This is a genomic window from Saprospiraceae bacterium, from assembly GCA_026129545.1.
Lineage (GTDB): Bacteria > Bacteroidota > Bacteroidia > Chitinophagales > Saprospiraceae > M3007.
This window is the reverse complement of the sequence record JAHCHX010000002.1, coordinates 173,014-288,356: the sequence shown is the minus strand read 5'-3', so window position 1 is coordinate 288,356 and position 115,343 is coordinate 173,014. Positions and strand designations below refer to the sequence as shown.

87 protein-coding genes (2 of these 87 only partly in view) are annotated in these 115,343 nt (G+C 53.3%); 45 read left to right on the top strand and 42 right to left on the bottom strand.

The annotated features are described in order from the left end of the window. The 3 genes from KIS77_15455 to KIS77_15445 all read left to right on the top strand — a co-directional run. Positions 1–224, top strand: partial view of a PKD domain-containing protein gene (locus KIS77_15455; GenBank protein ID MCW5923741.1) — the 3' end only. The gene continues 2,851 nt to the left of window position 1, outside the view; the window shows 224 of its 3,075 coding nt (coding positions 2,852–3,075); its start codon lies beyond the left edge, outside the window; the stop codon is at positions 222–224. Between the two features lie 39 nt (positions 225–263). Continuing rightward, positions 264–722 (top strand): tyrosine-type recombinase/integrase, encoded by a 459-nt coding sequence (locus KIS77_15450; protein ID MCW5923740.1) that lies wholly within the window; start codon positions 264–266, stop codon positions 720–722. 441 nt (positions 723–1,163) lie between these two features. Further along, positions 1,164–3,455, top strand: a complete 2,292-nt coding sequence (locus KIS77_15445) for a T9SS type A sorting domain-containing protein (GenBank protein MCW5923739.1) — start codon at positions 1,164–1,166, stop codon at positions 3,453–3,455. A gap of 248 nt (positions 3,456–3,703) precedes the next feature. Here the strand turns inward: KIS77_15445 and KIS77_15440 are convergent, their stop codons facing one another. After that, positions 3,704–4,756, bottom strand: a complete 1,053-nt coding sequence (locus KIS77_15440; GenBank protein ID MCW5923738.1) for a transposase domain-containing protein — start codon at positions 4,754–4,756, stop codon at positions 3,704–3,706. A 157-nt stretch (positions 4,757–4,913) separates the two neighbouring features. Between KIS77_15440 and KIS77_15435 the strand changes: the two genes are divergently transcribed. Then, positions 4,914–5,888 (top strand): hypothetical protein, encoded by a 975-nt coding sequence (locus KIS77_15435; GenBank protein ID MCW5923737.1) that lies wholly within the window; start codon positions 4,914–4,916, stop codon positions 5,886–5,888. A gap of 191 nt (positions 5,889–6,079) precedes the next feature. Here the strand turns inward: KIS77_15435 and KIS77_15430 are convergent, their stop codons facing one another. Further along, positions 6,080–6,361 (bottom strand): hypothetical protein, encoded by a 282-nt coding sequence (locus KIS77_15430; protein ID MCW5923736.1) that lies wholly within the window; start codon positions 6,359–6,361, stop codon positions 6,080–6,082. A gap of 229 nt (positions 6,362–6,590) precedes the next feature. Here KIS77_15430 and KIS77_15425 point away from each other — a divergent pair, with 229 nt between their 5' ends. The 4 genes from KIS77_15425 (at position 6,591) to hemW (ending at position 10,837) form a co-directional block, all read left to right on the top strand. Next, complete coding sequence (locus KIS77_15425) at positions 6,591–6,881, top strand: efflux RND transporter permease subunit (GenBank protein ID MCW5923735.1); 291 nt, start codon at positions 6,591–6,593, stop codon at positions 6,879–6,881. A 129-nt stretch (positions 6,882–7,010) separates the two neighbouring features. After that, positions 7,011–8,663 carry an altronate dehydratase gene (locus tag KIS77_15420; GenBank protein MCW5923734.1) on the top strand — a complete coding sequence of 551 codons (1,653 nt, stop codon included), beginning with the start codon at positions 7,011–7,013 and terminating at the stop codon, positions 8,661–8,663. 50 nt (positions 8,664–8,713) lie between these two features. Next, positions 8,714–9,682 carry an alpha/beta fold hydrolase gene (locus tag KIS77_15415; GenBank protein MCW5923733.1) on the top strand — a complete coding sequence of 323 codons (969 nt, stop codon included), beginning with the start codon at positions 8,714–8,716 and terminating at the stop codon, positions 9,680–9,682. A gap of 30 nt (positions 9,683–9,712) precedes the next feature. Beyond that, a complete protein-coding gene (hemW, locus tag KIS77_15410) occupies positions 9,713–10,837 on the top strand; it encodes a radical SAM family heme chaperone HemW (GenBank protein MCW5923732.1) in 1,125 nt (374 codons plus the stop codon). A 41-nt stretch (positions 10,838–10,878) separates the two neighbouring features. Here hemW and KIS77_15405 read toward each other — a convergent pair whose 3' ends face one another. The 5 genes from KIS77_15405 to KIS77_15385 all read right to left on the bottom strand — a co-directional run bounded on the left by KIS77_15405 (position 10,879) and on the right by KIS77_15385 (position 15,651). Next, positions 10,879–11,340: a hypothetical protein gene (locus tag KIS77_15405; GenBank protein ID MCW5923731.1), complete on the bottom strand. Its 462-nt coding sequence runs from the start codon at positions 11,338–11,340 to the stop codon at positions 10,879–10,881. Positions 11,341–11,371: 31 nt separating this feature from the next. After that, positions 11,372–11,902, bottom strand: a complete 531-nt coding sequence (locus tag KIS77_15400; protein MCW5923730.1) for a hypothetical protein — start codon at positions 11,900–11,902, stop codon at positions 11,372–11,374. Between the two features lie 36 nt (positions 11,903–11,938). Beyond that, positions 11,939–12,418 carry an RNA polymerase sigma factor gene (locus KIS77_15395; GenBank protein ID MCW5923729.1) on the bottom strand — a complete coding sequence of 160 codons (480 nt, stop codon included), beginning with the start codon at positions 12,416–12,418 and terminating at the stop codon, positions 11,939–11,941. Positions 12,419–12,760: 342 nt separating this feature from the next. Beyond that, entirely contained in the window at positions 12,761–14,932 is a 2,172-nt protein-coding gene (gene metG / locus KIS77_15390; protein ID MCW5923728.1) for a methionine--tRNA ligase, read from the bottom strand. Between the two features lie 119 nt (positions 14,933–15,051). Beyond that, positions 15,052–15,651, bottom strand: a complete 600-nt coding sequence (locus KIS77_15385) for a hypothetical protein (GenBank protein ID MCW5923727.1) — start codon at positions 15,649–15,651, stop codon at positions 15,052–15,054. A 246-nt stretch (positions 15,652–15,897) separates the two neighbouring features. On the opposite strand from KIS77_15385, the gene KIS77_15380 reads away from it, so the two are divergent. Together KIS77_15380 and KIS77_15375 are read left to right on the top strand one after the other, a co-directional pair. Next, positions 15,898–17,040 (top strand): trypsin-like peptidase domain-containing protein, encoded by a 1,143-nt coding sequence (locus KIS77_15380; GenBank protein MCW5923726.1) that lies wholly within the window; start codon positions 15,898–15,900, stop codon positions 17,038–17,040. Between the two features lie 311 nt (positions 17,041–17,351). Continuing rightward, positions 17,352–18,365: a DUF4340 domain-containing protein gene (locus tag KIS77_15375; protein ID MCW5923725.1), complete on the top strand. Its 1,014-nt coding sequence runs from the start codon at positions 17,352–17,354 to the stop codon at positions 18,363–18,365. Between the two features lie 232 nt (positions 18,366–18,597). Here KIS77_15375 and KIS77_15370 read toward each other — a convergent pair whose 3' ends face one another. Both KIS77_15370 and KIS77_15365 read right to left on the bottom strand, forming a co-directional pair. Continuing rightward, positions 18,598–19,818 (bottom strand): ABC transporter permease, encoded by a 1,221-nt coding sequence (locus tag KIS77_15370; GenBank protein MCW5923724.1) that lies wholly within the window; start codon positions 19,816–19,818, stop codon positions 18,598–18,600. Between the two features lie 25 nt (positions 19,819–19,843). After that, positions 19,844–21,244: a phosphoglucomutase/phosphomannomutase family protein gene (locus KIS77_15365; protein MCW5923723.1), complete on the bottom strand. Its 1,401-nt coding sequence runs from the start codon at positions 21,242–21,244 to the stop codon at positions 19,844–19,846. A 396-nt stretch (positions 21,245–21,640) separates the two neighbouring features. Between KIS77_15365 and KIS77_15360 the strand changes: the two genes are divergently transcribed. After that, the gene (locus KIS77_15360) at positions 21,641–22,252 is read left to right on the top strand and encodes a protein-L-isoaspartate(D-aspartate) O-methyltransferase (protein MCW5923722.1); all 612 of its coding nucleotides are present in this window, start codon (positions 21,641–21,643) and stop codon (positions 22,250–22,252) included. Positions 22,253–22,393: 141 nt separating this feature from the next. Here the strand turns inward: KIS77_15360 and KIS77_15355 are convergent, their stop codons facing one another. Next, positions 22,394–23,338, bottom strand: coding sequence for a LysR family transcriptional regulator (locus KIS77_15355; GenBank protein MCW5923721.1), 945 nt, complete (start codon positions 23,336–23,338; stop codon positions 22,394–22,396). Positions 23,339–23,499: 161 nt separating this feature from the next. Between KIS77_15355 and katG the strand changes: the two genes are divergently transcribed. Next, complete coding sequence (gene katG / locus KIS77_15350) at positions 23,500–25,707, top strand: catalase/peroxidase HPI (GenBank protein ID MCW5923720.1); 2,208 nt, start codon at positions 23,500–23,502, stop codon at positions 25,705–25,707. A 448-nt stretch (positions 25,708–26,155) separates the two neighbouring features. Here katG and KIS77_15345 read toward each other — a convergent pair whose 3' ends face one another. Together KIS77_15345 and serS are read right to left on the bottom strand one after the other, a co-directional pair. Continuing rightward, complete coding sequence (locus KIS77_15345) at positions 26,156–26,836, bottom strand: zinc metallopeptidase (GenBank protein ID MCW5923719.1); 681 nt, start codon at positions 26,834–26,836, stop codon at positions 26,156–26,158. A 387-nt stretch (positions 26,837–27,223) separates the two neighbouring features. Beyond that, positions 27,224–28,504, bottom strand: coding sequence for a serine--tRNA ligase (gene serS / locus KIS77_15340; GenBank protein ID MCW5923718.1), 1,281 nt, complete (start codon positions 28,502–28,504; stop codon positions 27,224–27,226). A gap of 549 nt (positions 28,505–29,053) precedes the next feature. Between serS and rho the strand changes: the two genes are divergently transcribed. Beyond that, on the top strand, positions 29,054–30,991 hold the full coding sequence (rho, locus tag KIS77_15335; GenBank protein ID MCW5923717.1) for a transcription termination factor Rho: 1,938 nt from the start codon (positions 29,054–29,056) through the stop codon (positions 30,989–30,991). Positions 30,992–31,225: 234 nt separating this feature from the next. Here rho and KIS77_15330 read toward each other — a convergent pair whose 3' ends face one another. The 4 genes from KIS77_15330 to KIS77_15315 all read right to left on the bottom strand — a co-directional run bounded on the left by KIS77_15330 (position 31,226) and on the right by KIS77_15315 (position 34,289). Beyond that, positions 31,226–32,059, bottom strand: coding sequence for a TonB family protein (locus KIS77_15330; protein MCW5923716.1), 834 nt, complete (start codon positions 32,057–32,059; stop codon positions 31,226–31,228). Between the two features lie 72 nt (positions 32,060–32,131). After that, positions 32,132–32,755, bottom strand: coding sequence for a biopolymer transporter ExbD (locus KIS77_15325; protein ID MCW5923715.1), 624 nt, complete (start codon positions 32,753–32,755; stop codon positions 32,132–32,134). Positions 32,756–32,796: 41 nt separating this feature from the next. Continuing rightward, positions 32,797–33,450 carry a biopolymer transporter ExbD gene (locus tag KIS77_15320; protein ID MCW5923714.1) on the bottom strand — a complete coding sequence of 218 codons (654 nt, stop codon included), beginning with the start codon at positions 33,448–33,450 and terminating at the stop codon, positions 32,797–32,799. A gap of 11 nt (positions 33,451–33,461) precedes the next feature. Beyond that, positions 33,462–34,289 (bottom strand): MotA/TolQ/ExbB proton channel family protein, encoded by an 828-nt coding sequence (locus KIS77_15315; protein MCW5923713.1) that lies wholly within the window; start codon positions 34,287–34,289, stop codon positions 33,462–33,464. Positions 34,290–34,849: 560 nt separating this feature from the next. On the opposite strand from KIS77_15315, the gene KIS77_15310 reads away from it, so the two are divergent. The 3 genes from KIS77_15310 to KIS77_15300 all read left to right on the top strand — a co-directional run bounded on the left by KIS77_15310 (position 34,850) and on the right by KIS77_15300 (position 38,238). Further along, positions 34,850–35,323 (top strand): hypothetical protein, encoded by a 474-nt coding sequence (locus KIS77_15310; GenBank protein ID MCW5923712.1) that lies wholly within the window; start codon positions 34,850–34,852, stop codon positions 35,321–35,323. A 126-nt stretch (positions 35,324–35,449) separates the two neighbouring features. Further along, on the top strand, positions 35,450–37,711 hold the full coding sequence (locus KIS77_15305; protein ID MCW5923711.1) for a TonB-dependent receptor: 2,262 nt from the start codon (positions 35,450–35,452) through the stop codon (positions 37,709–37,711). 161 nt (positions 37,712–37,872) lie between these two features. Next, positions 37,873–38,238, top strand: coding sequence for a heavy-metal-associated domain-containing protein (locus KIS77_15300; GenBank protein MCW5923710.1), 366 nt, complete (start codon positions 37,873–37,875; stop codon positions 38,236–38,238). A gap of 54 nt (positions 38,239–38,292) precedes the next feature. On the opposite strand, the gene KIS77_15295 is transcribed toward KIS77_15300, so the two are convergent. From KIS77_15295 to KIS77_15240, 12 genes are all read right to left on the bottom strand, one after another. After that, positions 38,293–40,251, bottom strand: coding sequence for a glycosyltransferase family 39 protein (locus KIS77_15295; GenBank protein MCW5923709.1), 1,959 nt, complete (start codon positions 40,249–40,251; stop codon positions 38,293–38,295). 219 nt (positions 40,252–40,470) lie between these two features. Next, positions 40,471–46,386, bottom strand: coding sequence for a gliding motility-associated C-terminal domain-containing protein (locus KIS77_15290; GenBank protein MCW5923708.1), 5,916 nt, complete (start codon positions 46,384–46,386; stop codon positions 40,471–40,473). A 169-nt stretch (positions 46,387–46,555) separates the two neighbouring features. Further along, complete coding sequence (locus KIS77_15285) at positions 46,556–46,777, bottom strand: PspC family transcriptional regulator (protein ID MCW5923707.1); 222 nt, start codon at positions 46,775–46,777, stop codon at positions 46,556–46,558. A gap of 327 nt (positions 46,778–47,104) precedes the next feature. Next, positions 47,105–48,166, bottom strand: a complete 1,062-nt coding sequence (locus KIS77_15280) for an AhpC/TSA family protein (protein ID MCW5923706.1) — start codon at positions 48,164–48,166, stop codon at positions 47,105–47,107. Positions 48,167–48,183: 17 nt separating this feature from the next. Beyond that, entirely contained in the window at positions 48,184–48,477 is a 294-nt protein-coding gene (locus KIS77_15275) for a DUF5615 family PIN-like protein (protein MCW5923705.1), read from the bottom strand. Between the two features lie 64 nt (positions 48,478–48,541). Next, positions 48,542–48,769 carry a DUF433 domain-containing protein gene (locus KIS77_15270; GenBank protein MCW5923704.1) on the bottom strand — a complete coding sequence of 76 codons (228 nt, stop codon included), beginning with the start codon at positions 48,767–48,769 and terminating at the stop codon, positions 48,542–48,544. 58 nt (positions 48,770–48,827) lie between these two features. Beyond that, positions 48,828–51,050, bottom strand: coding sequence for a phosphoribosylformylglycinamidine synthase subunit PurL (gene purL, locus KIS77_15265; GenBank protein MCW5923703.1), 2,223 nt, complete (start codon positions 51,048–51,050; stop codon positions 48,828–48,830). Positions 51,051–51,426: 376 nt separating this feature from the next. Next, entirely contained in the window at positions 51,427–51,618 is a 192-nt protein-coding gene (locus KIS77_15260; protein ID MCW5923702.1) for a cold shock domain-containing protein, read from the bottom strand. A gap of 231 nt (positions 51,619–51,849) precedes the next feature. Further along, positions 51,850–52,671, bottom strand: a complete 822-nt coding sequence (locus KIS77_15255; protein MCW5923701.1) for a methyltransferase domain-containing protein — start codon at positions 52,669–52,671, stop codon at positions 51,850–51,852. Between the two features lie 187 nt (positions 52,672–52,858). After that, positions 52,859–54,295: a T9SS type A sorting domain-containing protein gene (locus KIS77_15250; protein ID MCW5923700.1), complete on the bottom strand. Its 1,437-nt coding sequence runs from the start codon at positions 54,293–54,295 to the stop codon at positions 52,859–52,861. 286 nt (positions 54,296–54,581) lie between these two features. Next, positions 54,582–57,254: a carboxypeptidase regulatory-like domain-containing protein gene (locus KIS77_15245; protein MCW5923699.1), complete on the bottom strand. Its 2,673-nt coding sequence runs from the start codon at positions 57,252–57,254 to the stop codon at positions 54,582–54,584. Between the two features lie 47 nt (positions 57,255–57,301). Continuing rightward, positions 57,302–58,090: a GLPGLI family protein gene (locus KIS77_15240; protein ID MCW5923698.1), complete on the bottom strand. Its 789-nt coding sequence runs from the start codon at positions 58,088–58,090 to the stop codon at positions 57,302–57,304. 622 nt (positions 58,091–58,712) lie between these two features. Here KIS77_15240 and KIS77_15235 point away from each other — a divergent pair. Together KIS77_15235 and KIS77_15230 are read left to right on the top strand one after the other, a co-directional pair. Continuing rightward, positions 58,713–59,606: a transposase gene (locus KIS77_15235; GenBank protein ID MCW5923697.1), complete on the top strand. Its 894-nt coding sequence runs from the start codon at positions 58,713–58,715 to the stop codon at positions 59,604–59,606. Between the two features lie 481 nt (positions 59,607–60,087). After that, a complete protein-coding gene (locus KIS77_15230; protein MCW5923696.1) occupies positions 60,088–60,330 on the top strand; it encodes a helix-turn-helix transcriptional regulator in 243 nt (80 codons plus the stop codon). 24 nt (positions 60,331–60,354) lie between these two features. On the opposite strand, the gene KIS77_15225 is transcribed toward KIS77_15230, so the two are convergent. Both KIS77_15225 and KIS77_15220 read right to left on the bottom strand, forming a co-directional pair. After that, positions 60,355–61,101 (bottom strand): GLPGLI family protein, encoded by a 747-nt coding sequence (locus tag KIS77_15225; GenBank protein ID MCW5923695.1) that lies wholly within the window; start codon positions 61,099–61,101, stop codon positions 60,355–60,357. Between the two features lie 65 nt (positions 61,102–61,166). Beyond that, on the bottom strand, positions 61,167–61,481 hold the full coding sequence (locus KIS77_15220; protein ID MCW5923694.1) for a hypothetical protein: 315 nt from the start codon (positions 61,479–61,481) through the stop codon (positions 61,167–61,169). Between the two features lie 187 nt (positions 61,482–61,668). On the opposite strand from KIS77_15220, the gene KIS77_15215 reads away from it, so the two are divergent. Then, a complete protein-coding gene (locus tag KIS77_15215) occupies positions 61,669–62,022 on the top strand; it encodes a helix-turn-helix transcriptional regulator (protein MCW5923693.1) in 354 nt (117 codons plus the stop codon). Between the two features lie 43 nt (positions 62,023–62,065). On the opposite strand, the gene KIS77_15210 is transcribed toward KIS77_15215, so the two are convergent. From KIS77_15210 to KIS77_15200, 3 genes are all read right to left on the bottom strand, one after another. Then, positions 62,066–62,974, bottom strand: coding sequence for a helix-turn-helix transcriptional regulator (locus KIS77_15210; GenBank protein MCW5923692.1), 909 nt, complete (start codon positions 62,972–62,974; stop codon positions 62,066–62,068). A gap of 75 nt (positions 62,975–63,049) precedes the next feature. After that, complete coding sequence (locus KIS77_15205; protein MCW5923691.1) at positions 63,050–63,961, bottom strand: dihydrodipicolinate synthase family protein; 912 nt, start codon at positions 63,959–63,961, stop codon at positions 63,050–63,052. Between the two features lie 90 nt (positions 63,962–64,051). Beyond that, on the bottom strand, positions 64,052–65,233 hold the full coding sequence (locus KIS77_15200) for an NADP-dependent malic enzyme (GenBank protein MCW5923690.1): 1,182 nt from the start codon (positions 65,231–65,233) through the stop codon (positions 64,052–64,054). Positions 65,234–65,441: 208 nt separating this feature from the next. Here KIS77_15200 and KIS77_15195 point away from each other — a divergent pair, with 208 nt between their 5' ends. The 7 genes from KIS77_15195 (at position 65,442) to nspC (ending at position 76,117) form a co-directional block, all read left to right on the top strand. Continuing rightward, complete coding sequence (locus tag KIS77_15195; protein ID MCW5923689.1) at positions 65,442–65,675, top strand: hypothetical protein; 234 nt, start codon at positions 65,442–65,444, stop codon at positions 65,673–65,675. Between the two features lie 1,118 nt (positions 65,676–66,793). Continuing rightward, positions 66,794–67,915, top strand: a complete 1,122-nt coding sequence (locus KIS77_15190; GenBank protein ID MCW5923688.1) for a DUF4856 domain-containing protein — start codon at positions 66,794–66,796, stop codon at positions 67,913–67,915. Between the two features lie 214 nt (positions 67,916–68,129). After that, positions 68,130–69,245, top strand: coding sequence for an imelysin family protein (locus tag KIS77_15185; protein MCW5923687.1), 1,116 nt, complete (start codon positions 68,130–68,132; stop codon positions 69,243–69,245). A 261-nt stretch (positions 69,246–69,506) separates the two neighbouring features. Next, positions 69,507–70,943 carry an HTTM domain-containing protein gene (locus KIS77_15180; protein MCW5923686.1) on the top strand — a complete coding sequence of 479 codons (1,437 nt, stop codon included), beginning with the start codon at positions 69,507–69,509 and terminating at the stop codon, positions 70,941–70,943. A gap of 374 nt (positions 70,944–71,317) precedes the next feature. Beyond that, entirely contained in the window at positions 71,318–73,501 is a 2,184-nt protein-coding gene (locus tag KIS77_15175; protein ID MCW5923685.1) for a TonB-dependent receptor, read from the top strand. A gap of 91 nt (positions 73,502–73,592) precedes the next feature. Beyond that, positions 73,593–74,936 (top strand): Fic family protein, encoded by a 1,344-nt coding sequence (locus tag KIS77_15170; protein MCW5923684.1) that lies wholly within the window; start codon positions 73,593–73,595, stop codon positions 74,934–74,936. 38 nt (positions 74,937–74,974) lie between these two features. Further along, the gene (gene nspC / locus KIS77_15165; GenBank protein ID MCW5923683.1) at positions 74,975–76,117 is read left to right on the top strand and encodes a carboxynorspermidine decarboxylase; all 1,143 of its coding nucleotides are present in this window, start codon (positions 74,975–74,977) and stop codon (positions 76,115–76,117) included. 481 nt (positions 76,118–76,598) lie between these two features. On the opposite strand, the gene KIS77_15160 is transcribed toward nspC, so the two are convergent. Next, positions 76,599–79,139, bottom strand: a complete 2,541-nt coding sequence (locus KIS77_15160) for a cadherin-like domain-containing protein (GenBank protein MCW5923682.1) — start codon at positions 79,137–79,139, stop codon at positions 76,599–76,601. A 170-nt stretch (positions 79,140–79,309) separates the two neighbouring features. On the opposite strand from KIS77_15160, the gene KIS77_15155 reads away from it, so the two are divergent. Both KIS77_15155 and KIS77_15150 read left to right on the top strand, forming a co-directional pair. After that, positions 79,310–80,761 (top strand): hypothetical protein, encoded by a 1,452-nt coding sequence (locus tag KIS77_15155; GenBank protein MCW5923681.1) that lies wholly within the window; start codon positions 79,310–79,312, stop codon positions 80,759–80,761. Between the two features lie 133 nt (positions 80,762–80,894). Beyond that, positions 80,895–81,839 (top strand): hypothetical protein, encoded by a 945-nt coding sequence (locus KIS77_15150; GenBank protein ID MCW5923680.1) that lies wholly within the window; start codon positions 80,895–80,897, stop codon positions 81,837–81,839. 14 nt (positions 81,840–81,853) lie between these two features. Here the strand turns inward: KIS77_15150 and fmt are convergent, their stop codons facing one another. Further along, positions 81,854–82,747, bottom strand: coding sequence for a methionyl-tRNA formyltransferase (gene fmt / locus KIS77_15145; protein ID MCW5923679.1), 894 nt, complete (start codon positions 82,745–82,747; stop codon positions 81,854–81,856). Positions 82,748–82,875: 128 nt separating this feature from the next. Here fmt and KIS77_15140 point away from each other — a divergent pair, with 128 nt between their 5' ends. The 3 genes from KIS77_15140 to KIS77_15130 all read left to right on the top strand — a co-directional run bounded on the left by KIS77_15140 (position 82,876) and on the right by KIS77_15130 (position 86,161). Continuing rightward, entirely contained in the window at positions 82,876–84,459 is a 1,584-nt protein-coding gene (locus KIS77_15140; GenBank protein ID MCW5923678.1) for an OmpA family protein, read from the top strand. A gap of 12 nt (positions 84,460–84,471) precedes the next feature. After that, the gene (locus KIS77_15135; protein MCW5923677.1) at positions 84,472–85,296 is read left to right on the top strand and encodes a lysophospholipase; all 825 of its coding nucleotides are present in this window, start codon (positions 84,472–84,474) and stop codon (positions 85,294–85,296) included. Between the two features lie 124 nt (positions 85,297–85,420). Then, positions 85,421–86,161: a DUF1080 domain-containing protein gene (locus KIS77_15130; GenBank protein MCW5923676.1), complete on the top strand. Its 741-nt coding sequence runs from the start codon at positions 85,421–85,423 to the stop codon at positions 86,159–86,161. A 101-nt stretch (positions 86,162–86,262) separates the two neighbouring features. On the opposite strand, the gene KIS77_15125 is transcribed toward KIS77_15130, so the two are convergent. Then, positions 86,263–86,721: a DUF3293 domain-containing protein gene (locus KIS77_15125; GenBank protein MCW5923675.1), complete on the bottom strand. Its 459-nt coding sequence runs from the start codon at positions 86,719–86,721 to the stop codon at positions 86,263–86,265. Positions 86,722–86,796: 75 nt separating this feature from the next. On the opposite strand from KIS77_15125, the gene yidC reads away from it, so the two are divergent. Next, positions 86,797–88,701 carry a membrane protein insertase YidC gene (gene yidC, locus KIS77_15120; GenBank protein MCW5923674.1) on the top strand — a complete coding sequence of 635 codons (1,905 nt, stop codon included), beginning with the start codon at positions 86,797–86,799 and terminating at the stop codon, positions 88,699–88,701. Positions 88,702–88,795: 94 nt separating this feature from the next. On the opposite strand, the gene KIS77_15115 is transcribed toward yidC, so the two are convergent. Genes KIS77_15115 through KIS77_15105 form a run of 3 tightly spaced genes read right to left on the bottom strand, consistent with a single transcriptional unit; the run spans position 88,796 to position 92,606 of the window. Next, positions 88,796–90,001, bottom strand: coding sequence for a hypothetical protein (locus KIS77_15115; protein ID MCW5923673.1), 1,206 nt, complete (start codon positions 89,999–90,001; stop codon positions 88,796–88,798). After that, positions 89,998–90,459 carry a hypothetical protein gene (locus KIS77_15110; GenBank protein ID MCW5923672.1) on the bottom strand — a complete coding sequence of 154 codons (462 nt, stop codon included), beginning with the start codon at positions 90,457–90,459 and terminating at the stop codon, positions 89,998–90,000. Before KIS77_15110 ends, KIS77_15115 begins: the two co-directional genes overlap by 4 nt. Continuing rightward, positions 90,456–92,606: a PAS domain-containing protein gene (locus tag KIS77_15105; GenBank protein ID MCW5923671.1), complete on the bottom strand. Its 2,151-nt coding sequence runs from the start codon at positions 92,604–92,606 to the stop codon at positions 90,456–90,458. The genes KIS77_15110 and KIS77_15105 overlap by 4 nt, the downstream gene beginning before the upstream one ends. Before the next feature lie 146 nt (positions 92,607–92,752). On the opposite strand from KIS77_15105, the gene KIS77_15100 reads away from it, so the two are divergent. Next, a complete protein-coding gene (locus tag KIS77_15100; protein ID MCW5923670.1) occupies positions 92,753–93,778 on the top strand; it encodes an aminotransferase class I/II-fold pyridoxal phosphate-dependent enzyme in 1,026 nt (341 codons plus the stop codon). Between the two features lie 78 nt (positions 93,779–93,856). On the opposite strand, the gene KIS77_15095 is transcribed toward KIS77_15100, so the two are convergent. Beyond that, the gene (locus KIS77_15095; GenBank protein MCW5923669.1) at positions 93,857–95,239 is read right to left on the bottom strand and encodes a 3'-5' exoribonuclease; all 1,383 of its coding nucleotides are present in this window, start codon (positions 95,237–95,239) and stop codon (positions 93,857–93,859) included. Positions 95,240–95,341: 102 nt separating this feature from the next. Between KIS77_15095 and KIS77_15090 the strand changes: the two genes are divergently transcribed. From KIS77_15090 to guaA, 5 genes are all read left to right on the top strand, one after another. After that, entirely contained in the window at positions 95,342–96,580 is a 1,239-nt protein-coding gene (locus KIS77_15090) for a DUF1343 domain-containing protein (protein MCW5923668.1), read from the top strand. A gap of 148 nt (positions 96,581–96,728) precedes the next feature. Then, positions 96,729–97,094 (top strand): YraN family protein, encoded by a 366-nt coding sequence (locus KIS77_15085; GenBank protein MCW5923667.1) that lies wholly within the window; start codon positions 96,729–96,731, stop codon positions 97,092–97,094. Positions 97,095–97,169: 75 nt separating this feature from the next. After that, positions 97,170–99,044 carry a choice-of-anchor B family protein gene (locus KIS77_15080; protein ID MCW5923666.1) on the top strand — a complete coding sequence of 625 codons (1,875 nt, stop codon included), beginning with the start codon at positions 97,170–97,172 and terminating at the stop codon, positions 99,042–99,044. Between the two features lie 53 nt (positions 99,045–99,097). Then, positions 99,098–99,826 (top strand): 4-hydroxy-tetrahydrodipicolinate reductase, encoded by a 729-nt coding sequence (dapB, locus tag KIS77_15075; protein MCW5923665.1) that lies wholly within the window; start codon positions 99,098–99,100, stop codon positions 99,824–99,826. A gap of 329 nt (positions 99,827–100,155) precedes the next feature. Beyond that, the gene (gene guaA / locus KIS77_15070) at positions 100,156–101,694 is read left to right on the top strand and encodes a glutamine-hydrolyzing GMP synthase (protein ID MCW5923664.1); all 1,539 of its coding nucleotides are present in this window, start codon (positions 100,156–100,158) and stop codon (positions 101,692–101,694) included. 295 nt (positions 101,695–101,989) lie between these two features. Here the strand turns inward: guaA and KIS77_15065 are convergent, their stop codons facing one another. Next, the gene (locus tag KIS77_15065) at positions 101,990–104,731 is read right to left on the bottom strand and encodes a right-handed parallel beta-helix repeat-containing protein (protein MCW5923663.1); all 2,742 of its coding nucleotides are present in this window, start codon (positions 104,729–104,731) and stop codon (positions 101,990–101,992) included. 189 nt (positions 104,732–104,920) lie between these two features. Next, positions 104,921–107,800 carry a hypothetical protein gene (locus KIS77_15060; GenBank protein ID MCW5923662.1) on the bottom strand — a complete coding sequence of 960 codons (2,880 nt, stop codon included), beginning with the start codon at positions 107,798–107,800 and terminating at the stop codon, positions 104,921–104,923. 629 nt (positions 107,801–108,429) lie between these two features. Here KIS77_15060 and KIS77_15055 point away from each other — a divergent pair. The 7 genes from KIS77_15055 to KIS77_15025 all read left to right on the top strand — a co-directional run. Beyond that, a complete protein-coding gene (locus KIS77_15055) occupies positions 108,430–108,933 on the top strand; it encodes a hypothetical protein (protein ID MCW5923661.1) in 504 nt (167 codons plus the stop codon). 45 nt (positions 108,934–108,978) lie between these two features. Beyond that, positions 108,979–109,785 carry a hypothetical protein gene (locus KIS77_15050; GenBank protein MCW5923660.1) on the top strand — a complete coding sequence of 269 codons (807 nt, stop codon included), beginning with the start codon at positions 108,979–108,981 and terminating at the stop codon, positions 109,783–109,785. Between the two features lie 6 nt (positions 109,786–109,791). Next, entirely contained in the window at positions 109,792–110,064 is a 273-nt protein-coding gene (gene secG, locus KIS77_15045; protein MCW5923659.1) for a preprotein translocase subunit SecG, read from the top strand. A 291-nt stretch (positions 110,065–110,355) separates the two neighbouring features. Then, on the top strand, positions 110,356–111,684 hold the full coding sequence (locus tag KIS77_15040; protein ID MCW5923658.1) for a sugar porter family MFS transporter: 1,329 nt from the start codon (positions 110,356–110,358) through the stop codon (positions 111,682–111,684). 241 nt (positions 111,685–111,925) lie between these two features. Then, entirely contained in the window at positions 111,926–113,533 is a 1,608-nt protein-coding gene (locus tag KIS77_15035) for a glycoside hydrolase family 32 protein (protein ID MCW5923657.1), read from the top strand. Between the two features lie 48 nt (positions 113,534–113,581). After that, positions 113,582–114,448 (top strand): LytTR family transcriptional regulator, encoded by an 867-nt coding sequence (locus tag KIS77_15030; GenBank protein ID MCW5923656.1) that lies wholly within the window; start codon positions 113,582–113,584, stop codon positions 114,446–114,448. 294 nt (positions 114,449–114,742) lie between these two features. Then, positions 114,743–115,343, top strand: the 5' portion of a protein-coding gene (locus KIS77_15025) for a DUF2306 domain-containing protein (GenBank protein ID MCW5923655.1). Its footprint extends 44 nt past the window's final position; only the first 601 of its 645 coding nucleotides appear in the window; its start codon is at positions 114,743–114,745; its stop codon lies beyond the right edge, outside the window.

The window sequence follows — 115,343 nt, the reverse complement described above, 5'->3', positions numbered from 1 at the left end:
ACCCCACGAGCGATTGGCTGACGGTTGACTGCTCAGAAGCGGCTGCGCAACCCGTTGGTATTCAGGTGTTTGATGCCAGCGGCCAATTTCTGTTGGAGCAACGTGAGCCGTTGGGATGGGTTAGCCGCTGCTCGTTTGAGCGTTTCCCGGCAGGAGTTTATCGAGTGGTGGTGTGGTTTGAATGCGGGATGCTGGCGCGGGCGGTGGTGAAAAATGGAGGATGAAAGGCCGCGGACGGCCTCAAGCACCGCTGCATATTGACCATGATTTACTCAGCCGGACTGCGCCTCGGCGAAGTCACCAAACTGAAATTGACCGACCTCCAGTTTGAGCAGCACCGCATTTTTGTACGCAACGCGAAGGGGAAAAAAGACCGCTGCACCACCCTTGCCCAAAAGGCCGAAAGCCTCCTGAAGGAGTATCTGGCGCTGTACCGCCCGGTACATTGGCTATTCGAGGGGCCAGACGGAGGCCCGTACAGCGACCGAAGCGTTCGGGCCATCTTCACAGCCGCCAAGCATCGGTCGCGCATCAACCCGCTGGCAACCACCCACACGCTGCGCCATTCCTTCGCCACGCATCTGCTGGAAAAAGGCATGGATTTGCGCAACATACAGGAGTTGCTCGGTCACGAAAGCAGCAAAACGACGGAGATATACACCCATATCACGAAAAAAAGTTGGGAAAAAATAAAAAGCCCGTTGGATGATTTGGAGATATGACCAACATGCTTATTTTTGCCCGTCAAAGGAACCTCTCATGGACAATCTGCCTCGCCCCGCCAACATTCTCAAGCGCAGCTTGCCGGCACGCATAGTCCGGCACGCTGCGTTTTTTTTGTGGCCGGGGTTGCGTGTATCCAGCCGATTCGAGTTGGATACACGCAACCCCGGCGGGCGACAAAGCGAATTTAACCGTCAATTAGGGGTGACGGGAAAGAAGAGTTAGCGGCAACGACACCGGAAGGCCTAAAAGGGAATGCCACTAACTATGCATGGCCGGACATGCCGCCGGATAAACCGCCGCCACGTCGTCCATGCCCCCGTTAGCGGCAACGACACCGGAAGGCCTAAAAGGGAATGCCACTAACTATGCATGGCCGGACATGCCGCCGGATAAACCGCCGCCACGTCGTCCATGCCCCCGATGGGTGCAATGAAAAAATGAAAAATAAATATATACACATATGGCTATCGGTTGCCTTTCTCGTCATTGAGTCCTGCCAACCATCATATTTGTTTGCCCAAACTGTTAAACTGAAATGGCTAAATTTTAGCCCTTACACAGAAGTTGGTCAAAATCCCAATCAAGGCGATTCAATATCAGATGCTCAGATTATTTGCCTTTTAGATACTCTTAAACCTTGGGTTGAAGGTATTCGTACTTTTGGAACCCAAAATGGGTTACAGAATATCCCTATCCTTGCCAAACAAAAAGGATTTAAAGTAATTGTAGGAATTTGGCTCGGCAAAGAAAATTCAGCGGCTGGAATTGCCGCAAATCAACAACAAATCGCTAACGGAATTGCGCTTGCAAATGCGGGCTATGCCGACAAATTAATTGTAGGGAGTGAAGTTCTTTTGCGAGGCGATTTGATACCATCCCAATTGATTAACTATATCAATCAAGTTCAAATAGCCTGCCCTAATATTCCAGTTTCATGTGCTGACATTTATTCCGAACTAATCTGCCATCCGGAAGTAATGAACGCTTGCGATTTCATTTTCCCTAATATTTATCCTTTTTGGGAGGGGACTTCAATTAATTGTGCAATACAAAGGTTTCATCAATGTTATCAAGACCTTTTGCCATTTGCAATTGACACCGGAAAAGAAATAATCATTTCAGAAAGCGGGTGGAAAACAGAAGGAAACCCAGTTGGTAATGCTGTACCATCTCTTGAAAATGCAATTCGGTACAATAGAGAATTGCTTAATTGGAGCACTTCTTTTAATATTGATGTAAATTTATTTTGTGCATTTGATGAGCCTTGGAAATTGCCTAATGATTATGGCTGGGGAATCTTTACTAACGACAAAACCATGAAGCAAGGAATGGATACATTGTTCAAAGTGATAACGAACATTGATAGTACATGGTTATGCAGTACCCTGAGTAACGGTTCAAATGACACTTTTATTGTTGATAACATACCCGGATATAGTAATTATTCATTGATTAAAGGGCATGTTGATAATATAAAGCCATGTGAATATAGAATCGCAACCTATATCAAAGTTGGTGGCTGGTGGACCAAGCCGACTTTTTGTAGCCCAACAGTTCCGATTTTATGTGATGGTCAATGGAGTGTAGATTATACAACGGGTGGAAATGACAATTTAGCAACTGAGATTTGTTTATTTGTTGTTCCTTTTGGTTACTTTCCCCCTTTATGTGGCAACTGTATAGACATTCCGCAAGAAGTTTATCAAAATTCAATAGATTCAATATGTGTTCATCGATATGAACTATCAAATGCTGCATTAATTGCATCTTCAGATACAATTTGCAAAGGAGAATCAATTACACTTACAGCAAGTGAAGGTAAATATTTTACTTGGGGAAAAATAACGTGGGAGGGAGTGAACTATTTAACATCTGAAGGAGATACTTCATCATCTATTGTCATTACGCCAGATAATAGCCCATACACCACATATATAGTTCAAATAAGTGACGGCATGGGAGGAGGAGTTACATTGCAAAAGACCATTGTTGTAATAGAAATTGGCTTATCTGTTCCAAGTAAAATAGTCTGCGCATATGATTCTGTCGCCACCTTGACTGCAAATACTTGGGGCCCAGCATGGTATGATTATGAATTTTATTGGAGCACAGGTGAAAGTTCTCAATCTATACAAGTTGTTCCGATTTCACCGTCTGCTTCCTATTCTGTTACGGTTTCGAGTATTGCCGGATGTACAAAAGCATACATAGGTACTGTTTATGTTGAAGAACCTCAACCAATATTAAACTATCCAAATGATACCATACAGCTTGGGCAAACAGTTGGTATGTATGTATGGGCAGTTGAAGCGATTTGGAGTACGGGAGATACAACTCACAACAAATCTTTGTATGTATCCCCAACAACTACTACTACATATACAGTAACAGTCACACTTGGCAATGGTTGTGTTTATGAATTAGAAAATACGATAGTTGTTTTACAACCTAATGCAACTATTGAAGGTATTAATATACAAAACCTTATTATTTTTCCTAATCCTGCAAATGAAACTTTTACTGTTAAATTCAATACTGACAAAGAAGAGAATATTCATGTTTCACTTGTCAATGAAATGGGAGTTGTTATAGAAATAAAAAAAGCAAGACAGGAGGCAGGAGAATTTTTATCGGAGTTCAATGCTTCACAATTGACAAAGGGATTGTATTTCATTCAATTATATGCAAATTATAAGGAAATTTCAATTGGGAAGATTGTAATTCAATAAATAGTGCACCCATCACTGCATCAACCCCATTAAGTTAAGCCTAGCCACCGCCCTATAGATCGCTTGCCCCGGCGCTGGTGGTGCGCCGCCAACACACCAAACCACAGACCATGGGGCTGTCCACGCAGGGCGGTCAATCCCCTGCCGGTCCGGGCGAAGTGCCGGAGCTGGAAAAAGCCCCAAAAAGGATTAGCCTCAGAGGGCGTGACGGTAATTGAACTCGAAATTGTGTCTTTCGCCGAGGCGCATCATTGGAGGCTTTCTGGGGCGGTAATTGATTTTGCGGGGCTCGAGTTGTTTGAGGAGGTATTTTTTGAGTCGCGCGATTTCGGCGTCGAGGTTTTCGCGCGGGCGCAGGAAAAGCCTGACGATGAAAGACTTGAAAAGCCCGACGCTGATATTGCGGTTAGCCTGGCAGGGCGTTTTTCTGCGGGCATTGATCCGGTCAATGTCATCTTGCATGCTGTGGTGGAGCGCCGACAGGAAATTGTACACGATGAGGGTGGCTCGAGGGCCTGCCCCCGCTGGAAGGGGATGCCAAGGGCGCGGAGCGTCCGTTTGGAGCGCACGTTAAGCGCTTCGCGGACAATGAGTTGTCGTTTTTTGGAAGCGACGAATTCCTCGACGACGGTCGAATGGGTGAGGGTCAGGCGGACCAAGCAATGTGAACCGAAATAAAGATGCAGCCAGGGGATGACCTGCGCCGGGAAACCCCGGTCGTAAATCATGAGCACGTCTGAGGGTACGGTATGAATATGCCATGGGGCGATGAGGGATTCGGATTCATAACGGGTGTGGAAAAAGGCGTTGACAATGATCTGGTTGAGCACGTCGAAGTGCGCCAGGACGCGGGCCGAGGCCACCGCCGAATGCTGGTTGACGTGCCAGCCGAACTCCTCGCCCAACTCATCGGTGTCAGGCAGGCGGAACCCCGACCCGTCGGTAGCCCACAAACGGAAAGAACGCCAGCGCCGCGCCTCAAAACAGTGATAAAACAACTCGGCGCTTTGCCGCAGCAAATCCCTGAAAAACGTGTGGTGGATTTTGTTGCGCGCCTGTACCAGGGCGCTTTTGGTGGGTATGTCATCCACAGCGTCGAGACGTTGGAAAAAATGGCCGAGCTCGACGCACAGGCTCTGGCGCAACAGCGATAACACCAGCCAGACCGTTCGCTCGGCTGGCAGCAGGCGACGACGACAAAAATCCCGCCCCGGACGGCGGAAGTATAGTTCCGGTGAGTTGGCTATATTTGCAACCGCGAGCCGTATGGCCCGGAAATACTTGCTGAGAGGCGACCCCATGATAGAGTGGTATTTATCACAAAGGTCGTCTCTCGCTTTATTCCAGTAGGCTTAACTTAATGGGCATGAACAATGCACTCAACGCCAACCGCCGCCAAGCCCAACCCGCAACGCCAACGCAGGGCGGCACAAGTCAACCGAAAAAAAAAATTGCAGCATGAAAAATTTAATCTTATTTTTCCTTGTCTTGGTAGTGCAATTTGGATGCGGTTTGCCATCAAACAAACTTAATCCAGAAGAACAAAGGCAACTTTTAAATGCAATTGGAAGTGGAAATACTTCAAGTGTTCAAACCTTAATTAATGAAGGTGCTAATTTAGACGGCATTAATGACACTATCCCAATTGCTGAAGCAGTACTCCAAGGTGATTTTGAAACTTTAAAAATATTACTTCAAGCAGGAGCATCACCATTTACGCCACTCAAAGAAAGCATTTATGGAGACTTCATCAATTATTATGCTCATCCCAATGGAGAAAAATATTCAGATATAGTTAGAACAAAAGACCTTATAAAGGCTGTAATTGGGATTTATAACAATTATGGTGTTACTACTTCAAGAATTAGAAAGATTGTTGGAGTTCCAAGCCTTACTATTGAAGATATTAGAGCCATGCAAGAACGATATAAAGAAAGTATTAATGTTAGAAATATCTCGGTAATAGCAAAAAAAGAAGTCCCTTGGTACGTTTTTTACAATATGCTTGCTTGCATTATTTCATACGAAAGAAGAAGCCAAGATTATAGAAAGCATAATAAAGATATGCTACAGGATGAGTTAGAAGCGGAGGTTGATTTCGATATATTTTATTCAATAAAATTTGAACCAGAACGATTAAGGATATTAAATAAAAATGGAATAAGTCTAACAAAAAATTCAACTTTGAGGAAGGATTTTAAACCTCTTGAAGTTGCTTCCCTTTATGGTGTTGTTGAATCAGTAAAGATTTTAAAGAGTTTTGGAATTAAAAGTGAAAGTGCCCCAGCATTAGCTCGAATGGGAATGTCATTTATTACAGTTGAACGTCTTAAAGACAGAGAAGCCTTTGATTACTCAGAACTACAGGAATTAGTTGACCACCCTGTTCCAATTGAAAACTATCAATCAATACTTGAAATATTGGCAAAGTAAATCATCCAACAAAGCATCAACCCCATTAAGTTAAGCCTCGCCACCGCCCTATAGATCGCTTGCCCCGGCGCTGGTGGTGCGCCGCCAACACACCAAACCACAGACCATGGGGCTGTCCACGCAGGGCGGTCAATCCTCTGCCGGTCCGGGCGAAGTGCCGGAGCTGGAAAAAGCCCCAAAAAGGATTAGCCTCAGAGGGCGTGACGGTAATTGAACTCGAAATTGTGTCTTTCGCCGATGTGCCCAGACTGGCCGCCGCTCTTTTTGGGCGGGTCTTTTGGAAGGCCCGGTTTCTTGGACAAACCATCTGACGACGGCGGCTTGTGACTGTTCTTGCTGTTCATCTTTAGGCGCGAACGCAATTCGGCATTCTCCGCCCGAAGGGCGGCGTTCTCGGATTCCAGTGCCTCCACCTTCGCAAGCAAGGCCGTGACCAAATCCTTCAATACCGATATGTCATTCGATAACTCCATCAACCGGATTTATTCGCTAAAACAATTTTGCATTGACTTGGGTTGGATGCCTAAGTTTTTACAAAAAAAATAAAAATGCAAATCGGTGCTGAAGTTGGCTTATATCTACACATTTCGTCGTTCAACTTGGTGAAGACACTAGAACGCGACAAAGACCGTCTCCTCATCTTTTTCAATTTACATCTTCACCCCGTTCTCGTTCACGGTGGTGGTCGGTCTCATCGCGCTCATGGGCATCGAGGTGAAAAACTCGATTCTGCTCGTGGATTTCACCAACCAACTCCACGCCGAAGGTCGAAGTCTAGACGACGCGATTCAGGAAGCGGGCGAGATTCGCTTCGTGCCGATTTTGCTGACTTGGCTCACGGCTATCGGCGGCCTCACGCCCATCGCCATCGAGGAGAATCCGCTCTATTCGCCATTGGCCTACGTCCTCATCGGCGGCCTCATTTTCTCGATTTTGCTCTCGCGCATCGTGACCCGGGCGCTGTACGAGTTGTTGGCGCCGAGGGTGGTGTGAGTTTCCCCGACAATATCACATCATTTACTTCCCCGTCTGTTGCATCAAAACACACTCATCATCATCTCAACCATTGTCCGTTCCCATGAATTATCTTTGAAACTGAGATTTCTGCGTTATTTGCCCTGTATGAAACAGAAGATTCTACAAATACACTCAACCGACAACGCAGTGGTGGCGTTGACCGACCTCGCTAAAGGGGAAACGGTGCATCTCAACGGCCATGCCTGGACGCTGGTCGAGGACATTCCCGCCAAGCACAAGTTTGCCGCACACGCGCTTCAAACAGGCGATGCCGTGCGGATGTACGGGGTGCTGGTGGGCAAGGCGCAAAGCCCGATAGCCGCCGGGGGGCTGCTCTCCACGGCCAATTTGCAACACGCCACAGAGGGTTTTGCGCTTCGTGCCGCCGAAAAGAGCGTGTGGCAAGCCCCAGAGGTGTCGAAATGGCGGGCTCGCTCTTTTCTCGGCTACCACCGGCCCGACGGCTCGGTCGGCACGGCGAACTATTGGTTGGTCGTCCCGATGGTTTTTTGTGAAAACCGCAACGTGGAGGTGCTGCGCGAGGCATTGGTGCATGATTTGGGCTACGGAAAGCAACACAACTACCGAACGCAAACGCGCCAACTGATGGCTTTGTATGAAACAGGGAAGAGTGTGGAGGATATTTTGGAGGCAGACTTGTTTGCGGCTCCTGCCCCGACATCGAAGCGGTTTTTCCAGAATGTGGACGGGGTGAAATTTTTGACGCACGAGGGAGGCTGTGGCGGCACTCGGCAGGATGCTCAGGCCCTTTGTGGTTTGTTGGCGGGATATATCACGCATCCCAACGTGGCGGGTGCCACCGTGTTGAGTCTTGGCTGCCAACACGCGCAGGTGTCCATGCTGATGGAGGAGGTGCGCCGCCGTGCGCCGCATTTTCAAAAACCTTTGGTGGTGTTGGAGCAGCAAAAAGTTGGCACCGAGACCGACCTTTTGGGTATTGCCCTCAAGCAGACCTTTGCGGGGCTGATGGAGGCCAACCGCCTCGAACGCCGCCCTGCACCGCTTTCAAAGCTCTGCATTGGATTGGAGTGCGGTGGTTCTGACGGTTTTTCGGGTATCTCTGCCAACCCCACATTGGGCCATTTGTCCGATATGTTGGTCGCGCTGGGTGGCTCCGTCGTGTTGTCGGAGTTTCCCGAATTGTGTGGCGTGGAGCAAGAGCTCTGCGACCGATGCGCCACCACCGCCACCGCCGAGCGTTTTTCGGAATTGATGTCTGTCTATAATCAGCGAGCCCAAGCGGTTGGCAGCGGCTTTGACATGAATCCCTCGCCGGGCAACATCCGCGACGGGTTGATTACCGATGCCATCAAATCGGCTGGCGCAGCCAAAAAAGGCGGTACCTCGCCCATCGTAGATGTGCTGGACTATCCCGAAAAAGTGGCCAAGCCCGGTCTGAGCCTGCTTTGCACGCCCGGCAATGATGTGGAAAGCACTACTGCTGAGGTGGCTGCCGGGGCGACGGTAGTGCTCTTCACCACGGGGCTTGGCACCCCGACGGGCAATCCCATAGCCCCGGTGGTGAAAGTGTCGAGCAATTCCGCGCTCGCTCGGCGTATGCCCGACATCATTGATTTCGATGCGGGAGGCATCATCAACGGCGAGCTGACCATAGAGCAAGCCGCCGAACAGTTGCTGGAATATGTGGTGAAGGTGGCCAGTGGGCAAACCCAAGTGGCTGCCGTTCGCCTCGGCCAAGATGATTTTATCCCTTGGAAGCGCGGCATTTCGCTGTGACGTTTTGTTCCATGTTCCCAATTTTGGGTTCCTTTGTGCGTTTTTTTCCCATGCCGCTAATAGAACGCTCCACTTATCCCGGCCCGCCGACTTGGCAATACAATGGCCACCTCCAAACGTTAGGCCCCGGCATCTTTCGCCGCGTGCAAGGGGTCGAGTACGAACGCGAAAGAATCGAAACTCCCGATGGGGATTTTCTCGACCTCGACTGGATTAGGCGACGCAACCGACGGCTCGTCATCCTGACACACGGGCTGGAGGGCAACTCCACCCGACAGTACATTCGCGGCACCGCCAAACTCTTTGCCCAGCATGGATGGGATGTGCTCGCGTGGAATTGCCGTTCCTGCTCCGGCGAGATGAACCGCGCTTTTCGGATGTATCACCATGGCGACACGGAAGATATTGGCACGGTGGTGCGCCATGCTTTGCAAACGAACGTGTACGAGTCCGTTGCACTCGTGGGCTACAGCATGGGAGCCAACATCACGATGAAATATCTCGGCGTGCAAGGCGAACAAGCGCCCGCTCAAATTCGCGCTGCCGCCGTCTTTTCAGCGCCTTGCGATTTGGAATCAGGCTCGAAGGCGCTCGACCGTTGGGAAAACGCCTTCTATCGCCGCCGGTTCATGCGGGCGTTGGTAAGGAAAATCAAGGAAAAGGATGCTCGGTTTCCCGGTCGGCTCGACCTGTCCAAACTTGAACAGGTGCGGCGCTGGCGCGACTTCGACGAGCACTTCAGCGCCCCCATCTGTGGCTACCGCGATGCGGCGGATTTTTATCAAAATGCCTCGGCCAAGAATTTTATCGCAGGTATCCGGGTGCCTACCTTGCTCGTGAACGCTCAAAACGACCCTATCCTGACACAGGCTTGCATGCCAACGGAGATTGCGTCCGAACACCCATATTTTTATCTTGAAATGCCCGAACACGGTGGTCACTGTGGTTTTCAAACACGCACCAACTACGAGTTTTCTTGGTCGGAACAACGGGCGCTTGCGTTCGTGGAAAGTGTTTGAGCGCAGTCCTTCCAACATCGAACTGTTTTTATGCTCGGTCTTTATCTCCACGTTCCGTTTTGCAAACAAGCGTGCCATTATTGCAACTTTCATTTTTCTACCTCTTTGCGGCACAAGGAGGCGCTCGTGGCGGCTTTGCTGAACGAATTGGAATTGCAACGCGACTTTCTGGGCGGGGCCGCTCTTTCTTCCATTTATTTGGGCGGCGGCACGCCTTCTTTGTTGGAAATTGGAGAATTGGAACAGATTTTTTCCAAAATCACGGCATTGCACCGCGTGGCACCTGACGCGGAAATCACCCTCGAGGCTAATCCTGACGATTTGACATTGGAAAAACTGAACGCCTTGCGTCAACACACGCCCGTCAATCGCCTGAGCATCGGCATCCAATCGTTCAGCGATGAGGATTTGCGCTGGATGAACCGCGCCCACACCGCCGCCCATGCCCAAGATTGTCTGCGCGATGCCTTAAGCGTTGGGTTCGATGCGCTTTCCGTTGATTTGATTTATGGCTCGCCTACGACTTCGGATGCGCAGTGGGCCGAAAATCTGCGGAGGGTGTTTGATTTTGGCATCCCGCATTTGTCTTGCTATTGCCTCACGGTGGAAGAGGGGACGGCGCTGGGTGCTTGGGTGCGCAAGGGGCAACAACTGCCTGTGGACGAAGAGAAGGCTGCTCGCCAGTTTGAATACTTGATGGAGACTGCCGCCGCGCATGGCTATGAGCATTATGAAATATCCAATTTTGCTTTGCCCGAACATTATGCCCGCCACAACAGCGGTTACTGGCGCGGAGAGCCATACCTCGGCATCGGCCCTTCGGCGCACTCGTTCGACGGGTACAGCCGCCAATGGAACGTGGCAAACAACGCGCACTATATCAAGGCTTTGGCCAACAATCAAGTGCCGTACGAGCGGGAGACACTCACGCCTGCCCAACGTTTCAACGAATATGTGATGACCTCGCTCCGCACGATGTGGGGCGCCGACATGGACGTGATTAGAGGCATGGGGGGGCGGTTTGCCGCGCATTTCGAGCAGGGGGCCAAGATGTTTTTGGAACGCGGCGTGATGGAGCGGGTAGGGGAGCATTATCGCCTCACTCGGACGGGCAAGTTCCTCGCCGACGGCATTGCCGCCGACTTTTTTTTGTGAGTGAGCCGGCGCGACAAGCCTGCTGCCATGCTGCTGGACATTTACCGGTTTTTTCCGCCCGGCGAGCGCCGCTCTTGGCGTTTTTCGCGTGCCTCCTGCAAGCGCCGAATGAGGGATTCCCTGAATTCGCGTTCGGCGCGGGGTAGTTTGGCGATTTTGCGAATCGGCAGCACTTTGCGGAGCTTTTGCACAAACTCTTTTTCCAAATCGAGTTCTTTTTGCTGAATCTCGAACCGTTTTTTCACATATTCTTCCACCTCTTGGTCGCTCATGTTGTCAATGCTGGTTTCGGGGCGGAGCTGCTTTTGCAGGGTTTCCTTGTTGTTGTTGTACTCGTAAAAAATGGGCCAGAACTTGTCTGCCTCGTCGGGGGTCAGGTTCAGTACGCGCGTGTAGATTTCACTGCGCAATGCCTTGATGCGGTCAGACATTCCGTCTTGCGCGTTCAGGGCGACAAGCGGTGTGAATATCGTTGACAAAAAAACAAAAAACAGGCGCTTCATGTGCGAGAACATTGATTGAGGGAGTGAACATTTAGGTTTTGAGTAGTTGTTCCAATTCTTCATGGCTCAGTTCCTTGAGCAGCCACTCCAACTCTTCCTTTGAAAGTTCGTCCGTCGTCAAGGGCTGTTCGGTTTTGTTGGTTTGAGCGGATTGGTCGGCGACGGTGATGGAGAAGAGTTGTTCCGCTTCAAAGTCGCCGATATTTTCCAGCAAAAAGGCCTCGATTTCTTCTTCTGTCAACTCTTGGCTGGCCCAATCGGCAGGGGTGGGCGCGACATTGGCAGAGCGGAAAAACCATACCGCGCTCACGACCAACGCAAGGGTGGCTGCTATGGCGGGCCATGCCACTTTGGGTCGTGCGAGCATGGCAAACAATCCGCCCCTGCGACTTGCAAGCACGGGTTTTCGGAGCGCGTCGGCGGCTTTGACTTGGTTGAGCACAGCTTCTTCCACTGCGTCGAAATAGCCGTCTGGCACTCGGAACCCATCGTCGCGCTGCTTCATGCCGTGCAGCCATGGCGACAGGGGTTTCAATTCGTCGTTTAATGTTTCCTTGTTCATTGTCAAGTGGTTGGTTTTGTGTGGCTCGGGTATGTTTTAGAGGTTGTCGTCTTCTTTGAACGCAGCCTCCACTTTTTTCACCGCGTGATGGAATGATGCTTTGAGCGCGCCTTCCGAGGTGTGGAGCAGCGCCGACATTTCCTCATAAGGCATTTCGTTGTAGTATCGAAGATTGAACACCAGTCGCTGTTTTTCGGGCAATCGAGCTATCGCCTGCTGCAACTTGGCTTGCACCGCGTCGCCGTCGAACCACGCATCTGCCTGCAAGCGGTGGCTAAGCAAGGTGGTCGCGTCGTCGAGTGACGAGGCCGCGTGGCGTGCTTTGCCTTGCAGGTATGTGATGGCCTCGTTGGTTGCGATGCGGTAAAGCCAAGTGTAGAGCTTGGATTTGCCCTCAAATTGCAAGATGCCTTTGTAAATCTTGATAAACGTGTTTTGCAGCACATCGTCGGCATCTTCGTGCACCAACACCAAGCGTCGGATGTGCCAGTAGAGGCGTTCCTTGTATTGCGTCATCAGCACCCGAAAACCGCGCTCGAACGTGGTGTCCGAGTGCAACAGTTCCAAAATCTGTTCGTCTGACAAAGGATTGTTCGTCGCGGCGGCTTGCAAGTTGTTCTGTTTGAGTGGCTAAGACGAGGAATAGGTGGATAGGTTTAACGCGGCTGGGTGTTTTGCGCCCCAAGGCCGCACCGCAGTTTGGACATAAAAACTACACTTTGATTCGCTAGGATTTGTCAGATGAACATGATTGCCGTCCCTGATTTTGAGCAGATTGCGCTTTTAGCCATGCCCAAAACTTGGCGGAGCGAAGTAGACTTCTGCCCAAAATCGTCTTTTGCGGGCATGGCAGAAAACTCATTTCACGCCCATCCCGTTGGGCCAACCGTCGGCTGACGGGCCGACGAAGCCCAGCTTGCCTTCCGAATCCTCGGCGAACAAAATCATGCCTTGCGACTCGGTGCCCATCATCACGCGGGGAGCGAGGTTGGCGAGCACGACGACCTGTTTGCCCACCACTTCCTCGGGCGTGAAATGCTCGGCGATGCCGGAGAGGATGGTGCGCGTCTCGAAGCCCATATCCACGCTGAGTTTGAGCAGTTTTTTGGATTTTTCCACTTTTTCGGCGGTGAGAATGGTGCCTGTGCGCAGGTCCATTTTGGCGAAATCATCGAATTGAATCGTCTCTTTCAAAGGTTCGTATTTTGATGGTGAAGGTGTGGTGTTCGGTTGTTCCTGCTTGGTGATGGTAGGGGCTGGGTCGGTGGCTGTCAATTTGTCAATTTGTTTTTGAATCACCTCGTCGGGAATGCGGCTGAAAAGATGCGCGGCCTGCCCGATGGCGTGGTTGGGCAGCACAATGGGGTTGCCTTCCACGAGTTCGTTGAGCAGGCCGAGCAAGTCGCCTTCATCTTGCAGGGGAGCTAGGTTGAGCATGTCGCGCAATTTGGCGGCTGCGAATGGCAGGAAAGGCCGAGCGGCGACGGAGAGTGCGGCGACGTGCTGGAGCGCGAGGTTCATCACCACTTTCACCATCTCCGGGTTTTCCTTCTCTGTTTTCCACGGCTCGTTGAATTGCAGGAGCGCGTTGCCTGCGCTTGATATTTCCATAAAAATTCGCAGCGCCTCGCGGAAGTCGAAGCGCTCGATTTCGGTGCCCATCGCTTCCAATTTCTGATGCAGCAGGTGCAACTCCTCGTTGTACTGTCCTGTTTTTTCCGCATCCCAGCCACTTTTGAACGACTGGTCGGGATTGACGGATGGCACCAGACCGTCGTAGTATTTGTGCATGAGCACCAACACGCGGTTCACAAAGTTGGCGAGGTTGTTCACCAGTTCGTTGTTGTTGGTCTCTTGAAAGCCCTTCCAAGTGAACTCGCTGTCGCTTTGTTCGGGCATTTTTTTAATCATGTTGTAGCGCAGCACATCTTCTTGTCCCTTGAATTCCTCGCAGTACTCGTGCACCCACACGGCCCAGTTTTTCGAGGTCGAAAGTTTGCGCCCTTCGAGGTTGAGGAATTGGTTGGCAGGCACGTTGACGGGGAGGATGAACTCGCCATGCGCTTTCAAGATGGCCGGGAAAATGAGGCAGTGAAACACGATGTTGTCTTTTCCGATGAAGTGAATCAACGCCGTGTCGTCGTTTTGCCAATAAGGTTTCCAGTCTTTGTTGTTGTCAAGCGCCCACTGTTTCGTCGCCGAAATGTAGCCGATGGGCGCGTCGAGCCACACATAAAGTTTTTTGCCTTCCGAGCCGGGTATTTCGTGCGGCACATCCACGCCCCAATCGAGGTCGCGGGTCATGGCGCGGGGCTGAAGCCCTTGTTCGAGCCAGCTGTTGCATTGGCCCAGCACATGGTTTTTCCAGTCTGCCGGGTTGTGCAATTGCTTTTCCCCTTCGGTGGTTCTGCCGGTGTTAATCCACTCGCGCAGCCATTTTTCGTGTTGGTCGAGGCGAAGATACCAATGCTTGGTGGGGCGCATGACAGGCACCGAGCCACTAAGCGTGGATTTGGGGTTGATTAAATCTGTCGGGCTGAGGGTGGAGCCGCATTTTTCGCATTGGTCGCCGTAGGCTTCAGGGTGAGCGCACACCGGACAGGTGCCGACGATGTAGCGGTCGGCAAGAAACTGCCCCGCGACCTCGTCGAAATACTGGTCGCTTTCTTTTTCCTCGAACTGGTTGTTTTTGAGGAGGGTTCTGAAAAAATCCTGCGAAGTCTCGTGGTGAAGCGGCTCGGAAGTGCGGTGATAAATGTCGAACGCGATGCCGATTTTTTCAAAGGTATCTTTAAGCACCGCGTGGTACTTGTCCACAATGGCGCGGGGTGTGGTGCCCTCCTTGCGGGCTTTCACGGTGATGGCCGCGCCGTGTTCGTCGGAGCCACACACAAACACGACATCGCGCCCCATCAATCGCAGGTAGCGCACATAAATATCGGCGGGCAAATAGGCGCCAGCCAAATGGCCGATATGCAACGGGCCATTGGCGTAAGGTAGGGCGGCGGTAACGAGGTGTCTTTTTTTCATTGTTGGGCAATATACGATTCGCGGCGGTCAAAGCGCGGGGACAAACCTATCTGCCGTCACATCGCGCGTCATTTTGGAAGGCGCAAAAGTAAGGTGGTATTGGATAGAAAATATAATGCCTACTCAGTCTGCATCACCTCGCGCAAGGCCATTACCTCGATGCCTCCCACTACCCGCTCAAACCACTTGAGGGGCGCTTGGGTCTTGTCGCCCGTTTGAGTGTCGCATTTGAAGAACAGGTAGTAGAGTTGCAGGCAGTAGTCGAGCCGGGTGAGGAGTGCGTGGAGGGTTTTCCCGGCGGGCCATTGCCCATGTTTTTCGCCCAACCAAGCGTAGTAGGCATCGTCGTGGGTCTCTATGACATCCAACACGACGCGGTCGCTCGTATGTGATTCCATGAAGCGCCGTGCCAACATGCCGTGATGTTTTTGCCAGTCGCGCGGGCGCGAGCGGTCTTCGGCGTATTTGAACGTGTCGTGGGCCAGCGTGATGAGGCGGAGTTGTTCGCGTTGGAGTGTGGAGAGGCGAGGAATCAGGTCAATGTTGTCAAACACTTCGCGCACATGGAACGCAACCTTGCCCTCTGGGTGGCCGAATCGCGGCTCCCCCCAAAGCAGGCCATGACGGAACTCCTCCGTCGCAAGCAATCGCCTTTCGAGCGGGGTCTCCGGTCGCAGTAAATCTTCAAGTGCGCCCGGGGCATCCAAAAGGCGCTTCATGGGCGGTATTGGTCGGTTAGGCATCGCTGTTGGTCGGGCAAAAACAGTTGGACTGACATATTGTCAAAAAACAGTCGTTTAGCACAGGTTTTGTTGACGAAACAACGGACGGAGAAAGGCGGCAAAGGCATGGTTAATGCAGCGTTAAAATGCCAAAAACCAGCAGCAATTCAATCGCATCTTCGTTTCAGTCTGCGTCTTGCAAACAAAGTTAGCAAAACATAAATTTTAAAATCAGCACGAGTTATGAATAAATTCTGGTCAACGCTCCTCGCAGGCGCCATAGGCGGTTTGATGACGTTTGGCGCAGCGAAGTTCTTTGAAAAACCCCAAGTAAACACCGCGCCCGCTCCTGTGGTGCGCCACATCAACTACGGCAACGTGCCTCCTTCGTTTGACTTCACGAAGGCCGCCGAAAAGTCCATGCCAACAGTGGTGCACATCAAGGCTTCCGAAAGCCAGCAGCTCGCCCGGCAGCGCCAACAAGAGCGCCGTTATTCCGACCCCTTCGAGTACTTCTTTGGCCGCAGCTTCGATTTCCAGCCGCAGCCGCGCTCGGGTACGGGTTCGGGGGTGATTTACACATCCGACGGCTACATCCTGACCAACAACCACGTCATCGCTTTCGCCGATGAATTCGACGTGACACTGCACGACGGGCGCCAGTTCAAGGCACGCCTCGTGGGCCGCGACGAAAACACGGACATGGCCGTCATCAAGATTGACGCAAAAAACTTGCCCGCCATCGAGCTCGGCAATTCTGACGACGTAAAAGTAGGCGAATGGGCGTTGGCCGTCGGCAATCCTTTCGACTTGACCTCGACGGTCACCGCAGGCATCATCAGCGCAAAAGGCCGCGACATCAACATTATCAAAGGGGGCAAGGCCATCGAGTCTTTCATTCAGACGGATGCAGCGGTCAACCCCGGCAACTCCGGCGGTGCATTGGTGGACGTGCAAGGGCGGCTCATCGGCATCAACTCTGCCATCGCCACCCCCACTGGCGTGTTCGCGGGCTACTCTTTTGCCATCCCGGTCAATCTCGTGAAACGCATCGCCGACGACCTCGTGAAATATGGCGAATATCGCCGCCCCTACCTTGGCATTGATATTGCCCCGATGGACAATCAATTGGCCAATAAACTCGGAGTGGAATACGTTCAGGGAGTGGCGGTGATAAAAGTGCACGACGACGGCTCCGCCGCACATTCGGGCCTGTTGCCAAAAGATGTCGTGACGAAAATAAATGGCAAAAACGTGACATCCACCTCAGAACTTCGGGAAATGGTGGGGCGTTTGAAATTCGGCGACACGGTCAGTCTCACAGTGGTGCGCGACGGCAAGGAAAAAGAAATACCGGTGCGTTTGAAAGCGCGTAGCGACAATTGAACCATCCCCGCTCGCAAGAATATTGTTAAAAAAAACATTTGCGGGTGCAACTTCCCCGAACATCGCACCGTCTGAAAGCATAAACCGTTTGAAAAAAAGAAAAAGTTGGTTTTTCGTTTTGTTTTGATGTGTCTGCTCCGCGCAATGCGGGGCAGACTTTTTTTTGGGGGCTTGGCAACCATTTGATTTTCAATCGGATCAAATCGGCCACACTTTTTTGTACTTTTGCCCCAACTATTTTTCCTGCCAAATCAATGCGCCTTACTGTGTGATTTTTTTTTGCGCATTGTTGATTCAAAACCACGATTTTTATGAAAAGGACTTTGCTTTTGACAGCCCTGTTTGTGCTGTTGGGCGTGGGCGCTTGGGTTGCCCTGAACAAGAAATCTCAAACAGGCAGCCGCAACGCCTGGGATATGCAGTTTGCCGTGCCTAACACAGGCGACATCCACAAAATTTTTCTGGCCGACCGCAAAGGCCGCACCGCGCTGCTCGAACGCAATGGCGACCACTGGACTTACAATGGCAAAGCCCGCGCCCGGCCTTCGGCCATCAGCACCTTGCTCGAAACCATCGCCAAGGTGAACGTGATGTATGTGCCGACCAAAGCCTCCGAAAAAACTATGGTGAAGAGCCTCGCCGGGGAGGGCATCAAAGTGGAGATTTACAACAAAGCGGGCAAGCTGCTGAAAAGCTACTATGTGGGCGGCGTGACAAGCAATGAACTCGGCACATACATGATGATGGAAGGCTCCGACCAGCCTTATGTGACGCACATCCCGTCATTTGTTGGCCAATTGCGCGTCCGCTACCTTTTGGGCGACGACGACTGGATGGACCGCACCATTTTTAGCGAAAAACCCGCCGATATTCAAGCCATTTCGGTTGAATACCCCCAACAGCGAAGCGAATCTTTTTTGTTGGAAAAAACCGACGAGGCCACCTACACCGTAAAACCTTTTTTTAGCGCAACACCCGCCAACAAAAACCCCTTGCGCAAGGGTGTGCCAGAAGCATATCTGCTGGCTTTTGAAAACAAGGGTGCCGAAGGGTATGAGACGAACAATCCCTTGCGCGATTCGGTGACGGCGCTGGTGCCGTTTGCCATTGTCACGGTGAAAAAGACCGATGGGGAGGAAAAGCAGGTCCGATTCTGGCCAGTGGAAGTGCAACAAACGCCGGAGGGGATGCCTTACGTTCACCGCTATTTCGCGGAAGTGAACCAGAACAGTTTTCTGCTGATTCAGGAAGGTGTTTTTGCCCCAGTTTTTCGGGGGTACAATTTCTTCTTCGAGGGCGGGCCGGGCGCTAGGCTGCGCAACTGAGGGTTTGGGGGTTTGAAGTAATACAGAAAAACCGAGAGACTTCAGGGGAATGTTCAGGAGACTGTTCGGGAATGTTCAGAAAAGCGTGTCAAACCTTCCTGTATGTTTTTTTACACGGCAAACGCCGCACTCAAAGGAGTGAAAACCCAAACTCTGTGCCTCCGTGTCTCTGTGTTTTCTCATTGCCGTGACACAGTTTTGCGAACACGCTCTCCAACCCTCAAACCCTCCTTCATTCTTCCCTCAAATACGCTGGCACCCGTACCGCCCGCTGCGCTGGCGGCAACGCTGCCAATAAGCCGATACTGATAACGGTCAGGATGACGGGCACAAAATCGCCCATCCGCATGGCGATGGGGTAGCTCTGCACCAAGAACCCCTGTGGGATGCCGACCAATCCCCACGTCTTCTGCGCGAAGTAGAGCGCCAGCGCCAGCATCAACCCAATGCCCATGCCCAACAAGGTAAGCAGCAGCCCTTCGAGCAAAAAAATGCGATGCACCGTGTTGTCAGTAGCCCCCATGCTTTTGAGGATGGAAATGTCTTTTTGCTTGTCGAGGACAATCATCCACAGCGCCCCGATGGTATTGAACGCCATGAGCACCAGCATCAGGCTGGTGATTGCAAAGCCCATCCATTTTTCAAGTTGCATCACTTTGAAAAATGCCTCGTTTTGTTCGTACTCATCTCGCACCGTGAAGCTGTCGCCCAACACGGCTCGAATCTGTTTTTTGACTTCCGAAACTTTCGCGCCGGGCTTGCAGCGTATTTCCAACGACGACACCGTGCCCGGCGGCACGCCAAGCAAGTCGCGCATGAATGCGATATTCGTCAACACATACTGATTGTCAAAATCTTGTTGGATGGCAAAAGTGCCCATTGGGTACACAAAGCGTGTTTTGAAAGGCTTGTCGAGCACGCCGCCCGCCTCTTCCGTCGGCATATAGACCGTCATGGCCGAGAGCACATTGTGCACGTTGACGGAGAGTTTGTTGCGCACGCCCGCTCCCATCACGACGCAGTTGCGGTCTTCGACTTGCAAAATGTAGTCGCCTTCCCGCACGGTGGAGTCAATGTTGTTCACACGGGCGAATGACTCGTCCACACCTTTCAGCACCCCAAAATCCTGCGAGCCTTCGTATTCGAAGAACGCGATTTCCTCCAGCGTCTCGCTCAGGTACATCACCCCCGGCAAATCGCGCAGCTGCGTAAGCAGCAGGCTGTCGGCCTCGAAGGTTTTGCCTTTCGCGGCGGTCACTTTTATTTGAGGGTTGAAATGACCAAACAACCCTGCCAGCAAATCCTCGAAACCATTAAAAACGGACAATACCAGCACCAGCGCCGCCGTGCCAATGGCGACACCCAGCACCGAGATGCCAGTGATGATGTTGATGGCATTCGTGCTGCGTTTGGCGAACAGATAGCGCCGTGCGATGAGGAATGGAAAGGACAAGGTTTGAAGGTTGGAGGGTTAATAATCAGAGAATCGTCTCCTTAGCGGCATCCAGCATCTTGCGCGTTTCGGCCAACGACCCTGCTTGGGCATACACCCGCAGCACCGGCTCCGTGCCGGAAGCGCGTATCATGACCCATTTTTCGTCGCCAAAATGGAATTTCCAGCCGTCCAAATCTTCCACCTGCTGGATTTTGTAGGCACCAAAAGCCGTGTAAGCGCGGCTGTTGCATGCCTTTATGACGGCCTGCTTTTGAGCTTCCGTGATGTGCAAATCATCGCGGTCGAAGGCAAAAGCACCCACTTCCTTATACACTTCCTGCACCAGCCCCTTCACCGTTTTGCCGGTTTTGGCCATGAACTCAAGCACCAGCAACCCTACCCAGATGCCGTCGCGCTCCGGGATATGGCCTTTCACCGCCAAGCCGCCCGATTCCTCGCCACCCACCAGCACGTCTTCCTGAGTCATGATTTCGGCGATGTACTTGAATCCTACCTTCGTGATTTCGTAGGGGAGGCCGAATTTTTCAGCCATTTTTTTCAATTTGTCCGTGACGGAGAAGGTAAAAACCACCTTGCCGCGCAGGTTTTTGTATTTGTAGAGATAAAGCAAAAGAATGAGCAAGAGGTGGTGGCTGTCCACGAAGTTGCCGTCCTCGTCGTACATCCCGATGCGGTCGGCATCGCCGTCGTGCGCGATGCCCGCGATGATTTTCGGGTTTTTGCGCACCAGTTCGCTCAAGCCGAGCAGGTTGCGGTGGATGGGTTCGGGTGCTTGGCCGTGCATGCCCGGGTTCTCGTCGCAGTGCAAGCATATTGCGCGAGGCAGGAGTTTGCGCATCGCCCGTTGCCCTGCGCCGTACATGGCATCGTAGGCAAGTTTGCCGGGGTTTTGTTTGATGGCTCTTAGGTCAAAATTTTTCTTGACGTGGCGGATATACATCGTTTCCAAATCGGCATCCACGAACAGTTTTTTGGCTTTCAGTTCTTCGATGGTCGGTAGTTTGTCCAAAGAACAAACGTCTGGCAGCAGCGCTTCCACGGCTGCGATGTCCGACGGGATGGAAGGCCCGCCATAAGAAGCCTTGAGTTTGTAGCCATTGTAGGTGGGCGGGTTGTGGCTTGCGGTGATGACCACCCCAATGTCGGCTTTCAACTTGACCACTCCGAAACTAATCATCGGGGTGCTGACAAATCCGGTGGCGACGTGGCACTTTATGCCGTAGGCACCCAGCACCCGCGCCGTGGTGGCGACGAAAAGCGCCCCCCCGAAACGGCAATCGTGACCGATGACGGCCTTTTTCATCTTTCGCTGTTGCATGAAACGGGCGGTGGCCTCTGCCACGCGCTTCACGTTTTCCACGGTGTATTCGTCGGCGATGATAGCACGCCAACCATCGGTGCCGAATTTGATAGAAATAGCCATTCGTTTTGTAAGTTGTGAATGAAGAGTTGTAAGTTGTGCGAGATAGTTGTAGCCCAAGTGAGCGTCCAGAGTAGGGAGGCTCGTTCTGCGGCAAATATATTTGAAATCAGAAGTAGTTTTGCCCAATTTTATACCCTGCTTCACCTGAATTTGTTCAGTGGCTATGGTTGATATCCTTGATTTTGAACAGATTGCGCTTGTCGCTATGCTGAAAATCTGGCAGCGCGAGTTGTATTTCTCATCAAAATAAACGCCCAAACACCCAAGCCCCGGCTCCTTCGCGCTACCTTTGACCCTGCCGCCCCTGTTCTGCCAAAAGGCATTATCGTTCATCATCCCAACCATTCGTTGTTACCCTTGACTGACACCTATCGCCACAAAGGATTGCGCAAGCGCATGGTGGATGCCCTGCGCCGACGCGGCATCGCCGACGAGACCGTGCTGGCTGCCATGAATGCCGTGCCGCGCCACTTTTTCTTGGATAAAGCCTTCGAGGAACACGCCTACGAGGACAAGCCTTTCCCGATTGGACAAGAGCAGACCATATCGCAGCCGTTCACCGTGGCTTACCAAACGGCTCTGCTGCTCGTGAAGCCCGGCGACCGTGTGCTCGAGATCGGCACGGGTTCGGGCTACCAAGCGGCGATTCTGGCCGCTTTGGGGGGCAAGGTCTATACCGTGGAGCGGCAAGAGGCGCTTTATTTTAGTGCCAAAAAACTGTTGGCCGACATGGGCATCCGGGCGGTGAAATGTTACTTCCGCGATGGCACGAAAGGTTTGCCGGAGTTTGCGCCCTACGACAAAATCATCGTGACGGCGGGCGCGCCGGTAGTGCCCGACGCGTTGCGGCAGCAATTGGCCATAGGCGGCATTTTGGTCATCCCGGTGGGCGAAGATGTGCAGTATATGTACCGGTTAGAGCGCATCGGGGAGTCGGAGTTCAGGGAGGAAATGCTGGATGCGTTTCGGTTCGTGCCTTTTTTGGAAGGGGTGGCGAAAAAGCAGTGAGCATGGGGGGCGCGATTGCCCGCTCGGCCAAGCGCGGCGGCGAGCGTGGTGGATGCGTGGTGTGTTTGCAATTGAGGGTGTTTGCTCCGGCGAGTTTGTTTGTCTTGTGTGCGCGCCGGCGTGCTTACTGTGCCGATTGTATCAGATGCCGTATATTTCCAGAATCTGCTTTTTTTTATGCGAGTGCATTTCTGTCGGGATGCAGCCCTGTATCTCGTCTCTGAGCGCGTTGAGCATTTTTTCTTTCACAAAATAGCGAAAGCTTATCAAGCCGATTTTTCGGGCGGGGGCTGGTTCTTTGAAAAAACGGATGTTGTTTTTCTGCGACGGCGTTAGGTCGTGCATGGCCAAATAAGGCAACACCGTGATGCCCTCGTACATATCAACCACTTTTTTCAGGGTCTCGATGCTGGCCGCCGAGAGGTCGAACTGGTGTATGCTCCGCTCGCTGAGTTTGAGGGCGCAGAGGTTGATGACCTGATTGCGCATACAATGCCCCTCGTCGAGCAGCCAAAGTCGGCTGATGTCGAGCTCGTCGGGCAGCAGGTATTTCTTTTGCAATTGGGTGTCCAGTTTTGAGCAATAAACCACAAATTCTTCCTCAAAAAGGGTTTCCTCGACCAAGTTGGGGTCGTTAAGCGGGACGGCCAAAATGCCCGCGTCCAGTTGGGTTAGTTTGATTCTTTCGACGATTTCTTTGGTGGTGAGCTCGTTGATTTGCAGTTTTACTTTTGGATATTTGCTCAAAAATTTTTGCAAAAACAAAGGAATGAGGTACGGCGCGAGGGTAGGGATGATGCCAACCCTCAAAGTGCCGCTAATGGGCAAGGTTTCGTCTTCCACAATCTCTTTGAGTTTGGCGGCCTCTCTCACGACGATTCTTGCCTGCTCGATGATTTTTTGGCCGACGGGTGTCGGCGCGACGGGGTGCCTGCTTCGGTCAAATATCTTGACACCCAACTCCTCTTCGAGTTTTTGAACCATCATGCTTAAAGAGGCTTGCGTGACGTGGCAGCTTTGGGCGGCCTTCACGAAGTGGCGGTAAGTGTCAACCGCCACGATGTAGTGCATTTGTTGCAAATTCATGTTTAACAAGGGTTGCTGTCAATCGGTCTGGCTTTGCGCTATTAAAAGTCCGAGAGCGGCAAATATAGGCAAAGGCTATGGAGGCATAAAGAATATCAGTTTTTATGCTTCGCCTCGGCCTTGTACCTTTGGGTCATAAAATAAAACTAAAGCTTTACGATATGTCGAACACCACAAACGATGCTGCAAAATGCCCTTTCACTGGCGTTTCTTCCAAAAATGGAAAGGCATCCATAGGCACACACAACCGTGATTGGTGGCCCAATCGCTTGAATCTGAACATCCTCCGGCAAAATTCATCCCTATCCGACCCAATGGACAAGGATTTCAACTACCGTGAGTCGTTCAAGTCGCTGGACTACGAAGCATTGAAAAAAGACCTGCACGCGCTCATGACTGACTCGCAGGATTGGTGGCCAGCCGATTTCGGTCACTACGGCCCCCTGTTCATCCGCATGGCTTGGCACGCTGCCGGCACCTACCGTACCGCCGACGGGCGCGGAGGCGCGGGCAAGGGACTTCAACGCTTTGCTCCGCTCAACAGCTGGCCCGACAACGCCAACCTCGACAAAGCAAGACGCCTGCTTTGGCCTATCAAACAAAAATACGGCAGCAAAATCTCTTGGGCCGACCTCATGATTCTGGCAGGCAATGTGGCCTTGGAGTCTATGGGCTTCAAAACTTTCGGCTTTTCTGGAGGCCGCGAAGACGTGTGGGAGCCTGATGAGAGCATTTACTGGGGCGCTGAAAACGAATGGTTGGGCGACAAAAATCGCTACTCTGGCGAGCGCGACCTCGAAAACCCGCTCGCAGCGGTGCAAATGGGGCTTATCTACGTCAACCCCGAAGGCCCCGGCGGCAATCCCGACCCCATCGCAGCGGCAAGGGATATCCGGGAGACTTTTGGTCGCATGGCCATGAACGACGAGGAGACGGTGGCGCTCATCGCTGGTGGCCACACCTTCGGCAAATCGCACGGCGCGGGCGACCCAAGTCTCGTCGGCCCGGAGCCAGAAGCCGCCACCATCGAAGAACAAGGATTGGGCTGGACAAGCAAATATGGCTCAGGGAAAGGTGCCGACACCATCACGGGCGGCCCTGAGGTGACATGGACGAAGACCCCGCAGCGCTGGAGCCACGACTTTTTCCGCCATCTGTTCGAGTACGAATGGGAGCTGACCAAAGGTCCCGCAGGTGCCTATCATTGGGTGGCCAAAAATGCCGATGAGGTGATTCCCGATGCGCACATCCCCTCAAAAATGCACCGGCCTACCATGCTCACCACCGACCTCTCGCTGCGCTTTGACCCTATCTATGAAAAAATTTCGAGGCGCTTTTACGAGCATCCCGACGAGTTCGCCGATGCTTTCGCAAGGGCTTGGTTCAAACTGACCCACCGCGACATGGGGCCAATCGCCCGTTACATCGGCAAAGAAGTGCCCAAAGAAAACCTGATTTGGCAAGACCCCATCCCTGCGCTTGACCACAAATTGGTGGATGCGGCGGACATTGATGCCCTCAAACAAAGGGTGTTGGCTTCGGGGCTGTCGGTCGCTGAACTGGTCTCCACCGCTTGGGCATCGGCCTCTACCTACCGCGACTCCGACAAACGGGGTGGCGCCAATGGTGCCAGAATCCGCTTGGCACCGCAACGCTACTGGGCGGTCAACAACCCAACTCAACTGTCGAAAGTACTCGACGCACTCGGAAAAATCCAGCAAGATTTCAACGCCGCACAAACAGGTGGCAAAAAGATTTCGTTGGCCGACCTCATCGTGCTCGCAGGCTGCGCCGCTATCGAAAAAGCAGCAAAAAGCGCAGGCCACGACATCAAAGTGCCCTTTGCGCCCGGGCGCATGGATGCTTCGCAGGAACAGACCGATGTGGAATCGTTCTCCGTCATGGAGCCGTATGCCGATGGTTTCCGCAACTACCTGAAAGGAAGAACGGCGGTGCCAGCTGAACATCTGCTCGTGGACAGGGCGCAACTGCTCACCCTGACGGCACCTGAAATGACGGTGCTCGTCGGCGGCCTGCGCGTGCTGAAAACAAATTACAACAACAGCGAAAACGGCGTGCTCACGCATCGCCCAGAGGCTTTGACCAACGATTTCTTTGTCAACTTGCTTGATATGGGCACGGTGTGGCAAGCCACCGATGAAGGCAAGTACCATTACGAAGGGCGCGACCGCAAAACGGGCAACACCAAGTGGAAAGCCACGCGGGTGGACCTGATTTTTGGGTCAAACTCGGAGCTGAGGGCGTTGGCCGAGGTGTACGCAAGTGCTGATGCCGGCGAAAAATTCGTCAAGGACTTCGTGGCGGCTTGGAATAAGGTGATGAACCTTGACCGCTTCGATTTGCATTGATTTTTGAAAAGGGGATGGTTTTTAATGATAGGGCGACCTGGTGACAGGTCGCCTTTTTGTTGATTTTGAGCAAACATGAGTCATCCCGAATTTTGAAAAACAGATTTTGGCTCACTATTTTGCTAAAAATCAAGTCTTCCAATTGCCCCAACGGGGCTGAATATGAAGGAGGTTTTTGCCCATATTCCGCCCCGCTGGGGCAAAAATTCGGGATGCCCCATGTTTGATTTTGAACGTCATGAAAGTTCCTCAAAAGAAGAGGGGCAACGATTGGAGTACAAAATGAAAGGCAAAACTTTCGGCGCTACCCTGCTGGATAAGTCACCTCACATGGGAAAGTCATCATGCACCGATTTCCGCCGAGTCACAGTCAGTCGCAGGCAAAAAAAAATGGCTTGCCGCTCCGTGCGGCAAGCCATTTTGGACATATTTGATAGATGGTTGTGCTTTAATCCCTGCTGCCAAACAGCATCCAGAGCAAGTAAAGCAATTGCACCAAGGCGGCCAAAGCAGCGGATACATAGGTCAAGGCGGCCCAAGTGAGCGCGTCTTTCGCGCCCGCGTACTCCTGACCGCGTGCAAAGCCGGTTTGGTCGAGCCATGTCAGTGCCCGATTGCTGGCATCGAACTCCACTGGCAAGGTGATGAGGCTAAACAGCGTCGTGATGCCGAAAGCCGCGATGGCTATCATCAGCAGGATGGGGCTGTGGAAAATGCCCAACCCCGCAAAACCGAGCAAGAAAAGGTATTGCTGCAAACTGGCGGCGATATTGACCACTGGCACCAATGAGGAGCGCATTTGAAGGAAACTGTAAGCAGTGGCGTGTTGCACCGCGTGGCCACATTCGTGCGCGGCTACGGCTGCGGCAGCCACCGAGCGACCGTGATAGACATCTTCGCTGAGGTTGACGGTCTTATTTTGAGGGTTGTAGTGGTCGGTCAACTGGCCTTCGACATGGGTGATTTTTACGTCCATGATGCCGTAATGGTTGAGCATGGCCTGCGCTACTTGAGCACCACTCATGCCGTTGGAAAGCGGCACTTGGCTGTATTTTTTGAACTTGCTTTTCAGGACACCGCTAATGATGAAGCCGATGACCATGAAAACGATGCTTATGAGAATCAACATAACTGAGAGGTTTTGTGTGAACGATTTTGGTTTTAAACGTTTTGAACGCCCAAAAATAACGATTGTTCGACGAACGAGCAATCATTTGCGGCAAGTTTCATCAAAACCGATTTGGAGGGAAAAAGTTTGAGGGTTTGAAGGTTTGGGGGGGGCTGGTTTGAGGGTTTGAGAGCGTGTTCGCAAAACTGTGTCACGGCAACGAGAAAACACAGAGACACGGAGGCACAGCGTTTTGGTCTTCAATAACTTGCGCTCCTTTGAGTGCAGTGTTTGCCGTGTAAAAAAACATACAGGAAGGTTTGACATGATTTTCTGAAGATTTCCTGATTTTCCGAAATTCCCCTGAAATCTCTCGGTTTTTCTGTATTACCTCAAACCCTCAAATCTTCAAACAATCATCTTAACCCCCGTGTACTTCCAAAGCACTTTTGGGATGCGGATGCCTTCCGGTGTTTGATTGTTTTCCAGAATGGCCGCCACGATGCGTGCCAGAGCCAATGCCGAGCCGTTGAGGGTGTGCGCCAGCTCGATTTTGCCGTTTTCGTCGCGGAAGCGGAGTTTCATGCGATTGCTCTGGAAGGTCTCGAAGCAGGAGACAGAGCTGACCTCAAGCCAGCGTTGCTGGGCTGCCGACCACACCTCAAAGTCGTAAGTTTTGGCCGAGGCAAAGCCCATGTCGCCGCCACAGAGGAGCAGGATGCGGTATGGTAGTTCGAGTTTGTTCATCAATTTCTCGACGTGGCGCACCATGCCTTGCAGGGTCTTGTAAGAACGGTCGGGATGCTCTATTTGCACGATTTCCACTTTGTCAAATTGATGCACGCGGTTCAGCCCGCGCACATGGGCACCATAAGACCCGGCCTCCCGACGGAAGCAAGGGGTATAGGCGCACATTTTTAGCGGCAAGTCTTTCACCGCGACGATTTCATCGCGGAGGATGTTCGTCACAGGCACTTCAGCCGTGGGGATGAGGTAGAGGTTGTCAAGGTCGCATTTATACATTTGGGCCTCTTTGTCGGGCAATTGGCCAGTGCCGCGCGCGGTGTCTTCATTGACCAGATGGGGCGGCAGAATCTCCTCGTAGCCAGCTTTGGTCGCTTCATCGAGAAAAAATTGAATCAGCGCCCTTTGCAATTTGGCTCCCTTACCGCGATAGACAGGGAAGCCTGCCCCTGTGAGTTTCACACCCAGCTCAAGGTCGAACAAGTTGTATTTTTTTGCTAAATCCCAGTGCGGTAGCGCCTCTGGGGAGAGGGTGGGGAAGGGCTTGCCCCAATCTTTGGCCACCTTGTTGTCGTCAGGGGTTTTGCCTTTTGGCACACTTTTGTGTGGACAGTTGGGCACGGAGTAAAGCATGTCATCTAGTTGGTTTTTGAGGTTGTCCATGCGTTCTTCGAGTTCTTTGCTGCGGGTTTTGAGTGTGGCCACTTGTGCTTTCATGGTTTCGGCCTCGTCTTTTTTGCCTTGTCCCATAAGCGCGCCGATTTGTTTGGCCAAGCGATTGCTTTCGGCCAAGGTGTCGTCAAGTTCTTTTTGGGTGGCGCGGCGCTCGTCGTCGGTTTGGAGAATGTGGTCAATGACTTTGAGTTGTTTTGCCGACCAGTTGCGTTTGCGTAGGCCATTGACGATGCGTTGTTTTTCTTCGCGGATGACTTTTACTTGAAGCATTTTTTGTCGGAATGGGTTGTAGTGGTGACAGGTTGGGTTTTTGCAACAAATTTCCCCTTCCCTCGTTTACTGGTTGTTTTTTGCCGGAAAGGTTTGTGCGAGTGAGCGATAAGCACAGCTATTTTTTGTAAAAAATCGCGCCAAAAGCGCAAAAAAGCGGCGCAAGATAGTTTGAATTTCAAAACAGGCTTATCTTTGCCGCGTACTGTTCCGTTTTGGTGCTCGCCGCTGTCTGAATCATCCGACCATCTTCGCTATTGTTTCCCTTACAGTTCCGAAAGTTTGAAGTCGTCCGATTGGAGGCATTTTTGGAGATAGTGAGCGAATCGTGAGCCGACACTCAAATAACCACGCTGGTCACAAACTGACTTTCCGAAAATCAAGTCTTGCATAGTGAGCCGTCCCTCCGGTCGGTGCCTTTTCAGATTGTTTTACTCATTCAAATTTTTCATTCACGCACAATTTCCCACCCCGGCGCGTATTCGCCGAACGCCCTCTGTTGCGTTGTGCCGCGTCGTTTTTTAAAAAACATTTTCACCCACACCTGCCATGTACGACATTTTGCAGCTGACAGACAAGCTGGTACCCGAACTCAAAGAAATCGCTCAGCAACTGAGCATCAAGGGGTACAACAAACTAACCAAACAGGAACTCATTTACAAAATCCTCGACGAACAGGCGCTCGCTGAAAAAAACAATCAGGCAAAGGAAGTGCCCGTCGTGGACGAGCCAAACCCGCAGACAGGTCGCCGGGCACGCAAAGTCGTGAAAGCGCCAACGCCCGAAACTGCGAAACCGAAAGCCGAAACCCCAACCCCCGAAACAGCCAAGCCCGACAGCCGTATCGAGAGGCCGGAGCAGCCCAAGCCGGACGAGCGCCAACAACAGCGCAGCTCCGACCGCCGCGACCGCGATTTCCGTCGCGACCAGCCCAGTCGGAACACTCAACAGCAAGACCCGCGCCGCGATATGCGTCGTGATTGGGACGACCGCCGCTCTGACAGATTCCGCGACCGCGACGACCGTGACCGTGCGAGCCGGCAAGACCGCCTTCCAGAACGCTCCGAACGCCGCTCCGACCCGCGCCGGGATTGGGACGACCGCCGCAATCGTGACAACCGCGGCCGCGAACAACGCCCCGGCAACCCCAATCTGTATGACCCCGATGCCGCTCGCCTCAACAACATGGAGGAAGAAGAATTCGTGACACAAGTGGGGGAAGACGAGGAGGATGAAATGGTGATAGCTCGCAAAACAACGCCTCCCGGTGAGATGAACGAGGCACGCACCATTCAGCAGCGCCCCGAACCAGAACCCGCCGAGGTGATGCCGCCAGTGGTACATCGCGAAAAGTTCGATGTGGAGTTGGATGGCATCATAGAGGGGTTAGGCACCTTGGAGATGATGCCCGATGGATATGGTTTCTTGCGTTCACCCGATTACAATTACCAAACCAGCCCTGACGACATCTATGTGTCCCCTTCCCAAATCAAGTTGTTTGGTTTGCGCACGGGCGACACGGTACGGGGAGCCATCCGCCCGCCGAAAGAGGGCGAAAAGTATTTTGCCTTGCTACGAGTGAGCAAAATCAATGGCCTCGACCCCAAAGACGTGCGCGACCGCGTTCCGTTCGACTACCTCACGCCTTTGTTTCCCACGGCCAAATTCAACTTGCTTACCAGCACCACCGGGCGCGATTTCGGCAACCGCATCATTGACCTCTTCACACCTATTGGAAAGGGGCAGCGGGGCCTCATAGTGGCACAGCCCAAAACGGGTAAGACTTTTCTTCTGAAAGACATCGCCAACGCTATCACGAGGAATCACCCTGAGTGTTACGTCATCGTCTTGCTGATTGACGAGCGCCCCGAAGAGGTGACGGATATGCGTCGCAGCGTGAAAGCTGAAGTGGTGGCCTCCACCTTCGACGAGTTGGCCGAAAACCACGTCCGCCTCGCCAACATTGTGCTGGAAAAATCAAAGCGCATGGTGGAATGTGGGCACCATGTGGTCATACTGCTCGACTCCATCACCCGCATGGCTCGTGCTTACAACACCGTTGCCCCGGCATCGGGCAAGGTGCTTTCAGGTGGCGTGGAGGCGACTGCCTTGCAAAAACCCAAGAAGTTTTTTGGCGCCGCACGGGCTATTGAGAATGGTGGCTCGCTCACCATTTTGGCGACGGCCTTGATTGACACGGGCTCCAAAATGGACCAAGTTATCTTTGAAGAGTTCAAGGGTACGGGCAACATGGAACTGCAACTCGACCGCAACTTGGCCAATCGTCGCCTCTATCCGAGCATTGACCTTACCAAGTCCAGCACGCGCCGCGAAGAATTGCTGCTTGACAAGGATACGTTGCAACGGATGTTCATCCTTCGCAATCACCTTGCGGACATGAAACCAGAAGAGGCTATGGAGTTTATGAAGAAACAGATGATGCACTCAAGCAGCAACGAGGAGTTTTTGGAATCAATGAACCGTTGAGTTGAGGTTGATATACCTTGATTCGCTAGGATTTGTCAGATGAACATGATTGATGCCCCTGATTTTGAGCAGATTGCGATTGCATCTATGCCCAAAACTTGGCGGCGCGAGGTATACAAACAAAAGAAAGCGGCATCGCTCTGACTGAGGCGATGCCGCTTTTCATTTTTGTCGGAACATAAATCGCTGGCCGACCTTGGCACGCGACCCATGTTTGCTTGTTGGCACTTTTGACTACTCCAATCGGAAGCGCACTGGCAAGGTGAAACGCACTTTTACTGGGTTGCCATTCGCTTCGCCGGGAATCCATTTAGGCATGGACTCTACGACGCGCACAGCTTCCTTGCCGCATCCACCGCCGATGTCTTTGACGATTTGGACATCGCTGACTTGGCCGTTTCTGCCGACCACGAAAGTGAGTGCCACCGTGCCTTGAATGTTGTTTTCGCGGGCTAGCGGCGGGTACTTGATGTTTTCGCTCAAGTATTTGAGCAGTTCCTTTTCGCCGCCGGGGAAGCTTGGCGGCTTTTGGATGTCGAACATCTCATAAGTTTTGTCCTCCACCTTTTTAGGCTCTTCTACCACCTTGAGTTCCGACGGATTGGTCTCGATGGAAGGAGGTGCGTCGTCCGTGCCTTTTTTGGTCTCGGTACCGATGTCCTCTTTTTTCTCGAGGAGTTCCTCGACTGCCGGCGGTTTTTCATCCTGTACCTCTTCGTCTTTTTTGATGACGGGTGGCACGAACTTCACCGTCGAGCGAGTGGGCGGCGGCGGTGTGGGCGGCGGCGGCGGCGGCGGCGGCGGCGGATTGTTTGGGTCAATATCCGGCGGCGGGCCAAGTTCTGCTATGACATCTATGGGTTTTTCCGCTGGGGCGAGATTTCGCACGGCGCTCAAAATGGCCGGTAAGGCGAAAGCAAACCCGAGCAGGAGCAAACCTGCGACAAGCGCGCGCCCCAAGTATTTGGGGTAAGCGCGTCGGAGCTGATAAGCCCCGTAAGCCTTGTTGCGGTCGGCGAAGAGGATGTCCAGCACGTCCTGATATACTGCGCCTTTTTCTTCTGCCATTGTTCTTGAATTTTAAGTTGTTAAAATTGTTTGACGTTGCAAACGGTTGGATTCGGTGGACGGTGGGTGCGCTTATTTGCCACCCGTGGCGGCTTGTATTTGCTCTTCCACGTCGAACTTGAGGCCTGCTGCGGGGTTCTTGATAAAGTCCTTTTCGAGGTCGGAGACATCAAGAATCACATAGTATCTTACTTTGCAGATGGCCATTTCGTCGAGCGCGTCCACCAGATTTTTGTAGCGGGCTTCCTCGGTTGGTTTGATGATGACGTTCAGGAAAGAGCCTTTGCGAGGCTCTTTCGTTTTGAAATCTTCGTAATCTTCCATCCCGAATTGTTGCCTCACTTTTTCCATTTTATCCAAAATGACTTTGCGCAAACCCTCGGCACCGTAGCCGGTAGAATCAAGTTTTGCGTCGGTAATGCCTTCGTACCAATATACCTTGTCATTGGCGCCCAATAGGAGCGTGAGCACTTTCGACTCTTTCACTGGCTCGACATCTTCCTTTTTGACATCCTTCTCGGGCATCACCAAAGCCATTATTTGCGGTTTGGCCAACGTGGTGGTCAGCATGAAAAAGGTGATAAGCAAAAAGGCCAAGTCCACCATGGGGGTCAGGTCAACACGGGTTGACATCTTCTTGGCGCGTTTTTTCCCACCTTTCTTGCCGCCTTTGTCGGCAACTTGCATTTCAGCCATAGTGCTGTTGCTTTTTTAGTGATGAAATAAATGATATCACCTTACTTTTTGGCTTCCATCTTGTTTGGGTCAGCCTCCATGTTGGTGATAAGATTGAATTTGTTGACGTTGATGTCAACGAGGGTGTTGATGACTTTCTGCACGGCCGGGTAGGGCGTTTCTTTGTCCGCTTTCAGCACCATGACGTACTCGTCTTTCACCTTGCCTTCTTGCTTCATCTGAAACTGAGCAAGGCGGGCATTGTGAATCCATTCGGCCAGCTCGCTTTTGTTGACATCCAGCGTATCAATGGGAATGCCCGTCGAGATTTTATCGCGCGAGGCGTTGTCCAAATTTATCCACTGTTTGAGCCGATTGAAGGGCACGCCAAAGCTGCCAGAGATGGAGAACTTGAGTTTCTCTTCTTCCGTCAGTCCCATTCTGTGCCGCTCGTTCAGGTTGTCAATCAAGAGCTTGCGTGTATGCTGACCAGCCATGTCAACGAAAGTTCTGCCGTCGGGTGCAACCATAATGGTGAAAGTACCAACGTCGGGCAGCTTCGTCTCCGAAATGGAGGAGGGCGTGTCAATGACGACTGTTTCTGCGGGCTTCATCTTCGCGGTGAGCATGAAGAATGTGAGCAGGAGAAACGACACGTCGCACATGGCGGTCATGTCAATGGTCGGATTGCCGCGTTTAGGCTTATGTTTTGGCATATCTCAATGAATTAGTGATTTTTGGCAGCAAAGGTTTGGGCAAGGCTGAATCCTGCTTCGTCAATGCTGTAAGTCATGTTGTCAATGCGGCCAGTGAAATAGTTGTAAAAAATGATGGCCAATGCGGAAGTACCGATACCCAATGCTGTGTTGATAAGGGCTTCGGAGATACCTACTGCGAGGGCTGATGCGTCGGGCGCGCCTGCGGTGGCAAGGGCGGCGAACGCGCGAATCATACCAAGCACTGTTCCGAACAGACCGATAAGGGTGGCGACCGATGCCAGCGTGGCCAAGATGTTGAGGTTTTTCTCCAACATCGGCAACTCCAGCGAAGTGGCTTCTTCCACCTCTTTTTGAATAGCCAATACTTTTTGGTCTTTTTCCATGCCGGTCACTTTTTCCATTTCAGCATATTTCGTCAGACCTGCACGCACTACGTTGGCCACAGAACCCTGCTGTTTGTCGCAAGCGGCGATAGCGCCACTGATGTCGCCCCTGTCGAGGAAGCCTTTGATGCTGCGCACAAACACATCTGCTTTGCCTTTGCCGGATGCCGAGCCAAGCGAGATGAATCGCTCAATCACGAACACGACGACGACAAAAAATTGACCTAACAGGATGGGCACTACCCAACCGCCTTTGTAAATCGTGCCGAAGTAGTCGCCCGGTAGCGGGTCGTTGGCTGGGTCATTGTCAACGAAGTGGTGCGGCGCGCCGAATACATACTTGTACACCAATACGGAGGCCACAAAACAAAGGGGAATAGCAATCAAAGGGAAAATCGCGTTGATACCGCCTTTTTGCTGTTGTTTCGCTTGAGTGGTTTTTGCTGCTGTCATGCTGCGTTTAAATTTAAGTTGATGAATGATTTTGTTTGACTGAATCTCCACCACACAGAGACAACAAATTTTTCCACTCACCGCCACACACTTCTTCTTTGCTTCGGCCACTCTGCTTGACTTAGATGCAGGTGCCGGAAAAATTGGTGTGTGGCCAACAAAAAAATGTCAGAGATGGAAAATTTGTTCTTCCGCCGAATGGAGGTTTTTCGTGGCGGTAAAAGTAGTGTAGGGTTTACAATTTCCAACAAAGGCTTTTAGAAATTCATTTTGATTTGACCGTTTTTTGGCAATTTTTGCTTCAAAAACGTCAGGGTTGAGCAAATCTTGAAATAAAATTAAAGTCAAACAACACACTAACACCCTCCAAGCAGGCTTTCAAGAAGATTCTCAACCCTCCCCAAAACTCCCGTCCGTGCCTGTTTTCTTCCCAGTTCGGCATTTCTTTTTTGCAAACACTTGCCAAACCTCGACACTCGTTTTGCCGTTTCAAAAATTGAAAATTATTTTTGCAGCACGTTTTTGGCAAAGCGCTCATCTAAGATGCGCCATTGGGTATAATGTCTCTTCGCACAAAAAAATCGTTCGCTTGGCTTTGGATGGCCGCACTGCTCACCGCTACGATGGGGGTGAGCGTGCAGCAGATTTATTGCTACTGCATGGGTGTCACGACGGTTTCTCTTTTTGTGGCTGAAGATGCTTGCGTCGCTAAAGAACGGGCACAAGTGCCCGATTGCTGCCCCAAGCCCACATCTCGGCCAGCCACCTCTTGCTGCAAGGAAAACGATGGTTGCTCAGCGGAACATGACGGTTGCATGGAGAAATCCACCAAGGTTTTTCAGATGAAAACCGAATTTTTGGTGGACAAGCCTTTCGACAAATCCTTTGATTGCCCCTTGTGGATGGAGCAGATGCCGCTTTTCAAGCGATTCTTCCGTCCTGTTGTTTGCGAGGCGGTGCATATCAACAAGTCTCCTCCTCCCTCTCCCTCTGGGCGCGAGATATGCGTGCGCCATCAAACTTTTCGCTGTTAGTCAGTGTGTCGTAGCGCGGCGATTCCTTGTCCTGCGCCAACTTCTTTTTGTGATGAGGGCAGGTTCGTCCTTGCCCCGATATTTTGTCATCAGCGGCCAGCAATGCCGCGCTTCAACACACTGACAATGAAAAAAATATCTGCCTTGTTAACAGGGCTGTTTTTCGGCATTCAATTTTTACTATCGCAAAATACCAATGCTCAACTGAAGGGCATCGTCACCAACGACCGCGAGGAATTGCTCGTGGGTGCCTCCGTTTTTTGGAAGGACACAAAGGTGGGCGCGGTGACCGACGCGGAAGGGCGGTTTGTGTTGCCTGCTCGCAGAGGGACGGCTACGCTCGTGGTTCAATATGTGGGTCACACACCTGCGGAGGTGCAGGTGCTGCCTTCCGAGAATAATTTGTGGATTGAAATAAGTGGCGTGGAGCAATTGCAGACGGTGACGGTGGCAGCACATAGTTTCGACAACAAAGTGTCCACCCTCGAAACGCGCAACGTGGAGAGCATCAACAGCCATGAGTTGCGCAAGGCGCCGTGCTGCAATCTTTCCGAAAGCTTCGAGACCAATGGCACGGTGGACGTGGTGTATTCCAATGCCCTCACGGGCGTGAAAGAGATTCAGATGCTTGGCCTGCGCGGGGTGTACAGCCAGTTCATGGTCGAAAATCGCCCCACTATGGGGGGCATCGCCACCCCTTTTGCTTTTGAGTACTTGCCCGGCACTTGGCTCCATGGCATCCAGTTGGCCAAAGGGGCAAGCACGGTCAAAAATGGCAATGCGGGCATGACGGGCCAAATCAACGCCGAACTGGTAAAGCCACATTTGGACTATCCTGTTTTTGTCAACGCCTTCACGTCCACCGAAGGGCGTGGCGAGCTGAACGTGCACCTTAACAGCAAAGGCAAAGGCCGAGTCTCCAATGGGCTATTGTTGCACGGCAATTTTGTGGAAAATCGTTGGGACATGAACGACGATAACTTTTACGACGCGCCGAGTCGCCGGCAATTGAATGGTCTCTATCGCTTGTTCTACGAAAGCCCTGCTATGTGTGCTCAATTCAACGTGCATGCGTTGACCGACCGACGGCAAGGCGGCCAAATCAGACCCATCGAAGGCATACCGGGCTTGTTTTCTATTGACCAAAACAATGACCGCGTGGAAGTATGGGGCAAGATGGGCTATGAAGGCATTGGCGGCAAGCCCTACAACCAGCTCGGGAACATGGTGTCAGCCTCATGGCATCGCACCAGTGCCGTTTATGGCCCTAACAGGTATGAGGCCTCCCAACAAGCATTCTACTGGCAGACACTCTATCAGACCATCATCAGCACTACCGACCACCAAATCACGGTCGCGCCTTCCTTCCAATACGACGATATTCGGGAAACGGTGAACGAGGGCGACCTCGCTCGCCGCGAAGCAGTGCCCGGCGCTATGGTGGAGTACGCCTACAGCCGTCCGAACCTGACGCTCGAAATGCCCGACTTGGTCATCGTGTTGGGCGCTCGGGCTGATTGGAACACGCGCTTCGACCAGTTGCTGTTCACGCCTCGTCTTAGCGCCAAGTACAATTTCTCGCACAACAGCGTCCTTCGCCTTTCGGCTGGGCGAGGGTTTCGGTCGGCCAACCTCATGGCCGAGAACATCAGCCTGCTAGCCAGCAACCGCACCCTCACATTCATGCCGCCCAACGGTGTGAGCCTGCAAAACTGGGGCTTGGAAGAGGCTTGGAACTATGGACTGAATTTTACGCAGAACTTCACGGTGGCTCGCCGCGACGCGAGCTTTAGCCTCGACCTGTATCGCACGGATTTTGTGCGGCAAATTCTGGTGGATGTGGACCAATCGCCTACCGAGGTTTTTTTCTACAACGTGGATGGGGCTTCATTTTCCAATAGCTTGCTGGCTATGTTGCAATACACGCCTCTTAAAGGGCTGGATGTGAAATTGGCCTATAAATGGAATCAGGTGGAAGCGACGTTCTCCGACGGAGTCTTGCGCACCCTGCCCTTGGTGGCAAAGCATCGCGGTATGGTCACGTTGGACTACACCACTCCCAACAAATTGTGGATGTTCAACACCCGGGTGCAGATAGTAGGGCCACAACGTTTGCCCGACAATTCGCTCATCCCGCACCAATACACCCACGATTTCCCGGAGAGCAGTCCGACCTACGCGATTTGGAACCTGCAAGTGACCCGGCGATTTGGGAAAAAAATCGAATTCTACGTCGGCGGGGAGAATCTCAACGGCTTCCAACAGCACCACGCCATCATCGCCGCCAACGAACCCAACAGCCCCTATTTCAATGGCTCACAGGTCTTCGCCCCGATTATGGGGCAAGTAGGGTATTTGGGCGTGCGTTTCGCCCCGAACGGGCTGTGAAAACAGGATGTCTCACAAGTTCAAATTTCGACAGGATTAACAAGATTTACAGGTTTTTTCCAAAAATAAGGATGCAAATCCTGTAAATCTTGTTAATCCTGTCAACCACTATTACTTGTGAGACATTCTCTCACTTAACCACAACACAAACATTTTACAGCATGAAATACGGAATTTTGTTCAGCATTTTCTTCCTCTTCAACCTTCAAGGCATTCAAAGTCAAGTGCCTGCCGAAAATCAAACTCAAGCCCCTGTGGCTACCATGACCACCAAATTCAAAGTGTATGGCAACTGTGGCATGTGCAAAAAACGCATCGAGAAGGCCGCAAAAGTGGAGGGCGTGTCTTTGGCCGATTGGGATGAGGCTACTCAGATGCTTACCGTCGTTTTTGAGCCGAGCAAAGTGACACCGCGCCAGTTGCACAAGGCTGTGGCGGCGGTCGGTCACGACACCGATAAAGAGCGGGCAAGCGATGAGGTGTATGAAAACCTGCACGGCTGCTGCCAATACGAACGTCGGCAATAAGCGCTTTGCCAACGAACGGTTGCTTGTGGGGCTTGATTTCGTTGTGCCGCCCAATCAGAGTAGCGTCACCTTCAAGTCGTCAAGCCTGACATCCGCGCCGTCGGGGTTCCAGAGGTAACATTTCAGTTCCTGCCCCGGCGGCGCGTTTGTTGGAAATTCAAACATTGCCTGATAGGGTGTCCATTGGTCTGGTTTTTCCAGAATGATGGTGTGGCTCGCATAAAAAGAGACCTTTCCCCCACCTTCCAGCGTGGCGACAAGAAACATCCTTTCTCCTTTTTTGGCGGTCGATAATTTTGCTTCAAACAAAAGTCGCCGCACGGCGAGTGGCTCCCGTGAATAGGAAAAGCCGGGGCCAAATTCGATGTCGCTCTTAAGCCTCCCCACCACATTGTCGCCCTCCGGTTCCGTTGGCACGCTTGTGTTCCACCCGGGGGATTGGCCGCCCGGCTCAAAATCGAGCGTGCTTTCCAAAAGAAAATGGTGAATGTCGAGTATTTTTTTCAGGCTGCCTCCCTCTCCCTGTGGGTTGTATCGGAAAATAGAAATGCGCCCGTTGCCCCCCACCCGTTCGAGTTGATGCAACAGCGGGGGATAACTTGAAATGAGTTCAGAGGGGAGAAAAATGTCCTGAATCACGATGAAATCAAAATCCAGTCGCAGCGCCTTCTCTATGTCCTCCGGTCTGGTGGCAAGCAGGGTGTGCCCCATTCTGTTCAAATGAATGAGCGGGATGTTGGTGGAGTGTGCATCCATCACCAAAAGCCGGGCATCCCGGGCGATGCCGAGCGAATCGAGCAACTGCTCGGCACCGATGAAGTTTTTTCGCGTCGTTTCGCCCCAATTGGCGGGAGAATCGGCGTATTTCATTTGTTGCACTTGTTTCGATTCGAGTATTCCCCACCCAAGGCACAGCGCAGCCGTTGCGCCAAACAATATCCGCGACGACACTCGCTCAAAGGGCACACAGAGCAAGCCCGCTACCAGCCACAACACCACGCCAGGATAAAGGCTGTCCATAAAATAGTACTCGTGGTCAACGTATTGCCGAGCCATCAGGACGAGATATAGCGTGCCTCCTGCCAAGGCGAGGCCACTTTGCAACAATATGTGCCGTGTCAACCGTTCCGCGTGGCGCTTGCCAAGTTCCCAAACCAAAAAGAACGTCGCTATTGCCAACAGCGCATAGTGGCCTATCCCAAATAGTTGGAACGTCCACCGTTCGGCGAGCGAGCCGATGATGCCCTGAAGTTCTGCCCAATCACTCGCCGGGAGCAGCTTCCCCAAAAACTGCGAGCCATACACACGCGCCAACCACCACTTGTAAAGATTGGCAGCCACCAGCGCCATGTATGCCATTCCGAACGCGATGGCTTCCGTCCGCACTATTTTTCTGTCTTGAAACCACCGCACACCTTGTTGGAGCAATACCGCGAACAGGTAGATATTGAAAGGCGAACGCGAGAGCGCCGCCACCGTCAGCCACCCTATTGCCCAATAAAAATCGCTGGCTTGTCGCGCTCTGAGGTATTTGAAATAAAAATAGTAGGCTATCATGACTGCGGCGAAACTCGTGGCTGAGGGAATGAAGCCTGCTTGATAGTAAGTGATGATAGGGCAGGTGAAAACAAACAGCGCGGCGACATATCCTTTGAAGTGCGAGTGGCTCGCCTCGCGCGTCGTTCGGTACAAATACCAGCAGCCCAATATGGAAAACAGCAGCGCGTAAACCCGAAACAGCGCGGGTTTTTTGCTTCCCGACAGATACATCAACACGCCCACGAGGTAGTCGTGCAGAGGCATATCCACCGCGGTGATGCCATCCTTCGTTTGCAAATTGAACGTGCGCGGCTTGAAAAGATTAAGCCCCGTTTCGGCGAATTTGATTGCCAGCGCGTAGCGGTCGCCCTGCGTCCAAGCGTGAATGTGCGAGGGCCAGAAAGTGATGGTTTTATGATAAAAGAAAAGGCTGAGTGTCGCCAGCAACGCCACGAACACACAATTGGGAAGCAAATGCCTTGCGCGATTGGGCAGGTATTTCACCCGGTAAAACTAAGCACACTAAACAACACGCGCATAAGCACATCGGCAAAATTAGTTTGTGTGAGTGGGGGCTTGAGCCTTTTTAGCCGGTGGTCTTCAAGCACTTATCGAGGTGGTGATTTCAAATCACCGCCTGAATAAGCACACACAATCAGCGCAACCTATCCTAAACCTCAAATTCCCACATGCTCAACGCAGCAATCCCACATCCCCTTTTCGCTGCCTCGATTCGCCATCGCAGCCCCCCGTGAGCAGCCACGCATACACGTCGGAGGGAGCGGGCTTGCCGTTGATGGTGCCGTCCCACTCGGCGTTGATGCCGGAGCCTTCCCATACTTTTTGCCCCCAACGGTCATACACCGTTAGCGTGCGCACGTCGGCGAGATTTTCCATTGGCACGATGCGGAACACATCGTTCACCCCGTCGCCATTAGGGGTGAAAGCCGTCGGAATCACCAATTTCTCAAAATCGCAAAATAGCACCCGATATGTCACGCTCACCGAACAGCCGTTTGGGTCAGCCAGCGTGAGCAGATAAATGGTGGAAGTATCGGGTTTTGCCAAAGGGGCGGGACAATCGGCACAGCTCAGCCCCGCCGATGGGGTCCAAGTGTAAGAGACAAACCCCGTGGGTGCTTGCAACTCTACCGCCTCTCCCGCACTGATGACGAATGAATCCTGTACGGTCGGTAGTTCGATTTCGGGCAATACCTCCACCGCGACGCAGTGGGTGCTATCGCAGCCTATCGAAGTGGTATAACTTCGGCAAACCTGCCCGCTCGTGGTGAACAGGGAATCCAGCACGACCACCGAGTCGCCTTTGCAAATCAGGCGATTGTCAAAAGTCTCGTTCGGATACACAACCAGCCGCAGATAAGAGACACTGTCGCAGCCATTGGTGTTTTTCAATTCCTGTTTGTAAAAACCCGGTTGGTCGGTCAAGGCGCCGAACACGTTCACCGGGCTGCCTAGGCAAGTGACCAAACTGCCGAGGTCGAGGCTGTCTTTTTTAAAAACGGTGACGTTGACTTGGCCCGAACCCGTGCAGCCGCCATTGAAGGTGATGGTCACGCTATACGTTGCGCTTTGGTTGGGCTGAATGATTTGGACAGGGGCCGTCGGATTTGACAGCCCCGGGCCGCTCCATTGGTAGGTGCCGCCCGGCGCGGGTTCGAGTTTCACGGTTTCTCCTTGACAAATGGTCTGGTCGGGGGCATCCCAGTTCAGTTCGCCGCCAAATTCCAGTTCAAATCGGTATTCCACCGTACAGTTCGGCGTTTTTTCCTCCAAAACAAGCGTCACCACCTCGCCGGGCTGCACGTCGGGGCCGGGCGCGAACACTGTTCGGGCGCAGTTGGAGCAGGAGATGTTGCTTGGCGTGAGCCAAGTGTAGGTATTGCCACTCACGCTGTCCACGCCAATAGGTGCCGTGACGACCTCGCAAAATCGGACGGGCGAGCGCACGACGGGCATGGCGTTCAGCGGGATGGTCTTGTCGGCACAGGCGCAGTTGGCTGCCGCCGGGATGAAAGCAAGCAGCCTGCACAGCGCGGAAGAGGGCAGGTTCAAGGAGCTCGCGATGGGCATGGAAGCGCCGGGCGCAAGGCTCGCATTGGGCGAGATGGTGGCGACCAACGGCTCGTTCGAGTCTATTTGACCATTTCCGTTTTGGTCGAGGTACAATTGGACGACGGGATTGAAAGCCGCGCCGCCGCCCTCGTTGAGCAGGTTGGCCTCGAAGGAGAAGGTGTTGCCATTGAGCGTTGTTTCGATGTTTTGCAACAACAAATCGGGGTTTTTCGCTTTCAAAAAAAGCAACGACTCGCCTGTGGCGATATACACCGCGCAGTTCTGATTGATAAGCGGACAGAAGACCGAGATGCGCTCGCGGGCTTGCAGCAGCACAGCTTGGTCGGCGCATCCGGCAGCATCGTCGTAGCGAATGGCGAAAGTGAATTTTACCGTCGCGTTGTCGGGCAAATTGGCGGGGAAGGGCAATCGAAGCACGTTGCCAACCACCTGTGGCGGCCCGGCGGGCGCGTTTTGCCCCGGCAAGTATGAGCCACTCAAAAAGGAAACCCCTGCCGGAAGCACGACATAGATACTGTCGCCCGGGTTGGGTTTGCCGTCCAGCACGAGGGTGGCCGATAGGGTGGAGTTTTCGCCACATGCTGTGCCGTCTTGCACGGTGGCATATTGAAGGGTGGCCGTCAAGTCGTAGGAAGGGCCGTAGCCTTCCAGTTGGATGGGGGCGCCTGGCTTGCGCAGCAGATTCGACGTGGCACCGCACGACAGGGCGCCATCGGCACCATAGACGGGGCGCGTGTTGGCGACGAAACCACACTCGGCCTGTACCCGAAAACGGATGCGTAGCGCATTGTTGGGTTCATCGTCAATGCTTTGCAACCCACTCGCGGCAAGGTTGGGAGAGGCATCGTCGGGTGTCCATTGCCACACATTGCCGGGGAGCGCGACGGGGTCGTCGAGATTGGCAAAAGGGCTGCCGGCAGGGTAGGAGAGCCGCGAGGAGTTGGGCACCACGCTGAGGCCGGCTGGCAGTTTCACGGAGCCAAGCACACCAAATGCGATGCCTTCGTTGGCGTTGTAAATTTCAAATTCAAAAATGTTGGAAGGGGCGCACATTGGCACGTCGGTGGGCTGTGCCAACACCACGAGTTCGAGCTCGGGGAACAGTGGGCGTATCTCCACTATTTTTTCTGCAGTACCGCAAGGGGCGGCAAAGGGGCTGGTCACGGGAGCGCAATCCCACCCGTACCGTATGGTAGCGATGACTGGCTCGCAGATTTTGAGTTGGCCTCTGAGCTGGAAATTGAGTTCGCCAAAGGGCAATAGTTCGCCCACTTGGAACACTCCTCCGATGGACGGTATGATTTGTTGTTGCGGCAGGAGCACAAGTTCAAGGCCCGTCAAGTCGCCCGATGTCTCAAAGCGCAGCCAAGTGTTGTGGGAAGCATTGGGGGAGCCGTTGTTCAACTTTAAACTTAGGTTGAGCACATCGCCGGGCGTGGTGACGATGTTGGCTGCTGGCGTGAGGTTAAGTTTGGGTTGGCCGCTGAGGTAGGCAAATGGATTGCCGATTTCCCCTGTGAAAGGGTCGGGCCAGTGGAAGCCGTTGCTGAAATAGCGCGTGGTGAGGCGTGTCAGCGCGAACAAATCGCTATCGAATTTGCAGTTTTGCCTGAACAACAGGCTCGACTCCAACGCAAAGCCTTCGTCTATCGGCTCCGCGAAAAAGGGCTGAAAATTGAGGCTCAGGATGTTGTTGGCGATGCTTGGCGGCAACGACTGATTGCCGAAAAGCGATATGCCTTCCTGCATATTGAAAAAGTTGAGCCTCGCCTCCAAAAGCGAAACGCTGGAAGGCAGGCTGTGCTGAAAATCGAGAATGGAGGATAGGCGGCGCACCTCATAAGGGAACAAATTGGCGCGAGCGATGCGGATGGAGTAGCGAAAAGGCGACAGCTCGGACGACGTGCCGCAGGCTTCTATTTTGTGGATGGGTGCAATGAACCGTTCGATATAACCCGAGTATTGGCGCAACAGAGGGGGGAAACACCCGTCCAGTTTCCAAGCGATGAGGTTCCGAATCCCGCAGATGGTGTTTCGGAAGTTGACAAGTGGCGGGTCGTTGGAGGCTGGTGGCGTGAAATTGGTCGCCACCTTGAAGTCGTTGGTAAGAATCAATGAATCGCCCGAATGAAGTAACAGGTTTTGGGGGATGCACCCCGTTGCGGCGAGCAGCGGCAAGTCAATGACGAATTCATGGAACATGCTTGTCAGTTCGTCGTACACCTGTTCGGGTCGGATGTTGGGTTCCGCTATCTTGACGTAGTGGCGGTCTGAAATCACAGCGGCTTGCTCGATGGGGCAGGTATATTGTTGGCCAGTGGAGGTGATTTTTAGCACTAGCGAGCCATTGAGGTAACTCAGCGCGTCGGCACTTGTCATGTTGTTTTTGGCGGCCAAAATGTCGAATCCATCGCCGCCGTCGAGGCCAAAGTCGCTTTGCCACACTTCGTTGAATAGCCTGAAAGAAACCGCGGAGATGCTGGCCCCCACGACCACGCCGCGCGTGACGGTGCGCATCGTGTCGCCCGGCAAAAAACGGTCGAGGCGGATGAGCGGGGAATTGGCCGTGTTCAGGTTGTCGGCCTTGCGGTCGTCGTTGTCGTCTTGAAGTCCTTTGTTTATGCGCCAAGAGTCAAATTCCGTTGGAAAGTAGTTTTCGCTCATGCCGCCGCCCACGCATCTGGGGTCTTCGCAGCCACAGTTCAATATCAGGGGGTATTCGTCGCAGACCGATATGCCGCAGTTCGCGTTCGCGTTTGGAGAAGTGGTTAGGAAGGTGACGGCGTTCACTTTTTGCACGCAAGGCAGGCAGCCTTCCTTAGTGGGATAAATGGTAAAATCGCTCCCGCTGTTGGGTGTGGAGGGTAGGGAGGATTCGTAAGCGGTGGGGTCTAAGCAGAAGTTGCGCAGGCAGATTTTGCCGAACACCGAATCCTGCGACATGGGCAGTTGAAAGGTTAGATTGACGGTGGTCAATGTATTGGGAAACGTGTCAATCGTCATCGCCATCGGCATTTGCCCATCAAGTATCGGGACGCACGAAGGTTCCCAAAACAATCCCCACGGCAGGGCCAGCTGCACACGCAAGAAACCCGTGAAGTTGAGCAGTTGGTTCGATTTTACCCAGTAGTCAAACTCATAGGCTTGGTCGTTTTCCAAACAAACGCCGATGTCGAAATAGATTCGGGATTCCAAGTTGAGTGCCTCTTGGTCGGGGAAAATGCCAAAAGAGCCAGTGGACAATTGGCCCACCGGGCAGACCCTTTTGTAAGAATAGGCGCATTGCAGCCCGGGTATCTCCGTGAAGCAGACATACTGACAAAAAGCCGTCTCGAATCGCACCCGAAGCGTGTCGCCCGGCAGGATGGATGGCAGGGTGATGGCCGCGTAGCGTTGCATGGTGTCAATGTCGCAATTGGCGAGCATCGTGCTGACGGTGTTGTTCGCCGCGACGGGTTGCCAGCCGCCGCCGTCGTTCCACTCAAACGTGCCGGGCACGATGCCCAGTCGGACACTGTCCATCGTGTTGATGTCCAGATTGATATCTTCGGCGATTGCGTTTCCGACGTTGATGATGAGGAATTCTTGCACCGAGAAGATATCGCCGCAGTTACTCAAAGGCGGCCCATAGTTCGGCACGAACAACAACAGTGGGTTTTGGTTGGACGGCAAGAATTTTACTTCCGCCGTCGTGGAGTCTGCCTGACAGGAAGTGCCGTCGCAGCCCCAATCCAACGTAATCGTGGATTTCGAGATTTTCTCTGGCACGCCGCAGTCCTTTAAGGTGATGAGTTCCGTGAAAGTGATGGTTTCGTTGAACTCAAACAAATCGTCGCCATCGCCGAAGGCGGTAAAATACGAACCCGGCACGGTGGCTTGAAACAGATTGGGCGCGTTTTGTCCGCCGATGCCCGCCAACGTAATGTCCATGCCGCCCTGATGTTGGTCAACAAATCGCAAAGAGCGAATGGCTCCTTGCCGGGTGTTGCGCACCGACACCGTTCGGGTCAGCACATTGCCTGCCTGTCCCGATTGTGACACGGGGTTGATGGAGGTGATGAAAAGCAGGCCTGTCTCCACCGCATAAAAGTCGGTGGTCAGCTGTTGGCTTCCCCCTGCGTAAGTGACAGCGATGGTGTTGGCAAATTGCCCCCCGCTATTGATGGTGCCGATTAGGCTACAGCTGGCTTTTATCGTCACGGTGAAACTGAGCGACGCGCCGACGTTCAAATCCGTGGTGGCGAGTTTGGGCGCGCCAAGGTTTGAGAGGTCGGATTCCGATGCGCCACTGGCTGAGCCGGGCAAGTATTCGATGCCATTGGGCAAGGTAAGGGTGACGAGCAGCCCCGTCAGCGGAGCGGTGGAGGTGTTTTGCAGCGTCACTTTCAGCGAGTCGGTGCCGCAGACATGCAAGCTGCTTGGGTTTTGGTAGGCGATGGAAAGGTTTTGGGAAAAAACGTGGCCGAAACAGGCACAGAAAAGGAAGACGAATAAAAAGCGAGTAAATGTCGGCATGGGTGATTGTCCTCGTTTTGAGAGATGAAATGATTTGGCGCAACCAAGTTACGCAAGGAGGGGCAATGCAGACAAACGAATTCGTAAAGTGTCGGGAAAAAGCTGTGAAAGTGCCTTCTGGGTGTGTGAGTGCGGATTCGGAGGCTGTGAAGAGGTCGAATTTTTCGCCTTACTCCCACATCACATTTTTGCCTCGGCGAATGTGGCGGCGAATGTTGACCCAAAAAGCGATGAAAAGGTAAACGATGAGCGGCGACCCCATTCCGATAAAAGAGGTGTAGATGAAATACTTGCGCACCTCGCCGGGCGCGACGCGCATTTTCTCGCCGAGATATTGGCACACACCGAAAGCGTGCCGCTCTACCAAGTCTTTGAGCCAGTGTTGGAGCATGGGCGGGATGGTTTTGAAAAGCCGGACAAAAGTAACGAACTTCTATTAGTCTGCGCAAGGGGTATGTGAATGCTTGTTCAACGGATTTCAAACGAGTGCGTTTTGGCATTGTTATTGGCAACCCTGCCTTGCTCCCCCATTACCTAATCGCTCAACGATTCCAAACGTATGCTAATCCTTGTAGTTGCCCTCGGCCTCTTTATCATGGGAGGCGGGCTGATTTCGCTTACCGACGCGCTCTCAAAGCGTCTTTGATTTCCCGGTCAAAAAAACAAAACCCGCTCCGACGTGTGTCGAGGCGGGTTTTTTTGTATGCAAAAACGCGTGTCACAGCACTTTCAGCAGCTCCTGCTCCAGCGTGTTGCGGGGGTCAATTGCCACGATTTTCCCATCGCGCCCGATGAGAAATGTCTTGGGAATGCCGCGAACGCCATAAACGGCCGCCGGGGCGCTGTTCCAGTATTGGAGGTCGCTCACATGGTTGTCCCACACGAGGCCGTCCTGTTTGATGGCTTGCACCCATTTTTCTTTTCCATCCTGCTTGTCGAGCGACACGCTGAACACGTCGAAGCCCTTGTCTTTGTATTTGTGATACACTTCCACGACGTGGGGGTTGGCCCTGCGGCAGGGGCCGCACCAAGAGGCCCAGAAGTCGAGCAGCACGATTTTCCCTTGCAGCGAGGAAAGCGAGCGCACCTTCCCGTCGGGGCCAGGCAAGCTGATGTCGGGGGCGGGTTGGCCTACTTTTATCACTTCGCTGGCTTGCTGTTGTGCCACTTGGTTCTGGATGGAGCCGACCATGCTCGCATAGTCGGTCGCGTATTTGGAGCCGGGCATATAAGCGTTGAGTGCCTCCGAAGAGGATTTGAAATCGTCCATGAAAGACGCGGCGTTGTTGCCAAGGAATGAGGAGACCAAGATGGCCTTCATCAGCGGGTTGCAGCCCTTGTTGACGGCGGCCCGGGCTTCCTCTGGTGTCTTGAACTGGTTTTTGTAGGCATCCTTGATGATGTTGGCGTAGCAAGCGAAGGTCTCGGAGCCGCTCACCTCCATTTCCATGCGGTCAATGGTGTTGATGTCGCCTTTGATAGTCACCGTTTTCTCGCTGCCGTCGAGCAGGAAAAAGGTGCGTTTGGCCCCGATGGTGAGGCGATAAAGCCCTTGTTCAAAGGGCTTTTCGTTTTTGATTTCAAAATTGCCCTTCGAGTCGCAAGCGGCTTTGCCAATGGCGACGTTGGTGCGGTCGAAATGCGCTTGTTCCAACACCACTTGCAGGTTGGCAGCGCCCTCGATGGTGCCTTTGATGGCGTGGCCACTTTGGCCATTGCAAGCATAGATGACCGCCAACGCGGGCAGGACGAAAAGAAGAAGTGATTTTATTTTTTTCATTTTTGAAAAGCAAAATTTCAGTCAATGATGTGTATGAAGTTGTGTCCGACTTCTATGAAACAAATTTTCTTCGAGAATGAAGTCTGCAAAAAAGCAAGATGCGCGGAAAGTATGGCGATGGTCTGATGAGTTGACAAATTACCAAGCGCGATTTTCAACAATTTTCGGGGTGTTTTTTTCAAAAAAAGACTGGCTTGGAAATCGGCATTTTTGGTCACGACTACGAAATCATGTTGGTCAGCGTAAGAACAAACATCTTTATCGGGCGTGTGCCAATTTTGCAAAATCGTATTGACACGGATTGCCTTGATGCCGTTCTGTTCAAAAAAAAACGAACAACCTTGTAGGAATTATGAACATCGCAAAGGACTCGCATCAGGCGGCCTGCTTGAATGATTTACCCGATACCAACAACTTGGCGTAATTCAAACTGGCGATGATGTCTTCTCGCGCCAATTCGGGATGGTCTTCCAAAATTTCCTCAAAAGTCATTTCAGAGCCGACCATGTCCAATATGACTTCCACTGGCCAGCGCATCCCTCGGATACAGGGTTTGCCATGGCAAATTTCAGGGTCAATGGTGATGCGTTCCAGATATTCCATGTGGCGAATTTTGCTGCAAAAATAAGATGGTTTTGAGCAAACAAACATTCATCATTCGTCACTCATCGTTCATCATTCTTCCCAAAACCGTGTCGTAGGTGCGCTTCCACGTCGAAACGTTGCCCCAGTCCTCGCCATCTATCACCACATTTCGACCAGCGACCGTGCCGAGCGCCTCGAACGGCGTTTTTTCAGCCTGTAGAAAACGCTCGAACGCGGCGGCTTGTTCTGTCCGCACCGTGACAATGACGCGACTTTGCGACTCGCCGAACAACCATGCGTCCTTGCGAACCGCAGGGTTCGATTTCACCTCAAAGCCCAGCTCGCGCGGCATCGCCTTTTCCAACAAAGCCGTGAACAGCCCGCCGTCTGAAACATCATGCGCCGACTCCACCAAATGACTTTTAATGACCTCTCTAATGACTTTTTGAATTCCAAATTCCTCTTCCAAATCGAAATGCGGGCAGGGGCTGTATGCTTCTCCGAGCACAAAACGCAGGTATTCGCTGCTGCCCAAGCCGTTGCGGCTTGTGCCGACGAGGTAGATTTTGTCGCCCTCGTTTTTGAAGTCAAGCGTCATCAGTTGCTCGTAATCGTCAAGGATGCCGAGCATCCCAATCGTCGGGGTAGGATAGACGGGGATGGTTTTGCCGTTGTGCGAGTATTGGTTGTAAAAACTCACGTTGCCGCCAGTGACGGGGGTCTCAAACTTGCGGCAAGCGTCGCCCATGCCCCGAATGGCGTTGGCGAATTGGTAATACACCTCAGGGTCGTAGGGATTGCCGAAGTTCAGGCAGTTGGTGATGGCCACCGGCTCGCCGCCGGCACACACGATGTTTCGAGCCGCCTCTGCGACGGCTATCATGCCGCCTTTGTAAGGGTCGGCATACACATAGGCCGAGTTGCAGTCGGTGGTAAGGGCGAGGGCTTTGCGCGTGCCTTTCACATACACGATGGCCGCGTCGCTTGGGCGATTGGTCGTCATCGTGCCAGTGCGCACCATCGAGTCGTATTGCTGCGTAATCCAGTTTTTGGAGGCGAGGTTCGGTGCGTTCCAGAGTTTTTGAGCGGCTGATTTAAAATCGGAAGGCTGCGATATTTTGTCATCCTGAAAGGACCTGATTTCCTTGAAATACGTCGGCTCTTTTTGCTCCCGCACATACACGGGGGCGCCGCCGCCCAGCACCAGCGATTCGGCGGGAACGTCCGCGACTTTTTCTCCATGATAAAAGTATTCGAGCCGTCCGCCCGCCGTCGTCTCACCGATATGTTCGCAGGGCAAATCCCATTTGTCAAAAACGGCTTTGATTTTCTCCTCTTGGCCGGGTTTGCACACAATGAGCATTCGCTCCTGACTTTCGGAAAGCAGTATTTCCCAATCCTTCATGTTGGCTTGGCGGGTAGGCACCTTTGAAAGGTCAATGCGCATGCCGCAGCCTGCTTTGGCGCTCATTTCGGAGGTGGAGCAAGTGATGCCCGCCGCTCCCATGTCCTGCATACCGACGATGGCGCCGGTTTGGATGGCCTCGAGGCTGGCTTCGAGCAATAGTTTTTCCTGAAACGGGTCGCCCACTTGCACGGCTGGCAAATCTTCATGCGAGTCAGCCGACAAATCCGCGCTGGCGAAAGTCGCGCCGTGAATGCCGTCTTTGCCGGTGGCCGAGCCGACGATGAACACCGGGTTGCCGGGGCCGCCCGCCGTGGCGCTCACGGTCTCGCCTGCCTTCACGATGCCTGCCGACATGGCGTTGACCAAAATATCGTGGTGGTAGCAGTCCATGAAATACACCTCGCCGCCGACGGTCGGCACGCCGAAGCAGTTGCCGTAGTCGCCGATGCCTTTCACCACGCCGGCCACGAGGCGTCGCATACGCGGGTTGTCGGGCGGGCCGAATCGGAGGCTGTTGAGCGCCGCTATGGGTCGTGCGCCCATCGTGAAAATATCGCGGTGGATGCCGCCCACGCCCGTCGCCGCGCCTTGATATGGCTCGATGGCGGAGGGGTGGTTGTGGCTTTCGATTTTGAACGCGCAGCCGAGGCCGTCGCCGATGTCCACGAGACCCGCATTTTCCTCGCCTGCGCCGACGAGGAGGCGTTTGCCGCTTCGCGGGAGGGTTTTAAGTTGCAGAATGGAGTTTTTGTAGGAGCAATGCTCGCTCCACATCACCGAGTAGATGCTGAGTTCGGTGAAATTGGGGACGCGCCCCAGGACTTTCTTGATTTTTTCAAATTCATCGGCAGTGAGGCCGAGGCTTTTGGCGGTTTCAACGGTGACGTCCATTATTGATTGCGGATTGCAGAGAGACAAGGGTTGTTTTTCTTTTTTGACAGGATTTACCAGCTATTCTCGGTTTGTAAGAGGTGTCGTCTTTTGAGGAACGAAAAAGGTGACACCTCGGCCTGCTTTTGAGATGTCACCCCTCTATGCTTCCGGGATGACACCTCAGAACCCGACAAAGCGAGAATCGCTGAGGATGTACATGATATGCAGGATAAATCTCTTCAAAACAGGCTCTGAATCATGTAAATCGTGCTAATCCTGTCAAAACGAAACCTGTTTGAAGGCGCAAAGGTAGTTAGCCAGAGGCAAATAAAAACCCCCGACAGCGAACTGCCGGAGGTTTTGCAAAGTATGAATCTTAGCGTCTCGATTGCGCTCAGGCAATTTTGACATTGACTGCGTTCATGCCTTTTTTGCCACGAGCGGTGTCGTAGTTGACGATGTCGCCTTCGCGGATGTTGTCCAAAAGGCCAGTGGCGTGTACGAAAATTTCCTCTTTAGAGGAGTTGTCAACGATGAAGCCAAAACCTTTGGACTCATTGAAGAACTTTACTGTTCCAGTATTCATTGAAAAAAAATTGAAAAGAAAATGATGTGATGTTGTGGCTTTCGCCGCGACAAAGGTAGGGGTTTGTTTTGCAAAAATTTGAATTTCAATGAATTTTGAGAAAATTTAACTTTTGTACGCCGGAACGCTGTTCCGGCGAGGCAAGTGCCGGAACAGCGTTCCGGCGTACAATGCAAAGCCCTCGCCCCGCAAACAGCGGAGCAAGGGAGGGGAAGAATTGTTTTCACGAACTTACTTTTTCACGGCCATCACGACCCGCGCCTGTAACGGCACATAGAGGTCTTTTTCGCCGAAAAGAGTCGCCAAATCTTCAGATAAAGCCTTTTTCATCACGGGTAAGAGAGTCGCGTCGCGCTCCATGATGGCGGTGTGAACAGGTGTCCCTTCGAGCAGGCCGGTGGCCGCTGATTCGGCCGATTCGGCGTAGCCTGTCAGGCGTAGCACCTGCATCGAGCCGATTTCAAAACCAGCGGATTGGAGGTCTTCGCGGATTTCATTGGCGTCGTGGTACGAAAAAGGCACTTTGTAAAACGCGGGCGTGTCGGTCGGGAAAAAATGGCCGAGCATCTCGTCGGTCAAGCGAGCGGCGGGATTGCGCTTGATGTCGTCCCAAGCGTTGAAGAGGAACACGCCGCCGGGTCGCAACACTCGGAACGCTTCGGCATAAGCCTTGCGGCGGTCGCTGTAAAACATCACGCCGAACTGGCTCACGACGCAGTCGAATTGCTTGTTTGGGTAAGGCAGGGCGACAGCGTCCACGACTTCCCATTGGATGTTGCTGTGTTCTGCGAGGCGCTCTTTGGCAAAATCCACCATAGCGGGGTTTACGTCGGTGGCGACGATGAGCGTGCCTTCTGGTAGGGCGGAGGGCAGGTGTTTGGTCACGCGGCCAGTGCCGGCGGCCACTTCAAGCAAGGCGTTGGGGCTAAGGTGGCGGATGCGCTGAGCCATGTCGAGCGCGAACGGCTCGAAGAAAAGTGGGCCGAGGTAGTTGTCGTAATTGGGGGGGATGGAGCCTGAAAAGGCAATGGGGACTGCTTGTTGTGTCATCATTGTGGTTGAAAATTTTTTTGTTGAATGATGACGCAAAGGTGCAGGCGAAGCGAGGCGGGACGCTTTTCTTAAAAGGTCAGTTTTTTTGCTGAGAGGGTCAATGACGGCATGGCGTGGGTGAGAACACCTGCGGCGAGAAACGTGCGAACAGTCGGCGCTTTTGTTTTTTTTGGGTTCTCCGCGACTTTTAGAAACGGTGTATCATCATTTTGAACGACCTTGGAGCCGCGTTTTGCAGGTAAACAATGCCCGTGTAAAACCCGTTGGGCAGTTGCGAAATCTCTATGCTGCCGTCGCTCAAAAAATGTTGGTTGTTCCACACGAGGTTGCCAACCGCATTGAATATATGTATGCCGCTGAGCGATGATTTGTCCTCCAGTTCAAAATACAGCACATGCGACGCGGGGTTCGGATAGACTTTCATGGTGAGCCAATCAAGGTCGTTTGTGGAGTTTGTGTAGCACCCGTCCACGTCGGAACGCTTGTAGAGCAGTTGACCGTTGGTGCTGAAGCACCGAATGAGCACGGGTGGGCCGTCCTCTCCCAAAGAGCAGAACACCTCCGTCCAGAACAGACGCTCCACGTCTCCCATCCCTTCTATCCATCTGGTTGTGCCGTTGCACAAGGTGCTTTCGAGCAGGTGTGACTTTCGCGGCACACCGTCCAATAGGGCTATCGTGTCCACCTGCACAATTCTCCGGTCTCCTTGCCCCGGCAAGGCTGGGTCGGGAGGGAGCGTGTCGCCGACACCAAAATCCATATCATACAGCAGGCGTTCGGGCTGGTTGTTGGTGTCCCATATCTTGAACACTTTCCCGTTGTCTTCGCGTAAATACTGGCCCGTGGAATGCCACGGTCCGCCGCTCATGTTTTTGGAAAATATCAACTCCCGGTAATGCTTGCCTGACAACAGGAACGAGTCGGTCGAGAAGGTGTAACGCCGTATTTCTGGCGGAAACGAGGGGAACAGATAATCTGCCACCCACTCGTTTGCGGGTGTCACTAACGGTATGTAGGTGACTTTGGTGCCGCAGGTCGAGTTTGGCTCGGGATAGCTTAACGAGCCGTTGTAAAAGCAGAGCAAGCCACCCAGTTCGGGGTCACAGGCCCCCGTTTGCGGGAACAAAAATCCGCTTGAGCCAGCATACTGGATGATTTGTTGTCCCCATGACAAGTAGCCGCTGTCCAGCGTGACGTGCTGTATTTGGAACTCGTGTGTCCCCACCACTTGTGTCTCGACGGCGGTCACCCGAAACTTCGCGCAGTTTTCTCCAAAGGGGGTGCAGGTGGTGAAGGTTTGCCCAACTCCGGCGTTGAAATCATACAGGGGGAGAAACGGGTCGTTGGCGTTGGTGGTGAAGGAGGCGCGACCGTCTTCCAAATGAATATACATCTTCGGCGGCAGGGTGCCGCAGTCTGCGCCACCTGCTAACACGATGCAGGGCTTGCCTTGAACGGTCGCGGTGTCAACGGCTTCCACCACGGCGAAAGGTGTCGAGGGCGGCCAAGGGCCAAACTGGTAGCGCATGTAAAACCATTTGGTGCCAATGGGCGCGAAGTACGTTTGCCCGCTCAGCGCAGGAGCTGACAGTAAAATCAAAATCGAAAGGAGGAAGGTTTTCATGTGTGATGTTTTTTTGATGATGAAATGCCACACAAATCTATCAGCCTTCCCGTCGCTTATGCTTGGAATAATTGTTTTTTGGAAAAAACGGGCGAAAAAACACCTTGATTCGACAAGATTGTCAGTTCGCCATGATTGATGTTCTTGATTTTGAATGGATTGTGTATTCGGTCTATGGCTTGGAGGCGCGAGGTGTAAAAAATGGTCGCTGTGCGGACGCGCTGCCGTAAGGGACGCGAGCGTTTTTTTGCTGGGGAGGTCGAATCGAATCAATCGCCTTTGTTTTTCAAAATCTATAATCCCAGCTCAACAAAAAAAACGGCGTGACGGCTTTCACGCTCGTGCTGCTTTGAAAAAAAGCGTCGGCGAACACTTGTTCGAAACGTCGGCTGTTGAGCAGATTCACTACTGAAAGCCTTGCCTCGCTTCTCCATCGGGGCAAGCGCAGTCGGCTCACGGCATTGGCAGTATAAAATATGCTGTATTGCGCTCCGTTGCTCCGGTTGGCAATGCGGTAAACGTAAAACTTCGTGTCGAACTTTCCGGGCGGCTTCACCACCACTTGGGCTGAAGTGAGCCAATTAGTTCCCGTGAGGCTTACGCTTGCTTGGCCTTGTGTGTTGTTGGCGATAGAGTGCGTGATTTGGTTGGAAAAAATAACATTCACCCAAGTGTCGAAAGCGGTGCCTGCCTCCACCGACAAAATGTGAATTTGTGAATTGAGGTCGCGCGGCATTTCGCTGTTTATTTTGTTTTGCTGTCTCAGCCCGATGAGGTTGTACCCGAAGCCCAGCCTCGCGCTCAATTTTGGGAAAAAACGGCTGCCCGACCCGCTCGCCGAATAGTTGGACAGCACAATGGGCCTGTATTTTTCCTGCAAAAAAATGTAAGGGTTGATTTGGAATTGTGCGCCCAACTGGTTTGCCGTGTGTCCTGCCCCGATACCCACGTTCCACGAAAACTGTTTTTGACGGTCGTTGAACACCAAGCGTGCGCCTCCCTTATGGCCGGGCATGAGCACCGGAAGGGGCAAGCCCCGTTGCGCCGATTGATAGTCCGTGAAAACGAAATCGGGCAGATAATCGGTAAATTCGGGCGTTCTTTGTTGGAAATCGTAGTTTGCCACCAGCGCCGTTTTTTCGCTCAATTCATAACGGGCGTGGAAGTGCGGTTCCAATTTCCACAGGGAGGCTGTTTTTTCAATGTCGAGGTATTCATCCATGGAAGCGAGCGGCATCCATGAGGCGCCGAGCCTGAGTCGGACTGCCAAGGCGCCAACATTTTTTGAAAACGCCAGTCGAGCGAAGTATTCGGGCGCTCGCAGGCGGTAATCGTTCTGGAAACCCGAATCGGGTGTCCATCGCGTACTTTCCGCGTTTTCCAAAAACACGTCGGAGGCCAGTCGGCCCCATTCCCAATCCACGCCGGCTTCTGCGTTCCAATTGGAAGTCCGATTCTGAGTGATGTATTTCCCCAAAAAAAGGCTTCTCCCCTGTCGTTGCCGCGCGTTTTGTTGGAGAAGAGCAAAGGAGGAGTCGAGGCCGAAAAAAAAGGGGTAATAAGCGTAATCCGACGAAAGCGTTTGCGTCCCATCCCGCCAGGCATTTTTGGAAACAAGCTGGAACAGCGCGTTGGGGCTTTTTTTTAAGGTGTATTCCAGCGCGACAAACCCGTTGAGGGTGTTTTTTGAAATATCCTGCGTGATGACGAAGGGCGGGTTTTGCGGCTGCTCGCGCAAAATGTCGAATTGGCTTCGTTGCGGTCCGCCGTTGATTTTGACAAAACTGCGCAGCGACTGCTTCTGGTCGGGCGCGAAATAATCGGCCTCGATTTGAAAATTGCCGACGCTCCCGCGCCGTTCGGTGGCGCGTGCTTCGGTCAAGTCCAGACTTGCCGCGTCGAGCAGATAGCGTGTGCGCTGATTCACCGTTTGCTCCAACTGTTCGTGCCCGACCCAGCCCGTCATTTTTATTTTGAAAAACGGGGAGATGGGCATCACATGGCCGAGAAACAAAAACCCGGTGCGATTCGCCTGCGTGAAGGCCCTCGGCAAGCCTGCGCTCTGCATGGGAGGGTTTTCTATCAACTCGCTGACTTGTAGCGGGTTGCTCTGAATACTCTGGCGGCTTTGGTCAAAAATGTCGCCCTGATTCAGGTAGTCTATGTCGCCCAAAGCGTCGCTGCCCGTGTTGTTGGCGTTCCCGATGAGGTAGGTTTTGTCGCGGCGTGTCAACGAAAACAAGTTGGTATGCGCAAAGCCTTTCCAATCGTCGCCATGCCCCGAACCGAGCGTGGCGCTGCCGGAGGTGGAGCGTTTTTTATCTTCCTTGATTTTCAGGTTCAGCACCAAGCGGTCGGATTGCTGAATGCCTTTCATCAATGGGTTTTCCTGATAGCGTTCAATGGCCTGGATTTTCGAGACCATGTCCGCCCGGATGTTGCGCGTGGCGAGGTGGTAGTTTTGATTGAACAGGTCGTCGCCTTCTATGAGCACGCGCTCCACGAGTTTGCCGTTGAGGCTGATTTGGCCGCTTTCACTGACTTGCGCGCCGGGCAGTTTTTTGAGCAAATCTTCCACGGAAAACTCGGTGCTGTCTGAGAATGAGGCCACGTTGTATTCCGTCGTGTCGCTGCGAACGACGACGGGCGGCGCCTTGCCGCGAACGACGATTTCCTGTAGCACGGCATTTGCCAGCGTAAAATTTTGAACGGGCGATAGATTCTTGACGGGCAACCGCTTGGCCTCGGTACGATAGCCGAGGCTGCGGGCGGTGAGCGTGACGCTGTCGCAGTCGGTCGCTATGGTCAATTGATAAAAGCCTTTGTCGTCGGTGGAGGCGAAAGACAAGATTTGTTCGTCGCGGCAGCTCGTGGCGACCACGCTGGCAAAGGCAACGGGCACGCCCGATGAGTCGCGGACGTGGCCGGAGATTTGTTGGCCGTTAAGTGAAGCGAACAAAAAGAGAAAGAAAAAGTAGGATAAAGTTCGCCTATAGTACATTGGATTTAATTGCCCGTCTCAACCAATTCAATAGTATTTTTATCGGGTGTTATTGATACATCATTTCCCTTTGAGCGAAATTCTTTTTCAAGGTTTTTACAATACTCATTTCTCGCCTTAATAAATTCTGCATAGCTCATTCCAGTATTGTTCCCAGATGGCATTTCAATCGTGCTTGCAATTGTTGTTGATAATTCTATTTTGACAAAGGTAAATTTTACTTGGTCGTCTAAGGTGCGGGCTTCAAGAATTAAGCCCGGAAGGCCGCCCAACTTGTAAGGCCCCGTGTTGGCCGGGATATCAATCGCAAACCAAGCCTCATATTCGCGTCCGCCAAATTTTCCGAGTGCCTTATGACACTGGTATGGGCCAAAGGTTTTTCGTTCGGTTGGGGATATGACCCAAGCAATGTCGCCCAAAGTATCTTCTACTATACAATGTTGTTTGGAGAGATAACATGGTATTTTGGACCACATTTTTTTCTCTTTATGGAGCTTGTATATCGGGAATCCCTCTGAATCTCCAGAGATATGTACTGAGTTGTATTCATCTATCTGTTTGTTAAGGCTTTCCATTGGCACTCCATGATGGATATATGCTGACCGGGCATTGTTGAAAAAAAGAGTGGCAAGGCCATTGCGGTCTTTATCTGCTGAAAGTTCTACTGTATGTAAGTACGTCACTGCACCCATAGGTTTGCTATCCGATTGGGTATTTGTACTGTCGGCTTGAGATTTTAGAGAGGTGATGGAGAAAAACAAGAATGACAAAGCAAAAGATAGCGTTTTTTTCATGGCTTTTAAATTTATAGGAAGTGATATCAAAAAACAAGTGGCATATCGAGATTAAAGAGGATTTGGTAATGTCATTGATTTACTTGCAGATGGGTGCATCTCAAATTGTCGTAAGTAAATCGGAACGCTGTTCCAATATATGCCGGAACAGCGTTCCGGCGTACAAAAGCGACAATTTTCAAATGTACCCTTGCAGATTTTCAAAGCATTGCAAGTGTGGTTTATTCAACACTACTTTATGTAGACTATTCCATCCATTGGATATTTTTCGTGCGCTAAAGCCTTATAATGCTTCAAAATATGGAAGGCTTCAGAAGTCGAAGATATCCAATGGGTATGGCGCTACCTTCTTGAATCCTCAACAACAGCCTAACGATTCGCACATTTGAAACCATAAGCCTATTGCGGTACCTTTTCCGCCGCGCTTGGTGTTTTCACCAAGCGTCCGCCGCGGTGAGCGTCGCGTCGCCATTCGCGATACTGCTTGGTGAAAACACCAAGCATGGCGCGGAATTATGGCATACCATGCGCCAATTTTGTCATAGGATTTAACAATTGATGGCGGCTATAGTCAAACCGGAATGGAATTGAACAGGGCATCGAGAAAACATAACTTTGTGGCATGATAGGCAAACTGCTGACGACATCGGAAAAGGAACTTGTCGAGGAGTTGCGCGGCAACACCCGTGACAAGTTTTCGTACATGAAGTTGTCGGTTTTGATATTGTTGGACATGGGCAAGGATTACGACGAGGTGGTGGCGATTCTGGGCATAGGTCGTGGCACCATCAGCAATTGCCTTCAAAAATACCGTGCCGACGGCTTGGACAAGTATCTGGACAAGCACTATGTGCCGTACAGCGGGAAGATGAGCGACGAGCAGTTGGGCCGGGTTGATTCTGAGGTTTCGGCGGGTGTTTTCACCAGTTTGCAGCAGGTGCGGGATTTCATCGAAAAAGCGTTCGGCTTGGGGTACTCGCTGAGCGCGGTTCGGGGGATTTTGGAAAAACTCGGCTTCGTGTACAGAAAGACGAGCGAGGTTCCGTGCAGGTTCAGCGAGGCGGAGCAGGAGGCGTTTTTGGAGCAATTTGTCCCCTTTTTGGAGGAAACGCCCGAGGACGAGACTGTTTCACGGGCGGCGACGCGATGCTCACCGCGACAGCGCATGGTGAAAACACCAAGCGCGGCGGAAAGTCGCAGCTATGTCTTTTCTTTTTGGCGAGAACATCAAGATAAGGCGAGGAGGCAAAAATCGCTTTGTGCTGGTGATGCATCAATTAGGGAAAGTGATGCTAGTATTACACCCCCCACTTCCGCTGTGGCAAGTACACCTCATCCTTTTACATGTTTCAAAAACGACTGTATCGCATCCTGTACATGGCAAGCCAGCAATACATTCCATTGTACATCCCGAACCATCACCTGTTGCGACAAAAACTATGTCTTCGCCGTTTTGAGAAAGTATAATGTACATTTGGCTCGGATTATACTGATTGGGACGAGTAGCTGTTGCTAAAATATAGTAATAGCTGCCAAGCGTGTCGGTGCCAACTGACATTGCAGCATTCGATAACGTTGCATTATTTAACACGAAAGCAAGAGAAGATGTCAGCTCGGCATCTGTCTTGGTAAGCGTGGGTATTCCATTCACAAAAGACCCTACAATGATGGAGGATGGTGTTTGGGCGTTTAACTGGAATGCGACAATGAGAGCGAGCGAAAGCTGGGTCACTTTAAATAAGTTTGTCACGACCGGATGGTAAGCACACCACGCAGGGCAGGGAGCGAACAAAAGAATTGCTTTTTTCATGACTTAAATATTTGTTTGATGCCTACTCTTGGAGGGATTTTCGGCTTGCTCCCGTTGACAAGACAAAGATAGCCGCCCTCAATTGTTAAATCCTACGACAAAATTGGCGCATGGTATGCCATAATTGACGCGTTTTGCCATATATTTGAGGCGTAGTTTTGTAATTTCGCCAAATCAGCTTCATCCCATGCCAAGTATTCACGAAAAAATCCGTGCGGCACGCGTGCGGCGCGGATTGACGCAACTCGAAGCCGCCCAACTTGCCTTCATTTCGCATCGAACTTACCAGAGAATAGAGGCTGGCGGGACATCGCCCACCGCCGACCAGTTGGAACGCATCGCTGCCGCCTTCGGCTGCTCGGTATCTGACCTGTCCGCCGCGCTTGGTGAAAACACCAAGCGCGGCGGAAAAAAAACGCACAGCCGATGACCCGGCAATATAGCATAACCTGTTTCAATTACTCGTGTCCAGTTCGATGGATTCCATGCGAGTGACAGTCATTTCAATGCCTCTTGCCTTTGCGTCCTTTTCCAAATTTTCATTAAATTTTAGTTCGCCTTCTATAAAATTTTTGTATGTCATGTTCATGTCTTTGCCACGAGGTATTTTAATTAACTCCGGAATCGCGGAAGACATTTCCAATCTGTCAAACAAAAATTTTACTTTCCCGTCTGCCGAAGTAGCTTCGAGAATAAGCCCCGGCAGCCCGCCTAATTTGTAGGGGCCACTCGGAATCGGAATGTCAAGTGTGTACCAAGCCTCATACTCGCGCCCTCGGAATTTGCCTGTCGCTCGGCGGCAGTCGTATTGACCGAATCGCTTGTGTTCAGGATGTTGCGTCCAAACTATTGTGCCAAACGTATCACTTACAATGCAATGATTTTTTGATTGTCGGCAGAATATCTTGCAAAACATTTTACGCTCCGAGTGGAGTTTGTAAATGGGAAAGCCTTCGCTGTCTCCTGCTAAGGTCATAGATAGATATTGGGGAGAGCTGACAGATGAATCCTTTGTAGGTGCGCTATTTTGTATATAGACAGAGCATGTCTTATTAAACAACAGGGTGGAATAGCCATTATTTTGAATATCGGCAGGAAGGCTCACTTGCTGGCTATATGTTATCTTGCCGATAGGAATGCTATCGGATTGCGCCAAAAGGTTTGAAGACAACAAGAGACTTAGAAAAAGATATTTTCGCATGGAGTGAAAAGTTGGTTAGTAATAACCGCACATGAAGCATAAATTTGCTTCATGTGCAATAAGTTTTACCGGATATCATAGCAGCACCCTAACTCACAGAGTCTGTCACCTAAAAAGTCAAGCTCGATATTACAGTTGCCACAATTGCATATAACACATACTACTGTGCTTCCACAAGACGAACAATAAACGCATGGGACATCTTTTTCAGATGATTCGGGAACACTTAAGGTGCCTCCTGTCAAGATGTTTATTTTTGAAATTGCTTGGTGGGCCAAGCTACTTGCATCGTCAACTAAAAGGACTTTTGGGTCGGTATTGCTTGCAAACGCCATCGTAGAGCCAAAGGCAAAAACGAACAAAAGAATTGCTTTTTTCATGACTTAAATATTTGTTTGATGCCTACTCTTGGAGGGATTTTCGGCTTGCTCCCGTTGACAAGACTAAGATAGCCGCCCTCAATTGTTAAATCCTACGACAAAATTGGCGCATGGTATGCCATAATTGACGCGTTTTGCCATATATTTGAGGCATAGTTTTGTAATTTCGCCAAATCAGCTTCATCCCATGCCAAGTATTCACGAAAAAATCCGTGCGGCACGCGTGCGGCGCGGATTGACGCAACTCGAAGCCGCCCAACTTGCCTTCATTTCGCATCGAACTTACCAGAGAATAGAGGCTGGCGGGACATCGCCCACCGCCGACCAGTTGGAACGCATCGCTGCCGCCTTCGGCTGCTCGGTATCTGACCTGTTTGGGTCCGACGTGGAGGACAAGGACTCGCCGCTGCACAAAGAAAAAGAATCGGAACTTCAAAAAGAAAATGCTCAGCTGCGCAAAGAGCTTGGGCATCTCCAACGAACGGTCAAAATGCTTTCAAATTTTCTTCCCGACTTTCTCACGCGGGGGGGGGGGCGATGACAAGATTTAATCATCTATCCTTTTCGCGCGATGCTCAACGGCCCTAGCCTATTTTTTGCCTAAAAGCGACAGGTGGCGCTCCAAAATGCTCCCGAAACGCTCGGCTGAAATGAGAAAGGTTCTCAAAACCGCTGTCGTAGGCGATTTCGCTAACGGACAAGTCGGCCTTCATCAGCAACATTTTGGCATGGGCGAGGCGGCGCTCCAAGAGCCACTTGCCGGGTGTTTGGCCGTATATTTTTTGGAAATCTCGCTTGAAGGCGGAAAGGCTGCGGTTGCAGAGTTGGGCGTACTGTTCGAGTTTGAGGTTGTAGGGAAAATTGTCCTCCATGATTTTCCGCAAGGAGACGGCGGCAGGCTCATTCAACAAAGAACGGAAGTAGGAGATTGCCTCGCGGTTGTGCGGGTTGTGCGCGACATTGAGCAGTAGCTCGCGGAATTTGAGTTCGAGCAGCGTCTTGTCGGGCTGTGGATTTTGGGTAAAATAGGGGAGCATGGCGTGCATGAACGCCGTGATGGTCGCGTCGGCTTGCACCGGGAACACGGGCTGGTGTTTTTCGATAGTTGGAGACGCCTTTAATGTCAATGGGCGGAGCGTCTCGCAAATAAATTCGTCGGAGACAAAAAAGAGCAAAATGCAAAACTCGGCATCGAAAAATTGCTCCACGATGTTTGCTCCTTTGCGAACAAACACGCAAGAGCCTTTGGTCAACTCGTGCGAACCAGTGGGGGTATGCCAAATTTTTTTGCCTTCCAGTACATACACGAAGTAGTTGTGATGCGACCACATGGCTTGCATACGGCCTTCGAGCGGGCAAGTGAACTGCGTCATCAGCTCTTTCTCAAAAGCCAGTTGCTTGTATTTCAACTGGTTGTCGCGGATATAATCGTAGAAGTTGTAAAACGGGAACTGCCCAAGTTCTTTTGCGGGAGGAGAAGGAGGATTCGTCATCGGTTGCTGGCAAGTAGTTTGACTGGCGCAACCATAAGAGACGTGCTACTTTTCCAAAAGGTGTCACCACAAAAGTTAAATTACCAATACTGGCAATTCGGGTCGCGTTCGGATACCTTCTTCGATGATGCGGAGTACTCGCTCGCGTTCCTCTCCCTCCAAAGGAAGTCGTGGTGCGCGCACATATTCGGTTCCGATGCCTGTCATTTGCTCCGCCAATTTGATGTATTGAACCAGTTTGGGATGGATGTCCAACTCTAGCAGGGGCAAAAACCAGCGATATATCGGTAGGGCTTCCTCCAGCCATTCCGCTTTGACGAGGTTGTAGATAGCGACCGTTTCGGCGGGAAAGGCGCACACCAACCCTGCCACCCATCCGTCGGCGCCCATGAGCAGCTCTTCCATCGCCAATGTGTCCACCCCGCAGAGGATTTTTAGGCGCTCGCCAAAAGCGGTGCGCAGGCGGGTTACGTTGGAGATGTCGCGCGTGGATTCTTTTACTGCTTGAATTTGTGGATGTTGGAGCAATTCTTCAAACATCGGCAAGGTCACTTCGGTCTTATAGTCCACCGGGTTATTGTAAACCATAATAGGCAAGGACGTTGTGTCGGCAATGGCGCGAAACCACTCGACCGTCTCGCGGTGGTCGGTGCGGTAGCGCATGGGAGGCAACACCATGAGGCCATCGGCGCCAAGTTTTTCGGCGCGTCGAGCGGCAGCGATGGCATCGCGAGTGGAGCCTTCGGCGATGTTCATGATGATGGGGACACGCCCGGCAGATTTTTCCAACGCGAATGTAAGCAAACGGTCTTTCTCGCTATCGGTCAAGGTGCTGGACTCGCCGAGCGTGCCGCCGAGGATAATGCCGTGCACGCCTGCTGCGATTTGAGCGTCGAGGTTGAGGCCGAACATCGGGAGGTCGAGTTCGTCGTTGGGGGTGAATTTGGTCGTGACGGCGGGATATACGCCATTCCAGTCAACTTGCATGGTCAGGTATTTTGAAATGAAAAATTTGGCGGGCAAAAGTACTCACCAAAGATGACTTGAGGATTTGTATAGCATGCCGCAATTTGCGCATCACAACGCCTTTTTTGCAGCCCGAAATACAGCCTTCGCCACTCGCTTGGCTACTGTTTTGTCAAATGCGGAAGGGATGACGCACGCTCGTTGCGGTACCTTTACGCAGGCGGCGATGGCATAAGCGGCGGCGAGTTTCATTTCCATTGTGATGCGGGGCGCGCGGGCATCCAAAGCGCCACGAAAGATGCCGGGGAAGCCGAGCACGTTGTTCACTTGGTTGGGCAAGTCGCTGCGTCCTGTGCCAACTATTGCAGCGCCGCCTTTGTAGGCTTCTTCGGGCATGATTTCGGGGTCAGGGTTTGCCAATGCGAACACGATGGCATCGTTCGCCATCGTCTTGATGTCGGAGGGTTTGAGCAAGCCTGCTTTGCTCACACCGACAAACGCATCCGCGCCGCGCAGGGCATCGAACACGGTGCCGCTAATATTGGCGGTGTTGGTGTATTCGAGCGCGGCGCGTTTGTAATTGTTCAGGTCATCGCGGTGGCCTCCAATCACACCTTTTGTGTCACAGAGGATGACATCGCGCACGCTGATTTTCGGGCGTTTTGCGCCGTAGCCTTTTAACAATTTGGTGATGGCTATACCAGCTGCTCCTGCGCCATTAACGACGATTTTCATGTCATTCAAGTTTTTGCCTATGACTTTGGCGGCGTTTATGAGGGCGGCAAGCACCACCACAGCCGTGCCGTGCTGGTCGTCGTGAAACACCGGGATGCCCAAATCCTGAAGGCGCTCTTCGACAATGAAACAATTGGGGGCGGCAATGTCCTCCAAATTGACCCCGCCGAAAACTGGCGCGATGTTGCGCACCGTGCGAATGATTTCATCCATGTCCTGTGAGGCCAAGCAAATAGGGAAGGCATCTATGCCCGCGAATTTTTTGAACAGCATGGCCTTGCCTTCCATGACCGGGATGGCTGCTGCCGCCCCGATGTTGCCCAGACCGAGCACCGCCGAGCCGTCGGTCACAATTGCGACCGTATTGCCCTTGATGGTATAGTTGTACGCTTCGTCGGGGTTGGCCTCGATAGCCAAACAGGGCGCTGCCACACCGGGCGAATAAACAATGGAAAGGTCTTCTGTGGTGTTGACAGCTACTTTGGGGCGGACGCTGATTTTGCCCTTGTGCTTTTTGTGCAGTTCGAGCGAATCCTTCGAGTAATCTTTTACTGGCATGAGAATTTGGTTTAGCCACTAATCTGGTTAGAAAAATGAGCGGCTAATGTAGGCCGAAAATTAAAACCGCAGCTCGCGGCTCAATATCAAAACTGACCGGTTCGGCTGTCTCGACTTCCCGCTCGGGCAGATAAACTTGACGGAGCTGCGCCCGGCACTGTCTTTTGCGGCAAAATTCAACTGTTTTTTCAATCAAAATTTTACGACGATGAAAAATACAAAAAGCCTAGTCGCCATTCTCCCACTGTCATTGTCTTTTTTCTTCGCTTGCACCAACAGCGACGACAACCCCTCTGTCGGCAGTGATATCACGCCTTCCACTGGGCAATGGAAAGCGGGTTGTTTTTTCGATAAAAAAGATGAAACGAGCAACTATGCTGGCTATACTTTTGACTTCGGTGCCAATGGCAGCCTAAGTGCCACCAACGGCAGCCAAACTTAGAACGGGACTTGGCTGACTGGCTTCGACGATAGTGGCAACAAATTCCTGATTGAATTTACAGGCACCGTGCCGAGCGCACTGTCGGGATTGGAAGAAGATTGGCGCATCATTTCTGTTCAAGGCAATTTCATGCACTTCGAGCACACGAGCGGCGGCAACGGCAACACCGATGTGCTAAAGTTCACCAAGATTTAAGATTGTTTTCATTTGGTTTTTTGGGGGGTTAAGTGGGCCAGGCGCAATGCCCGGCCTGCTTTTTTTATCTCAGACAACTTTGTCGGAAAAAAACTCGTGTCTCAATACAAAGCAATGCTCAACAAGGGAGAATTGGCTGAAACCATCCAGGGGTGTCGGGACGGCGACCGCTACGCACAGAACCGGCTTTACCGCGCATTTTATGCATGGGCATTGCTATCTGCCTGCGTTACACCGGCAATGAGGAGGAGGCACGGGCAGGGCAAACGCATCAAAATACAACCGACCTCGGAGAGGTCAAATGTTGGTAGAAATGGTGTGTTTTTGTGATAGTTATCACGACCTCGGAGAGGTCAAATGTCTATCGCAGTAAACAGGTCACCAACATTCGACCCCGCCGGGGTCGTAAACACCGCGGAAACGGGGCGTTTCTACCAACATTTGACCTCTCCGAGGTTTGTGCCATTTTGATGCGTTTGCCCTGGGAGGCACGGGAATGTGCGCAAGATGGTTTTTTCAAAGTTTTTACAAACAATAGTTCGTAAAGAATTAGGCGGCGATTTTGCCATGACTGTACAGGCATTGGAGGGCTGGATGACTTTTTGTGACATTCGGGGTATTGGCGAACACGTCAAAAACTCTGTTGACCACCAGTTCATTGAAATACTGCGTTTTATGCCTTGATTCGCTAGGATTTGTTAGATGAACATGATTGATGTTCTTGATTTTTAGCAGATTGAGATGGCAGCCATGCCCAAAACCTAACGGCGCTAAGTATACAAGCCGACGAGTGCAAGCATGGCGAATAAGCCTGCAACCTTCCGTGTCAAAATTAAGTCAAACTTAATCTGGACAAAATCTCGATAAGCCCGAATGCTCATTACATTTGCCCCGACATTGTTCATTCAAATTCAACTACACACATGAAAAATACACTTCCCATTCTAATCGCCTGCCTTGTGGCCTTCGCTTTCACGTCTTGCAAGAAAGACGAAAAAGCACCTCTCGACATCCCCACGACCTACGACGCTGCTTCCTTCGCAGCCAACACCGCTACCGAGGATGCCGTCCGCAACCAACTCGATGCTTTGGTCAATGAAGCCAAAAAAGGACGCACACCCGGCACGGTACTCAATTATGCCACCCTCTCGCAACTGTACAGCACGGGCAGCCCTAGCCTGAAAAGCATCACCACCACCTATTACGCGGGTCGCCTCGACGGGGCGGGCAACTGGCTCGACGAAATGGCCAAGGCAAGCGGGTTGGGATATACGCCCGGCACGCCAGTAGGTCAGGGCGGCACCTTTGGCGGTTATCTGTTCGACGAGAACGGCCTCGAAATCGAGCAGTTGGTCGAGAAAGGGCTTTTCGGAGCGGCGCTCTACCACCACGCCGTCAACCTGATGCAAGGCACCATGACACCCGCCTCTGCTGACCAGTTGGTGCGCATCTTTGGTTCGCATCCCGATTTTCCCAACACCCCGACGGCATCGAAGGCTGCCAACCCTGACAAGTTCATGGCCAACTACGCCGCCCGACGCGACAAAAACGACGGCTCAGGGCTGTACTTCCAAATGAAAAATGCCTTCATCAAACTCCAAGCCGCGCTGAAAGCCGGCGACGAGTACAACCAAGAGCGCGACGAGGCGCTAGCGACCATCCGCGAAACGTGGGAGAAAGTGAACGCCGCCACCATCATCAACTACTGCCATAGCGTCATCTCCACCATGAGCTCCACCAATCCCACCGATGCACAAAAGGCAAGTGCCTTGCACGCTTATGGAGAATGCGTGGGCTTCATACACGGCTGGCGCACCATTCCGCAGTCGCACAAAAAACTCACGGACGCGGAGATTGACGAAATTTTGGTGTTGCTCAACGCGCCTTACAACGGCACACCGACCTCCTATAAATTTGCGACCGACCCGTTGACCGAACTGCCCAAACTGACGCAGGTCATCGGCAAGTTGAAAGCGAAATTCGGCTTCTCTGACCAAGAGATTGAAGACTTCAAAAAGAACTGGGTCGCGGAGCAGGGCCGCTAATTGGGATTTACGATTTGCGATTTGCGATTGACGATTTCCTGAAACAGCCATTCTTGGTTTGTTTATGAGATGTCGCCCTTTAATTCTTCCAATATGACACCTCATAATATCCCCCGAAGCGAGAAATATTGCCCCCGAAGTGGAAGTGGCTGGATAATCGTCAATCGTAAATCGTCAATCGTAAATCGGCACATTCACTCAAAATCAAAAACTTATGTCCAATCGAGCCTATCTTTCCCTCCTTGTTCTCGGCCTCTCGACGCTTTTCGTCGCGCCTGCCTGCGATTCTAAATCGAAAGAACCCGGCGATTCTTTTGACCGCAAGGCGATGCTGCGCAATTACGCGGACAATCTCGTCGCACCAGCTTATACTGACCTCAAAAGTAAAACCGACTTGCTTCTCACAGTTGCTACGGCATTTGAATTGGCACCTTCCGCCGGAACGCTCGCCGCCCTGCGCGACGCATGGGCAAAAGCCTACACGCAATGGCAATACGTCAATGCCTACAATTTTGGCCCCGCCGGAGAAGAAGGTCTGAAAAAAGGGCTGATAGAGGAAATCGGCACATTCCCGGCCAGTGAGATGAAAATCGAGAACGCCATCGTCGGTGGCAACTGGAACTTGGAAGACTTCAACCGCGACGCGCGTGGGTTTTTAGCCATCGAATACCTGATTTTTGGAAAAAATCAAAGCGACGACGAGATATTAGCCACGTTCGCCAACAGCGCCAACCGCCATCGCTATCTCATCGGCCTTGCCGACAATATAAATGACCGGGTAGGCAGTGTCCTGAACGCTTGGAACGGCGCCTATCGCGCCCAATTTGTGGAAAACGCTGGCACGGACGTGGGCAGCAGCACCTCACAACTCTACAACGAGTTCGTGCGCAGCTACGAGTCCATCAAAAATTTCAAACTCGGTCTGCCGCTTGGCAAGCGCCCCGGTCAGGTGCAGGTGGAGCCGCAGTTGGTGGAGGCATATTATAGTGGTCAGTCGTTGGCAATGCTCAAAGCCCATTTCACCGCCATCGAAGAAATCTGGCATGGTCGCACCAAAAACGGACAAGACGGCATCGGCTTTCGCGAATATCTGGAAAACGTGGAAGGTGGCCCAGCCTTGATTGCCAACACCGAGGCACAGTTGGCCGCCGTGAAAGCCGCCCTCAATGCCCTGCCGACCACGCCCTCGATGTCGGAGCAAATCGCCGGCGACAACTCGAAAGTGGAGGCGCTCTATGTCGAACTTTCAAAGATGACCCGCTTTTTCAAAAGCGATATGTCGTCGTTGTTGGGCATCGCCATCACGTTCAGCAGCGGCGATGGGGATTGATTGAATGCCCCAAATGACCTTAATGACTTCTTTAATGCCCCAAATGACCTTAATGACTTCTTTAATGACCTTAATGACCTCTTCAATGCCCCAAATGACCTTAATGACTTCTTTAATGACCTTAATGACCTCTTCAATGCCCCAAATGACCTTAATGACTTCTTCAATGACCCAAATGCCCCAAATGACCTTAATGACCTCTTTAATGACCTTAATGACCCCTAATGCCCCCCAATTACCCCCAATAACGGCAATAACGAAATGGCGACAACGAGGAACATCAAAAACTGGCTCTCCCGGCCCATCAGCATCGCCCCTCTGATTACGCTGCGCGTGGTCATAGGGGCGCTCCTCGTGTTCAGCACCGCGCGTTTTTGGGCGTTGGGTTGGATTGACGACCACTATGTCCGCCCGATGTTTCATTTCAAATACTTCGGCTTCGAGTGGGTGGAGCCGCTGTCGGCGACGGGGATGTATGTTGTTCACGCGCTTTTGCTCATCAGTTCCTTGTGCGTCATGTTGGGGTTGTTTTATCGGTTGGCGGCAGTGGCGCAATTTCTGCTTTTTACCTACACGGAACTGATTGATTTGACTTACTACCTCAACCACTATTACTTCGTTAGCATCGTTTGCGGTTTGCTCATTTTTGTTCCCGCCAACCGTGCCTATTCGCTCGACGTGCTTCGCAAACCCGCTATTTTTCAAAAACAAATCCCGCGCTGGACGATTTTCATTTTTCAACTCCAACTCGGCATCGTCTATTTCTACGCAGGTTTGTGGAAAATAAATCACGACTGGCTCGCGAACGCCCTTCCCCTAAAAATCTGGGTGCCTGCAAACGACCAACTCCCGCTCGTCGGCTGGCTTTTCCAGCAAAAAATCACGCCCTATTTGTTCAGTTGGGCAGGGATGCTCTACGATGTGACGATTGTGTTCTGGCTCGCATGGTCGCGCACTCGCCCGTGGGCTTACCTCACGGTCATCGTGTTTCACACCCTGACGGGTTTGATGTTCCAAATCGGCGTGTTCCCGCTCGTGATGCTCGGCGCGACGCTGATTTTTTTCTCGGAAAAATGGCACGAGCGAGTGTGGAATTGGGTTTCGGCTACGTTTACGAAACCTTCAAGGTTTCGTAAACGTGATTCAAACGTGAGTGTTAACCCGCCCGTAGAGCGGACAGATCCTTACAGGATGACAAACGTAGAGCACACGGAAAGCGGTTCGCGAATCAGAAACTCATCATTTGCTATTCATCATTCACCATTAATCATTCTCTTCTTCGCTTTCCAAATCCTCTTCCCTTGGCGCTACCTGCTCTACCCCGGCAATGTCTTTTGGACGGAGGAAGGCTACCGTTTTTCGTGGCGCGTGATGCTGATGGAAAAGGCAGGCACCGCCACATTTTTTGTGAAAGATGCCAAAACGGGGCGCGAAGGCGAAGTGGTGAACAGCGAGTTTTTGAACCCGCATCAGGAAAAACAAATGGCGATGCAGCCCGACATGATTCTGCAATTCGCCCATTTTTTAAAAAAACACTACGAACAGCGCGGCGTTAGTGACCCCGCCGTGCGGGCGGAAGTCTATGTGACGCTGAACGCCCGCCCCAGCCGACTCCTCATTGCTCCAAATATTGACTTGACAAAACTCCGCGACGGTTGGTCGCATAAAACATGGCTCACTCAAAGTATGCCGGAATGACATCCCGGCCAATCTCACGAACACGTTTACGAAACCTCGAAGGTTTCGCAAACGCCGCGCTTATGCTGGCCGGAATATCATTCCGGCATACCTCACGAACACGTTTACGAAACCTCGAAGGTTTCGTAAACGTCGCGCTTATGCTGGCCGGAATATCATTCCGGCATACCTCACGAACACGTTTACGAAACCTCGAAGGTTTCGCAAACGCCGCGCTTATGCTGGCCGGAATATCATTCCGACATACCTCACGAACACGTTTACGAAACCTCGAAGGTTTCGCAAACGCCGCGCTTATGCTGGCCGGAATATCATTCCGACATACCTCACGAACACGTTTACGAAACCTCGAAGGTTTCGTAAACGTCGTGCTTATGCTGGCCGGAATATCATTCCGGCTTACAGTTGCGGCACAAACCGACACAACCCAGTCTACCCAGCTCCGCGAAATCACCGTCACTGCTGGGCAAGAGCAGGGCATGGCGTTGTCGCACCTGCACGGCGTGGAACAGTTTGGCATTTACAAAGGCAAAAAAACGGAAGTGGTATCGCTGGCTCAAATCACAGCCAACACGGCCACCAACAACCCGCGCCAGATATATGGCCGCGTGACGGGGCTGAACATCTGGGAAAGCGACGGCGCGGGGCTGCAACTCGGCATCGGAGGGCGCGGCCTAAGCCCCAACCGAACGGCCAATTTCAACACTCGCCAGAATGGCTACGACATCAGCGCCGATGCCTTGGGCTACCCGGAGAGCTACTACACCCCGCCCGCCGAGGCGCTCGACCGCATCGAAATCGTGCGCGGCGCGGCATCGCTGCAATACGGCACTCAGTTTGGCGGCCTCCTGAACTTTCGCTTCAAACGCGGCCCCGAAGACAGAAAAATCGCCCTCACTACCCGCCAAACGGTCGGCGCATGGGGCTTTTTCGGCTCCTTCAACAGCATCGGCGGCACCGTGCTGAACGACAAACTCAACTACTACGCCTATTACCAATACAAACGCGGCGACGGCTGGCGACCCAATAGCGGCTTCGACTACCGCTGCGGCTACGCATCCGCTGACTACCGCGCTTCGGACAAATTGTCGCTCCGCCTCGACCTGACGCGCATGGACTATCTGGCGCAGCAGCCGGGCGGCCTTACCGACAAGATGTTCCAAGACGATGCACGCCAATCGGTGCGCGAACGCAACTGGTTTTCGGTGGAGTGGAACATGGCTGCTGTCTCCTTGAATTACAATTTTTCCGAAAAAACACGCCTCAACGTGCGCAACTTCGGCTTGCTGGCGCAACGGCAGTCGCTCGGCAACTTGGAGCGCATCAACGTCGCCGACTTTGGCCAAAACCGCACGCTGATTGACGGCCAGTTCAAAAACATGGGGCAGGAGACCCGACTGCTGCACCAATATAAAATAGATGGCTTGCCCCAAACGCTGCTTTTTGGATACCGGCTCTATTCGGGTTTTTCGACCGCCAGACAGGGCGACGGCAGCGCGGGCAGCGACGCGGATTTCAGATTTATCAACCCTGAAAATTTGGAAAACTCCGCCTACGATTTCCCCAATCAGAACCAAGCGGTCTTCCTCGAAAACGTCTTCAACCTGTCCTCCCAATGGAGCCTCACGCCGGGGCTGCGCTACGAGCGCATCGTCACCCGCGCCGAGGGCTATTTCACGCAACGGGTGTTGGACGCGGCGGGCAACGTGATTGTGCAAAACAAGATTGACGACAACCGCGAGCGCTCGCGCGATTTTCTCATCGGCGGGTTGGGCGCCACCTTCAAGCCACGCGAGGCCGTCGAGATGTATGCCAACATCTCGCAGAACTACCGCGCCATCAATTTCACCGATTTGCGCATCGTGAACCCCAACTTCGTGGTGGACAGCAACCTGCGCGACGAGCGCGGATTCACGGCGGATTTGGGCATTCGCGGCAGCAAATCAAATATCTTCACCTACGAGGTAACGGCTTTCTACATCGCCTACAATGGCAAAATCGGCCAAGTGCTTAGGGCCGACCAGCCGCCGCTGTACAACGACTATCGTTTCCGCAGCAACATTTCCGACGCTCGCAACATTGGCCTCGAGGCCTTCGGAGAGGTGGATTTGTTGCGTTTCTTTTCTTTGAAAAACCCTCAGACACGGCTCACGATTTTTGTCAACGCTGCGGTGGTGGATGCCCGTTATGTGAACACCGACGACAGCGCCGTGCGGGGCAAAAAAGTGGAGATGGCGCCCCCGCTGATGTTGCGCACCGGGATTTCGTTCCAAAGCGGCGCTTGGCGCGGCGCGTTTCAATTCGCCCACATTGGCGAACATTTTTCCGACGCGACCAACGCCGCGCGCACGGCTACGGCGGTGGAGGGGCTGATTCCGGCGTACAGTGTGGCTGACCTTTCCGTTTCCTACGCTTGGCGCTGGCTGACGCTGGAAGCGAGTTGCAACAACCTGCTGGATGCCCGTTATTTCACTCGCCGGGCGGAGAGCTATCCCGGCCCGGGCATCATCCCGTCGGACGGGCGAGGGGTGTATGTGACGGTGGGGGGGCGGTTTTGAGATTGAGATGATTCGATTCGCCTCAATGTATGAATGAACACCCATTTTTCGCGGACACAACCCTACTTTTGCCTCTCTTAAAATCCCCACCGTGTCCAAAATCACCGACAGACTCACACAAGTCGAGGCATTGCGCCGCCAAATCGAATCGCACGGGAAACTTCCCGACGAGACGCTGCGCCGCATCGAGTATCGTTTCCGTTTGGAATGCAACTACTACTCCAACCGGCAGGAAGGTGGCACGCTCACCCGGCAGGAGACGCGCACGGTGATGACGGGCATCATCACCATCGAAGGCAAGCCATTGAGCGATGTCAGGGAGATGCAAGGGCATGACAAGACCATGCTTGAAATCATGCGTATCGGGCAAAGCGAACTCAGTATTTCAGAAAAACGCATCAAAGACATTCACCACGCCATTGTCGTGGAGGAAGATTCAGTGACACAAAAGCAGGTGGGTGAATGGAAAAAAGAGCCTAACGAAATCATCAACTGGAAAGGCGAAAAATTCGGCTTTACCCCGCCCGCCGAAGTGCCGGAGGCCATGCGCCAACTGTTGAATTGGCTCAACGGTAAACTCGAAAAAGTGAAACGTGGCGACAAAAACGCCATTCACCCCGCGGTGCTGGCTTTTGAATTTCACCACCGTTTTTTGACCATTCATCCTTTTCACGATGGCAACGGACGTACCGCCCGACTGCTTAGCAATCTGATTTTGGTTGCTAACGGCTACCCGCTTTTTTATATCACTGATGAAGAAAAAGAAACCTACAACCGATACCTCGCCGACATACAAGGCTATGGCAGCGCCCCTGATTTGTTTGTTGAGCTCATGCTCGGATTGTTGGAGCGCTCCCTGCGATTGACCTTGGATGTGGTGGAAGGGCGAGATGTGGAAGAAGATGATTGGGAAAAAAGACTAAGCCTGCTCACGACCGAATTAGCCGTCGAGCCTTCGTTGCAAAAAATCCGTTCAAAAGAAACCCTGCTTGAGGTGGCGGGAAAGGTGGTTTTCCCGGTGCTCGAAGTCTTGCGGCCAGTCTTTGCCAAATTTGATAAACTCTTTCTAAACCGGAAGATTTGGTTCGGAGCAGGAAGCGGCCTTGTCTTAGTGGAAGGCATCGAATCAATGCGGCAAGTGCTGGACAATAGCCTGCGCGATGATACTGAGGGAATGAGCATTGTGATACACTTCGAAGGCTTTACCAAAGCCCCGCGTCATCCTTTTGACATTCGCTTTGGCATCAAATGGCAGTTCCTACCCTACGACTACTCATTTTATCTTCCTGCCGAAAGCGGGCTGCCACAGTTCAATCGTCCCTACCATAAATACTATTCCCCTGAAGAAATCAAGGACACTTCCAATCAAACGGGCACTTATCTGACTGATTTGATGGAGAAAAAAATTAGGGAACAGCAAAACCCGTCCGCTTAGTTTTGTTTCCAAAATTCTACAAAATACTGACTTGCCTCATGGACATCAACAAAATTCCTTCCCCCTGCTTTGTGCTCGAAGAGCGCCTTTTGCGCAACAATCTGGAAACCATCGCTCGCGTGCAACGCGAGGCGGGTGTGCAAATAATCTTGGCGTTCAAGGGCTTTGCCATGTGGAGCGCCTTCCCCATTGTGCGCGAATATGTGCAAGGCGCCACAGCCTCCTCCCTGCACGAGGCACGGCTGTGTTTTGAGGAAATGAAAACCAAGGCACATACCTACGCTGTCGCCTATTTGCCCCGCGAATTCGGCAAAATCATGGGATATTCCAGCCACATCACCTTCAACTCGCAGGCGCAGTATCGGCGTTTCCGAAAAAAGCTGGAGCGACACCCCGAACACATCAGCCCCGGCATTCGGGTCAATCCCGGATGGTCGCCCGTCGGGACGGCGCTCTACAACCCCGCGTCGCCGGGGTCGCGCCTCGGAGAGCCTGTCGAGAATTTTAAGGGAAAATTGCCAGATGGCCTAGAGGGGCTGCATTTCCACACCCTTTGCGAAAGCACGAGTTACGATTTGGAAAAAACGCTGGAGCATTTTGAACGTCAGTTTGGGAAATTCTTGCCCGCCCTCCAATGGGTCAATTTTGGCGGCGGCCACCTGATGACGCGGAAAGGCTATGACGTGGAACACTTGATACGGGTGCTCACGTCGTTCAGAAAACGTTGGCCGCATTTGCAAGTCATTCTGGAACCCGGCAGCGCCTTTGCGTGGGACACTGGGGTGCTCGTCAGCACCGTGCTCGATATTGTGCAAAACAAAGGCGTGAAAACGGCCATTCTCGATATGTCATTCACCGCTCACGCGCCCGACACGCTCGAAATGCCATACCGACCCGCTGTTCGCGGCGCCACTGCCGACCCCGCGCCCGGCGACAAACATCTTTACCGACTTGGGGGGGTGAGTTGTCTCAGCGGCGATTTCATGGAGGCATACTCATTTGAAAAGCCTCTGAAAGTCGGTCAGAAAATCGTGTTCGAGGACATGATTCACTACACGATGGTAAAAACCACCACTTTCAACGGGGTGACGCACCCCAGCATCGCTATTTGGCGAAAAGAAGGGGGATTGGATGTGGTGCGGAAATTCAACTACAATGATTACAAGCGCCGCTTGTCGTAGTGCGGCAAGATTGAATTTTGCTGACTGTAACGAATGCGGTAAGCACCTGACTCGGCGGGGCAAAATTCGGTAGCACTCGAACGGTAGGCCCCATCGGGCGAAATGTTGCCATGCGAGGGTCTTGCCCCCCGCGCATCTCACAGCGCCCGTGCTACCATGCGGCGGAATGGCACCTCGCAAAACCAAGACATGAGCACTAACCGAGTGCCGTCGCCAACCTGAATATACCTCGCGCCGCCAAGTTTTCAGCATCGTCTAGGGTAACGTTTACTAAACTTTTGAAGTTTAGTAAACGTGATCTCATCCTTCCAACCATGCTGAAAACTTGGCGGCACGAGGTATATATTATTTTTATGCCGCAAGACACAAAGGCACAAAATGCGGAAATCAATGAGTATTTTGCTTTGCGTCTTTGTGACTTCGTGGCAAATTTGAAATGCCCAGTAGTGTGAAAAAAGGACTTGCGCCATACACGCGACCGTCAGCGCACGATTTGAAACTTCTTCGTCAACACACCGACACTTGTTTGAGCGGAGACTACATAGAAACCCGGCGACAAGTGGCTGATATTGATTTCGGTGTAGGATTGCTGCACTTTTTGAGCGCTATGTACCTGTCGGCCCGCCACATCAAAAATGGCAAGCGCCTCTATGAAATCATTGCCGTCCAGTCGGATGCGGAGCCTGTCGTTGGCGGGAGAAGGATGCACAAGGAAGCCTTCGCCTCCGTCGGATGCTTTTTCATCCTGTGCTCTTCCCTTCATTGTCGTCCATATCGGTATTTCCACGACCTGATTTTCGCCTGACAACATTCCTCCACTGCCAGAAAAGAGCATGGGGTTGTCAATAGTGATGGTAAAAGATGGTTGCTCGTTTTGCTTGCCCGGTCTGGCACCATCAATAATGTCAATGATGATGAAGTCAAATTGGCCGATGATGCCCTTGCCGCTTGTGGGGGTGCCGCCCGTGCGCGTGAAAGCGGTTTCAAGTCGTCCTTGACGTGGGTTGTTATCCAACCAAAGCGAAGGCGTGTTCAGGTTGAGCCACGAATTTTCAAAGTAAGTCATTTTGAAAGCCGAATCCACGATATTCGGGCTGAGCGAAATGTCGAACGTGAACCCATACAGGTCGGTCACAGGTGACGAGTCGCTGCCAAGCGACACTTCCACCTGCACCAAATCGCCAATTTGTGGGTTTGGAGTCAAAAGTTTGAGTGAAAACGGCAGGCTCTTGGAAGTAGGCGGTATATGCGGGAGCAAATTGTTGAGGCTGCCATAGAACAGGTTGAGCGCGGCAGTATCAAGGTGATTGACCACCCCATTCCCATCCGTATCGGCGTGTTTCATGTCCACCGCATTTCCACTAAAAGGGTTGTTCCAATTGGGGGCAAATTGGCCGTACCATTCAAAGGCGGCGTTTGGGCGTTGAGCTCCGTCCCAGCCCATATAGTGGCCCAAGGGCAAGACATCTTTGTTGTTGACGATTCCGTCGTTGTTCACATCACCGAGCCAGACGCACTCATTGATGCAATAGGGGGCATCCGCGCTCAGGATGTCTGCCACATTCATCCTCACGATGAAGGACTGACATTCGCCGTTGGCGCTTACGCAATAATTGACCTCAAATTCATCTGTCCCGACAAAACCTGCATCGGGCGTGTAAATCAGCAGGTTGTGGCCCGACACCGTTTGCCCGTTGAGGGTCTGCGTGGAATAGCCGGGATAAAAATCACAAACACCGTGTTCGGGCGCGTTCAAAACAGAAAGCTCAAAATCGTTGAAAGGGATGCGATAGTTGAACACAAAAGGGGTTTCCGTCGGGGTGGTCAATTCAAACTCGGAATATGCCGGATTCATATTGCCCACCACGACGCTCACGGTGGCCGTCTCCAAGTTGGCAATTTGCTGATTGCCGATGCGATATTGGAAAGTGGCCGTACCGACGAAATCCGGGTTGGGCGTGAAAGTCACGTTGCCGTTGCCCAGCGTATTGGAAAGGGTGCCGGGAAACCCCTGTGGCACCACCCAGCTTTTCACCAGCAAATTGCCGATGTCGTTTTGGCGGACATTAAAAGTAATAGGTCGCCCCTTTGGAGTAAATACCCTGTCGTCCATAGCCATTTTGTTTTGGTGAGGCGTGTTCAACACGTTCACCTTCACCGTTTTATAGACTACGGTGCCGAAGTTGTTGTTGGCTAGCACAAACTGGTCGGCGCCAACGAAATTGGCGTTCGGGATGTAGCGAAACGACAAGCCGCCGTCCACGCTCACCGTGCCGTTGGCCGGTGCCTGGAACAGCGCGTAGCCATCATGGAGCAGCGGAATGGTCAGCCGGGTATTCTTTGTCGTAGCCACTTGTAACGTGTCGCTGTTCGGGGGGGCATTGCCATGCACCCCGATGCTGGCATGAGTGGTTTTGCAATGATTCAAGGAGTCGCAAACCACATAATTGAGATGCGCCACCCCCGTGAAGCCGGCGGTAGGGGTGAACACCAGATCATTGTTGTTGCCGACGCTGACCGTGCCATTGTTAATCAAAGGTATAGCCGTCACGGTCAATGGGCCATTGCCCACATCATTAGCCAACACATTGATGGTGACAGGCGTGCCGATAGCGGTCACGGCATAGTCGGGTTGCGGGAACAAATCCGAAGGATAGACCACAACCCGATAGGCTTGATACACCAAAAAAGGCCACGAATTGAGATAGGAAAGTTGAACAACAAAAGTATCCACACCAATAAAACCGGGGCCGGGCTGATAGCCAATTCGATAGATGTGAGGGGTGCCCGCACCTCCACTTTGAAGGAGGTGGATTTGCATTTTGCCGTGTTTTGCGGTAGGGCTGGCTTTGTAAACAAATAGGCTGGTGCCTGAAATGGTGTCGGAGACCTCTTTATTGACCGAAGTGGTCAAGTTTTTGAAGGCTCCTGATTGTGCTGAGACGAAACGGGGGGTTCCGAAAGCGATGAGCAGGGGGAACAACAACACCCGAAAACGAGGTTGAAGTAGAGGTACATTCATGGCTGCGGTATTAAATTAAAAAAACGACCAAAATTAGACCTTTTCCGAAGTTCCAACCCCCACATGAACAAAAAAAATATCTTTGCCAAAACCTTTGCTCAAACGCTCGACGAACTCGCTCGGCTAAGTCCATCGAAGTCAATCGTTTAGAGAAACGCACTCAACAACCGATGTCGAAAAAAAATAACACACGCCTCGGAGCGGAACATACGAATAAGGTGTTTCTGACGCTCCGCTACCTACACCCATCCGAGCGAAAACGTCTGGTGAAATACCTCCACTCGCCCTATTTCAACCAAAGCAAGACACTCACCAAATTAGGCGAAATCATGCTCGAGCACATCGAGAGAGGCAAGGAGGGATTCGACCGGCAGGCCGTGTGGAAAAAAATGTTCCCCGGCGAACCCTACGATGATGTCAGCTTCCGTAAGTACTGTTCTGATTTACTCAAACATGTGGAAGGCTTCATGGCACAAGAAACCATCACGCACGACGAGACCCAGCAAGCAATTGATACCCTTGATTTTATCGTTCGCAGAAAGATAGAGCCTTTGTATAGTGGCTCCATCAAGCAAATCCGCCATGATTTGGACAAGGTCAACTATCGCACTTTGGACTACTTCAAGAAGGTGTATTTTACCGAAAGGCTCTACTATACGATGATGGATTTTGATGTAAAAGTGAATGTGCGAGCCAACATAGAAGAAATCTCGAATAGCCTTGACTTGTTTTATTGGATAGAGAAATTGAAACTTTATTGTTCCATGTTGAGTCAGCAGCGAACAAGGAATTTCAACTATCAGGTAAAGTTCATGGATGAAATTCGGAATTATCTTATCAATTTCCCCATTGAAGATGTCCCAGAATTGGCGGTGTATTACTATTCATTGTTAATGTTGCTTGAAGCCGAAACCGTTGAGCATTATTATAATTTAAGACGATTACTCGACAAACATGGAGCGGAAATGCCTCAAAGAGAGGCCATTGAACTATTTGATTCTGCTCTGCACTATTGCACCGGTAAAATAAACAAAGGAAACAAAGAATTTTTACAAGAGTATTTTGATTTGTTTGAAGACGCTATCCACAAAAAAGTGTTTTTGTTGGAGGGCGAACTCGCCCCTTGGAGGTTCAATAATTTAATTGCTGCGGCATTGAGATTGGGAAAGCTCGAATGGGCTGAAAACTTTGTGGACAACTATCGTGAATACTTGCCTCCTGAAAGCAGAGAAAACACATTCTCTTTCAATCTGGCCCGCGTCTATCTTTATCAAAAAAAATATGAAAAAGTATTGGCCTTATTGAGCAATGTGGAATATGAAGACATAGGATACAACCTAATCGGAAAGGCAATGCTGACCATCACATACTATGAGATGGATGAGTATACTGCCTTGGACTCCTTCCTCGAGTCTTTTCGCGTTTTTCTAAACCGATACAAGAACTTCACGCCAGCCAGAAAACGCGGATACCTCAACCTCATCAAATACACCCGCCGCCTCACCCGCCTCATGCCCGGTGACAAAACCACCATCGAAAAACTTCGCGAGGAAATCATCCGGGAAAAGGCCACGACCGTCAACCACGAATGGCTGCTCGAAAAACTGGCGGAGTTTGATTGAAAAAATCTCGGGCGTACGGGCGGGGACGGGAAACTCGCGGACTGGAGCGAAAGCACCATGCAACGCACGGCAATTTTTTGTGACCCTGAGGCGTTTTTAGCCCGAAATTTTTAGCCGTTCCAGATTCATGTCATTGAAAATCAGATTATTCACGCTCGCGCTCTGCTTGTTTGCTGTGTGTGGCGCACAAGCCCAGCCCAAAAACAAAAAAGCGGATAAACTCTCGCCAACGGCCATAGAGCAACTGCGCATGGCAGAAGATACCTTGGCCTTGCTTGCTTACGCGGTGGTCAATGACTCCATCGAAATCGAACGTTTCGCGGCTTGCAGGGCGCTCATACAAGTGCTGACACGCGCCCTAAAAACCGACAATTCCTTCCAATATCGCTTCGACCGGCTCAAGAGCATATCCATCCTTGCGCCACCCGACAGTAGTTTTCGCATATTCACTTGGCAGATGTTCGTCAATGACTCGACTTATCGGCACTACGGCGCGATTCAGATGAACAGCGCCGACCTCAAGCTGTTCCCGCTCATTGACCGCCGACACGATATGGACGACCGCCCTGTGTATGAGCAAATGTCGCCCGAACGCTGGTATGGCGCGCTGTACTACAACCTGATTCAGTTCGATGCGAAAGAGGGGCGCAAGTACCTGCTGTTCGGATACGATGCTTTTGCGTTTTTTGAAAAACGAAAAATTATCGAGGTGTTGAGTTTTGATGACACCGGAAAGCCCGTGTTTGGCGCGCCCGTGTTTGACAAACCCAACACAAAAGTGCCCGAAATGCGCCTCATTTTTGAATATGCCGCCGACGCGCCCATCAAAGTCAACTGGGACGAGCAATATCAGATGATACTGTTCGACCACCTTATTGCCTGGCCCAGCCCTTACGGAAGAGGTGTCATGTTTGTCACCGACGGGAGCTACGATGGCCTTCGATTGGAGAAAGGGCGGTGGAAATTCGTGGAAAAAGTATTCAACGACTCCATGAAAGAGGCGCCGCGACCCGAACCCGTGCTCGACCGCCGCTCCAAAGACATTTTGGGGAAAGACAAAAAAAGACCCAAAGGCTGATTGCCGTCCCGGCCCTATGCAATGCGGTAGCCGTTCAGGAAATCGCGGACGTTCATGTGCCGTTTGCCCTCTATTTGCAGTTCCAGCACATTCAAATAACCGTCTGCCGCGCTGATTTTCAGGTAACTTTTCCCATCCGAAAAAAACGAGCCGGGTGGCAGTTGGCCCACATCCGAAAGTTCTTTCTCCGTGCGCAGAATCTTGAGTTTTTTCCCGTCAAGGCTGGTCCACGCACCGGGGTGAGGGCTAAGCCCGCGTATGAAATTGTGCACCCGTGCGGCAGGTTGCGAAAAATCAATCTGGCAATCCTCCGTGAAAATCTTGGGCGCGTGGGAAGCTTCCGCATCGCTTTGAGGCAAGGGGCGTGCCTCGCCGCGCTCAAGCGACTGCACGGATTTCAACACCAATTGCGCACCCAACACCATCATGCGAGCGTGGAGCTCGCCCGCTGTTTCGTTGTCGCCGATGGGCAGCCGCTCCTGAAAAAGCAAGTCGCCCGTATCAATTTCGTGTTTGAGCAAGAAAGTCGTCAGTCCCGTTTCAGGCTCGCCGTTGATAATCGCCCAATTGATGGGGGCCGCGCCCCGATACTTGGGCAACAGCGATGCGTGCAGGTTCATGGTGCCAAGTGGCGGCATATTCCACACGACTTCGGGCAGCATACGAAAGGCAACCACGACTTGCAAATCAGCCTTCAACTCGCGCAACGCTTCCAAAAACGTGGGATTTTTTAGTTTTTCCGGCTGCAACACCCGCAAGCTGCGTGTCTGGGCAAATTGCTTCACGGCGGATACCTGCAGCCCATGCCGGCCACCCGGCTTATCGGGCGCGGTGACGACGGCCGGAACGTCGTAGCCATTGTCCAAAAGGATTTCAAGCGAGGGCACCGCAAATTCGGGTGTGCCCATAAAAACGATTTTCATTACTTTTGTTCAATCAAAATGATGCGAAAAAAACCTGATTTGCAATGAGAAAAACGCCATTTCCTGCCCTGCTCCTTCTTACACTTTGCTTTTTGTTTTTCATCCAAAAAAACATGGCACAGACACCCGTCGAGGGCTATGTGTTTGAGGAGAACAATCGTGGTTATTTGAGACAAGCAAAAATCCTGATACTGGAACTGCCCGGCAACGTCGTCCGAGCCGACACGTTCACGAACGAAGAAGGGCATTTTGCCACCCTGCTACCGCCCGGCGAATATCGCATGGTGGCAAAAAAAGACATTTTTTTCGACGCGGAACAAACTTTCAAAGTGGCAAAGGAGAAAGTCTTTCTCAAAACAGAAATGCAGCGAAGGCCGGGGTACCTTTTCGACGTGACCATCGCCGAAGCGCGGGAGAACCCCGAAGTGGTGGTGGACGCCGTGCAAGGGGCGTGGATTGAAATTTTCAACCGCACCCAAAACCGCCCCGAACTCGTCCTCCAAAACCATCCCAACGCCTTTTTTCAACACACTTTTGAGCGCGGCAACCACTACACGATTTTGATTCGCAAACCCGGCTTCATCGCCAAGCGCATCGAGGTCTATGTGAACATAGAAGGCTGCATCCTTTGCGTGGACGGAGTGTCAACGCTCTCGCCCGGCGTCACCGAAAACCTGACCAAAGGCAACGAACTCGGCACCTTGCTCGCCAACATCGAGCTGGAGCCTGCCAAAATTGACAAGCGCATCCAAATCCAAAACATCTACTACGACTTCGACAAGTGGGACATCCGCCCCGATGCCGCCGAGCGCCTCGACAAGGTGGTGACGTTGATGAACGACAACCCCGGCCTCACCGTGGAACTCGGCTCTCACACCGACAGCCGCGGCAACGACGACTACAACATGGTGCTTTCCGGCAAACGCGCCGCCGCCGCCGTAGCCTACATCGTCAGCCAAGGCGTTGACAGCCTTCGCATCACCTCCAAAGGCTACGGCGAGAGCCAACTCGTCAACCGATGCCGCAACGGAGTAGCCTGCACAGAGGAAGAACACCAGCAAAATCGCCGCACCGAACTGCGCATCACAGGCATTTCGAGAGACTCGCTGGAGTATAAGCGTTGGCCAAGCCTAGAACAAATCATTCAGGAAGAAGAAAGCAAAGGCAAAAAACCACCCAAAAGCAGCAGCAGCAAAACCCAACCGCAGCGAGCCAAACCCACGCCGACCCTTGAATCACCCCCCGACAAGTCCGCAATAGCCGAAACACCACCGGAAAAGGACCTGCCCGCCACCGCCGCCGACATTTTGGAAGAAGAAGAAACGCCTGCCATGTTGCACGAAGAAGAGCCAGCCATGATGCTTGCCGAAATGGCGGCACCGCCATCCCTCGCCACGCCAACAGCACCTCCTCAGCCCGAACCTTCCCAATCGTTGAAAGAATTGGCCAAAAACCACAGCGGCTTTTGCGTGGAAATCGCACAGTCAGACACATTGCTGCTCGCCTCCGATGCAGCATTCGGCGATTTTGGGGAAATTTTTTGGCACAAAAACAATGACGGCAAATTCTGTTACTTCGCGGGTAGTTTCGACACCCCCGCCAAGGCGCGCGCTTTTTTTCATCAAACGGTGAAACCCCGCAACGAAACGGCGCGGCTGGTGCGATTTAGCAAAGGGAAAAAGACTTATTTCGATTAAAACACTCGCTTGATGAACGAACTATCGTGGAAAAACAACGAAGGGCTTCGGCTCTTCGCCGCCGAATGGCCCGTGAAACATCCCAAAGCAGTCATCGCATTCGTGCACGGACAGAGCGAACATATCGGGCGCTACGAACACATGGCACGTTGGTTCAACCACAACGGCGTGGCGTTCGTCGGCTACGACCAGCAAGGCTACGGACGCAGCGAAGGCAAGCGCGGCCATGCCAAAAGCCTGCAAGTGCTGCTCGACGACATCGGCCAGTTGCTCAAAGAAACCCGCCAGCGTTATCCGCACACGCCGCTTTTCCTCTATGGCCACTCCATGGGAGGCAACCTCGTGCTCAACTATGTCATCCGTCACGACCCCGTGTTGGCTGGCCTCATCGTCACTGGCCCATGGATTCGACTGGCTTTTGAGGCTCCGCCCCTCAAAGTCATCGCCGGGAAAATCCTGCACAAGCTCATACCCACCCTCACCCTGCCAACAGGCTTGGTGGCCCGCTATCTCTCGCACGACGATGCCGTGGTGAAAGCCTACATCAGCGACCCGCTTGTGCACGACCAACTCAGCACCGCCGCAGGCATTGCCCTGCTCAACGGGGCCGATATGCTCAACAAATACTCCGGCGTGTTTTCCATCCCCGTGCTGCTGATGCACGGCGGCAGCGACAAAATCACCTCCCCAAAGGCCACACGCGAGTTTGCAGGCCGTGTGGCAGGCGAGGTGACTTTTCACGAATGGCCGGGACTTTACCATGAAATTCACAATGAGCCCCAGCAAGAACAGGTGTTTGAATACACCCTCGCTTGGATGAAGCGGTTCATCGGCTGATGCAGACACTTGTTTTTCAAATCGTGAACCTTTCAGTCGCCCGTGTCACCCGCCCCCGGCTGGAGGGGCCGGGGGCGGGGTTGACGCGAACAGAGAAAGTTTTCACTTCAAATCAATTCTGACAATGAAGCACTTGACAGCATTTTTCCTCACCTTTTTCGCCTCTTTCACCCTTTGCTGCGGCCAAATCACCGACCCCAGAGCCACCGAGGTGTGGCAACCGGAGCCGCGGGTCGTCACGCCCGGCCAAGGCACCAAGCCTCCCTCCGATGCCATTGTGTTGTTCAACGGGACAGGCTTTTCGGAGTGGGTCAGCCTAAAAGACTCGGCAGCAGCGGTGTCGTGGAACCTTGCCCGAGACAGCAGCATGACGGTGCAGCCCGGCACTGGCGACATCATGACCAAACGTGTTTTTGGCGACTGCCAATTGCACCTCGAGTTCAGAACCCCCTCGGTCGTGAAAGGCGAGGGACAAGGGCGGGGCAACAGCGGCGTTTTTCTGCAAGACCGCTATGAGGTGCAAGTGCTCGATTCTTACCAAAACCGCACCTACTCCAACGGCCAATGCGCCTCCATTTACAAGCAAACCATCCCCTTGGTGAACGCCTGCCGCCCACCCGGAGAATGGCAGACCTACGACATTCTTTTCATCGCGCCGCGTTTCAATGCCGACGGCATTCTCCTCACGCCGGGGCGCGTCACAGTCATCCAAAATGGCGTGGTGGTGCAAATGAACACCGAAATAAAAGGCACGACCGAATATATCGGGCTGCCGCGCACGGAAGCGCATGGCAAAGCGCCCATCCGACTGCAGGACCACGGGGATTTGGTCAGCTATCGCAATATCTGGTTGCGAGAGCTGTGAGCGCGCCGCTGCCGCAAATCAAAGTCGGGCGGTACTCCGAGTCTTCGCCGACACCGCCGTTGCGCGTCCTTGCCAACGACCTTCCACCACAAACCCCACGCTCATTGCAGCCACCATAGTTCTGCCTCGCCGCCATTTTCCCACCATACGAGGGCATTTTGGGAGAAATGCCGCCCTGTGCGAACGGCGTGTTCGGGCGAGATGCCCAAGGCCCAGAAGCTTTCCTCTGGCGGCCAGTCGCCGCGAGTGCCGATGCCAATGCCAGGTAGCACCTCCGTTGCGACGGCGGTCAGCATGGACTCCAGCGCTGCGTTTCCTTGCCGGTTTGTTTCCAAAGGCGCTGCATGAGAGCGCGGGTTCCATGCAGTGATAAAGGCAAACGTCTTGATGTGGCGCTCGTTGAGCCAATCAACAAGTGCGGCATCGAGGGGGCCAATGGCGATATCGAATCGCGGGGCTATGCTCCTGTAAACCGTGCTTAGATACGCCTCGACGAGTTCTCGGTCGAGCCAATCGGGATAATCTTCGAGGTTTCTTATTACGGCAACGGGCTTTGACATACTTTTGCGGCGCTTTTTGGCCCCACCCCCTACTCTTCATATAAATGGAGGGAAAAAGTGGAGGAAGAATTTTTTATGGAAGATAAACAGAGTCAACTTAACACGATTATTGGCATGGGGCTGATTTTTTTGCTCCTTTACTTGTGGATGCAATACTCCGCGCCGCCCCCGCCAACACCTGACCAAACAGACACGCAAACCTCGCAAAATGCCGAACCATCGCAAAATCAACAGCTGGCTTCGCTGACTCCCACGCCCGGTGCTCCCGAACAATCTTCCTCGCCTGTGAGCGACTCGCTGCGCCAAGCGGCTTTGGCGGGGCAGTTTGGCACCTTCGCCGCTGCCGGCGCTGGCCAAGAGCAGCTCGTTGTTTTGGAAAATGACCTGACGCGCATCACCTTCACCAGCAAAGGCGGGCGCATCAAAGAGGTGTTTCTCAAAAACTATGAAAAAATCAGCACCGACTCGGCAGGCAACGAGTTTAAAAACCCCGTGCGCCTGCTTGAAGACAGCAAAAATCGCTTTGGCTACGACCTGACACTCAGCGGCGGTCAGAAGCTCAACACCGAAGAACTTTACTTCACGGCAAACAAAAACGGCACTTCCGTGACCTTCCGGGCCGATGCCGGTGAAGGCCGCTATCTCGAACAAAAATACACGCTCAGCCCCGACGATTATCGCTTGGATTACTCGGTGGGCGGCAACGGCCTTCAAAACGTGCTGGCACAAAATGCGCTCCGCCTTCAGTGGGTCAATTACCTCGACAAGTTGGAGAAAAACCAACAGTACGAGCGCAGCATGTCAACCGTCTATTTCAAGCCAACAGAGGAGTCGGCGGATTACTGCGACTGCCGCTCCAACGACACGGAAAGCCTCGGCGAAAAGCCCATCAAGTGGCTCGCCCATTCCAATCAGTTTTTCAACACGTCGCTCGTCGCCAACAATTTTTCGTTCCGCGAATTCGTCGGCGAGACCATCATGTTCACCGACGCTGACCCGGATTTGAAGCTGCTGAAAACCACGGCCCTCGTCCCGCTCGACAACGGCACGGCGAGCATGGCCATCTACACAGGCCCCAACGAATTCGAGCGCCTGCGAGCTTTTGGTGTCAACTTGGAAGACATCATTCCGTTCGGCTCCAGCATTTTTGGCTCCATCAATCGCTGGGTCATTCACCCCATGCTGGACTTCCTCGCACGATTTATCAGCAATCAGGGCATCGTGATTCTGATGCTGACGCTGTTGGTGAAACTCCTGCTCTATCCGCTCACCTACCGCATGGTGCTGAGCCAATCGAAGATGGCCGCCCTCAAACCTCGTTTGGAGGCTTTGAAGAAAAAACACGGCGACGACCAACAGGCCATGTCCATGGAGACCATGAAGATGTACAGCGAGTATCGCGTCAACCCGCTCGGTGGTTGCTTGCCTATCTTGTTGCAGATGCCGATATGGTTCGCGCTCTACCGCTTTTTCCCGGCGGCCATCGAGTTTCGTCAGGAAAGTTTCCTGTGGGCCACCGACCTTTCCAGCTACGATAGCATCGTCAATCTTCCCTTCCACTTGCCCTTTGGGGCGGGCGCGCACATCAGCGCCTTCACGATGATTTGGGTCGTCACCACGCTCTGGTACACTTGGTATTCGATGAAGCAGATGGATACCTCCACCATGCAGACCGACCAAATGAAGGTGATGAAGTACATGCAATATTTCATGCCGGTGATGTTCATGTTCTTCTTCAACTCGTTTGCCTCTGGCCTCACCCTCTATCTGTGTTTCAGCAATATCCTGAATATCGGCCAGACGGTGGTCACCAAGCAATTCCTCATTGACAACGAAAAAATCAAGGCCGAGCTGGAAGCCAACAAGAACAAGCCCAAAAAGGGCGGTGGCTGGCGCGAACGCTTGGAGCAGGCGATGAAAGAGCAACAGCGGGTGCAGGCCGAGCGGGAAAAGCAGCAGCAACAGAAGAAAAAGAAATGACGGGGCCCCAACGCCGGAAGGGTTCAACCGACCAACGTCGGAAGGGTAACCAACGTCGGAAGGGTTCAAAACCCTTCCGACGTTACCACCGACGTTACTTGGAAAAAGTGAATCCCTCCAACTCGCGCACCGCATCCACCGTGTCGAAATCGGCCACCTGATAGAAGTGCTGCTGGGTTTCCTTGAACAGCGCCTGCAACGCTTCGCGGGCATCGTCGAAGGAGGCAAGGGTGGTCTGGCGGCGGCGGCTGGCAAAATCTTGGGCAGCACCGCCTAACTGGTGAATTTTCGACACCAAGCCCAGCCAAAAATAAAACGTGCGCTGGTCTTCCTCTTTGGCTGCTTGGTTGGGCGCGATACTGCTCCGCACTTTCCCACCCAATTTTTTGATGACGGCGACGGCGGGTTGCACATGCCCTTGTTGCAAGGCATCGTTGCCGAGCACGAACATTTCCTTCGAAGTCGCCTCCATGGCGGAGAGCTTTTCCACGGCATCCATCACCGCGAGCAAATCATCCTTGTGCATGGCTTTGATGCCGATTTCTTTCATGCAATTGCCGATGGTCGTGTTGAGGTAAGAGCTGCTGGAGTCGCCGGCGGTGTGGTGCAGGATGTAGTTGTAGGTGAAGCTCAGTATGTCGAGCGCCTTGCGCATGTTTTCGTTGTTGAACTGCGCGCCGTCGTAGGTGACGCTGAGGCTGACGGCATCGTTCAGTATTTTGCCGATGAGTTTGGTGTCGCGGTGTTCCTGCGGGATATTGAGCAGGTATTCCACCAATTTTTCGCATTGTTCCAAGAAGATGTTTTTGGCTCGTCCGCTCCGCAGTTCTCGCGCCAATATGCCGAGGTCTTCCAAATCCTTTTGCGGCACCGTTTTGTGCGTTTCAAAATGGCGGATGGCATCGTTGGCTATTTTTTCGGAGAGTTGTTGTTCGATGTTGCGGGAGGAGCGGAAATTTTTTATCAAAGAGCGAAGCCCCAGAATCAACACCAGTATGAGCGCGGCCAGGACGAAGAGCGGCACGAGCCAACCGGAATGTTCTTCGCTCACGGAGCGGTCGAACCCCACGTTGCTCAACAGGAAAATCACCACAATCAATACTACCTGTATCACAAAAAGGCGTGCCCACCCGCTTCCGAGGCGCTCGTTATAGACATCGCGCAAGCCCCCCGCGATGAAGGTCTGGAAAATAAGCGAGGGCACACCCATGATGAACACGACGAAGGTGATGGCAATGCCCGCTGCGGTGGCCAGCCATTCGGGGTCGAGCCATTCTCTTGTGTTGAAAAGAAGCATCATTTAGTGCAATGACTTCTATGGACGTGACGTATGAATTCGATAAAAGCGTTTTCGTGGTAGGCGTGGGTTTTCACTTTGAAATTGTCTTCGGAAAGGAGAATAGGGTCGTCGAACAGCTCGGGGTTTTCCTCTTGTGCTTCGATGGTGAACACGCCGAACCGCGTTTCGCGCAGGTGCTCGAATTGGTCTTTTTGCGGCCCCATGATGGCATTGAGCAGGGCGTAGCCAAATTTTTGAAAGTTGTTTTCGCGATAAGTGTTCCACATATCGTCGGGCCCGGGTGGCAAGCGGAGGTCAACGATGACGACATCGAACGGCTCGTTGCGCAGCCGGTAGAATGCCTCGGTGGCATCCAGCGCGAAATGCGGCTCTATGTCGTCCTGCATGTAAAGCGCCATTCGTTTTTCCGTCAGGTCATGGAACAGGTTGTCGTCAATCCAGAGGAGTTTAATGGTCATTTTGCGATGGGTAAAGTGATGTGAACACGGGTGATGAAAGGGTTGGAGTACATATCGGGCAGGTTGCCAAAAGTGGGTTCGGAAGTGATGCGAAGGGTGCCGCCATGTTTGCTGATGATGTCTTGCGCGTCGTAGAGGCCGATGCCGGTGCCGGAGCGCCCCCTGTCCTCCGATTCGCGCCCGCGCCGGCCAAATTGGAAAATAGAGCCAGACTCCAGCTCCTCTCGGCGGATGGGCACGCCCCAGTTTTCGATGGTGATTTCCACCGTGTCACCTTTTTGTTCGATGCGGAGGTTGACCCAGGGCTGGCGGTCTTGGCCTTTTGTCCAGCTGTATTTGATGGCGTTGTGGAGGAGGTTGTGAAAGGCGCGGTTGAGCGAGTTTTTGTGGCACGACACGAGGATGTGGTCGCGTTGGCTGAATTGCAGCACCATGCTGACTCGGTTGATGGCCGCGAACTCGTCCAGAAAACGCACGGCGTCCATGACGATGGGGATGAGGTTGTGCGGTTTGAGCTCTTGCTGCACGATTTCGCCCCGGCGCAGATAATCGCGGAAATAATAAAAGTCCGGGATGCGCTCGTTCAGCTCGTCCAACGAGATGGAAAGCGAAACCATGCTGGTCAGCCGAAGCATCTCGTCCACGTCGGTGCGCAGGTTGCGGAGCATTTCGCGGGGCAGGTTGAGCCGGCGCAGCCCATCGAGATGCTTCCTGATTTCGAGGAGGACGCGTCTGCTCAGCGCGGCATTGTCCTTTTCGCGCTCGGAGCCGGTTTCGCCCAACGGGAGTTTTTGGGTCAGTTTTGACAGACGCGTCAAGTGTTCCACGCCTACGTTGCGTTCTTCCGCGATGGCGTTTAGCTCCTTGAGCGCCTCTTCCAATCTCTTTTTGCAGCGCACCGCGTCGGCAGCGGCTTTCATGCGGTCAATGTGTGTCTCGTCTTTTAGCAAATCCTCGCCGTGCGCTTTCATCAGCATGGAAAGAGTGTCGCGCAGCCCGTTGATGGTGGCGATGTAAGTGTGCAGAATCGAGCTAAAATCGGCTTCCAGCGTGCGGGTGTGGCCGCGCACATGGTCGGTCACGTCGTACACGGCCCCGACGCGGAGATGTTGGTTTTCTTCCGCGACATAGCGCACGTTGGCCACCACGTTGCGCCGCCGCCCCTGTTTGTCCTGAATCTCCATGTAGTAGTCGAGCAGCGACTGCTGGTTGGCGGCAGCCTTGTTCAGCTCGGTTTTGAAGGCTTCGTAGGCGGCGCGGTTCGGGTGAAATTGGCTAATCGGCTTGGAAAGTATCTCGTTGGGCGACTCGTAGCCATGAATGTGGGCAAAGGTGAGATTGGCGCTTGAGATGATTTCCTCGCCTTGTCGGTTGGTGTTCACCAAAAACAAACCCACGGGCAGGTCATTTTGAATAATCTCGAACGTGACGTCATGAATGCTGCCCTTCACGCGGGCGATGCCTTCCGTCTCTCCGGCAATGCCGATGCAGCTCATCTTTACCACTACCATGGCCCCGTCTTTGCGGCGCAGTTTGAGCTGTCGGTCTGTGAGGTGCGGGTTTTTCCTGATTTCCTTTGCTAGTGCGGCTATCTTGTCTGTTTCCCAAAACAGGTCTTCGAGCGATTTGCCTTTTATTTCCGCCGGGCTGCCATATTTCAACACGTCGGCAAACGTGTGGTTGCAATCCACGATGACCAAGTTGTGGTCCACCTCGAAAAAACCCGTGTGCACCATCTCCTCAAATTCCGCGAACCATTCGATGTCACTCATGCTCAGGGCGATGCACAGCAGGCCACACAACGTGCCGCTCTCATCGCGGAAAGGCTGCGACACAAAGCGGATTTTGCGGTATTCGTCGTGAATCTTGAGACGCACCGTGAGATTGTTGTGCCAGGTGCCGAGCGAGGCAGTTTGCAATTGCCGCAGGATGTAGTCACGTTCCTTGGCATCCTCGTAATAGCTCGTGATGTTGTACGACGATAAGTCGCGCGTGCGGTCGAGTATGAAAAAATCAACCGCTTGCTCGTTGGCAAACAGGAAGTTCCCCAATTTGTCGCTGGCGTAAATCGGGAACGGCAGGTCTTGAATCCGGCTGAACGCCGTTTCGATTTCCTGCCGCAGGGCGGGGGAGAGGGTTGGTTCCATGGCTGCTGTTAGGATTGCTTCAGGCTGCCAAAAGTATAAAATTTTTGCTTCGCGCTGATTTTGAAGGATAAATTTTGGAAGAATCGCAACTTCGCCCTCCCAAACAGGTGTCGCGGCCAGCGACCCTTTCAAAAGTTCAGGATACCATGACTTCAAAGACGATAAACCTGCTTTCCGACACCGTGACCAAGCCCACGCCCGGGATGTTGGAAGCCATGTTCGCTGCCGAGGTGGGCGACGATGTGTTCCGCGAAGACCCCACCGTGAACGCATTGGAGGCGAAATGCGCCGCGCTCTTTGGTCACAAGGCCGCATTGTTTTGTCCATCCGGCACGATGGCCAACCAGATTGCGCTCAAGGTGCATACCCGCCCGCTCGACGAGGTGATTTGCGACGAGATGAGCCACATCTACCAGTATGAGGTGGGGGGCTATGCTTTTCACTCCGGCATTGCCATCCAACTCCTGAAAGGCGACAACGGTATTCTTAGCCCGGCGCTTGTGGAGGCCGCCGTGAGGCCCCGATTCGATTGGCTGCCCGTGAGTCGCCTCGTTGTCGTCGAAAACACTTGCAACAGAGGGGGCGGGAGCATCTATGCTTTGGCGCAATTGCGGGCGATTCGAGCGGTCTGCCGCGGGCACGGCCTTGCGCTGCACTTGGATGGTGCCCGCATTTTCAATGCGTTGGTGGAGACGGGCGACACGCCTGCCCAAATCGGTGCCGAAGTGGACAGCCTCTCGGTATGCCTCTCCAAAGGACTGGGAGCGCCCGTGGGTTCGGTACTCATTGGCAGCGAAGCGTTCGTGGCGGAGGCGCGGCGCGTGCGCAAAGCGATGGGTGGTGGTATGCGGCAGGCAGGCTATCTCGCAGCGGCGGGCATCTATGCTCTCGACCACCACATAGAGCGGCTGAAAGACGACCACGCCCACGCTCGGTTGTTGGCCGACACGTTGGCGGCCTTGCCTTATGTCGCCAACATCCGCCCGGTGCAGACCAATATCCTCATTTTTGACTTGGTGGCCGGAGCTACCCCCGCGCGTTTTCTCGCTCACCTGAAACAACACGACATCGTCGCAACCTCCTTTGGGCCGCAGACGATTCGTTTCGTGACCCATCTGGATGTGACGAGGGAGATGGTAGAAAGGGTAGGGGAGGTGCTGAGAGCGTTTTGAGGTGTGGGGGGGGGGGCAAGGGTTTGTTTTTCAAAAATTCAGTAGCGCAAAAAATCAACAAATTATGACTTGGAACACTCAAAACCCCACCACTCGCGCACCCTTCTTCCCATCCAAATAGCCCCGAATGATTTTGGCCGCGTCGGGGTCTTCAAAAGACGTGGCTATGCATTCGAGCAAGTCCTCTGCGGTGTATTGCATGGAAGCATCCACATACCCGAAGCCGAGGTAGCGGCCTTCCTGCACCCCCACCACGGCCATTTCGTCGGCGTTGCGACCTTTGTCCAAAATGAAAAAACTGCCGGAGAGCCGGCGGTTCAGTTGTTCGAGCGCCGCAAGTACCCGCTCATTGTAGGCTGCCGGCGCCTCCTCACCCACGCAAGCGCCTCGGCATTTTTTGATGGAATAGTGGAAACAGGCTCGCTCGGAGGCATCGAGGTGGCTGAGCCGGTAACACAGCTCATATTGGCGCACAATGCTTTGCAGGTGGCTGCGGGCGCTGTCCACCTTCGGGTAGTCTACCACGAGCTCGAGGTTTTTGGTGTTGCGGGCGGTGCGCTTGCCCACCGCAAGGCATTGGTAGCCATTTTGGTCGGTGTAAGTGAAAATACCCCCCGAATGGCTGCGGATGCGCAAGGCGCGGTTGATGCGGGGCAAGAGGCGCTTGATTTCGGCGCTTTCGAGCAGCAGGGCCACCAGTTCGCTGCCGGTGGTTTCCCAGCTGAGGTCGGCCACCCCCGTGCGGAGTTTTTCGCCTTTGGGGGTCAGGTCAGCGAAGTGCTCAAAGAGCCGTTTTCTGATGTTCAGGCTTTTGCCGACATAGATTACCTCGCCGCGTTCGTCGTGCAGGTAATAGACGCCACAACTTTCGGGCACAGATTCGAGGCGTTCGAGAGTGATGGTGGCTGGCAATTTCGCCTCGCGGATGCTGCTGCGCAGGAGCGATTTGACCGAGTTGTCGCCTTGCGTTGCCAATATCATTTCAAATATGCGCACGGTGGCGAGGGTGTCGTCCAAGGCGCGGTGGCTGCGTTCCGCCTGTATGCCAAAATGTTTTTTCAAATTGCTAAGGCTGTAGCTGGGCAGGCCGGGAAATGTTTTGCGGGCCATGCGCACCGTGCAAAGTTGTTGTCGGGAATAAGCAAAGCCCAGCCGGGCGAACTCCTCGCGGACAAATGAATAGTCGAACGAAACATTGTGCGCCACGAACACGGCTCCTTCGGTGAGCTCCACGATGCGTTTGGCCACTTCGTAGAATTTTGGCGCGTTGGCCACCATCTCATCCGTGATGCCCGTAATCATGGTGATGTTCCACGGGATGCTTCGCTCTGGGTTGATGAGCGTGGAGTAGGTGTCAAGCACCGATTCGCCGTCGTGCAACACGATGGCGATTTCGGTGATGCGCTCCCGGCGGGCCATGCCGCCAGTGGTCTCCACGTCTATGATGGCGTATTTTGGCATTCGTTGTTTGGATGGTTTTAGCGTCAATCCTCCATTTTTTGCGCCTTTTTTGGGTAGTCGCATTTTTTTCGCAGACATTTGCAAACGTAAAACACTATTTGTTTGGAAAATAAAAAGTGGGCGGATTTTTTTCTCAAAACCATGCTGCTGGTAGGCTTGCTCTATCGGAGTTCCACGCTGTTTACCCAAACAAATATTGTCGAAAGCGACGCATCGCTGTTGGTGCCACCTCCTGCCGTTGTCGTGGGGGCTGAAAGAATGCCCCTGCTGTTGCCTCAAATTCACGGCAAAAATGTCGGCTTGGTGGTCAATCATTCCTCTTTGGTGGGTTCCGCTCATTTGGTGGACACGCTTTGTGCCTTGGGCGAATGCGTAAGCCGCATCTTTGTGCCAGAGCATGGCTTCAGGGGCACCGCTGATGCGGGCGAAATGGTGAAGGACGGTCAGGATGCCCGCACAGGCACGCCCATTGTGTCTTTGTATGGAAAAAAGAAAAAGCCCTCTCCCGCCGACCTGCGCGAGGTGGATGTGGTGGTGTTCGACATTCAGGATGTGGGCGCTCGTTTTTACACCTACATCAGCACGCTCTACTACGTGTTGGAAGCTTGTGCGGAGCAGGGCAAGCCCGTCGTCGTGCTCGACCGCCCCAATCCCAACGGCCACTATGTGGATGGCCCTGTGTTGGATATGCGGCTCGCATCGTTTGTGGGGGTGGCCCCATTGCCCATCGTGCATGGCTGCACCATGGGCGAGCTGGCACGTTTGTTTGCCGGCGAGTATTGGTTCCATCAAGCCGAGCGGCTTGATTTGCGCGTCATTCCCTGCGAACGCTACACCCATCAAACGCCCTACGACCTGCCTGTGAAGCCATCACCCAATTTGCCCAACACACGCGCCGTGTTGCTTTATCCGTCGCTTTGCTTGTTTGAGGGCACCGTTGTCAGTGTGGGTCGTGGCACCGATTGGCCTTTCCAGATAGTGGGCGCGCCGGAATTTGCCCACGATTCGTTTTGGTTTGTGCCCCGACCCAGTCCGGGGGCGCGTCACCCACTGCACCAAGGGTGGGTTTGCAAAGGTTTCGACCTTCGGCAGGTATCGGTGGATAGCCTTCGGGCGCAAAAACAATTGAGCCTCGGCTACTTGCTCGACTTTTATCGGCAATACCCCAACAAGCCGTCGTTTTTTTTGAAAAACAAATTTTTTGACCAACTGGCAGGCACCTATTCGCTCCGAAAGCAAATAGAGGAAGGAAAAAGCGAGGCTGAAATCCGAGCCACTTGGCAAGCGGATTTGGAGGCGTTCCGGGAGATTCGGAAAAAGTATCTGCTGTACGCGGATTGATACCGATGCGTTTTTTTACTGTTTTTGAGATGTCGCCCCCCCCCATTCCTCCGGGATGACACCTCTTCACAAAGCGAGAATGGCCGCTTTGATTTTCAAAATATCGCGCTTCTGACCATGCTGAAAACTTGGCGGCGCGAAGTCTAATATGTCTGACCATCTTGAAATTGGTAAAAAGGGCGAGCAAATCGCCACTGAATATCTGGAGCGCAAAGGCTGGCGCATCGCGGCACGCAACTGGCGCGCTGGGCGCGGCGAGATAGATATCGTGGCTTGGGCTGATGAGCGGCTTTTGGTGTTCGTGGAAGTGAAAACCCGTGCAGGCGATGGCTATGGCGGGCCAGAAGAAGCCGTGGGCGCACGCAAGCAAGACCTCATGGCACGCACAGCAGGGGCTTATATGGAGCACATTGGCTATGACTGGGAGATTCGATTCGACATCGTGGCCGTACTGCTCAAAGGCGACAAAGTGTTGGATATCCGCCACATTGAGGATGCTTTTTTCCCGATGTAAATGTATTTATGGAAAAACGTTAGACCTTTCCGAGCGAAAATTTTACTCGACCTTGCAACATCCTTCACTTTGGTTATGAAGCAAATACTACTTCCCCTCCTCGTCCTTTGGGCGACGTTCGCTGCCCAATCCCAAAACCAGAACACCACATTCCGTTCCAAGCTGGTTTTTCCGGGACAAACCCTCGCCAACGTGTGGGGATACGACATAGATGGAAAGGAGTATGCGCTCGTCGGGGGGCGCAATGGCCTCATCATCGCGGATGTCACGAATCCCGACGCGCCGCAACAAATCGTGCAAATACCGGGGCCAAGCAATCTTTGGAAAGAAATCAAGACGTACAAGCACTTCGCCTACGTCGTGTCCGAAGGAGGGCAGGGCATCCAAATCGTGGATTTGAGCGGGCTGCCCTCACCCAATCTGAATCACCGCTTCTACACAGGCGACGGTGCCATCGCCAACCTGCTCAACCGCATTCATGCGCTGCATATTGACACCACCAAAGGATTTTTATACGCTTACGGTGGCGACTTGTTCGGCGGTCGCGCCAAAATTTTCAACCTCAACCCCGACCCCTACAACCCCACCTACGCTGGCACTTTCAACACCAACTTCGCAGGCAATCAGAATTATATCCACGACGGATATGTGGACAATGACACCCTCTACGGCGGGCACATCTACGGCGGCTTTTTTTCCATCGTGAACATGGCTGACAAAAGCAACCCTCAACTCATCAGCACACAAATCACGCCCAACGCCTTCACGCACAACACTTGGATTTCGCAAGACCGCCGCGTTATTTTTACCACCGACGAGGTGAACAACTCTTACCTCGCGGCCTACGACGTGTCCGACCCCACAGATGTGAGGGAACTGGACAGAATACAGAGCAACCCCGGCAGCAACTCGATGGTGCACAACACGCACATTCTCGACAATTGGGCAGTCACTTCATGGTACAAGGACGGCTTCACCATCGTGGATGTGACACGCCCCGACAACCTCGTGCAAGTGGGCAATCACGACACCTACACGGGCAGCGGCGGCGGCTCCGAAGGTTGTTGGGGCGTGTATCCCTATTTCCCTTCCGGCACCATAGTGGCTACCAATATCACCGCACAAGGCACCAACAATGGCGAATTGTGGGTCGTGACCCCCACTTACGTCCGCGCTTGTTATTTGGAAGGAAAAATCACCGACGGTGTCACGGGATTCCCGCTCGGCAATGCCAAAGTGGAACTGCTCGGCACGGCCACGCAGGAATTCAGCAACTTGACAGGCCAATACAAAACCGGGCAAACACAAACGGGGCTTTTCACCGCCCGCGTGACCCGAGCCGGTTATCAAACGGTGGAGACGGAAGTGCTCATGGAGAGCGGCAAAGTGCGCGTGCTGGATGTCGAGATGTTCCCGCCCGGCGCCTTCACCGTGAGCGGTCAGGTGCTTCGCTCGCCCGACCTCGAACCCGTGCCAGATGCTGCGGTTTATCTGTTTGGCCGCGACACGGAATACGCCGCCGTGACCGATGGGGATGGGATGTTCAGCATTGGCAACGTGCTGCCCGGAAGTTACGACGTAACCGCTGGCGCCACAGATGTGGGCCAAGTGATGCACCACGAGCAAAAATTGTTGAGAGACACGGCGCTGACGCTCTATCTCTTTAAGGAATACCGCCGGAACGACGACAAATGGAAAGGCCGCGACCCGCTGGGCCTTCGGGAAAATCCTTTCCGCGACCACACGACATTGATTTACCAATTGCCCGAACCGTGCGACTGCTCGCTCGTGGTGGTCAACGCCTCGGGGCAAGTGGTGGAAAACGTCGGATTGACACAGCCAAACGGCTCCCTTGAATTGGGCCGGGCCTACGAGCCGGGCGTTCATTTCATCCATCTCAAACAGGCTGGTACGGTCGTCCAAACCCTTAAATTGCTGAAAGTTCGGTGAGATGAAAAGACTTAGCATTAGCACATTGTCTGATTAGCACACTACACTTAACAATGCTCAAAATCGGCCTTTTCGGATACGGAAAAATGGGACGAGCGATTGAATTGCTCGCTGCCGAACAAGGTATGGCCATCGTGTGGCGCGTCACGCGGGAAAACCGCGCGGAAGTCACCCCGGCGTTGCTGCGGCAAGCCGATGTCGTCATCGAGTTCACGCGCCCCGAATCAGCCTTCGACAATGTGATGCAGTGCCTTCGAGCGGGCGTGCCAGTGGTGAGCGGCACCACGGGTTGGCTGGAGCGGCTCCCGGAAGCACAGGAATTTTGTGAGAAAAATGGAGGTGCGTTGCTTTGGGCTTCCAATTTTAGCATCGGGGTCAACCTCTTTTTCGCGCTCAATACCTACCTGTCAAAAATGATGGACGAACGCCCCGAATACACCCCTGCCGTCACCGAAATCCATCACATCCACAAACTCGACGCCCCGAGCGGCACCGCCCTCACTTTGGTGCAAGGCATGGTGGAGCACGTGCGCCGATTGTCGGGCTGGGCCTTGTCGCCCCCGATACCAGTGCCGGGCGAAATTCCAGTGAGCGCCATCCGTGAGGGAGAGGTGCCCGGCACCCACATCGTCGCATGGGCAAGCCCTGCTGACGAAATCAAAATAGAGCATCGTGCCCATTCGCGTCTGGGTTTTGCGAGTGGCGCACTATTGGCCGCCCAATGGCTGGCAGGCAAACAAGGCTTCTTCTCAATGCAGGATGTCTTGGGAATTGAGGAATGACGAATGGGAAATGACGATTTGTGTGTGTCCAAAATAAATTGACCAAACCAGTCAGTCACATCTTATGCGAAATAGGGGTTGAGGTAAAATACTTAAAACGCGCACTATTCAAGGGGTGATTTCAAACCACCCCCTGAATAAATGCTTGAACATCAGATAATAAAGAAATTCAACCCCTAACTTGCAAGTATTTCAAAAAGCAACAGGCCGGGATAGCACTGCGGGCTGCAAACAGTACCGCATCCCCGCCACCGCCCTAATATTTTCCGCTCGCCTTTCCCTACCTTTGCTCCTTCTTTCCGGCGAACTAAAAGTTCGCGTTACATTTTATGCAAAAAATCCTGATTCTCGATTTTGGCTCGCAATACACCCAACTCATCGCGCGGCGGGTGCGCGAGATGAACGTCTTTTGCGAAATCGTTCCCTACAACAAAATGCCGGAATTAACACCTGACATTAAAGGTGTTATTCTCTCCGGCAGTCCTTTTTCCGTGCGCTGGCCCAACGCGCTGCGGCTCGACCTCAATCAAATCGCGGGCAGAAAACCCCTGCTCGGCATCTGCTACGGGGCGCAACTCACGGCGGATTTTTACGGCGGCGAGGTGGTGCAGTCCGAAAAGCGCGAGTACGGCAAGGTGATGCTCCAGCACAACGCACCGAACGACCCCTTCTTCGCAGGCATCTCCAAACGCTCGCAGGTGTGGATGAGCCATTCGGACACCATCTTGCGCTTGCCGGAAGGTTTCGAGGTGTTGGGGCATTCAGACACGATTCCCTACGCGGCCTTCCGCTCGAAAAACAGCCAATTTGCCGCGCCGGTGTACGGTATCCAATTCCACCCGGAGGTGTATCACAGCCTCGAAGGGTTCGAGATTTTGAAAAATTTTGTCCGCGACATCTGCGGTTGCACGGGCGACTGGACGGCGGCGCATTTTGTGGAAGAAACGGTGGAGACCCTGCGCCAACAAATTGGCAACGAGAAAGTGATTATGGCGCTTTCGGGCGGCGTGGACTCCACAGTGGCCGCCACCTTGCTCCACCGCGCCATCGGCGCTCGGTTGTTTTGTTTTTTTGTGGACAATGGCCTGTTGCGCAAAAACGAGTTTGAACAGGTGCTTCACTCTTATGAGGACATGGGACTTAACATCGAGGGCGTGGACGCGAAACAACGGTTCTACGCGGCACTCGCGGGCGTGAGCAACCCAGAGGAAAAACGCAAAATCATCGGAAGGCTTTTCATCGAGATTTTTGAGGAGGAATCGGAGGCGCACCCCGATTTTCAATGGCTTGGACAGGGGACGATTTACCCCGACGTGATTGAATCCATCAGCGTACACGGGCCGTCGGTGACCATCAAGAGCCACCACAACGTGGGTGGTTTGCCTGAAAAATTGAAACTGAAAATCGTGGAACCACTGCGGATGCTCTTCAAAGACGAGGTGAGGCGTGTAGGCAAAGAACTCGGTGTGCCGCCCAATATCCTGAACCGCCACCCCTTCCCCGGCCCGGGCCTTGGCATCCGCATTTTGGGTGACATCACCCCTGACAAAGTGAAAATGCTACAAGAAGCCGATGCCATTTATATCGGAAAACTCCGCGAACACGGCCTCTACGACGAGGTGTGGCAAGCCGGGACGATTCTCTTGCCCATTCATTCTGTGGGCGTTATGGGCGACGAACGCACCTACGAGCAAACCATCGCCCTCCGTGCCGTCAACTCGACCGACGGCATGACGGCAGAGTGGAGCCGCCTGCCATACGACTTCCTCGCCGAGGTGAGCAGTGAAATCATCAACAACGTGAAAGGCATCAACCGCGTGGTTTTTGATATTTCGACGAAACCACCGGCGACAATTGAATGGGAATAAAAGGGGGGTAAGGGTCATTAAGGGTCATTAAAGGTCATTAAGGGTAATTTTTGAGTTAGGCAAGCTTCATCAATGACCCCTAATGACCCTTAAGAGAGTGTTCAGAAAAGTGTGTCAAACCATACCGGATGTTTTCTTTTTACGCAATACACGCCGCACTTAAAGGAATGTAAATTATTGAAAACCAAAACTCTGTGCCCTTCGTGCCTCTGTGTTTTCTTATCGTCTCCCTTGGGATGACACAGTTTTCTAAACACTCTCACCCTTAATGACCTTTAATGACCCCTAATAACCCCTAATAACCCCTCACCAACCTTCCCACGCCCACCGCCTTGCCACTCCCGTCGCGCAAAATCACCGCGTACGCCCCGGCGGCCAAGCCCCCCAGACCCACCCGCCACGCCGCGCCCGCCGCCGACACCCGCTCCGACCGAACCAGCCGACCCCGAGCGTCGTACATCTCCAGCACCGACGGCATCGCCCCCTCCCACCGCAGCCACGCCCCCTCCCCCGCCGGGTTCGGCCAGATGACCAGCATGGCCACGCCCTCCGCCTCCGTCACGCCCACCAGCGCCTTCACCTCGAACGTCCACGCCGCCTCGCAGCCCCGCGCGTCCGTCACCGTCAGCGCGTAGGTGCCCTCCGACAGCCCCGCAAGAATGGCCTCCATGCTGCCGCCCGGCTCCCACAGGTAGGCGTAGGGCGGCGTGCCGCCCGTCACGCTGTTCACCACGATGCCCCCGTCGGCGCTCTGGGGCGTGGAGGGCCGGGTGACGGTGGCGGCGAACTGCAGGGTGTCCGGCTCGGGGATGTCGAAGGAGAAGGTGGCCGTGCAGCCCCAGCCGTCGGTGACGGTGACGGAGGCCGGGCCGGGGCCGAGGTTGGTGTCCACCGAGTCGGTGGCGCCGGAGGGCGACCACAGGTAGGCGAAGGGGGGCTTCCCGGTGAGCGCCCTGACGGAGAGCATGGCGTCGGCGGCGCCGAAGCAGGAGATGGGCTGGCCGTCCACCTGCAGGGTGGGCGCGGGGGCGGCGGGCACCGTGACGGAGGCCGTCAGGGAGTTTCCCCTGGCGTCGGTGACGGTGAGCAGGTAGTTGCCGGGGGCGAGGCCGGAGAGCGAGTCGCCGGAGAGGGCGCCGGACTGCCACTCGAAGGCGAGGGGCGGGCATTCGCCGACGAGGGGCAGGGCGATGGCGCCGTCGGGCAGGCCCGCGCAGGCGGCCTTGACGTCCGGCGCTGCGGCGAGGGCGAGGGCGGGGGTTTCGTAGGCGCCGATGTCCACCGTGCCGTCCTGTATGCGGGGGTTTCCGGCGAGGTCGGTGGGGATGTTGGCGGCGTGGAGGTTGTTGCCGGCGTTGACGAGGGGGGAGCAGCCTTGGAGGCGGAAGTCGCTGGCGGCGGGGTTGACGAACATGGGGTCGAGGCCGGTTTGGACGTTTTCGCAGAAGACTTGGTAGAATCCTATTGATGAAGCACAATCAAGAGTATCTAAGACGCAATGACTGATATGGTACTCCGGGGGGCCAATACTGGCACCTATTCCATAAAAAGAATTTAATGATAATCTATCGAATATACTATTCTGAAGAAAAATCTTTGAATTTTGCTTGCTTGAGCAAAGTTCTTCCATAGAGCAATCATAAAAAGTAGAGTTTATTAATGTTATCTCACAAAAAGATTCGGTATGAAAAAGATTCTGACATGAAGAGTTTAATACCTTCACATGAAATGCAAGATAATTGACTGAAGTTGAATGAAACAAGGATGTAAAGTGAGAATTTTCAATAAAAATGTCTTTGTAAATTGATGTTGCAGATGCTTTTACTGGGACTCCGGATATACAGCTTATTATGGAATCTCTTACGAAGTAAATCTTCCCCCCAAATAAGGCATCATAGCCAGCAAATATAGGTTTCCCAGAGTTTGTCTCTTCAAAGCGATTGTCAATTATTGAAGCGACTGTTTCTCCCGATGTCAGGTCAATATTGTCAAACCAAACGTCGGTTACAAAGTATGAATTTGCCTCATTTCGTAAAAAGGTACAATTGCTAATGGACGCTTTTTTAAGATAAAGCAAATTGCGATTTTGTATTGCTAAAGCACTATGCTTGTTTTCAATAAACCTGCATCCTTCCACCCTTACTTTTGCTCCGGCGTTTCGCCCCACCCTCAGGGTGGCTCCTCCGCCGCCCATTACGGCATCGTTTTGCGCGAACTCGCACCGATACACGTCAATCACGTCCGTCCGCTCGGCATCCAGCACGAACAGCCCGCCGCCGTTGCGACCGGCGAGGTTGCCTGTGAACCTGCAGCCCTCGAAGTCCATCCTGTCCACCCAGGCGCAGCCGTTGCGGTACAGCCCGCCGCCGTCCTGCCCGGCGCGGTTGCGCTCGAACACGCAGTCGCGGAAGGTCGGGGCCACCGACCCCGTGCCGCTGCCGTCCACGTACACCGCCCCGCCGTGCAGCCGCGCGTAGTTGCGCTCGAAGCGGCAGTTGGAGACGGTGCAGTAGGCCTCCTCGTCGCGTGCCATGACGAACAGCGCGCCGCCCGCCATGCGCGGCAGGTCGGCGGCCGCGACGCCCGGATAGTCGGCCTGTCCGAAGCGGAACACCAGCCCGTCCACCACCGTCAGGCTGTCCGGCTCCCCCATGTAGAGGATGGTGTAGGAGTTGTCGGTGCTGTCGCCCGCCGTGCCGATGTCGCCGCTCAGCACGGTGGGGTGGGCCTGCCAGTCGCGCTGCGCGAGGTCGGCCTCGGTGCCGGCGAAGCCGCCGTAGAGCGCCACGCCGCTTTTGAGGTCGAAATAAATGTCCCGGGCGGTGCCGGTGGTGGGTCTGTACTCGCCCTCGGCCACCCACACCTCGTCGCCGGGCTGGGCGGCGGCGAGGGCGGCGTGCAGGTCGGCGTATGCGTCGGCCCAGGAGGAGCCGTTGTTCTGGCCGGTGGCGGCGTGGTTGACGTGGAGGCGCTTTTGGGATAGGGCGGGGCCGAGCGCCCCGAGGAGGAGTATATGGAGGAGTAGGATGTTTTTCATGAGAAAAGTCGTGTGTTTGGTTTGTGTTTGAAAGCGATTCGTCGGAAAAGAGGCCGTCTCACAAGTTTAAATTTCGACAGGATTAACAAGATTTACAGGTTTTTTTACCCGAAAAAGGGCGCGAATCTTGTCAATCCTGTCAAACAAACATCACTTATGGGACATCCTCTTGAGAAGCGGGCGCGTCCGTCATTGCCGGATGAAGGTGCCCTTCGCCCGCTGCTTGCCGTGCCGCAGCTCCCAGTGATAGACCCCGGCGGGCCACTCGGCGGCTTGCGGCACGGTCAGCGCGTGCGGGCCTTGTTCCAATGCGTACTCGCGGAAAAAGACCCTCGTGCCGAAGGCGCCGTAGATGGACAGCCGTGCATTGCCCGCTTGCGGCATCGTCAGGTCGAAACCGACCTCGGCGACGGCGGGGTTGGGGCGACAGGTCGCCGACAGGGGGTTGTCGCCGGCTTGCTCGCGGCTTTCCGTTTCCGGCGCGACCCTCAGCCGGAGCGCGTGGGCATGGCCCGCCTCGCCCCAGCCCAGCCCGGCAAGCGCCTCGTCGTCGAGGCGCAAAAGGCCGCCCGGGTCGGGGATGTCGCGCTTGGCCCGGAAGGCGAGGCGGAACAGGGCTTGGCCTGCTTGCAGGGGCGCCTCCTCGCCGGGCTGGGCGAACCACAGGGCGCGGACGAGGCCCTGCCCGGCCCGAGTGAGGCCGAAGTTGCCCTCGTTGAGGCTCCCCAGGTCGCCCTGCGCGGGGCCGACGAGCTCCAGCGCGTCGGGGTCGAAGCGCAGGGCCATCTGCCAGGCGACGAGGGGCACACCCGTGGCGGCCCGCACCGGCAGGGCGAAATGCTCGCCAGCCCTGAGGGGGCTCGCGGGGATTTCGAGCGCGGCCTCGCCGACGGGTTTTTGAAAAGCGTCGCAGTCGTTGGAGCAGCCCGTCAGGGCGCTCAGGTTGACGTCGCCCACCTTGATGGCCACGAAGTCGGCTTCGGCGGTGGGAAGGGCATATGTTCCATTTTCTGGAAAAGTGGTTTGGAAAGGGTCGCTTGGATTGGGGAACACATACGACTTGGGCACAAAACGCCACGAGGTGTTGTTTCCGGGAAGCGTGTCGGCAAGGCCCAGTATCAGCTTTCGCAGCTCAGCGATGTCAAACGTCGTGATGCTGTTTGACTTGTTCGCGTCGGCGGCAATCATCTTATACGGGCTGTCCAGGACTTCCAGCCCAAGTATGTGCTTTTGGATGAGCACGAGGTCGAAGGTGGTCACGCCGTTGAGGGGGTTGTCGTTTTTGGAGGGGGTGACCTGATACTGGCTGACGCCCTCGCACACGCACTTTGAGTATGGCACCGCGCAGGAAGACGAGGCGCTGGGCAGGTTGGCGACGAAATTGATGGGAGCGCACCCCCCGCCCACGGGCGCGACGTGCACGCTCACGGCATCCACGAAGCAGCCGTTCTTCGTGGCGATGTCGCCCTCGATTTTTTTGGGGCAAAGCAGGCCCATGTTGTGGATGGCGGGGCGGCACTCGTCGGTCGAGACGTTCTGGATTATCCGCTTGACGGTCACGCGCCGCGCCTTGCCGCTCATCACGCAGCCGCCGCTGCCATTAAACTCTATCCGGATGCGGGTGTTGGCATCGAGGGTGATGCCGTCGGCATCGTTGATGCACAGGTTGACGGTGTTGCCCGACACATAAAAACAGCCGCCCGGGCAATCGTAAGGGGCTGATGTCGGGCACGTTATGTTCTCCAGATAGGCACCCGATATGGTCACGCCCGGCTGCAGGTCGAACTCGAGCAGCGCCTTGAAAATTTTGAATGCTCGGGTGGGCTCATTGCCGAAGTTCCAGTTCAGTCGCGCGTAAGCCGCCAAGTTCCCGCACTCGCTGGGCGGCACCGACGAGGGCTCCACCGTCAGCCACATGTCGGGACAGGGCGGCTCGCCCATGTGGGCGCACTCGACCGACCCTTCGGAGTCGGGGGAAAAAGCGTGGCACTGAAAACTGGGGCCGGTGCCGATGCTCTGCCCGCTTCGGACGCGCCCCGGCCTCAGGGTGGCCGTGAGGGTGTGCGTCTCGCCGGCATCCTCGGGCCTCGGCACGCGGATGGTGAAAAGAACCGTGCCGCCCGGAAGCCCCGATGCCGAAAACGACGGGTACCTGGCGTGCAAGAGGTACCTGACCTTGTCCTCCACCTCCAAAACCCGCACCGTCGGGAGCGGGATGCCGCCGTTGAAGCCCGTCGCTTGAGGGGGGGCGTTCATCCGGGGCGCGTTGGGGCCCGCGCAAGCGATTTCCACCGCGAAATCCATGAAATTCACGTCTGGCGGAAGCATGGACACCGTGACGGGGACGAGCATGAAGAGCGGGCTGACACAATTGGCCTCGAGGGACAAGGTGGCCGCGGACGCGACAGAGGGCGGCGGAAACGTCGAGACGGTGTTCCCGATGCAGCCCGGCTGGCTCGTGCACATATGGAAATCGTTGACGTAGCTCAGCTCGGCGCACTCCAGCCCGAACTCCTCCCCCGGAAAGCCGTCCACGAAGACCTGAAAGAGCGGCTGGGTGGTCCGGTATTGCTGAAAGGGGATGAGGGGCGTGACCTCGCCCGTCATGTTTGTCACCAAAAGGGTGGCCTCGCCCTCCTTGGCGTCGAAGGTGACGGCGGGGTTGCCGTTGCCCAAAAACGCGGCGAGGCAAGTCGCCGCCTCGGTGAGCGGCTCGTTGATGGACGTGATGGCGCCTTTCGCAAGGTTGAGCCTGACTTTCACGACCAAATGGGCGTAGCCCATGTTGAAGTTGCCGTTCGACCAGGCGCCCGGCGCGGGCGGCACGGCCCTCAAAAAAACGTCGTATCGCATTCTCTGGCAGTTGGTGGGGCCGCAACAGGGAAAACAAAGGGGCTGGTCGTCGGCGCTCCCGTCGTACGGCGACGGCACTATCTCTATTTGCAGGGAGCCGCAGGGCGGGTGAATGGCAGGGCCTGTCTGTGCCGACAGGCCTGATGCCAAAACGAGCCAGCCGAGGAGCGGGAAAACCGCCTTGAGCAGGCGGTGCGCGGCCAAACAGGGTGTCACGGCTCTTGAGACGGGGTTTTCCGTGAGCGTGCCGAAAGGGGCAAGGGATTGAGACGGGGCGCCGGACGATTCAATGTTTCGCCCCCCCCCCCCCGTTTTTTTCGGAAGATAATTTTGTCAAGCATGGTAAAAGGTTTTTGAAAAATGAATGAATAACGGTTTGCATGATGCTCAAGGGATGATTGGCCTGCCACTCGCCGCCGCGTCGTGTCGCGGCAAGCGTCCTTCAGCCGCGTCCTTTGCGCGTGAGCAAGGGACGCTCCCCATTGTGGGGGCAGGGCTTGTTAACGGAAAACAGATTAGAGGCCCGGCCGGGCGCGATAAAAAAGGTAGCCTTCGTCGCTGGAAAAAAAGATGAACACCGAAAAACGCGCGGATAATCTGTGGGGATTATTGTCAGGGTACTCGTACACTCACATATCGGTCGGATACATGGTACAGGTCTAAAGAACACATAAAACTCATAAAACTAAGGCTGTGGCAAAGATAGTCAAGGGGGCGCAGAACCAAACCCGAGAGGTGAGTTGTGTCAAAAATTAACATACGCTCAAAACTCCAACCTCGCTCTATTACTTTTGCCCCATGGCATCGAAGAACCCTGCAAAGACGTTTCTTTCAAAAAACAGAAGATGAGCCTCCGCATACTATCATTTTTATTGTTGCTGACGGTCACTACTCAGGGCTGCTATCGCCTCAGGGGCATCACCATTGATGCTCGGGTCAACACCTTTTTTGTCGTCACTTTTGAAAATATCGCCCTCAACGCGCCTCCCACTTTGAATGTGGAGTTCACGGAGCGCCTCAAAGACAAAATACGCACAGAAACGCGACTGATACTCAAGACCGAAGATGCTGACGTGCAATTCAGCGGAAAAATTCAGGATTTCAGGGTGGTGCCTGTGGCACCGAGGCCCGGCGAAACTGTAGCTTTGAACCAATTGGTCATCGTGGTGCAGATTAACGCGGAAAATATGATGGAGGAGAAGGTCGAATGGCCGCGCGAGAAAACATTCAGCCACTTTGCGGAGTTTTCGAGCCAAACCGACTTGCTCGCCGTGCAAGACCAACTTGTTCGTCAAATCGGCGACCAATTGCTCGAAGACATTTTTAACTATTATTTCAACAACTGGTAAATCGGAATTGGGAATTACAGGATTGCCACCAACAATTTCAACACTTTGACACAAGAACGTTTTCATCGTTTGCTCGACAACCCGGAGCTCCTGACGACCATCCCTTACGAGGAGATGAAAACGTTGGTATTGACTTACCCCTACGCCCACAACCTGCGCTATCTACTGGCACTCAAAGCCCATCAGGACGAACATCCCGACGCGGAGCGAATGTTGAACACCGCAGCCGTATATAGCCTCGACCGCACGCAACTTTTTCACCTGACCGCGATAAAAATACCCTCGTTCCAACCCCTGACCATCATGATGGAAGAAGCGGTGCTGGAACTCAAACCCATCGAGGAGGTACAGCGCGAACTCGAGGCATTGGCTCCTCAAACACGCCCCGAAAAAGTGGAAACGGCCACTTTTGCTCCTTCGCCTCCATCCCTGCCGACCGAAACGAAGCCACCTGAAAAGCAGGCCATTTCAGAGGCGCCCAAAAAATCACCGCTTCCCCCGTCTGTCGCCCGCGAGCCTTTTGCCGCATGGATAGCACGGTTCAATCCTCCGTCGCTGACGGTAGGGCCAAGGCAAGGCGACATCACCCCTGCGGCGACAGAAGCGCCTCCGGCCCCCAATAGAGCGCCCACGTCGCCACCCGAAGAAAAGCCACACACTGGCCTCTCTGCTCAGGAACTCGCCGAGCGCAGCGTGGCGGAGAACAAGGATGTAATTTCCGAAACGCTGGCCCGTCTGCTGGCCAAGCAGGGTTATCGCGACAAGGCAATAAATATGTATGAGCGGTTGCGTTTGGCGTTTCCTGAAAAAAGCGCGTACTTTGCCGCCGAAATTGAAAAACTTAAAAAATAGACGAAGATGTTATCTACTCTCTCGGTTCTGATTGCCCTGATAAGTGTGCTGTTGATGTTGGCGATATTGATTCAAAATCCCAAAGGAGGCGGCATTGACGCGACTTTTGGCGGACAGGCGCAGCAGTTGTTTGGCGCGGCGCGTTCCACTGATTTTATCGAAAAAGCAACATGGGTGTTGGCTGGTGCTTTGGCGGTGTTGTGCATCATCGCCGTGCTGACCGTTGGCACGGGTGGCCCGGCATCCCCCACCGACCTTCCGCCGTTGCAGTCGCAATAATTTTTGCGCTGACAAAATGAATGAGAGGTGTCTCATAGGTCATCATGGCATGACGTATGAGACACCTTTTTTTTGCCCACAGATACCGTATGCTTTTTTCGCCACTTGAATATAACTCTCATCGCCAAGTTTTGGGCATGGCTAAAAGCGCAATTTGCGCAAAAGCAAGGGGAACAATCATTGCAATCTGACAAATCCTAACGAATCAAGGTATAATTCAAGCGACGGCCTTGTATTTGCGCAAATCATTCGCCAACAAATGTAGTTTTGCCGCAGAAAAAAACGGGTCGAATGAGTCATCGCAAAATCTTCTTTTGGTCTATCACCGTCGCATTGGCGGGCTTCTTGTTTGGGTTCGACACGGTGGTTATTTCTGGTGCTGACCTTTCGCTGCAAACCCTTTGGCCAAGGGGCGAAGTTTTTCACGGCTTTGTCGTCATGGCTTCCGCCCTTTGGGGCACGGTGGTGGGTGCCATGCTGGGCAGCATCCCGACGGATAGGTTGGGCCGCAAAAACACCCTGCTCTGGATAGGCATTTTCTACCTCGTGTCCGCATTGGGTTCGGCGCTTGCCAACGACCCGTGGGTGTTTGCCTTCTTCCGCTTTTTGGGGGGGCTGGGCGTGGGTGCCTCCACCATCGCTGCCCCTGCCTACATTTCGGAAATCGCTCCGGCCAACGAGCGAGGCAAATTGGTGGCGCTGTACCAGTTCAACATCGTGTTTGGCATCCTCGTCGCATTTCTTTCCAACTACTTGCTGAGTGGTCTTGGCGACAACGCTTGGCGTTGGATGGTGGGCGTGGAGGCCATCCCCGCTTTCCTGTATGCCGTGATGGTGTTCACCGTGCCCGAAAGCCCGCGCTGGCTTTTGGTGAAGCGCCACGACCGGGCGGCAGCGGCGCAAACGCTGCGCCTCATTGCTCCGCATGCCGACACGGAGGCGGAAATGCGCCGCATCATGGCTGACCACGATGAGTCCGACAAGAGCGAGACAATTTTTACGCTGAAATACCGATTCCCCTTGGTCTTGGCTTTTTTGGTAGCATTTTTCAACCAGTTTTCGGGCATCAACGCATTCCTCTACTATGCCCCTCGCATTTTTGAAATAGCAGGCTTGGAGAAAAGCGCTGCCTTGCTTAGCAGTGTGGGTATCGGCGTGACCAATCTGATTTTCACCTTGCTCGGCCTTTCGTTGATTGACCGTTTTGGCCGGCGTCAGCTCATGTATATCGGCTCAATTGGGTACATCTTGTCGCTCTCGTGCGTGGCCATCGCCTTTGCTATGGGCATCAAAGGCTTTGCGGTGCCTATTTTTTTGTTTTTGTTCATAGCAGCACACGCTGTGGGGCAGGGCGCGGTGATTTGGGTTTTTATCTCTGAAATTTTCCCCACACACCTGCGAGCAAGCGGTCAGTCTTTGGGCAGCTCGGTGCATTGGGTGTTGGCGGCTGCCATTCCCTCGCTGATACCTGTGTTGTTCACCCGCATAGGCGCGGCACCTGTTTTCGCCTTTTTTGCCTTTATGATGGGGCTTCAACTCCTGTTCGTGTGGCGAATGATGCCAGAAACGAAGGGTGTTTCGCTGGAAGATTTGGAAAAGAGATTGACTGCGAGAGACTAAAAGCACAATCCGCTCAATATCAAAGGAGCGAAATCTTGGTGAACTGACAAATCTTGGCGAATCAAGAGACTTGTTGCGGTGGAGGGCTTTGGCGAAGGGAAAGCCCTTTTTCCGACTGGCTTCGTTAAATTTTTCGCCGAGTATGTCCGATTTCGACTGCAAAATTTGCCTTGCCAACCAAAGGAAATGACAACCCCCGTCACTCAAAGCCCTCCACCGCAACAAGTTCAAGGTGTAAAACATGAAAAATGCCATTTTGACCTTACCGCTCATCTACATCGGCTGCGCGATTTGTGGGTGCAACACCCCCTCCTCGCCTTCCAACAAGGAGGCTTTGGAGTATTCGGAGCCGCATCGTCCTCAATTCCACTTTTCCCCAAAAGAAAAATGGATGAACGACCCGAATGGGATGTTTTTCTACGAGGGTGAATACCATTTGTTTTATCAATTCTATCCCGACTCGAATGTGTGGGGCCCGATGCATTGGGGCCATGCGGTGAGCAAGGATTTGACGCATTGGGAACACTTGCCCATTGCACTGTATCCCGATTCTTTGGGCTATATTTTTTCGGGCAGCGCCGTGGTGGACTGGAAAAACACCAGTGGATTGGGCCATGGGGCTTCGGGCCAGCCCCCTATCGTCGCCATTTTTACCTATCACGATATGGAGGCGGAAAAAGCGGGGCGCAGCGATTATCAATGTCAGGGCATCGCTTTCAGCCACGACAAAGGCCGCACTTGGACAAAGTATGAGGGAAACCCCGTATTGCCCAATCCCAAACAAATCCGCGACTTCCGCGACCCAAAGGTGCGTTGGGACGAACGCTCCGCGCAGTGGGTGATGGCATTGGCCGCGTACGACCATATTCAATTCTGGGGTTCGCCGGATTTAAAAAAATGGCGGCACCTCAGCGATTTTGGCAAGGAATGGGGCGTACACGGTGGGGTTTGGGAATGTCCTGATTTGTTCCCAATCGTGGTAGAGGGAACCAACGACACCCGCTGGGTCTTGCTGGTCAGTATCAATCCGGGGGGGGCGAACGGAGGGTCGGCCACACAATACTTCGTCGGCGATTTTGACGGCCAACATTTCAAACTCGACGATTCCTTCGTGCCTTTGGTGCGCGACGAAAAAGCGATTTGGCTCGACTATGGGCGCGACAACTACGCAGGGGTCACTTGGTCGGACATACCCAACGACGACGGTCGCCGCCTGTTCATGGGCTGGATGAGCAATTGGGACTACGCCACGGCGGTGCCTACCGCCGTCTGGCGGAGCGCCATGACGCTGCCCAGAGTGCTTACCTTAAACAAAACAAGTGCGGGCTATCGGGTTTTTTCGCACCCCGTGGAGGCATTGAAACAACTCCGAACGACGAGGCGACGATTGGAGCCTATCGAAATAACGGGCACGCTCGACCTGACCAAGACCATCGGGTTTTCGCCCTCGCAGATGGAATTGATGCTCGAATTCGAGGTTGACCCCGGCACTGCTGTTGACTTTGGCGTGGAACTGTCGAATGCAAAAGGAGGGCGTTATCGCATTGGCTACAACGCTGGCACGGCTTTGTATTCCAGCGACCGCACCCAATCCGGGGAGGTGGCTTTTTCCGAAAAATTTGCCAACTCGGTTCACACGGCACCGCGTGTGTCGGCGGACAAGAACATCCGGCTGCACTTGTTTTTTGATGTGAGCTCGGCTGAGCTGTTTGCCGACAACGGCGCTACCGCGTTGACGGACATTTTCTTTCCCAGGGAAAACTTTTCCACCATCAAAATCTACGCTGAAAACGGGAAAGTGAAACTGGCCAATGGCGAGGCTCACGCGCTCAAGCGAATCTGGAGATAGCCCTCCACTCTTCATCACTTCCGAAAAATACGCCGTTCCTTTGCCCCCATGCTTGGAGCGTTTTGGAACCGTCCATATAGCCTCGACCGCTCGCCGCGTCACATCCTGTGGCGGGGAGCGGTGGTAGGTTTTTTCGTGTTCGTGTTTTTGTGGTTTTTCCAACCATTTGGCCTCAACACGCTGCCGAAAGGGCTGCTTTACGTCGCATTGGGGTACGGTTTGGTTTCTTTCGGCGTGATGACGGCGGTCGGCATGGGCATGCGCCTGTTGCCCAACGACTACTACACCGAAAAAAACTGGACGGTGGGCAGAGAAATCCTCTGGACGATGGTCAATCTGGCGCTAATCGGCTTAGGCAATATCCTGTATAGCGATGCGCTGGGCTTAGTGGACTTGAGCTGGCAAAGCCTCATGTATTTTGAACTATACACGGTGGCCATAGGTATTTTTCCGGTGACAGCCTCTGTGCTGCTGAAGGAGGCGCGTCTGCACAAGCGATATGCGCGGGAATCAGCGGTCATCAGCCGCGATTTGCACGCACACCTCCCGGAACCCCTCGCCGTTGCCCCGGTGCGCATTCCCGCCGAGACCCGAGGCGGCGACCTCGTGCTGCCTGCGGATGCGCTGTTGCTCGTCCGTGCCGCCGACAATTATGTGGAAGTGTTTTTTGTGGAAAATGACCAATTGCGCAAGGTCGTCCTACGCAATTCGCTAAAAGCCGTGGAGTCTGCTTTGGCGACACATCCACAATTCATGCGTTGCCACAAGGGGCACATCGTGAATCTGCAACACATCGAGGACGTGAGCGGCAACGCGCAGGGCTACAAATTGCATCTTCCTCGATTGGACGCTCCGGTGCCTGTGTCGCGCCAACTCAACCAAATGCTGCGCGAACGCCTTGCCGTTCGCCCCTAAGGGCCGCCGTTCGCCCCTTTCCCCTTGTCGCTCGTCCCTGAATGGGCCGTTCGTCCCTTTCCGCTTGCGCGGCGAATCGGGTGGGCAAATCTTTGTCCCATCAATAGGGTTGTTGCGGTGGAGGCCTTTGGCGAAGGAAAAGCCTTTTTTCCGACTGGCTTCGTTAAATTTTTCGCCGAATATACCCGATTTCGACTGCAAAATTTGCCTTGCCAGTCGAAAAAATGACAACTTCCTTCACTCAAAGCCCTCCACCGCAATAGCTCTAATCATTTCTGAAAAAAACGACGCACTATGGAATCGCTTCGCTTGGCTCTTTTGTGGACGCACATCTTTTTTGGCTTCTTAGCTCTTTTGGCCGGTCTAATCGCTCTGGGCAGTGCGAAAGGCGGGAAAACACATCGCAGGGCAGGGACAGTGTTTTTCAACAGTATGCTGGCCGTGGCTTTCTCCGCGCTGGCGCTCGCAAGCATATCGCACAATTGGTACCTATTCTACATCGCGGTTTTTGCGCTATACCAGAACTATTCGGGCTACCGGGCGGTGCGCGACAAATCGCTGCGGCCATCCCCTTTGGATTGGTTGGTGTGGGTAGTGGCGGTGGTGGTGGCAGTGCTTATGCTCCTGACGAAGCACTTGGTGCTGCTTGTTTTTGGCGGCATCATGGCGCTGCTCACCGCGCGCGATTTGATGCTCTTTTCAGCGGTGCTGCGCGGCAAGGCGCTGCCTAAACAACAATGGCTCATCCGACATATCGGCATGATGGTGGGCGCATACATCGCCACCGTGACGGCCTTTGTGGTCGTCAACTTGCAGACGTTCAACCCGATGTGGTTGCCGTGGCTGGCACCCACCGCTTTGGGCTTGCCGTTCATGGCCTACTGGATGCGCCGCA

Excerpts from the sequence above, each read along its gene's own strand:
- KIS77_15450 (MCW5923740.1), top strand. The coding sequence starts at position 264 with ATGATTTACTCAGCCGGACTGCGCCTCGGCGAAGTCACCAAACTGAAA.
- KIS77_15445 (MCW5923739.1), top strand. The coding sequence starts at position 1,164 with ATGAAAAATAAATATATACACATATGGCTATCGGTTGCCTTTCTCGTC.
- KIS77_15440 (MCW5923738.1), bottom strand. The coding sequence starts at position 4,756 with ATGGGGTCGCCTCTCAGCAAGTATTTCCGGGCCATACGGCTCGCGGTT.
- KIS77_15435 (MCW5923737.1), top strand. The coding sequence starts at position 4,914 with ATGAAAAATTTAATCTTATTTTTCCTTGTCTTGGTAGTGCAATTTGGA.
- KIS77_15430 (MCW5923736.1), bottom strand. The coding sequence starts at position 6,361 with ATGGAGTTATCGAATGACATATCGGTATTGAAGGATTTGGTCACGGCC.
- KIS77_15425 (MCW5923735.1), top strand. The coding sequence starts at position 6,591 with ATGGGCATCGAGGTGAAAAACTCGATTCTGCTCGTGGATTTCACCAAC.
- KIS77_15420 (MCW5923734.1), top strand. The coding sequence starts at position 7,011 with ATGAAACAGAAGATTCTACAAATACACTCAACCGACAACGCAGTGGTG.
- KIS77_15415 (MCW5923733.1), top strand. The coding sequence starts at position 8,714 with ATGCCGCTAATAGAACGCTCCACTTATCCCGGCCCGCCGACTTGGCAA.
- hemW (MCW5923732.1), top strand. The coding sequence starts at position 9,713 with ATGCTCGGTCTTTATCTCCACGTTCCGTTTTGCAAACAAGCGTGCCAT.
- KIS77_15405 (MCW5923731.1), bottom strand. The coding sequence starts at position 11,340 with ATGAAGCGCCTGTTTTTTGTTTTTTTGTCAACGATATTCACACCGCTT.
- KIS77_15400 (MCW5923730.1), bottom strand. The coding sequence starts at position 11,902 with ATGAACAAGGAAACATTAAACGACGAATTGAAACCCCTGTCGCCATGG.
- KIS77_15395 (MCW5923729.1), bottom strand. The coding sequence starts at position 12,418 with ATGACGCAATACAAGGAACGCCTCTACTGGCACATCCGACGCTTGGTG.
- metG (MCW5923728.1), bottom strand. The coding sequence starts at position 14,932 with ATGAAAAAAAGACACCTCGTTACCGCCGCCCTACCTTACGCCAATGGC.
- KIS77_15385 (MCW5923727.1), bottom strand. The coding sequence starts at position 15,651 with ATGAAGCGCCTTTTGGATGCCCCGGGCGCACTTGAAGATTTACTGCGA.
- KIS77_15380 (MCW5923726.1), top strand. The coding sequence starts at position 15,898 with ATGAATAAATTCTGGTCAACGCTCCTCGCAGGCGCCATAGGCGGTTTG.
- KIS77_15375 (MCW5923725.1), top strand. The coding sequence starts at position 17,352 with ATGAAAAGGACTTTGCTTTTGACAGCCCTGTTTGTGCTGTTGGGCGTG.
- KIS77_15365 (MCW5923723.1), bottom strand. The coding sequence starts at position 21,244 with ATGGCTATTTCTATCAAATTCGGCACCGATGGTTGGCGTGCTATCATC.
- KIS77_15360 (MCW5923722.1), top strand. The coding sequence starts at position 21,641 with ATGGTGGATGCCCTGCGCCGACGCGGCATCGCCGACGAGACCGTGCTG.
- KIS77_15355 (MCW5923721.1), bottom strand. The coding sequence starts at position 23,338 with ATGAATTTGCAACAAATGCACTACATCGTGGCGGTTGACACTTACCGC.
- katG (MCW5923720.1), top strand. The coding sequence starts at position 23,500 with ATGTCGAACACCACAAACGATGCTGCAAAATGCCCTTTCACTGGCGTT.
- KIS77_15345 (MCW5923719.1), bottom strand. The coding sequence starts at position 26,836 with ATGTTGATTCTCATAAGCATCGTTTTCATGGTCATCGGCTTCATCATT.
- serS (MCW5923718.1), bottom strand. The coding sequence starts at position 28,504 with ATGCTTCAAGTAAAAGTCATCCGCGAAGAAAAACAACGCATCGTCAAT.
- rho (MCW5923717.1), top strand. The coding sequence starts at position 29,054 with ATGTACGACATTTTGCAGCTGACAGACAAGCTGGTACCCGAACTCAAA.
- KIS77_15330 (MCW5923716.1), bottom strand. The coding sequence starts at position 32,059 with ATGGCAGAAGAAAAAGGCGCAGTATATCAGGACGTGCTGGACATCCTC.
- KIS77_15325 (MCW5923715.1), bottom strand. The coding sequence starts at position 32,755 with ATGGCTGAAATGCAAGTTGCCGACAAAGGCGGCAAGAAAGGTGGGAAA.
- KIS77_15320 (MCW5923714.1), bottom strand. The coding sequence starts at position 33,450 with ATGCCAAAACATAAGCCTAAACGCGGCAATCCGACCATTGACATGACC.
- KIS77_15315 (MCW5923713.1), bottom strand. The coding sequence starts at position 34,289 with ATGACAGCAGCAAAAACCACTCAAGCGAAACAACAGCAAAAAGGCGGT.
- KIS77_15310 (MCW5923712.1), top strand. The coding sequence starts at position 34,850 with ATGTCTCTTCGCACAAAAAAATCGTTCGCTTGGCTTTGGATGGCCGCA.
- KIS77_15305 (MCW5923711.1), top strand. The coding sequence starts at position 35,450 with ATGAAAAAAATATCTGCCTTGTTAACAGGGCTGTTTTTCGGCATTCAA.
- KIS77_15300 (MCW5923710.1), top strand. The coding sequence starts at position 37,873 with ATGAAATACGGAATTTTGTTCAGCATTTTCTTCCTCTTCAACCTTCAA.
- KIS77_15290 (MCW5923708.1), bottom strand. The coding sequence starts at position 46,386 with ATGCCGACATTTACTCGCTTTTTATTCGTCTTCCTTTTCTGTGCCTGT.
- KIS77_15285 (MCW5923707.1), bottom strand. The coding sequence starts at position 46,777 with ATGCTCCAACACTGGCTCAAAGACTTGGTAGAGCGGCACGCTTTCGGT.
- KIS77_15280 (MCW5923706.1), bottom strand. The coding sequence starts at position 48,166 with ATGAAAAAAATAAAATCACTTCTTCTTTTCGTCCTGCCCGCGTTGGCG.
- KIS77_15270 (MCW5923704.1), bottom strand. The coding sequence starts at position 48,769 with ATGGAATATCTGGAACGCATCACCATTGACCCTGAAATTTGCCATGGC.
- purL (MCW5923703.1), bottom strand. The coding sequence starts at position 51,050 with ATGGACGTCACCGTTGAAACCGCCAAAAGCCTCGGCCTCACTGCCGAT.
- KIS77_15260 (MCW5923702.1), bottom strand. The coding sequence starts at position 51,618 with ATGAATACTGGAACAGTAAAGTTCTTCAATGAGTCCAAAGGTTTTGGC.
- KIS77_15255 (MCW5923701.1), bottom strand. The coding sequence starts at position 52,671 with ATGATGACACAACAAGCAGTCCCCATTGCCTTTTCAGGCTCCATCCCC.
- KIS77_15250 (MCW5923700.1), bottom strand. The coding sequence starts at position 54,295 with ATGAAAACCTTCCTCCTTTCGATTTTGATTTTACTGTCAGCTCCTGCG.
- KIS77_15240 (MCW5923698.1), bottom strand. The coding sequence starts at position 58,090 with ATGAAAAAAACGCTATCTTTTGCTTTGTCATTCTTGTTTTTCTCCATC.
- KIS77_15235 (MCW5923697.1), top strand. The coding sequence starts at position 58,713 with ATGATAGGCAAACTGCTGACGACATCGGAAAAGGAACTTGTCGAGGAG.
- KIS77_15230 (MCW5923696.1), top strand. The coding sequence starts at position 60,088 with ATGCCAAGTATTCACGAAAAAATCCGTGCGGCACGCGTGCGGCGCGGA.
- KIS77_15225 (MCW5923695.1), bottom strand. The coding sequence starts at position 61,101 with ATGCGAAAATATCTTTTTCTAAGTCTCTTGTTGTCTTCAAACCTTTTG.
- KIS77_15220 (MCW5923694.1), bottom strand. The coding sequence starts at position 61,481 with ATGAAAAAAGCAATTCTTTTGTTCGTTTTTGCCTTTGGCTCTACGATG.
- KIS77_15215 (MCW5923693.1), top strand. The coding sequence starts at position 61,669 with ATGCCAAGTATTCACGAAAAAATCCGTGCGGCACGCGTGCGGCGCGGA.
- KIS77_15210 (MCW5923692.1), bottom strand. The coding sequence starts at position 62,974 with ATGACGAATCCTCCTTCTCCTCCCGCAAAAGAACTTGGGCAGTTCCCG.
- KIS77_15205 (MCW5923691.1), bottom strand. The coding sequence starts at position 63,961 with ATGCAAGTTGACTGGAATGGCGTATATCCCGCCGTCACGACCAAATTC.
- KIS77_15200 (MCW5923690.1), bottom strand. The coding sequence starts at position 65,233 with ATGCCAGTAAAAGATTACTCGAAGGATTCGCTCGAACTGCACAAAAAG.
- KIS77_15195 (MCW5923689.1), top strand. The coding sequence starts at position 65,442 with ATGAAAAATACAAAAAGCCTAGTCGCCATTCTCCCACTGTCATTGTCT.
- KIS77_15190 (MCW5923688.1), top strand. The coding sequence starts at position 66,794 with ATGAAAAATACACTTCCCATTCTAATCGCCTGCCTTGTGGCCTTCGCT.
- KIS77_15185 (MCW5923687.1), top strand. The coding sequence starts at position 68,130 with ATGTCCAATCGAGCCTATCTTTCCCTCCTTGTTCTCGGCCTCTCGACG.
- KIS77_15180 (MCW5923686.1), top strand. The coding sequence starts at position 69,507 with ATGGCGACAACGAGGAACATCAAAAACTGGCTCTCCCGGCCCATCAGC.
- KIS77_15175 (MCW5923685.1), top strand. The coding sequence starts at position 71,318 with ATGCTGGCCGGAATATCATTCCGGCTTACAGTTGCGGCACAAACCGAC.
- nspC (MCW5923683.1), top strand. The coding sequence starts at position 74,975 with ATGGACATCAACAAAATTCCTTCCCCCTGCTTTGTGCTCGAAGAGCGC.
- KIS77_15160 (MCW5923682.1), bottom strand. The coding sequence starts at position 79,139 with ATGAATGTACCTCTACTTCAACCTCGTTTTCGGGTGTTGTTGTTCCCC.
- KIS77_15155 (MCW5923681.1), top strand. The coding sequence starts at position 79,310 with ATGTCGAAAAAAAATAACACACGCCTCGGAGCGGAACATACGAATAAG.
- fmt (MCW5923679.1), bottom strand. The coding sequence starts at position 82,747 with ATGGGCACACCCGAATTTGCGGTGCCCTCGCTTGAAATCCTTTTGGAC.
- KIS77_15140 (MCW5923678.1), top strand. The coding sequence starts at position 82,876 with ATGGCACAGACACCCGTCGAGGGCTATGTGTTTGAGGAGAACAATCGT.
- KIS77_15135 (MCW5923677.1), top strand. The coding sequence starts at position 84,472 with ATGAACGAACTATCGTGGAAAAACAACGAAGGGCTTCGGCTCTTCGCC.
- KIS77_15130 (MCW5923676.1), top strand. The coding sequence starts at position 85,421 with ATGAAGCACTTGACAGCATTTTTCCTCACCTTTTTCGCCTCTTTCACC.
- KIS77_15125 (MCW5923675.1), bottom strand. The coding sequence starts at position 86,721 with ATGTCAAAGCCCGTTGCCGTAATAAGAAACCTCGAAGATTATCCCGAT.
- yidC (MCW5923674.1), top strand. The coding sequence starts at position 86,797 with ATGGAAGATAAACAGAGTCAACTTAACACGATTATTGGCATGGGGCTG.
- KIS77_15115 (MCW5923673.1), bottom strand. The coding sequence starts at position 90,001 with ATGATGCTTCTTTTCAACACAAGAGAATGGCTCGACCCCGAATGGCTG.
- KIS77_15110 (MCW5923672.1), bottom strand. The coding sequence starts at position 90,459 with ATGACCATTAAACTCCTCTGGATTGACGACAACCTGTTCCATGACCTG.
- KIS77_15105 (MCW5923671.1), bottom strand. The coding sequence starts at position 92,606 with ATGGAACCAACCCTCTCCCCCGCCCTGCGGCAGGAAATCGAAACGGCG.
- KIS77_15100 (MCW5923670.1), top strand. The coding sequence starts at position 92,753 with ATGACTTCAAAGACGATAAACCTGCTTTCCGACACCGTGACCAAGCCC.
- KIS77_15095 (MCW5923669.1), bottom strand. The coding sequence starts at position 95,239 with ATGCCAAAATACGCCATCATAGACGTGGAGACCACTGGCGGCATGGCC.
- KIS77_15085 (MCW5923667.1), top strand. The coding sequence starts at position 96,729 with ATGTCTGACCATCTTGAAATTGGTAAAAAGGGCGAGCAAATCGCCACT.
- KIS77_15080 (MCW5923666.1), top strand. The coding sequence starts at position 97,170 with ATGAAGCAAATACTACTTCCCCTCCTCGTCCTTTGGGCGACGTTCGCT.
- dapB (MCW5923665.1), top strand. The coding sequence starts at position 99,098 with ATGCTCAAAATCGGCCTTTTCGGATACGGAAAAATGGGACGAGCGATT.
- guaA (MCW5923664.1), top strand. The coding sequence starts at position 100,156 with ATGCAAAAAATCCTGATTCTCGATTTTGGCTCGCAATACACCCAACTC.
- KIS77_15065 (MCW5923663.1), bottom strand. The coding sequence starts at position 104,731 with ATGAAAAACATCCTACTCCTCCATATACTCCTCCTCGGGGCGCTCGGC.
- KIS77_15055 (MCW5923661.1), top strand. The coding sequence starts at position 108,430 with ATGAGCCTCCGCATACTATCATTTTTATTGTTGCTGACGGTCACTACT.
- secG (MCW5923659.1), top strand. The coding sequence starts at position 109,792 with ATGTTATCTACTCTCTCGGTTCTGATTGCCCTGATAAGTGTGCTGTTG.
- KIS77_15040 (MCW5923658.1), top strand. The coding sequence starts at position 110,356 with ATGAGTCATCGCAAAATCTTCTTTTGGTCTATCACCGTCGCATTGGCG.
- KIS77_15035 (MCW5923657.1), top strand. The coding sequence starts at position 111,926 with ATGAAAAATGCCATTTTGACCTTACCGCTCATCTACATCGGCTGCGCG.
- KIS77_15030 (MCW5923656.1), top strand. The coding sequence starts at position 113,582 with ATGCTTGGAGCGTTTTGGAACCGTCCATATAGCCTCGACCGCTCGCCG.